This is a genomic window from uncultured Ruegeria sp., from assembly GCF_947500045.1.
Classification (GTDB): Bacteria; Pseudomonadota; Alphaproteobacteria; order Rhodobacterales; family Rhodobacteraceae; genus Ruegeria.
Genome location: NZ_CANMQQ010000003.1, coordinates 281,003 through 393,689, shown reverse-complemented (window position 1 = coordinate 393,689; position 112,687 = coordinate 281,003). Strand labels below are relative to the sequence as shown.

Annotated in this window: 117 protein-coding genes and 1 tRNA gene (2 of these 118 cut by a window edge); 59 read left to right on the top strand and 59 right to left on the bottom strand. The window is 58.0% G+C overall.

The annotated features are described in order from the left end of the window. Positions 1-51, bottom strand: the 5' portion of a protein-coding gene (gene xth, locus Q1B46_RS07850) for an exodeoxyribonuclease III (protein WP_299946586.1). Its footprint begins 729 nt before the window's first position; 51 of the gene's 780 nt are visible here — the first part of the coding sequence; its start codon is at positions 49-51; the stop codon falls past the left edge of the window. Positions 52-331: 280 nt separating this feature from the next. After that, a complete protein-coding gene (locus tag Q1B46_RS07845; protein ID WP_299661017.1) occupies positions 332-655 on the bottom strand; it encodes an iron-sulfur cluster assembly accessory protein in 324 nt (107 codons plus the stop codon). A 76-nt stretch (positions 656-731) separates the two neighbouring features. Between Q1B46_RS07845 and Q1B46_RS07840 the strand changes: the two genes are divergently transcribed. Then, entirely contained in the window at positions 732-1,889 is a 1,158-nt protein-coding gene (locus Q1B46_RS07840; protein WP_299946584.1) for a deoxyguanosinetriphosphate triphosphohydrolase, read from the top strand. Here the strand turns inward: Q1B46_RS07840 and Q1B46_RS07835 are convergent. Then, positions 1,871-2,119, bottom strand: coding sequence for a hypothetical protein (locus tag Q1B46_RS07835; protein ID WP_299946582.1), 249 nt, complete (start codon positions 2,117-2,119; stop codon positions 1,871-1,873). The two genes, Q1B46_RS07840 and Q1B46_RS07835, sit on opposite strands and share 19 nt — an antisense overlap. Before the next feature lie 4 nt (positions 2,120-2,123). Beyond that, a complete protein-coding gene (locus Q1B46_RS07830) occupies positions 2,124-2,504 on the bottom strand; it encodes a hypothetical protein (protein WP_299946579.1) in 381 nt (126 codons plus the stop codon). Positions 2,505-2,557: 53 nt separating this feature from the next. Between Q1B46_RS07830 and argS the strand changes: the two genes are divergently transcribed. From argS to Q1B46_RS07800, 6 genes are all read left to right on the top strand, one after another. Next, positions 2,558-4,303, top strand: coding sequence for an arginine--tRNA ligase (gene argS, locus Q1B46_RS07825; RefSeq protein WP_299946577.1), 1,746 nt, complete (start codon positions 2,558-2,560; stop codon positions 4,301-4,303). Positions 4,304-4,392: 89 nt separating this feature from the next. Continuing rightward, positions 4,393-5,436, top strand: coding sequence for an SPOR domain-containing protein (locus Q1B46_RS07820; protein WP_299946575.1), 1,044 nt, complete (start codon positions 4,393-4,395; stop codon positions 5,434-5,436). After that, on the top strand, positions 5,433-6,440 hold the full coding sequence (gene nagZ, locus Q1B46_RS07815; protein ID WP_299946573.1) for a beta-N-acetylhexosaminidase: 1,008 nt from the start codon (positions 5,433-5,435) through the stop codon (positions 6,438-6,440). The genes Q1B46_RS07820 and nagZ overlap by 4 nt, the downstream gene beginning before the upstream one ends. Further along, positions 6,430-7,224 (top strand): ScpA family protein, encoded by a 795-nt coding sequence (locus Q1B46_RS07810; RefSeq protein ID WP_299946570.1) that lies wholly within the window; start codon positions 6,430-6,432, stop codon positions 7,222-7,224. The genes nagZ and Q1B46_RS07810 overlap by 11 nt, the downstream gene beginning before the upstream one ends. Continuing rightward, on the top strand, positions 7,217-7,864 hold the full coding sequence (gene scpB / locus Q1B46_RS07805) for an SMC-Scp complex subunit ScpB (protein WP_299660999.1): 648 nt from the start codon (positions 7,217-7,219) through the stop codon (positions 7,862-7,864). Before Q1B46_RS07810 ends, scpB begins: the two co-directional genes overlap by 8 nt. Positions 7,865-7,929: 65 nt before the next feature. Then, a complete protein-coding gene (locus Q1B46_RS07800; protein ID WP_299946567.1) occupies positions 7,930-8,169 on the top strand; it encodes a hypothetical protein in 240 nt (79 codons plus the stop codon). A 3-nt stretch (positions 8,170-8,172) separates the two neighbouring features. On the opposite strand, the gene Q1B46_RS07795 is transcribed toward Q1B46_RS07800, so the two are convergent. From Q1B46_RS07795 to Q1B46_RS07760, 8 genes are all read right to left on the bottom strand, one after another. Then, positions 8,173-9,252: a 2'-deoxycytidine 5'-triphosphate deaminase gene (locus tag Q1B46_RS07795; protein ID WP_299946565.1), complete on the bottom strand. Its 1,080-nt coding sequence runs from the start codon at positions 9,250-9,252 to the stop codon at positions 8,173-8,175. Between the two features lie 61 nt (positions 9,253-9,313). Beyond that, positions 9,314-9,390: transfer RNA gene (locus tag Q1B46_RS07790), tRNA-Pro, on the bottom strand. Between the two features lie 61 nt (positions 9,391-9,451). Next, positions 9,452-10,042, bottom strand: a complete 591-nt coding sequence (locus Q1B46_RS07785; protein WP_299946563.1) for a MerR family transcriptional regulator — start codon at positions 10,040-10,042, stop codon at positions 9,452-9,454. Between the two features lie 18 nt (positions 10,043-10,060). Beyond that, positions 10,061-10,363, bottom strand: a complete 303-nt coding sequence (gene ihfA / locus Q1B46_RS07780; protein WP_299660988.1) for an integration host factor subunit alpha — start codon at positions 10,361-10,363, stop codon at positions 10,061-10,063. A 96-nt stretch (positions 10,364-10,459) separates the two neighbouring features. After that, positions 10,460-11,431 (bottom strand): beta-ketoacyl-ACP synthase III, encoded by a 972-nt coding sequence (locus Q1B46_RS07775; protein ID WP_299660985.1) that lies wholly within the window; start codon positions 11,429-11,431, stop codon positions 10,460-10,462. Positions 11,432-11,455: 24 nt separating this feature from the next. Beyond that, positions 11,456-12,541 carry a phosphate acyltransferase PlsX gene (gene plsX / locus Q1B46_RS07770; protein WP_299946560.1) on the bottom strand — a complete coding sequence of 362 codons (1,086 nt, stop codon included), beginning with the start codon at positions 12,539-12,541 and terminating at the stop codon, positions 11,456-11,458. Between the two features lie 24 nt (positions 12,542-12,565). After that, a complete protein-coding gene (gene rpmF, locus Q1B46_RS07765; RefSeq protein ID WP_008756996.1) occupies positions 12,566-12,772 on the bottom strand; it encodes a 50S ribosomal protein L32 in 207 nt (68 codons plus the stop codon). Between the two features lie 205 nt (positions 12,773-12,977). After that, complete coding sequence (locus Q1B46_RS07760; protein WP_299946557.1) at positions 12,978-13,514, bottom strand: DUF177 domain-containing protein; 537 nt, start codon at positions 13,512-13,514, stop codon at positions 12,978-12,980. Positions 13,515-13,598: 84 nt separating this feature from the next. Here Q1B46_RS07760 and Q1B46_RS07755 point away from each other — a divergent pair, with 84 nt between their 5' ends. From Q1B46_RS07755 to Q1B46_RS07745, 3 genes are all read left to right on the top strand, one after another. After that, a complete protein-coding gene (locus Q1B46_RS07755) occupies positions 13,599-14,075 on the top strand; it encodes an outer membrane protein assembly factor BamE (protein WP_299946555.1) in 477 nt (158 codons plus the stop codon). A 98-nt stretch (positions 14,076-14,173) separates the two neighbouring features. Continuing rightward, positions 14,174-14,908: a GNAT family N-acyltransferase gene (locus Q1B46_RS07750; protein WP_299946552.1), complete on the top strand. Its 735-nt coding sequence runs from the start codon at positions 14,174-14,176 to the stop codon at positions 14,906-14,908. A gap of 70 nt (positions 14,909-14,978) precedes the next feature. Beyond that, complete coding sequence (locus Q1B46_RS07745) at positions 14,979-16,787, top strand: ATP-binding cassette domain-containing protein (protein WP_299946549.1); 1,809 nt, start codon at positions 14,979-14,981, stop codon at positions 16,785-16,787. Between the two features lie 83 nt (positions 16,788-16,870). Here the strand turns inward: Q1B46_RS07745 and Q1B46_RS07740 are convergent, their stop codons facing one another. Further along, complete coding sequence (locus Q1B46_RS07740) at positions 16,871-17,413, bottom strand: sugar O-acetyltransferase (protein ID WP_299946546.1); 543 nt, start codon at positions 17,411-17,413, stop codon at positions 16,871-16,873. Positions 17,414-17,423: 10 nt separating this feature from the next. Next, a complete protein-coding gene (locus Q1B46_RS07735) occupies positions 17,424-18,179 on the bottom strand; it encodes a 3-hydroxyacyl-CoA dehydrogenase (protein WP_299946544.1) in 756 nt (251 codons plus the stop codon). A gap of 223 nt (positions 18,180-18,402) precedes the next feature. Between Q1B46_RS07735 and Q1B46_RS07730 the strand changes: the two genes are divergently transcribed. Further along, the gene (locus Q1B46_RS07730; RefSeq protein ID WP_299946541.1) at positions 18,403-19,176 is read left to right on the top strand and encodes a hypothetical protein; all 774 of its coding nucleotides are present in this window, start codon (positions 18,403-18,405) and stop codon (positions 19,174-19,176) included. 91 nt (positions 19,177-19,267) lie between these two features. Here Q1B46_RS07730 and tyrS read toward each other — a convergent pair whose 3' ends face one another. Then, on the bottom strand, positions 19,268-20,518 hold the full coding sequence (gene tyrS, locus Q1B46_RS07725; RefSeq protein WP_299946538.1) for a tyrosine--tRNA ligase: 1,251 nt from the start codon (positions 20,516-20,518) through the stop codon (positions 19,268-19,270). Between the two features lie 183 nt (positions 20,519-20,701). Between tyrS and Q1B46_RS07720 the strand changes: the two genes are divergently transcribed. After that, a complete protein-coding gene (locus Q1B46_RS07720; protein WP_299946712.1) occupies positions 20,702-21,829 on the top strand; it encodes an anhydro-N-acetylmuramic acid kinase in 1,128 nt (375 codons plus the stop codon). A gap of 104 nt (positions 21,830-21,933) precedes the next feature. Here the strand turns inward: Q1B46_RS07720 and Q1B46_RS07715 are convergent, their stop codons facing one another. Continuing rightward, a complete protein-coding gene (locus Q1B46_RS07715; protein WP_299946535.1) occupies positions 21,934-22,353 on the bottom strand; it encodes a cupin domain-containing protein in 420 nt (139 codons plus the stop codon). Positions 22,354-22,440: 87 nt separating this feature from the next. On the opposite strand from Q1B46_RS07715, the gene Q1B46_RS07710 reads away from it, so the two are divergent. Then, on the top strand, positions 22,441-23,859 hold the full coding sequence (locus tag Q1B46_RS07710) for a protein adenylyltransferase SelO (RefSeq protein WP_299946532.1): 1,419 nt from the start codon (positions 22,441-22,443) through the stop codon (positions 23,857-23,859). Here Q1B46_RS07710 and Q1B46_RS07705 read toward each other — a convergent pair. Next, positions 23,835-24,746 (bottom strand): adenylate/guanylate cyclase domain-containing protein, encoded by a 912-nt coding sequence (locus Q1B46_RS07705; protein WP_299946529.1) that lies wholly within the window; start codon positions 24,744-24,746, stop codon positions 23,835-23,837. The genes Q1B46_RS07710 and Q1B46_RS07705 overlap by 25 nt on opposite strands. 182 nt (positions 24,747-24,928) lie before the next feature. On the opposite strand from Q1B46_RS07705, the gene Q1B46_RS07700 reads away from it, so the two are divergent. From Q1B46_RS07700 to Q1B46_RS07675, 6 genes are all read left to right on the top strand, one after another. Next, positions 24,929-25,633, top strand: a complete 705-nt coding sequence (locus Q1B46_RS07700) for an endonuclease/exonuclease/phosphatase family protein (RefSeq protein ID WP_299946527.1) — start codon at positions 24,929-24,931, stop codon at positions 25,631-25,633. A 72-nt stretch (positions 25,634-25,705) separates the two neighbouring features. Next, a complete protein-coding gene (locus Q1B46_RS07695) occupies positions 25,706-26,119 on the top strand; it encodes a Fur family transcriptional regulator (RefSeq protein ID WP_299946526.1) in 414 nt (137 codons plus the stop codon). Between the two features lie 132 nt (positions 26,120-26,251). Then, positions 26,252-27,130 (top strand): DMT family transporter, encoded by an 879-nt coding sequence (locus Q1B46_RS07690; protein ID WP_299946524.1) that lies wholly within the window; start codon positions 26,252-26,254, stop codon positions 27,128-27,130. 137 nt (positions 27,131-27,267) lie between these two features. Beyond that, entirely contained in the window at positions 27,268-28,545 is a 1,278-nt protein-coding gene (gene eno / locus Q1B46_RS07685; RefSeq protein ID WP_299946521.1) for a phosphopyruvate hydratase, read from the top strand. 135 nt (positions 28,546-28,680) lie between these two features. Further along, a complete protein-coding gene (locus Q1B46_RS07680; RefSeq protein ID WP_299946519.1) occupies positions 28,681-28,998 on the top strand; it encodes a hypothetical protein in 318 nt (105 codons plus the stop codon). A 102-nt stretch (positions 28,999-29,100) separates the two neighbouring features. Then, complete coding sequence (locus tag Q1B46_RS07675; RefSeq protein ID WP_299660934.1) at positions 29,101-29,268, top strand: hypothetical protein; 168 nt, start codon at positions 29,101-29,103, stop codon at positions 29,266-29,268. On the opposite strand, the gene Q1B46_RS07670 is transcribed toward Q1B46_RS07675, so the two are convergent. The 3 genes from Q1B46_RS07670 to mazG are packed head-to-tail and all read right to left on the bottom strand — an operon-like array spanning position 29,265 to position 31,571. Beyond that, on the bottom strand, positions 29,265-29,714 hold the full coding sequence (locus Q1B46_RS07670; RefSeq protein ID WP_299660932.1) for a GNAT family N-acetyltransferase: 450 nt from the start codon (positions 29,712-29,714) through the stop codon (positions 29,265-29,267). The two genes, Q1B46_RS07675 and Q1B46_RS07670, sit on opposite strands and share 4 nt — an antisense overlap. Then, complete coding sequence (locus tag Q1B46_RS07665) at positions 29,711-30,649, bottom strand: nucleoside hydrolase (protein WP_299946516.1); 939 nt, start codon at positions 30,647-30,649, stop codon at positions 29,711-29,713. Before Q1B46_RS07665 ends, Q1B46_RS07670 begins: the two co-directional genes overlap by 4 nt. A 55-nt stretch (positions 30,650-30,704) precedes the next feature. Further along, the gene (gene mazG / locus Q1B46_RS07660) at positions 30,705-31,571 is read right to left on the bottom strand and encodes a nucleoside triphosphate pyrophosphohydrolase (RefSeq protein ID WP_299946710.1); all 867 of its coding nucleotides are present in this window, start codon (positions 31,569-31,571) and stop codon (positions 30,705-30,707) included. Positions 31,572-31,637: 66 nt separating this feature from the next. Here mazG and Q1B46_RS07655 point away from each other — a divergent pair, with 66 nt between their 5' ends. Genes Q1B46_RS07655 through Q1B46_RS07640 form a run of 4 tightly spaced genes read left to right on the top strand, consistent with a single transcriptional unit; the run spans position 31,638 to position 35,247 of the window. Next, on the top strand, positions 31,638-32,801 hold the full coding sequence (locus Q1B46_RS07655; protein WP_299946513.1) for a M20 aminoacylase family protein: 1,164 nt from the start codon (positions 31,638-31,640) through the stop codon (positions 32,799-32,801). Positions 32,802-32,812: 11 nt separating this feature from the next. Then, on the top strand, positions 32,813-33,781 hold the full coding sequence (speB, locus tag Q1B46_RS07650) for an agmatinase (protein WP_299660923.1): 969 nt from the start codon (positions 32,813-32,815) through the stop codon (positions 33,779-33,781). A gap of 59 nt (positions 33,782-33,840) precedes the next feature. Further along, positions 33,841-34,788 (top strand): agmatinase, encoded by a 948-nt coding sequence (gene speB, locus Q1B46_RS07645; protein ID WP_299946510.1) that lies wholly within the window; start codon positions 33,841-33,843, stop codon positions 34,786-34,788. A gap of 57 nt (positions 34,789-34,845) precedes the next feature. Beyond that, positions 34,846-35,247, top strand: a complete 402-nt coding sequence (locus tag Q1B46_RS07640) for a DUF1499 domain-containing protein (protein WP_299946507.1) — start codon at positions 34,846-34,848, stop codon at positions 35,245-35,247. Here Q1B46_RS07640 and Q1B46_RS07635 read toward each other — a convergent pair. Then, the gene (locus Q1B46_RS07635) at positions 35,173-35,475 is read right to left on the bottom strand and encodes a hypothetical protein (protein WP_299946504.1); all 303 of its coding nucleotides are present in this window, start codon (positions 35,473-35,475) and stop codon (positions 35,173-35,175) included. The two genes, Q1B46_RS07640 and Q1B46_RS07635, sit on opposite strands and share 75 nt — an antisense overlap. 62 nt (positions 35,476-35,537) lie before the next feature. On the opposite strand from Q1B46_RS07635, the gene prfA reads away from it, so the two are divergent. The 3 genes from prfA (at position 35,538) to Q1B46_RS07620 (ending at position 38,261) form a co-directional block, all read left to right on the top strand. Next, the gene (gene prfA / locus Q1B46_RS07630) at positions 35,538-36,593 is read left to right on the top strand and encodes a peptide chain release factor 1 (RefSeq protein ID WP_299946708.1); all 1,056 of its coding nucleotides are present in this window, start codon (positions 35,538-35,540) and stop codon (positions 36,591-36,593) included. Beyond that, positions 36,590-37,435 (top strand): peptide chain release factor N(5)-glutamine methyltransferase, encoded by an 846-nt coding sequence (gene prmC / locus Q1B46_RS07625; protein ID WP_299946502.1) that lies wholly within the window; start codon positions 36,590-36,592, stop codon positions 37,433-37,435. Before prfA ends, prmC begins: the two co-directional genes overlap by 4 nt. 241 nt (positions 37,436-37,676) lie before the next feature. Beyond that, positions 37,677-38,261 carry a DUF4167 domain-containing protein gene (locus Q1B46_RS07620; RefSeq protein WP_299660909.1) on the top strand — a complete coding sequence of 195 codons (585 nt, stop codon included), beginning with the start codon at positions 37,677-37,679 and terminating at the stop codon, positions 38,259-38,261. A 58-nt stretch (positions 38,262-38,319) separates the two neighbouring features. On the opposite strand, the gene rsmA is transcribed toward Q1B46_RS07620, so the two are convergent. From rsmA to lptG, 5 genes are all read right to left on the bottom strand, one after another. Next, positions 38,320-39,162: a 16S rRNA (adenine(1518)-N(6)/adenine(1519)-N(6))-dimethyltransferase RsmA gene (gene rsmA / locus Q1B46_RS07615; protein WP_299946498.1), complete on the bottom strand. Its 843-nt coding sequence runs from the start codon at positions 39,160-39,162 to the stop codon at positions 38,320-38,322. Positions 39,163-39,242: 80 nt separating this feature from the next. Next, complete coding sequence (gene pdxA / locus Q1B46_RS07610; protein ID WP_299946494.1) at positions 39,243-40,208, bottom strand: 4-hydroxythreonine-4-phosphate dehydrogenase PdxA; 966 nt, start codon at positions 40,206-40,208, stop codon at positions 39,243-39,245. After that, on the bottom strand, positions 40,205-41,458 hold the full coding sequence (locus Q1B46_RS07605) for a peptidylprolyl isomerase (protein ID WP_299946493.1): 1,254 nt from the start codon (positions 41,456-41,458) through the stop codon (positions 40,205-40,207). Before Q1B46_RS07605 ends, pdxA begins: the two co-directional genes overlap by 4 nt. Continuing rightward, entirely contained in the window at positions 41,449-43,614 is a 2,166-nt protein-coding gene (gene lptD / locus Q1B46_RS07600) for an LPS assembly protein LptD (RefSeq protein ID WP_299946491.1), read from the bottom strand. The genes Q1B46_RS07605 and lptD overlap by 10 nt, the downstream gene beginning before the upstream one ends. Further along, the gene (lptG, locus tag Q1B46_RS07595; RefSeq protein ID WP_299946706.1) at positions 43,614-44,714 is read right to left on the bottom strand and encodes an LPS export ABC transporter permease LptG; all 1,101 of its coding nucleotides are present in this window, start codon (positions 44,712-44,714) and stop codon (positions 43,614-43,616) included. Before lptG ends, lptD begins: the two co-directional genes overlap by 1 nt. A gap of 219 nt (positions 44,715-44,933) precedes the next feature. Here lptG and Q1B46_RS07590 point away from each other — a divergent pair, with 219 nt between their 5' ends. Genes Q1B46_RS07590 through Q1B46_RS07580 form a run of 3 tightly spaced genes read left to right on the top strand, consistent with a single transcriptional unit; the run spans position 44,934 to position 47,953 of the window. Next, a complete protein-coding gene (locus Q1B46_RS07590) occupies positions 44,934-46,412 on the top strand; it encodes a leucyl aminopeptidase (RefSeq protein ID WP_299946489.1) in 1,479 nt (492 codons plus the stop codon). Between the two features lie 4 nt (positions 46,413-46,416). Beyond that, positions 46,417-46,875, top strand: a complete 459-nt coding sequence (locus Q1B46_RS07585) for a DNA polymerase III subunit chi (protein ID WP_299946487.1) — start codon at positions 46,417-46,419, stop codon at positions 46,873-46,875. A gap of 31 nt (positions 46,876-46,906) precedes the next feature. Next, the gene (locus Q1B46_RS07580) at positions 46,907-47,953 is read left to right on the top strand and encodes an aldo/keto reductase (protein ID WP_299946485.1); all 1,047 of its coding nucleotides are present in this window, start codon (positions 46,907-46,909) and stop codon (positions 47,951-47,953) included. Positions 47,954-48,028: 75 nt separating this feature from the next. On the opposite strand, the gene Q1B46_RS07575 is transcribed toward Q1B46_RS07580, so the two are convergent. Continuing rightward, on the bottom strand, positions 48,029-49,015 hold the full coding sequence (locus Q1B46_RS07575) for a GlxA family transcriptional regulator (RefSeq protein WP_299946483.1): 987 nt from the start codon (positions 49,013-49,015) through the stop codon (positions 48,029-48,031). Between the two features lie 132 nt (positions 49,016-49,147). Here Q1B46_RS07575 and Q1B46_RS07570 point away from each other — a divergent pair, with 132 nt between their 5' ends. The 3 genes from Q1B46_RS07570 to Q1B46_RS07560 are packed head-to-tail and all read left to right on the top strand — an operon-like array spanning position 49,148 to position 52,324. Then, entirely contained in the window at positions 49,148-50,071 is a 924-nt protein-coding gene (locus Q1B46_RS07570; RefSeq protein ID WP_299946481.1) for a 3-keto-5-aminohexanoate cleavage protein, read from the top strand. A 28-nt stretch (positions 50,072-50,099) separates the two neighbouring features. Next, positions 50,100-51,566: a carnitine 3-dehydrogenase gene (locus Q1B46_RS07565; protein ID WP_299660880.1), complete on the top strand. Its 1,467-nt coding sequence runs from the start codon at positions 50,100-50,102 to the stop codon at positions 51,564-51,566. After that, positions 51,563-52,324 (top strand): SDR family oxidoreductase, encoded by a 762-nt coding sequence (locus tag Q1B46_RS07560; protein ID WP_299946479.1) that lies wholly within the window; start codon positions 51,563-51,565, stop codon positions 52,322-52,324. Before Q1B46_RS07565 ends, Q1B46_RS07560 begins: the two co-directional genes overlap by 4 nt. Position 52,325: 1 nt before the next feature. Here the strand turns inward: Q1B46_RS07560 and Q1B46_RS07555 are convergent, their stop codons facing one another. Next, positions 52,326-52,508 carry a hypothetical protein gene (locus Q1B46_RS07555; protein ID WP_299660873.1) on the bottom strand — a complete coding sequence of 61 codons (183 nt, stop codon included), beginning with the start codon at positions 52,506-52,508 and terminating at the stop codon, positions 52,326-52,328. A gap of 359 nt (positions 52,509-52,867) precedes the next feature. On the opposite strand from Q1B46_RS07555, the gene Q1B46_RS07550 reads away from it, so the two are divergent. Then, a complete protein-coding gene (locus tag Q1B46_RS07550) occupies positions 52,868-53,770 on the top strand; it encodes a DMT family transporter (protein ID WP_299946477.1) in 903 nt (300 codons plus the stop codon). Here Q1B46_RS07550 and Q1B46_RS07545 read toward each other — a convergent pair. The 3 genes from Q1B46_RS07545 to Q1B46_RS07535 form a co-directional block, all read right to left on the bottom strand. Further along, entirely contained in the window at positions 53,767-55,119 is a 1,353-nt protein-coding gene (locus Q1B46_RS07545) for a DEAD/DEAH box helicase (protein ID WP_299946475.1), read from the bottom strand. The genes Q1B46_RS07550 and Q1B46_RS07545 overlap by 4 nt on opposite strands. A 183-nt stretch (positions 55,120-55,302) precedes the next feature. Then, positions 55,303-56,244 (bottom strand): glycosyltransferase family 2 protein, encoded by a 942-nt coding sequence (locus Q1B46_RS07540; RefSeq protein ID WP_299946473.1) that lies wholly within the window; start codon positions 56,242-56,244, stop codon positions 55,303-55,305. Between the two features lie 23 nt (positions 56,245-56,267). Next, entirely contained in the window at positions 56,268-57,872 is a 1,605-nt protein-coding gene (locus Q1B46_RS07535) for a peptide chain release factor 3 (protein ID WP_299946471.1), read from the bottom strand. 109 nt (positions 57,873-57,981) lie between these two features. Between Q1B46_RS07535 and Q1B46_RS07530 the strand changes: the two genes are divergently transcribed. The 8 genes from Q1B46_RS07530 (at position 57,982) to Q1B46_RS07495 (ending at position 65,389) form a co-directional block, all read left to right on the top strand. Then, the gene (locus Q1B46_RS07530) at positions 57,982-58,344 is read left to right on the top strand and encodes a SnoaL-like domain-containing protein (protein WP_299660860.1); all 363 of its coding nucleotides are present in this window, start codon (positions 57,982-57,984) and stop codon (positions 58,342-58,344) included. A 71-nt stretch (positions 58,345-58,415) separates the two neighbouring features. Then, complete coding sequence (locus Q1B46_RS07525; protein WP_299946468.1) at positions 58,416-59,195, top strand: SDR family oxidoreductase; 780 nt, start codon at positions 58,416-58,418, stop codon at positions 59,193-59,195. A gap of 2 nt (positions 59,196-59,197) precedes the next feature. Further along, positions 59,198-60,310 (top strand): hypothetical protein, encoded by a 1,113-nt coding sequence (locus Q1B46_RS07520; RefSeq protein WP_299946465.1) that lies wholly within the window; start codon positions 59,198-59,200, stop codon positions 60,308-60,310. Between the two features lie 97 nt (positions 60,311-60,407). After that, a complete protein-coding gene (locus Q1B46_RS07515; protein ID WP_299946462.1) occupies positions 60,408-61,454 on the top strand; it encodes a methyltransferase domain-containing protein in 1,047 nt (348 codons plus the stop codon). Between the two features lie 80 nt (positions 61,455-61,534). After that, positions 61,535-62,620, top strand: coding sequence for an ABC transporter ATP-binding protein (locus Q1B46_RS07510; RefSeq protein WP_299946459.1), 1,086 nt, complete (start codon positions 61,535-61,537; stop codon positions 62,618-62,620). A gap of 117 nt (positions 62,621-62,737) precedes the next feature. Then, positions 62,738-63,520, top strand: coding sequence for a 5'/3'-nucleotidase SurE (gene surE, locus Q1B46_RS07505; RefSeq protein ID WP_299946456.1), 783 nt, complete (start codon positions 62,738-62,740; stop codon positions 63,518-63,520). After that, entirely contained in the window at positions 63,517-64,167 is a 651-nt protein-coding gene (locus tag Q1B46_RS07500; protein ID WP_299660844.1) for a protein-L-isoaspartate(D-aspartate) O-methyltransferase, read from the top strand. The genes surE and Q1B46_RS07500 overlap by 4 nt, the downstream gene beginning before the upstream one ends. Positions 64,168-64,225: 58 nt before the next feature. Continuing rightward, the gene (locus tag Q1B46_RS07495) at positions 64,226-65,389 is read left to right on the top strand and encodes a peptidoglycan DD-metalloendopeptidase family protein (protein WP_299946453.1); all 1,164 of its coding nucleotides are present in this window, start codon (positions 64,226-64,228) and stop codon (positions 65,387-65,389) included. Positions 65,390-65,452: 63 nt separating this feature from the next. On the opposite strand, the gene Q1B46_RS07490 is transcribed toward Q1B46_RS07495, so the two are convergent. Together Q1B46_RS07490 and Q1B46_RS07485 are read right to left on the bottom strand one after the other, a co-directional pair. Next, the gene (locus tag Q1B46_RS07490) at positions 65,453-66,124 is read right to left on the bottom strand and encodes a YafY family protein (protein WP_299946450.1); all 672 of its coding nucleotides are present in this window, start codon (positions 66,122-66,124) and stop codon (positions 65,453-65,455) included. A 21-nt stretch (positions 66,125-66,145) separates the two neighbouring features. Continuing rightward, the gene (locus tag Q1B46_RS07485) at positions 66,146-66,451 is read right to left on the bottom strand and encodes a hypothetical protein (RefSeq protein ID WP_299946447.1); all 306 of its coding nucleotides are present in this window, start codon (positions 66,449-66,451) and stop codon (positions 66,146-66,148) included. Between the two features lie 218 nt (positions 66,452-66,669). Between Q1B46_RS07485 and Q1B46_RS07480 the strand changes: the two genes are divergently transcribed. From Q1B46_RS07480 to Q1B46_RS07465, 4 genes are all read left to right on the top strand, one after another. Next, positions 66,670-66,885, top strand: coding sequence for a twin-arginine translocase TatA/TatE family subunit (locus Q1B46_RS07480; protein WP_299660833.1), 216 nt, complete (start codon positions 66,670-66,672; stop codon positions 66,883-66,885). Positions 66,886-66,891: 6 nt separating this feature from the next. Next, positions 66,892-67,350: a Sec-independent protein translocase protein TatB gene (gene tatB, locus Q1B46_RS07475; protein ID WP_299946442.1), complete on the top strand. Its 459-nt coding sequence runs from the start codon at positions 66,892-66,894 to the stop codon at positions 67,348-67,350. After that, the gene (locus tag Q1B46_RS07470) at positions 67,347-68,270 is read left to right on the top strand and encodes a twin-arginine translocase subunit TatC (protein ID WP_299660827.1); all 924 of its coding nucleotides are present in this window, start codon (positions 67,347-67,349) and stop codon (positions 68,268-68,270) included. The genes tatB and Q1B46_RS07470 overlap by 4 nt, the downstream gene beginning before the upstream one ends. Positions 68,271-68,385: 115 nt before the next feature. Next, positions 68,386-69,228 carry an ATP-binding protein gene (locus tag Q1B46_RS07465; RefSeq protein ID WP_299946439.1) on the top strand — a complete coding sequence of 281 codons (843 nt, stop codon included), beginning with the start codon at positions 68,386-68,388 and terminating at the stop codon, positions 69,226-69,228. A 62-nt stretch (positions 69,229-69,290) separates the two neighbouring features. On the opposite strand, the gene Q1B46_RS07460 is transcribed toward Q1B46_RS07465, so the two are convergent. The 17 genes from Q1B46_RS07460 to Q1B46_RS07380 all read right to left on the bottom strand — a co-directional run bounded on the left by Q1B46_RS07460 (position 69,291) and on the right by Q1B46_RS07380 (position 85,178). Continuing rightward, positions 69,291-69,935: an SDR family NAD(P)-dependent oxidoreductase gene (locus tag Q1B46_RS07460; RefSeq protein WP_299946436.1), complete on the bottom strand. Its 645-nt coding sequence runs from the start codon at positions 69,933-69,935 to the stop codon at positions 69,291-69,293. A gap of 42 nt (positions 69,936-69,977) precedes the next feature. Continuing rightward, complete coding sequence (locus tag Q1B46_RS07455) at positions 69,978-70,226, bottom strand: pilus assembly protein PilP (RefSeq protein WP_299660818.1); 249 nt, start codon at positions 70,224-70,226, stop codon at positions 69,978-69,980. Between the two features lie 238 nt (positions 70,227-70,464). Continuing rightward, positions 70,465-71,985, bottom strand: coding sequence for an amidophosphoribosyltransferase (gene purF, locus Q1B46_RS07450; protein WP_299946432.1), 1,521 nt, complete (start codon positions 71,983-71,985; stop codon positions 70,465-70,467). 16 nt (positions 71,986-72,001) lie between these two features. Beyond that, a complete protein-coding gene (locus Q1B46_RS07445) occupies positions 72,002-72,157 on the bottom strand; it encodes a hypothetical protein (protein WP_299946430.1) in 156 nt (51 codons plus the stop codon). 470 nt (positions 72,158-72,627) lie between these two features. Continuing rightward, positions 72,628-73,200 (bottom strand): CvpA family protein, encoded by a 573-nt coding sequence (locus tag Q1B46_RS07440; protein WP_299660811.1) that lies wholly within the window; start codon positions 73,198-73,200, stop codon positions 72,628-72,630. Between the two features lie 41 nt (positions 73,201-73,241). Then, positions 73,242-74,606 carry a DNA repair protein RadA gene (gene radA / locus Q1B46_RS07435; RefSeq protein ID WP_299946427.1) on the bottom strand — a complete coding sequence of 455 codons (1,365 nt, stop codon included), beginning with the start codon at positions 74,604-74,606 and terminating at the stop codon, positions 73,242-73,244. A 122-nt stretch (positions 74,607-74,728) separates the two neighbouring features. Continuing rightward, positions 74,729-75,505 (bottom strand): DNA repair protein, encoded by a 777-nt coding sequence (locus tag Q1B46_RS07430; protein WP_299946425.1) that lies wholly within the window; start codon positions 75,503-75,505, stop codon positions 74,729-74,731. Between the two features lie 147 nt (positions 75,506-75,652). Next, positions 75,653-76,102 (bottom strand): paraquat-inducible protein A, encoded by a 450-nt coding sequence (locus Q1B46_RS07425; protein WP_299946702.1) that lies wholly within the window; start codon positions 76,100-76,102, stop codon positions 75,653-75,655. A 534-nt stretch (positions 76,103-76,636) separates the two neighbouring features. Then, the gene (locus tag Q1B46_RS07420; RefSeq protein WP_299946422.1) at positions 76,637-77,383 is read right to left on the bottom strand and encodes an ATP-binding cassette domain-containing protein; all 747 of its coding nucleotides are present in this window, start codon (positions 77,381-77,383) and stop codon (positions 76,637-76,639) included. Further along, positions 77,380-78,162, bottom strand: coding sequence for an ABC transporter permease (locus Q1B46_RS07415; RefSeq protein ID WP_299946420.1), 783 nt, complete (start codon positions 78,160-78,162; stop codon positions 77,380-77,382). The genes Q1B46_RS07420 and Q1B46_RS07415 overlap by 4 nt, the downstream gene beginning before the upstream one ends. After that, complete coding sequence (alr, locus tag Q1B46_RS07410) at positions 78,159-79,193, bottom strand: alanine racemase (RefSeq protein WP_299946418.1); 1,035 nt, start codon at positions 79,191-79,193, stop codon at positions 78,159-78,161. Before alr ends, Q1B46_RS07415 begins: the two co-directional genes overlap by 4 nt. 49 nt (positions 79,194-79,242) lie before the next feature. Continuing rightward, the gene (locus Q1B46_RS07405; RefSeq protein ID WP_299946415.1) at positions 79,243-80,181 is read right to left on the bottom strand and encodes a 2OG-Fe(II) oxygenase family protein; all 939 of its coding nucleotides are present in this window, start codon (positions 80,179-80,181) and stop codon (positions 79,243-79,245) included. 166 nt (positions 80,182-80,347) lie between these two features. Further along, positions 80,348-81,838: a replicative DNA helicase gene (locus Q1B46_RS07400; RefSeq protein ID WP_299946412.1), complete on the bottom strand. Its 1,491-nt coding sequence runs from the start codon at positions 81,836-81,838 to the stop codon at positions 80,348-80,350. A gap of 225 nt (positions 81,839-82,063) precedes the next feature. Further along, entirely contained in the window at positions 82,064-82,744 is a 681-nt protein-coding gene (locus tag Q1B46_RS07395; RefSeq protein WP_299946410.1) for an orotate phosphoribosyltransferase, read from the bottom strand. A 330-nt stretch (positions 82,745-83,074) separates the two neighbouring features. Beyond that, on the bottom strand, positions 83,075-83,557 hold the full coding sequence (locus Q1B46_RS07390; protein WP_299946408.1) for a CinA family protein: 483 nt from the start codon (positions 83,555-83,557) through the stop codon (positions 83,075-83,077). Beyond that, complete coding sequence (locus Q1B46_RS07385) at positions 83,554-84,051, bottom strand: phosphatidylglycerophosphatase A (protein ID WP_299946406.1); 498 nt, start codon at positions 84,049-84,051, stop codon at positions 83,554-83,556. Before Q1B46_RS07385 ends, Q1B46_RS07390 begins: the two co-directional genes overlap by 4 nt. Then, positions 84,048-85,178, bottom strand: coding sequence for a bifunctional 2-C-methyl-D-erythritol 4-phosphate cytidylyltransferase/2-C-methyl-D-erythritol 2,4-cyclodiphosphate synthase (locus Q1B46_RS07380; protein ID WP_299946404.1), 1,131 nt, complete (start codon positions 85,176-85,178; stop codon positions 84,048-84,050). The genes Q1B46_RS07385 and Q1B46_RS07380 overlap by 4 nt, the downstream gene beginning before the upstream one ends. Positions 85,179-85,358: 180 nt before the next feature. Between Q1B46_RS07380 and dusB the strand changes: the two genes are divergently transcribed. From dusB to Q1B46_RS07345, 7 genes are all read left to right on the top strand, one after another. Further along, positions 85,359-86,342 carry a tRNA dihydrouridine synthase DusB gene (dusB, locus tag Q1B46_RS07375; RefSeq protein ID WP_299946402.1) on the top strand — a complete coding sequence of 328 codons (984 nt, stop codon included), beginning with the start codon at positions 85,359-85,361 and terminating at the stop codon, positions 86,340-86,342. Continuing rightward, entirely contained in the window at positions 86,339-87,418 is a 1,080-nt protein-coding gene (locus tag Q1B46_RS07370) for an ATP-binding protein (protein ID WP_299946400.1), read from the top strand. Before dusB ends, Q1B46_RS07370 begins: the two co-directional genes overlap by 4 nt. Beyond that, complete coding sequence (locus tag Q1B46_RS07365) at positions 87,418-88,785, top strand: response regulator (protein WP_299946398.1); 1,368 nt, start codon at positions 87,418-87,420, stop codon at positions 88,783-88,785. The genes Q1B46_RS07370 and Q1B46_RS07365 overlap by 1 nt, the downstream gene beginning before the upstream one ends. Before the next feature lie 162 nt (positions 88,786-88,947). After that, entirely contained in the window at positions 88,948-91,173 is a 2,226-nt protein-coding gene (locus tag Q1B46_RS07360) for a PAS domain-containing sensor histidine kinase (RefSeq protein ID WP_299946396.1), read from the top strand. Beyond that, positions 91,170-92,579 (top strand): sigma-54 dependent transcriptional regulator, encoded by a 1,410-nt coding sequence (locus Q1B46_RS07355; protein WP_299946394.1) that lies wholly within the window; start codon positions 91,170-91,172, stop codon positions 92,577-92,579. The genes Q1B46_RS07360 and Q1B46_RS07355 overlap by 4 nt, the downstream gene beginning before the upstream one ends. Further along, a complete protein-coding gene (locus Q1B46_RS07350) occupies positions 92,557-93,201 on the top strand; it encodes a helix-turn-helix transcriptional regulator (protein WP_299946392.1) in 645 nt (214 codons plus the stop codon). The genes Q1B46_RS07355 and Q1B46_RS07350 overlap by 23 nt, the downstream gene beginning before the upstream one ends. Positions 93,202-93,244: 43 nt before the next feature. Beyond that, positions 93,245-94,438, top strand: a complete 1,194-nt coding sequence (locus tag Q1B46_RS07345) for an MFS transporter (RefSeq protein ID WP_299946390.1) — start codon at positions 93,245-93,247, stop codon at positions 94,436-94,438. Here Q1B46_RS07345 and Q1B46_RS07340 read toward each other — a convergent pair. Beyond that, entirely contained in the window at positions 94,403-94,882 is a 480-nt protein-coding gene (locus Q1B46_RS07340) for a hypothetical protein (protein ID WP_299946388.1), read from the bottom strand. The two genes, Q1B46_RS07345 and Q1B46_RS07340, sit on opposite strands and share 36 nt — an antisense overlap. Before the next feature lie 96 nt (positions 94,883-94,978). Here Q1B46_RS07340 and trkA point away from each other — a divergent pair, with 96 nt between their 5' ends. From trkA to Q1B46_RS07315, 5 genes are all read left to right on the top strand, one after another. Next, on the top strand, positions 94,979-96,355 hold the full coding sequence (gene trkA / locus Q1B46_RS07335; RefSeq protein ID WP_299660751.1) for a Trk system potassium transporter TrkA: 1,377 nt from the start codon (positions 94,979-94,981) through the stop codon (positions 96,353-96,355). Beyond that, the gene (locus Q1B46_RS07330) at positions 96,355-97,896 is read left to right on the top strand and encodes a potassium transporter TrkG (protein ID WP_299946385.1); all 1,542 of its coding nucleotides are present in this window, start codon (positions 96,355-96,357) and stop codon (positions 97,894-97,896) included. The genes trkA and Q1B46_RS07330 overlap by 1 nt, the downstream gene beginning before the upstream one ends. 132 nt (positions 97,897-98,028) lie before the next feature. Next, positions 98,029-98,268, top strand: a complete 240-nt coding sequence (gene hfq / locus Q1B46_RS07325) for an RNA chaperone Hfq (RefSeq protein WP_005982826.1) — start codon at positions 98,029-98,031, stop codon at positions 98,266-98,268. Next, positions 98,268-99,539: a GTPase HflX gene (gene hflX / locus Q1B46_RS07320; protein ID WP_299946382.1), complete on the top strand. Its 1,272-nt coding sequence runs from the start codon at positions 98,268-98,270 to the stop codon at positions 99,537-99,539. Before hfq ends, hflX begins: the two co-directional genes overlap by 1 nt. Before the next feature lie 32 nt (positions 99,540-99,571). After that, positions 99,572-99,862 (top strand): putative quinol monooxygenase, encoded by a 291-nt coding sequence (locus Q1B46_RS07315; protein ID WP_299946380.1) that lies wholly within the window; start codon positions 99,572-99,574, stop codon positions 99,860-99,862. 14 nt (positions 99,863-99,876) lie between these two features. Here the strand turns inward: Q1B46_RS07315 and Q1B46_RS07310 are convergent, their stop codons facing one another. From Q1B46_RS07310 to hemB, 4 genes are all read right to left on the bottom strand, one after another. After that, positions 99,877-100,272, bottom strand: coding sequence for a nuclear transport factor 2 family protein (locus tag Q1B46_RS07310; RefSeq protein ID WP_299660742.1), 396 nt, complete (start codon positions 100,270-100,272; stop codon positions 99,877-99,879). 103 nt (positions 100,273-100,375) lie between these two features. After that, entirely contained in the window at positions 100,376-102,838 is a 2,463-nt protein-coding gene (locus tag Q1B46_RS07305; protein WP_299946378.1) for a penicillin acylase family protein, read from the bottom strand. 163 nt (positions 102,839-103,001) lie between these two features. Further along, positions 103,002-103,574: a YSC84-related protein gene (locus Q1B46_RS07300; protein WP_299946376.1), complete on the bottom strand. Its 573-nt coding sequence runs from the start codon at positions 103,572-103,574 to the stop codon at positions 103,002-103,004. A gap of 143 nt (positions 103,575-103,717) precedes the next feature. Next, positions 103,718-104,716 (bottom strand): porphobilinogen synthase, encoded by a 999-nt coding sequence (gene hemB / locus Q1B46_RS07295; protein ID WP_299946374.1) that lies wholly within the window; start codon positions 104,714-104,716, stop codon positions 103,718-103,720. A 120-nt stretch (positions 104,717-104,836) separates the two neighbouring features. Between hemB and Q1B46_RS07290 the strand changes: the two genes are divergently transcribed. Continuing rightward, positions 104,837-105,364, top strand: a complete 528-nt coding sequence (locus tag Q1B46_RS07290) for a component of SufBCD complex (RefSeq protein WP_299946372.1) — start codon at positions 104,837-104,839, stop codon at positions 105,362-105,364. Between the two features lie 18 nt (positions 105,365-105,382). After that, on the top strand, positions 105,383-108,838 hold the full coding sequence (gene mfd / locus Q1B46_RS07285) for a transcription-repair coupling factor (protein ID WP_299946370.1): 3,456 nt from the start codon (positions 105,383-105,385) through the stop codon (positions 108,836-108,838). On the opposite strand, the gene Q1B46_RS07280 is transcribed toward mfd, so the two are convergent. The 4 genes from Q1B46_RS07280 to Q1B46_RS07265 form a co-directional block, all read right to left on the bottom strand. Beyond that, positions 108,835-109,512 (bottom strand): SH3 domain-containing protein, encoded by a 678-nt coding sequence (locus Q1B46_RS07280; RefSeq protein ID WP_299946368.1) that lies wholly within the window; start codon positions 109,510-109,512, stop codon positions 108,835-108,837. The two genes, mfd and Q1B46_RS07280, sit on opposite strands and share 4 nt — an antisense overlap. Then, entirely contained in the window at positions 109,509-111,173 is a 1,665-nt protein-coding gene (locus Q1B46_RS07275) for a tetratricopeptide repeat protein (protein WP_299946366.1), read from the bottom strand. The genes Q1B46_RS07280 and Q1B46_RS07275 overlap by 4 nt, the downstream gene beginning before the upstream one ends. Positions 111,174-111,230: 57 nt before the next feature. Further along, positions 111,231-112,439, bottom strand: coding sequence for an MFS transporter (locus Q1B46_RS07270; protein WP_299946364.1), 1,209 nt, complete (start codon positions 112,437-112,439; stop codon positions 111,231-111,233). 73 nt (positions 112,440-112,512) lie between these two features. Next, positions 112,513-112,687, bottom strand: partial view of a DsbA family oxidoreductase gene (locus Q1B46_RS07265; protein WP_299946363.1) — the end only. 485 nt of this gene lie beyond the right edge of the window; the window shows 175 of its 660 coding nt (coding positions 486-660); its start codon lies off the right edge, out of view — the gene reads right to left on this strand; its stop codon occupies positions 112,513-112,515.

Here is a 112,687-nt window from a genome sequence, read left to right as displayed (position 1 = left end):
AGCTTCAGCCCGCGCTTTGATGCCATTGATGTTGAATGTGGCGATTTTCATGCGCGTTCCTCCGGTGCCATTGGCAACCTATCGCGCAGAATGCACCCGACGGCAAGGATCGGAGCGGGTTAGCGAGGCTCTGCCTCGCGCTCCGAGGTATTTTTAGCCAGATGAAGAAACGAATTTTTAACCAAACTTGTAGAAAATGACGATGCGGTACAGGCGGAGGCGCCGATGACCGCGCCAGGTGAAGCTCTCTGACTTCGATGGTCAGAGAGCGGATCCCTCTTCATCTGGCTAAAAATACCTTGGGGGTGTGGGGGCAAAGCCCCCACCGGTGCTACATCGAAAATGACGTACCGCATCCGCAAGAGGATGTAGCGTTGGGGTTCTCGATCACGAACCGCGCACCGATCAGTTCCTGTGTGAAATCAATCACCGCGTTTTCCAGAAACGGCAGAGAAATCGAGTCAACGATTACCTTTTGCCCTTTGCCTTCCAGCACCAAATCGTCTTCTTTCGGCTGATCCAGCGCGATTTCGTATTGAAACCCAGAACATCCACCGCCTTCCACTGCAACACGCAGGGCCTGACCCTGATCTGCGGCTCCAATCTCGGCCAGGCGGTCGAATGCGCGATCTGTGACTGTGGGGGGCAGATTCATGCCGGTCTCCAAAGGTTTATTTCCTTAGCACCGTACCATATATGAAACCTGAAGACAGGCGACAAGGACAAGACCTTTGGACAGAGCGGATTTTGCCTCGGATCCAGGCCGCGCTAGGGGGCGGTTTGTACCGGAGGAAGAGAGCAGTTTTCGGTCGTGCTTTCAGCGCGACCGCGACAGGATCATTCATGCCAGCGCCTTTCGGCGCTTGAAACACAAGACGCAGGTCTTTGTGGAGCATGAAGGCGACAGCTATCGTACGCGTTTGACCCACTCGATCGAAGTGGCGCAGGTGGCGCGGACTATTGCTGGCGCGTTGGGATTGAATCCGGAACTGACTGAGGCCGTGGCGCTGGCGCATGATCTGGGTCACACTCCGTTCGGGCATACGGGCGAAGATGCGCTGCACGCTTTGATGAAGCCTTATGGTGGTTTCGACCACAACGCGCAGGCCATTCGGATCGTGACCAAGCTTGAGCGTCACTATGCCGAGTTCGATGGGTGCAACCTGACCTGGGAATGCCTGGAGGGCATCGCCAAGCACAATGGTCCTGTGGTTGGTGAATTGCCTTGGGCCTTGGCTGAGTTCAATCAGGACTTTGATCTGGAATTGCATACGCATGCGAGTGCTGAGGCGCAGGTGGCCGCGCTTTCGGATGACATAGCGTATAACAACCACGATCTGTTTGATGGGTTGCGGGCCGGGTTGTTCAGCGACGAGGATATTCAACAGCTTCCCATTATTGATGCCTGTTTTGCTGAAGTGGACGCCAAATATCCGGGTCTCGACCCGTATCGCCGTCGGCACGAGGCCTTACGGCGGGTCTTTGGTGTGATGGTGTCGGACGTGATTGACACGTCGGGTGGGTTGATCTCGACTTCAGGGGCGCAATCGGTCGAGGATATCCGACATCTGGGGTATCCGGTCATTCAATTCTCGGATGCGGTTTGGGCAGATCTCAAGCAGATCCGGACGTTCCTCTTTTCTCGTATGTATCGTGCCCCCAGCGTAATGCGGGTACGTACCGAGGTTAGTCGAGTGGTCGAGGAACTATTCCCGATTTACCTGAGCGACCCGAAACAGATGCCCGGACATTGGCACAATGATATTGAGGCAGCAGCCGATGAAACGGCGCTCGCGCGGATCGTCTCGGATTATATTGCCGGTATGACTGACAGGTTTGCGCTGCAGGATCACGCCAGGCTGACGGGTGATCACTCGATCGCGATATAGGCGATGGCCCAGACCTGTTGGCTGGCCTGCGTCTGGGCCAGCTCGGCATCATCCGAGGGTGGGAAGACAATCATCGTGGGGCCATAGCCACCGATACCCATCGGTGCGCCGTCCGCATGGGTGGCCACGATGGGCTGGTGGGTCTCAATGCTTTGCCATGGTATTTCCGCCTGATAGCCGTCCATTGCCATGGGCAGGGCGGATTTCCCCTCGGCCCCGGCCATCGTCATGACGTCAGAAAGCAAAGGGCCAGAGAAGGTATAGGTGCGCTGTTTTTTCCGAGGGACCGTAGGGGATGGTGATCTCGACTTGCGCGAGCCCGTCCAGCATGGCTTGGTCAAAACCTGCCGCACCCATATGCGTGACTTCCAGATAGCCCAGCAGACCGCCATCATCCTCAGCGCGCGCAGGCAGATTTGTTTCTCCGACAGCACCACCCAGCGTCAGGATGACATGACCTTTTGGCGTCGGCAGCTCAGCTAAGGCGGGCAGGGCTGTCGATAGCAGCAAGGCAAGGGGCAGGGCGCGGCGCATGGGCAGCTCTCCGGTTGGTGGGGTCGGGGCCGAGATTACCCAGCCTAGGCGCCAATCCAAGCCTAAACTTTGGGCGTCCATTGACCTTGGCGCTTTGCGTGGTAAACCGCCGGGCAAGCAAAAGGACATTCGAAATGAACCTGTTTTCCGAGATCCGCAGCCTGGTACTGGACGCGCTGGCGCAGATGCAGTCCGAGGGCGCTCTGCCTGCGGGGCTGAGCTTTGACAACGTAGCGGTCGAACCTCCGCGCGATGCGGCGCATGGCGACATGGCGACCAACGCCGCGATGGTGCTGGCAAAACCGGCTAAGATGAAGCCGCGCGACATTGCGGATGTGCTGGCGGGGAAACTGGCGGCGGATGATCGGATCATCAGCGCCGAAGTTGCAGGGCCGGGCTTTTTGAACTTGCGGTTGGCGCCGTCGGTTTGGCAGGGCGTGCTTGCAGCGGTGTTGGAAAAGGGTACGGATTACGGTCGCTCGACCATGGGGCATGACCAGAAGGTCAATGTGGAATATGTCTCGGCCAATCCGACCGGTCCGCTGCATGTCGGCCACACGCGGGGCGCTGTTTTTGGTGATGCTCTGGCGAGTTTGCTTGCGTATTCCGGCCACGACGTGACCCGCGAATACTATATCAACGATGGCGGCGCGCAGGTGGATGTGCTGGCACGGTCCGCGTATGAACGGTATCGCGAGGCCAACGGGCTAAGCCCCGAGATTGCCGAGGGTCTTTATCCCGGCGATTATCTGATCCCGATCGGTGAAGCGCTGAAAGAAAAGTATGGCGATAGCCTGATTGATAAGCCGGAAAGCGAATGGCTGGAAGAGCTGCGCGCGTTTTCGACCGAAGCGATGATGGATTTGATCCGCGCCGACCTGAAGGCGCTGGGTGTCGAGATGGACGTGTTCTTCTCAGAAAAATCGCTTTATGGCACGGGCCGTATCGAGGCCGCGTTGAAGTCGCTGACCGACAAAGGCCTGATCTACGAAGGCGTGCTGGAGCCGCCCAAGGGCAAAAAGCCCGAGGATTGGGAACCGCGTGAGCAAACGCTGTTCAAATCGACTGAGCATGGCGATGACGTTGACCGCCCGGTTAAGAAATCGGACGGCAGCTGGACCTATTTCGCCCCGGATATCGCCTATCACTATGACAAGGTGACCCGGGGCTATGACGCGCTGATCGACGTTTTTGGTGCCGACCACGGCGGCTATGTCAAACGGATGAAGGCCGCCGTTTCGGCGCTGTCCGATGGCAAGGTGCCGCTGGATATCAAGCTGACGCAACTGGTGAAGCTTTGGAAAAATGGCGAGCCGTTCAAGATGTCCAAGCGGGCAGGGAACTTTGTCACCCTGCGCGATGTGGTCGATCAGGTCGGGCCGGATGTGACCCGGTTTGTGATGCTGACCCGCAAGAACGACGCGCCCTTGGATTTCGATTTCGACAAGGTGCTGGAACAAAGCCGCGAAAACCCCGTGTTTTACGTGCAATACGCCCACGCCCGCGTCATGAGCGTGCTGCGACGTGCGGCTGAGGCCGGGATTGCCGCGGATGACGCGACCCTTACCGGGGCCGATCTGGGCAAGATCGATCACACCTCCGAGCTGACGGTTGCCAAGAAACTGGCAGAATGGCCACGTCTGGTTGAAATCGCGGCGCGCACGAATGAACCGCACCGGGTTGCCTTCTATCTCTATGAATTGGCAGGGGATTTCCACGCACTGTGGAACAAGGGCAATGAGGAAACGCAGTTGCGCTTTATCCAGGATGGCGATGTTGCCACAAGCCAGTCGAAAATCGCATTGGCCCGCGCTGTTTCTGTTGTGATTTCAGCGGGCTTGGGTATTCTTGGCGTTACCCCGGCGCAGGAGATGCGGTAAACAATATCGCCCGAACCGCCGGTACGAGGTAGGCAAGAAATGACCCGCGTGCCATCTTTTTAAGGCGCGAAACGGGCGGTGAGGCGGATATGGCACGTTACGATTACTCAGGGCAGCAAAGCCCTGAGCAGATGCATTACTCGAATCAAGCGCACGCGCAGGATGCGTATGATTATCCTGATGAAAGCTATGGCCATGATGAGGCCCCGCGCGCAGGTGCTGGGCTGGGCCGCTTGGTCAATGTGCTGGGGGCGGTTGCGTCGCTGGCGCTGGTCGCAGGCGTCGGTGTCTGGGGTTATCAACTGATCATCCGCGACGTCAGCGGAGTACCGGTAGTGCGCGCTGCCGAAGGACCCATGCGAATTCAGCCGGAGAATCCGGGCGGAACGCCTGCGGATCATCAGGGTCTGGCCGTGAATGCCGTCGCCGCCGTTGGCACCGCTGCACCGCCGGCGGATCGCCTGATTCTTGCGCCGCGTCCTGTTTCATTGACTGATGAAGACACGCCTATGGCCGCGTTAGAGGCCACGAATGCGGTGCAAGTGATCGAAGCGCCTGTCACGGATCAGGCCGTTATCAACGCTCTGGCCGAGGGGCTTTCTACCGAAACGAGGCCTGAGCAGGGGCAAGGGCAGGGTGTCCAGCTGGCGTCGTTGGTCACGCCTGAGGAAGAGCCTGCGATTGATCCGGCAGACCTTGCCTCCCAACTGCCCGACCCGAAGATCGCAGCATTGCCGGGTGTGCGCCGGTCGCTGCGCCCTCAGGTGCGTCCGGCGCGTGCAACTCCCAGCTCGATTTCGTCAAACAGCGCCACTGAGGCGGCGATCAATGCCGCCGTAAAGGCCGCTGTTGGTCTGGATGTCGACCCGGATGCACTGCCAAAGGGCACACGGCTGGCTCAACTTGGGGCTTATGAAAGCGCCGATGTGGCGCAGGCCGAATGGGCGCGCCTGAATGGTCGGTTTGCCGAATACATGGATGGAAAACAACGCGTTATCCAGAAAACATCAAGTGGTGGCCGCACTTTCTACCGCCTGCGTGTCTCGGGATTTGATGATCTGAGCGAATCGCGTCAATTTTGCGCTGCTTTGGTCGCGCAAGGCGCTGATTGTATCCCGGTCGCCGTCAGGTGAGCTTTGGTGCAGTTATCACCGATGCCGAAGGACTGCGCCTGACGTCGGATGAGAAAGACCTGTTCAAAGAGATGAACCCGTTCGGGTTCATTTTGTTTGCCCGCAACATCGAAACCGCCGATCAAACCCGCGCTTTGTGTGCGGACTTTCGCGAGGCTGTTGGCCGGAACTGTCCGGTCACCATTGATCAGGAAGGTGGTCGCGTACAGCGCCTGCGCGCCCCGATAGCCCGCGAGTGGATGCCCCCTATGGATCATGTCGCACGCGCCGGAGAACAGGCTGAGCGCGCAATGTATTTGCGCTATCGTCTGATCGCGCAGGAGCTGTTGGATCTGGGCATCGACAGTAACTGCGCGCCGATGGTTGATCTGGCCCGCGACGACACACATGCGTTTTTGAAGAACCGTTGCTATGGCTCTGATCCGGAACAGGTCTCTGCGATTGGTCGGGCCGTCGCCAACGGTCATCTGGATGGCGGTGTGCTGCCGGTGGTGAAACATATGCCAGGCCACGGTCTGTCTACGCTCGACAGCCATCACGACTTACCGCACGTAGATCTGCCGCTGGAAACGCTTGAAGAAATCGATTTTGTCCCGTTCCGCGCGCTCAATGATCTGCCGATGGGGATGACGGCGCATCTGGTTTACGATCAGATCGATCCTCGACCTGCGACGATATCTGCTGGGATGATTGCACTGATCCGTGAACGTATTGGATTTGATGGCTTGATCATGACCGACGATATCACGATGAAGGCGCTCAACGGTACACCTGCTGATCTGACCCGTCAGGCGCTGGCCGCCGGTTGCGATGTGGTTCTGCATTGCAATGGCACGTTCGATGCGCGCGCGCAGGTGCTGCAGGCCGCTGGCGAAATGTCCAACATGGCACAAGCCCGCGCAGATCGGGCGCTGGCGCAGCGACTACCGCCACAGGAACTTGACATCCAGGCCGCCGAGGCTGAACTATCTGCCCTAATGGGCGGGCAGGTGTATGCAGGATAACCTTTTCAGCGAAGACCCGGTCTCGGTCGCGGATCGGCTTGCAGCCGAGGCATTGATTGTTGACGTCGACGGGTTTGAAGGCCCGCTTGACGTGTTGCTAACCCTGTCACGTACGCAAAAGGTGGATCTGCGCAAAATCTCGGTTCTTGCGCTGGCACAGCAATATCTGACCTTTGTTGAAAAGGCGCGTCAGCTGCGGATTGAGCTGGCGGCGGACTACCTGGTGATGGCGGCGTGGTTGGCATTCCTCAAATCCCGCTTGCTGCTGCCCCCTGACCCGGATGACGAAGGCCCCTCGGGTGAGGAACTGGCCGCGCATCTTGCATTCCAACTGGAACGCTTGCAGGCCATGCGCGACGCCGCTGCACGTCTGATGGCGCGCGATCAGCTTGGGCGCGATTTTTTCAAACGCGGGCAAGGCGAAGATGTCACCCGTCTCCGCACTGTAACCTATTCCGCCACGCTGCTGGACCTGATGCAGGGTTATGCGCGTATCCGCACCCGCGATGAATTCCGGCCCTTTGTCATGGACCGTGACGCCGTCTTTACGATGGAGCAGGCGTTGGAACGGATGCGCCCGCTGATCGGTTTTGCGGGGGCGTGGACGGATATGGAAACCTATCTGCCCGAAGGCTGGGACGCCGACCCGGTGCGCCGTCGCTCGGCCACGGCTGCGACATTTGCGGCCTCGCTGGAGTTGGTGAAGGAAGGACATATGGAGATGAAGCAAAGCGAGAGTTTTGCCCCGATCCATCTGCGTAAAAGGACCGAAACACGTGAGTGACGCCCCAGAAGAGACCGGCACCTTATTCGAAGCGCCGCCCTTGGCCGAGCAGGAACGAATGGTTGAGGCCGTGCTGTTCGCCAGCGCTGAGCCAGTTACGATTGCCGATCTCGAAGCACGGATGCCCCATGGCAGCAACGCCGCACAAGCTGTTGAATTGCTGCAGAAACGGTATGAAGGGCGCGGCGTACGTGTGGTACCTGTGGGTGAGGCCTGGGCGATCCGCACTGCCCCTGATCTGGGCTTTCTGATGCAGAAAGAAACGGTCGAGACTCGCAAGCTGAGTCGCGCCGCAGTTGAGACGCTGGCGATTGTTGCCTATCACCAGCCTTGCACACGTGCCGAGATCGAGGAAATTCGTGGGGTCTCCGTCTCGCGCGGGACTATCGATCAATTGCTCGAAATGGAGTGGATCCGCCTTGGCCGCCGCCGTATGACGCCGGGCCGCCCGGTGACATTCGTTGTCACGCCCGAATTTCTGGACCATTTCGGTCTGGAAAATGCCCGCGACCTGCCGGGCCTCAAGGAATTGCGCGCCGCTGGATTGCTGGAGAACCGGCCGCCTCCGGGTACTGTTCCGTTGGTCGAGGGGCAGGAAGACGAAGATGAAGATCAGACAGAGCTGTTCGAGGAAGAGTGATCGAACAGCCCTTTTAATGCCGCAGAACGCGCCTATCGTAGCGCGCAGGAATCGGAGTTGAGCAAATGAACGCCAATCGGATCATCGATATGATCGTACGACAGGTGACACGTCGACTTGTAAGCCGTGGGGTCGACAAAGGGTTCGATATGGCAAGCCGTGCGGGTCGCAAGCCAGGTCGGGAAGAGACCCAAATCAGCCCCGAAGGGGACCGTCAGATGCGCGATACCGCCGCACGTCAGAAGCAGAGCGCCAAGCAAATGAAGCAGGTAACGCGCCAGTTGCGCCGCTTCATGAAGTTCTGAAAACTAACTTACGGGTCTGAAATGCTTAGATAGTTTCAAACCTTGCCCCTGATAGTTCGAGGCAATGCCCGCGCCGTATAGCTGTGTTGGCATCTCGGCCATCTTCTCATAAACCAATCGCCCGACGACCTGCCCGTGTTCCAGCACAAAGGGTGCCTCGTGGCAGCGCACTTCGAGCACGCCACGCGATCCGGCACCACCGGCTTCGGCATGACCGAATCCGGGGTCAAAGAACCCTGCGTAATGCACCCGGAACTCGCCTACCATGGCCAGATAGGGGGCCATTTCGGCGGCATACATGGGTGGGATATGCACTGCCTCTCGGCTGACAAGGATGTAGAATGCGCCGGGGTCGAGGATGATGCGACCATCTTTGGTGTGCACCTCTTCCCAGTATTCCTGCGGGTCGTATTCCCCGATCCGGTCCAGATCGATCACGCCAGTGTGGGGTTTGGCACGATACCCAACCAGATCGGTATCGGGCAGTTGCAGATCGACCGAAAAGCCCAAACCGTCCTGAATGACCGCTGGCCCGTCGACCAGGGGAGTCTGGCCATGCAGCGCGGTTAGCTCTGCATCGCTAAGCACGGCTTGACCCTTACGAAAGCGGATCTGGTTCAGCCGCATGCCGGGACGCACGAGGACCGAGAAGGACCGGGGGCAAATTTCGGCATAAAGCGGGCCGTTGTAGCCTGCAGGAACGCGATCAAACTCGGCACCACCATCGGTGATTGTGCGCGTGAGCAGGTCAAGCCGCCCGGTCGAGCTTTTGGCGTTGGCCACTGCGCTGACATCGCCGGGCAGGGCGAGCGATTCCATCAGCGGCACCAGATAGACGCAGCCTTTTTCCAGAACGGCCCCGTCAGTGATGTCGATGCGATGCATCTCGAATTCAGCCAGACGATCCGCGACGGTGCGTCCTTCACCGGCCAGAAAAGATGCGCGCACACGGTAAGCCACTGTTCCTAAACGAAGATCAAGGCTGGCGGGCTGCACTTGTTCCGGGATAACGTCCGGGATCGCTGCGATCTCACCACGCGCGATCATCGCCTCAAGCTGCTGGTTCGGGCAAACACCTGTCATCTCGATCCCCTCTGATGCCAGAGCGGGATCTGGCCTATGTGCCATAAACGTCGGTGTGATTTGGTCGGGCTAGCAGGACTCGAACCTGCGACCTTCCGTCCCCCAGACGGACGCGCTACCAGGCTGCGCCATAGCCCGACGTTGGAGTGTTCATAAAGACTTTCCCGGCAGGGGCAAGAGGAAATCATCGCCTTTTTTGCTATCCCGCCGCGTGGTTTTCAACACGATCCAGCCACTTGCGCAGGTCTTTCGCAAGTGGCGCAATCTGATGCAGAAGTTCTTCATCATACTCTGAACGATTCCACGCCAAAGAGGCTATTCCACCTATAAGAGGGGCTGCGTCCACCTCATCCGGTTGTGGTCTGGATTGCTCGTCAATGGCGGGTTTTGCGACCAAGGGAGTCTGGGTGTCCTCAGGATCACCTAGATCCAGGTCGATCTGATTTGCCGGCTGCTTCGATTCTGCTGTGAACGGAACGACGGTGTCGTCGTCCAGTGGGGCAGGCGTGTTTTCATCCAGATTGGGCGAAAGCGATGCGACATGCGCGACACCTTGTTCGCGCAATATCCTCTGAACGCCTTTGATTGTGGTTCCGTCTTCGTGCAGCAGCTTCTTGATGCCACCCAACAGCCGCATGTCATTCGGGCGGTAGTACCGCCGACCACCGGCGCGCTTGACCGGCTTCACATGCGTAAACTTACTTTCCCAAAAGCGCAGAACATGAGCCTGAACTCCGAGCCAGTCCGCAACTTCACTTATGGTGCGAAAGGCATCGGGGGACTTACTCATAACCAAAATGTCCTGAACTTACTTACGGTTCCCTGCAGCGACGCGATCCTTCATCAGGTGCGACGGGCGGAAGGTCAGCACGCGGCGCGGCTGAATCGGAACCTCTTCACCGGTTTTGGGGTTGCGGCCGATGCGGGCGGTTTTGTCCCGAATGCTGAATGTGCCAAAAGACGAAATCTTAACCTGTTCGCCACGCACCAACGCGTCAGACATGTGGTCCAATACGCTTTCTACCAGCTGCGCACTTTCATTGCGTGACAGGCCAACCTCGCGGAAGACAGCCTCGCTCAGATCCATTCGGGTCAGTGTTTTATCGCCCATACCTATTCCCCTGTTGATGGTAGAACATACGGCGATGGGAAATTCGCTGTCAATATCAATGAATTGCAAGCGGCTATGTAAGCCGGATTGCGCCGGTCACCAGCGCAGAGCAACTGCACCCCATGCCAAACCGCCGCCAATGGCCTCGGTTACGATCAGATCACCGCGTTTAATCTGGCCACGTTGCTTGCCGACTGACAGGGCCAGAGGAATCGAAGCGGCAGACGTATTGCCGTGATCCTGAACAGTGACGACGACGTTTTCCATAGGCAGGCCCATTTTCTTGGCGGTGCCCTGTATAATACGAATATTGGCCTGATGCGGTACGATCCAGTCCACGTCGTCGCCGGTCAGACCCGCACGTTCCAGCGCGACTTCGGCTGTTCGGGCCAGTTTTTCGACCGCATGCCGGAAGACCTGATTGCCTTGCATCCGCAGATGGCCGGTGGACTGGGTTGAAACCCCACCGTCAACATATAGCAGGTCTTTATACCGCCCGTCCGAGTTCAGATCAGTGGCGAGTATTCCACGATCATCTGCGGTGCCTTGCCCTTCTTGCTCTTCCAAAACCAACGCGCCTGCACCGTCACCAAACAGCACGCAGGTTGATCTGTCGGTCCAGTCCATGATTCGCGAAAAGGTCTCGGCCCCGATCACCAGAACGCGCTTCGCCTGGCCGGACAGGATCAGAGCGTTGGCATTGCTGAGCGCAAAGACAAACCCGGCACAGACGGCTTGCACGTCGAAGGCGAAGCCCTTGGTCATGCCAAGTTGGGCCTGCACCATCGTGGCGGCCGACGGAAAGGTTAGATCAGCGGTCGAAGTAGCCAGGACAATCGCATCGATATCGTCTGCCGTCAGACCGGCATCGGCCAAGGCAGCTTTGGCCGCTTTGGTGGCCAGATCCGAGGTGGTCTCGTCCTCAGCTGCGAAATGCCGCCGCTCGATACCGGATCGGGTGCGAATCCATTCGTCCGTTGTTTCTAGCGTTTTCTCGAACTCGGAGTTTGGTACGACGCGTTCCGGTAAATAATGCCCGACACCTACAACAACTGAGCGGCCTGCCATGCTGGGGTACTGCCTTTTTTGTTATTATTCCGATTGAGACACGGAATGGGCCGCATCTTGTGCAAGTGCGGCTGTTGATGCAACCCGTGCCGCCAATTTTTCAGCAAAGCCGGATTCGGCCAGAGTGAAGGCCAGTTTGACGGCTGCCGAAACGCCGGTTGCGTCCGCTCCGCCATGGGATTTGACCACGGTTCCGTTGAGGCCAAGGAACACGCCACCATTGACGCGACGTGGGTCGATCCGCTTTTTCAGACGGTTCAACGAAGTGATCGCAAGGATCGAAGCCAGACGGGACAGGGGGGAGTATTTGAACGCCTGCCGCAGAAGGTCGCCGATCAGGTTCGCCGTGCCTTCGCCCGTTTTGATCGCAACATTGCCTGTGAACCCGTCGGTCACGATAACATCGGCCTTATCACCGGGAATATCGCTGCCTTCGACAAAGCCCACGAATTCAAAATTCGCCTGATCGGCAAATTCTGAAATCATGGCATGCGCTTCTTTCAGCTCGGCCCGTCCTTTGTGCTCTTCTGTGCCGACATTCAGCAATCCGATGCGCGGGCGGCTCAACGCCATGCCGTTGCGCGCATAAGATGCACCCATCAGCGCGTATTGCAGCAGATCTTTGGCGTCTGCGCGCACATCCGCGCCCACGTCCAGCATCACGTTGAATCCATGCGGATTACGTGAGGGCCAGAGAATTGCAATAGCAGGGCGGTTCACGCCGGGCAGCTTGCGCAGCCGCAACATCGACATGGCCATCAACGCGCCGGTATTGCCGCAGGACACCGCGCCATGCGCTTCGCCCGCACGAACCGCTTCAAGCGCGGACCACATCGAGGTGTTCTTGCCGCTACGGACCACCTGACTGGGCTTGTCTTCCATCGTGACCACATCGGCGCAATCACGAAAAACGACGCGTCCATCAAGGACACGCCGTTTAGCTACAAGCTTTCGTAACACCTGTTCAGGCCCGTGCAGAATAAATCCAAGCTTCGGGTTCTTGTCCGCAGATTTGGCAATGCCCGCCACAACGACGGCAGGCCCCGAATCTCCGCCCATAGCGTCAACCGAGATGGTGATCCGTTCGGTTTGCGTGGGCTGGTCCGTCATGCCTTGGCCTGCGTCCAATCAGGCTTAGGCCGCGTCTTCGTCCAGGTCGATTTCGTCGGCCTGAGCGACGACTTCACGGTCATCATAGTGGCCGCAAGATGCACAAACGTGGTGCGGGCGCTTCAGTTCGCCACAGTTCGGGCATTCGTTCGGGTTTGCAGCAACCAGAGCGTCGTGTGCGCGGCGGTTGTTGCGACGCGACTTGGAAACTTTGTTCTGTTGGACGGCCATGGTCTCAACCTTTGTCTGATAAGGGCTGACAGATTCGCCGCCAGCCGGGTTACGTACTTTGTTTTCTCGTGGTTTGACGCGCGTTTAAGGGGCTTGCCCCGCAATGTCCAACCCAAAATCCAATGAGCGCGCGAAAATACTGCGATTCTCGTCATGTTCAAGCAATTTTTCTGGAGGCCTCCTATGACAGGAAATCCCCTGCCTGTCACTCGCCTTTTTTCAATGCATCCCGCAGTCCGGCCAGCCCGGCAAAGGGTTTGACGTCCTCGTCGGTCATGGCCTGTTTTCCCGCTTCGGTAAAGCCAGCCTGTTCCAGTTCGGCCCCATCCTTGCGGGGATATTGCGGCAGGGCCAGCGACACCGCCTCGATCATGATCAGCGCAGGATCAATGTCTGTACCCAGCGGTTCGGTCTCATCATCTTCGGGGATTTCAAATTCAGGTTCATCCGGGTCGTTCCAATCGGCCAGAAATACGCGGGTTACGGGTGTGTCGATGCGTGTCGTCACCGGCTCCAAGGTGACAACGCAGGGCTGGATCACCGTTGCCCCCAGTTTACCCGTCAGCGTCCAGTCACGCTTGCCTTTGGCGCGCAGTTCACCGACAAAGCTGAGCTTGCGTAGTCCCAGCAGGCCAAGCTCGTGTTTGATCGCCTCCAGCGCCTCGCCGGTCGGACGCAGCTCAAACGGGGTGGGAGCGTTCTGGGGCAGGTCGGCCACGTGCAATGATGTCTGGTTGCTCATAGTTGAGTCTTTCCTGTGTTGAACCGGAGCGCTGGTTTCTGTAATCGGATAGGGTCCGCAACGGGCCAAGGCAAGAGGGTGTGAATGTTGAAGGGTGTGAACAGGCTGAAACCGGCATCGAAAACACTTGTCTTTGCTGCTTGTTTGGCAGTCGCTGGTGCGTGCTCGCCGATCTTCAAGAATCATGGCTATGTGCCTCCGCCAGAGGATCTGGCCAAGATCAAGGTCGGCGTTGATACCCGCGACAGTGTGGAAGAAGCCATTGGCGCGCCCAGTTCGTCCGGTGTTGTTCGGGATTCTGGTTACTACTACGTCGCGTCGCGAATTCGGCATTCCGGCGCCAAACGACCCAAGGTCGTTTCGCGCCAGTTGGTCGCGATCAGCTTTGATCAACGCGGTGTTGTCCGCAATATCGAACGGTTCGGGCTGGAGGATGGCTATGTCATCGTGCTCGACCGGCGTGTGACGGATTCCAGCGTGGAAAACAAAGGCTTCCTGCGTCAGCTTCTGGGCAATATCGGCAACTTTAACCCGGCGAACATTCCGGGTGTAGACAACTAAACTGTCTTATCCACTTGCACGGGTCACAGGACAGTCACACTTGTTATGGTAAGGACCAGACGAATGTGACCGGTCAGCAACCGCAGGAGGATGCGACCATGACTGTTTTGTTGGACAAGGGACGCTATCGCGCCCGCCTTGCGCAATGCGAGCGTGACGTCGCAGCGGCGCAGACGCTGCGGACACATGCGTTTGAGACAGATCAGCTGGATTGCGATCCTTTTGATGATCGCTGCAGCCATGTTCTGGTCGAGGACCTGAAAGCCGGCGGAAAGTTGGTTTGCTGTTTTCGTATGCTGACAATGCAGGACGGTTCTGAGATCGGGCGCAGTTATTCGGCACAGTTCTATGATCTGTCTGCGTTGCACGATTTTGCGGGGCCGATGGTTGAAATGGGTCGGTTCTGTATTCACCCCGAATGGCACGATCCTGATATCCTGCGCGTCGCTTGGGGTGCGATGACGGCTTATGTCGATCAAAATGGGGTTGAGATGCTGTTTGGTTGCTCGTCTTTCGCGGGGACCGAAACAGCCGAGTATCTGGATGCATTTGCTATGCTTAGGCAACGGCACCTGGCCCCAAAACGATGGTTGCCACGGGTCAAGGCGCCGGATGTCTTTCGCTTTGCCTCGCGTCTGCGCCGGCGCCCGAATGTGAAACAAGCGATGCAGCGGATGCCGCCATTGTTGCGCACCTATCTGATGATGGGGGGCTGGGTCAGTGATCACGCGGTGGTCGATCGACACATGAATACCTTGCATGTGTTCACGGGACTTGAAATCGGGGCGATACCCGCAGAGCGCAAGCGTCTGCTGCGCGCGGTTGCCGGGTAGAATCCCGTATTTTTGACGAGAAGAAGGTACGGACGTTGACGCGCCAGCCTCACCGGTTTAGCTGGCGGGCATGGCGAGAATTCCTTTATTGCAGATGTCCGGCATTTCCCTGACCTTTGGGGGTGATCCAGTGTTTTCCGGTTTGGACCTTGTGGTGCAACCCGGTGATCGCGTTGCACTTGTCGGGCGAAACGGATCTGGCAAATCCACGCTGATGAAAGTGATGGCCGGGCTGGTCGAAGCAGATCAGGGCGACATCATCATCCCCCCAGGTAAATCCGTGGGTTACATGGAACAAGACCCCGGTATGCAGGGATACGCCACGCTTGGGGATTATGCCTCCAGCGGGCTGGAGCCAGGAGAGCTTTATAAGGTCGAACGTGCCGGTGAGGGGCTGAAATTCGATCCCGACCGCGCGGTTGAAACCGCATCTGGTGGCGAAAGGCGGCGCGCTGCTTTGGCCAAGTTGATGGCGGAAGCTCCGGATCTCATGTTGCTGGACGAGCCCACGAACCATCTGGATATCGAAGCGATTGCCTGGCTTGAGCGTGAGCTGGGATCGACCCGCGCGGCTTTTGTATTGATCTCGCATGACCGGGCGTTTCTGCGCGCGTTGACACGCGCCACATTATGGATTGATCGCGGCGTTGTACGACGACACGAGCAGGGGTTCGAAGCCTTTGAGACTTGGCGGGACAAGGTCTGGGAAGAGGAAGATCAACAGCGCCACAAGCTGAACCGCCTGATCAAGTCCGAGGCGCGATGGGCCGTTGAGGGCATCAGCGCGCGGCGTAAGCGCAACCAGGGCCGAGTGCGTGCGTTGCAGGCGCTTAGGGCCGAAAAAACAGCGCAGATCAAACGTCAGGGTTCTGCCGCTATGGCATTGGAATCCGGTCCGAAATCGGGCCGTAAAGTCATCGAAGCCAAGGGGGTTTGCAAGACGTTTGGATCTCAGCAAATCGTGCGCACCTTTGACCTTTTGGTGCAGCGCGGTGATCGCGTAGCGTTTGTCGGGCCAAATGGTGTGGGCAAGACGACGCTGCTGAAAATGTTGCTGGGTCAGGTCGACCCGGATGAAGGTTCGGTGATGCTGGGTACCAACCTTGAGGTCGCCGTGTTCGATCAGGCCCGCGCGCAGCTGGACCCCGAAATGAGCCTTTGGGACAGCCTGACAGGTGATCCCGAGATGCGGGTTTCGGGAAAGGCCGATCAGGTGATGGTCGGCGGGCAGCCCAAGCATGTGGTGGGCTATCTCAAAGAGTTTCTGTTCGATGATGCGCAGGCAAGAGCGGCTGTTAAGTCTTTGTCAGGTGGGGAAAAAGCGCGATTGCTGTTGGCCAAGCTTATGGCCAAATCGTCGAACCTTCTGGTGTTGGACGAACCGACGAACGATCTGGATATCGAGACCCTGGATCTGTTGCAGGAATTGCTGGACGATTATGATGGGACAGTTCTGCTGGTCAGCCACGACCGGGATTTCCTGGATCGGGTTGCCACCACTACGATCGCCATGGAGGGCAACGGACGCGCAACCGTATACGCCGGAGGGTGGTCCGATTACATCTCACAGCGCGGCGATGTTGCGCAGAAAAATGAAGAGAAAACAAAATCATCCAGGCCAAAGATAAAGCATGAGGCGAAACAAAAGGCTGGCCTCTCGTTCTCTGAAAAACACCGGCTTGAGAAGCTACCTGCCGAGATTGCGCGGCTTGAGGCTGAGATTGCCAAGTTGGAAGCGTTGATGTCGGACCCAGAGCTATTCAGCCGTGAACCGGTCAAGTTTCAGAAAGCGACTGAGGCACTGGTCGAACGGCAGGAAAAGCTGTCATCGGCTGAAGAAGAGTGGCTGATGCTTGAAGAGAAAGCCGAAGCCGGTTGAGTCCGAGTTGTACACCCGCAATCGACTGAATTGTCCGAGTTGTACAAAACCGCGACAGCGTTCTTACCTCGGATAATTCTCCGTCAAATCGGGCGGGCCGGGTTCCCGACAACAGTCGCACCGGCTGGAACATCCTTGGTGACGATGCTGCCGGCGCCGATGATGGCACGGTCTTCGATTGTGACGCCGGGCATGATTATCGCGCCACCACCGATCCAGACATTATCGCCAATTGTAACCGGGCGGGCGATTTCCAGACCTTGCACACGTAGGGCAGGATCTTTTGCGTGCTCGGCACAGTAAATCTGCACCGTGGGTCCAAGCATCGTGTCACTGCCGATGCGAACCAGAGCGGTGTCGAGCACAACACAGCCTGCATTCAGATACACCCGGTCACCCAGAGACAGGTTTATTCCGTAGGCGCAATGGAACGGTGCCTCGACAAGGCAATCCTGACCGATTTGGGCGAACAGTGCGGCGAGTTCCGGTGCCATCGGGCCTCTGTCATCTGGCGGGCAGATGTTATGGGCATGGACAGCGCGACGCGCCTCGGCGCGCAGCGCATCGAGTTCGGGATCAAGGCAGCGATACCATTCACCTGCCTCCATTTTTTGCCGCTCGGTCATGGGCGTTGGTTTAGCGCATCCGCAGGGCACCGTCGATGCGGATGACCTCTCCGTTCAGGTAGCCCATTTCAACGATGAACCCGGCCAGTCGACCGTATTCGCGCGGATCGCCAAAGCGGGCGGGGTTGGGAACGTCGGCGGCAAGTTGCTGTTGTACCTCTTCGGGCAGACCCGCCAGCATCGGGGTCATGAAGATGCCCGGCGCGATGGCCATCACACGGATACCGGTCGAGGCCAGATCGCGCGCCATGGGCAGCGTCATACCTACCACGCCGCCTTTTGAGGCCGCATAAGCCGCCTGGCCCTTTTGTCCGTCAAAGGCAGCGATGGAGGCGGTGTTGATGATCACGCCACGCGCACCGTCCGGTTCGGGGTCATTCTTCGCCATCTCGGCAGCAGCAAGGCGGGAGACGTTGAAAGTGCCAACGAGATTGATGTCGATGGTGCGCTGGAACGCATCCAGAGGGTGGGGGCCATCTTTGCCAACTGTTTTGGCGCCGATTGCGATGCCAGCGCAGTTCACGGCTGCGGTTATGCGACCCATTTTGTCCATCGCCTGCGCGACGGCGGCAGCCACTGAGGTTTCGTCTGTCACATCGGTTTGCGCGAAATACCCGCCGATTTCCGCTGCAACCTGCGGGCCACGTTCGGCGTCGCGGTCAAGAATGGTGACCTGCGCGCCATTTTCGGCAAAGTGACGGGCCGTAGCCTCACCCAAACCGGATGCGCCGCCGGTGATGACGGCAGCTGTGGTTGAGAGGTGCATGGCAGGCTCCTTCTTGATTTGAACACTTGTTCAGATAATCGCAACAATGGGCCTCTGTCCAGTAGGGGCTTTGAGCAGATCGGAAATGCTCGATTCAGGCGAGACACGCTGACCGGTGGTGGCGTAGCAAATGGTTGCTCACGACTGGGTCTCTGTTTCGTGATTGAACAACCTGACTGATCACCGCGTTTTACAGTCAGGAGGTACCGATATGGTGATGTTAATGAATGCGAAGCGTGCACTGGGCGCGATTGTTGCGGCTCCTGTCCTTGGGGTGATGATAACTGGCAGCGTGGCTGCTGCACCTGAGGTTTGCGACGGACGCACCGCGCGGGCTTTGGCCAACGCTGGGGATTATGCGGGCCTTTGCGAATGTGCGCAGGTGACGCCCAGCTTTTTGCAACGGCTTCAGCGGCGGTCGGATTTCGGAACCGTTCTGAGTGTAGCTGGTGCGCAATGTCCGGGTTTGGCAGCGCTTTTGTCCGATTTACCGACTGCGAGCATCGCGGCTGCAACGCGGGGCGAGGATCGCAACTCGGACCCAAATGATCCCGGCGGGCCGGGGGGTGGTGATCCGGATGGCCCGGACGGCGGTGACCCCGGTGGACCGGACGGTGGAGACCCTGGTGGGCCTGATGGTGGTGATCCGGGTGGGCCAGATGGTGGAGACCCCGGTGGGCCAGATGGTGGAGACCCCGGTGGGCCTGATGGCGGTGACCCCAGTGGCCCGGATGGCGGTGACCCCGATGGGCCTGACGATGGCAAGCCAGGCGATAAGCCTGACAAGCCGGATGGAAAACCGGACAAGCCTGATGGCAAGAAGGGTGGCAAACCAGACGGCAAGAAGGGCGGAAAATCTGGCGGCAAGAAGGGTGCAAAATCAGACAGTAAAAAGGGCGCCACGTCAAAAGGGCAAGCCAAAGCGAATGCGAAGTCCAAGTCGGGTGGCAAGGGCAAAGGCAAAGGCAAAGGCTCGCGCAAAGGCAAAGGCACATAGGCCGACCGTTCTGGCCGCGTGATCAGTCAGATAAAAAAGGAACGGCCACCCAAACAGGTGGCCGTTACTCGTTTCACTAAACGGGTGTGTTTTAGCCCAGTTGCACCAGCGCGTGGCGTTTTTTGCCTGCGCTGAGCTTGATTGGCGAAGATAGCGCGCCTGCGTCGATCATCAGACCAGCATCCGTCAGCGGCGCATCGTCCAGCTTTGCCCCGTTTTCCGCGATCAGGCGCTTGGCTTCCTTGCCGGATTTGGCGAGGCCGGATTTGACGATCAGCTGTACAATCGATATGCCGTCGCCCAAATCATCAGCGCTGAGCGTGAGGGTTGGAAGATCACCACCCACGCCGCCTTTTTCAAAGACTTCACGGGCCGTGGCCTCGGCCGTTGCAGCGGCTTCACCGCCGTGCAGTAGAGTGGTGACTTCATTGGCGAGGCGTATTTTGGCCTCATTGATCTCAGACCCTTCCAAAGCGCCCATGCGGTCGCATTCGTCGACCGGAAGCTCGGTGAAGATTTTCAGGAACCGGCCCACATCCGCGTCGGTGGTGTTGCGCCAGAACTGCCAGAACTCATAAGCGCTCAGCATATCTCCGTTCAGCCAGACCGCGCCGCCTTGCGACTTGCCCATCTTGCGGCCGTCGCTGGTGGTCAGCAGGGGGGTGGTCAGGCCATAGATTTCCTGATCCAGCACGCGACGGGTCAGGTCGATACCGTTGACGATATTGCCCCACTGGTCCGAACCGCCCATCTGCAGAACGCAGCCATAACGGCGGTTCAACTCGAGGAAGTCGTAGGCCTGCAGGATCATGTAGTTGAATTCGAGGAAGCTCAGCGATTGTTCGCGATCCAGCCGCGATTTCACCGATTCAAAGCTCAGCATCCGGTTCACCGAGAAATGCCGCCCGATATCACGCAGGAAATCGAGGTAGTTCAGGCTGTCCAGCCACTCGGCATTGTTGAGCATCAGCGCGCCGGTATCGCTGTCATCGTAAGACAGGTATTTCGCGAACACCTGCTTCATACCCGCGATATTGGCATCGATCTGTTCGGGACCAAGTAGGGGGCGTTCATCCGAACGGAACGAGGGGTCACCCACCTTGGTGGTGCCTCCGCCCATCAGGGTAATCGGTTTGTGGCCGGTCTTTTGCAGCCAACGCAACACCATGATGTTCATCAGGTGACCCACGTGCAGCGACTGCGCGGTGGCGTCATACCCGATATAAGCCGTCTGCACCCCGCTGATCAGCGCCTCATCAAGGCCCTGATAATCGGTGCAGTCGGCGAGAAAGCCGCGCTCGATCATCGTGGCGATGAAATCCGATTTGGGGTGGTAGGTCATATCGTGCCCTCGGGGTTACTATTGCGGAGCACTGTATAGGCGGCGTCAGGGGCAAGGAAAAGGCACCATGTCCAAGAAAAATTTCGCTCGCGCAGGATGTGCCTTGCCATGGCTTTGCGTTACCGTGCAGGTTGTGCTCAGCACCCTGTTCACCGGGTGTATGATGCAAGAAACGAGGTCGGCGTGGGCAGGGTCATCAGCAAATCGGGTGCGATCAGGGCATTGGGAGCCATGTCGGGCACATCTCTGGACGGTGTGGATGCCGCCGTGGTCGAAACCGACGGGCATGAGATTTTTGGCTTTGGTCCCAGCGCGTACCGTGCGTATTCAGAAGAGGAACGTGCCACATTGCGCGCGGCCCTTGGGCATTGGCATGGCCCAGAGGTTGATACCTCGGCTGAGCTTGTGACCCGCGCGCATGCCGAGGTTCTTTCAGAATTCGAAGAGGTGGACCTGATTGGCTTCCATGGTCAGACGTTGGCGCATGAACCACGCGGGCGCGGGACGTTGCAGGTGGGCGACGGTCTTGGCCTGTCTCAAGCGCTGGGGCTGCCGGTGGTTTGGGACTTCCGCAGTGATGACGTGGCACTGGGTGGTGAGGGCGCACCTCTGGCTCCGTTCTTTCATTTTGCTTGCGCCAAATGGATCGGGGCGCAAGAGCCAATGTGTTTCCTTAACCTCGGTGGTGTGGGGAACCTGACCTATGTGGATCCATCCTTTGATGGTCCCGAGGCGCCGGGGGCATTGGTGGCTTTCGATACCGGACCCGCCAATGCTCCGGTAGATGACCTGATGCAAGCGCGGCTGGGGCTGCCGATGGATCAGGATGGCGTGTTGGCGCGCGATGGAACGGTTGAAACCGGTGCGCTTGAGCTGTTTCTGTCGGAACCTTTCTTCAATCGGATGCCACCCAAGTCGCTGGACCGGAATGATTTCTCGGAAATGATCGGGTTGGTAAAGGAGCTGAGTGATGCCGATGCGGTCGCCACGCTGACTGGAATGAGTGCGGCAGGCGTGGTGCAGGGGATGGAGCATTGTCCCAAACCACCTTCGCGCATTCTGGTGACTGGAGGTGGTCGAAATAACCCCGTGCTGATGGAGATGCTGCGCGTGTCTCTGGATTGTCCGGTAGGGCCCGTCGAGGCGGTTGGATTGGACGGCGATATGCTTGAGGCGCAGGCCTTTGCATATCTCGCTGTTCGGGTGGCACGAGGTTTGCCGACGTCATGCCCGGGTACGACCGGTGTCAGCGCGTGCGTTGGGGGCGGTATCGTGTCGGCCCCGGCACGAGGCGCTATGGTTGGCGTGTAGGGGGCGCTGCCCCCGTCGCTGCGCGACTCCCCCGAGGTATTTTTGGCCAGATGAAGATGCGGACGCCCTGAGGGCTGAGCCTGGGTCTGATGGACGGGCCGTTGTTATTTTGTCGGGATGTCAAAGCCGGGTTTCGCGAGTTCAAATCCCTCGAACTCAAACCCTGGTGAAACCGTGCAACTGACCAACGTATAAGCGCCGGTGCTGCGCGCGGCTTGCCAATGATCCTTTGGCACGATGATCTGAGGTGCACCTTTAGCGAGCTCTGCCGTCAATATGAGATCGGTGGCCGGGCCTTTGTCATTTGAGCTGAGCGACAGGATCAAAGGCGCGCCCGAATGATAGAGCCAGATTTCAGTGGCGTCGACTTTGTGCCAGTGGCTGCTTTCACCCTCTGCCAGCAGAAAATAGATGCAGGTGCCGGTGGCGCGACCCGGATTGTCGGCGCGCCAGGTTTCTTTGTACCAGCCGCCTTCGGGGTGCTGCTGCAGGTTCAGACGATTGATGATGTCTTGTGCGGTCATGGCGGTCCCAGGTTTGATTGCGCTGATTATGCACGGCGTCGCATGATCTGCTATGGCAATTGTGTGACCAGTGCATATGTTTGCCGCATGACCATGATGATCCCTTTTGACAACAGCTACGCCCGCCTGCCGGAGGGGTTCTTTGCAAGGCAAGCGCCTGTGTCTGTCCGTGCGCCGCGTCTGATCGCGCTCAACGCCGATTTGGCCCAAGTATTGCGGATTACGCCCGGTGAGGCCGAAGAGATGGCGCAAGTTTTTGCGGGCAACTCTGTGCCAGAAGGTGCTGAGCCCCTGGCGCAGCTTTATTCTGGGCATCAGTTTGGAACCTATAACCCCCAGCTTGGTGATGGGCGGGCGGTTTTATTGGGCGAGGTTGTCGGCACGGATGGGATCAGGCGGGATATTCAGCTGAAAGGGTCGGGCCAGACACCGTTTTCCCGTCGGGGCGATGGGCGGGCCTGGCTGGGACCGGTGCTGCGCGAATATGTTGTATCCGAGGCGATGCATGCGCTGGGTATACCCACAACACGGGCTTTGGCAGCGGTCGAGACCGGTGAAATCGTATTGCGCGAGGGCCCGATGCCCGGCGCAGTTTTAACCCGTGTAGCGCAAAGCCACCTGCGCGTGGGTACCTTTCAGGTATTTGCCGCCCGGGGACAGTTGGATAACCTGCGGCGGCTGACTGAATATGCCATTCAGCGCCACTATCCTCAGGCAGAGGGTCCTATGGGGCTGCTGCGCGCGGTGCGGGACGCACAGGCGCGGCTAATCGCGCAGTGGATGGGCGTCGGGTTCATTCACGGGGTGATGAATACGGATAACAGTTCGATCGCGGGTGAGACTATCGACTATGGGCCTTGCGCCTTTATGGATAGCTATCATCCGAACACGGTTTTCAGTTCGATTGACCAGATGGGGCGATATGCCTATTCGAACCAGCCCGAAATTGCGGTTTGGAATCTTGCGCAGTTGGCGACGGCTTTGATCCAGCAGTTCGAAGACAAAGACGCTGCTGTGGAGGAGGCGACAGAGATCGTGCATGCCATGCCTGACCTGTTGCAAGAGCAATGGCTAGAGCGGTTCAGGGCCAAGATTGGGCTGACCCGGGCTGAGGAGGGGGATCTTGAGATGATCTCGGATCTGTTAATCCGGATGGCGCAGAACAGGGCTGATTTCACCAATACGTTCAGAGCGCTGGGCAGTCAGAACGCGCGGGACCAATTTACCGATCCTGCGACCTACGACCAATGGGCCGAAGGGTGGCAGGCGCGGGTGCAGCGCGAAGCGGTGCCAGCAGAGGTGATGGCGGCGGCAAACCCGGCGTTTATTCCGCGCAATCATCGGGTTGAGCAAATGATTCAGGCGGCGGTGCAGGGGGATTACGCACCATTCCAGCGCCTGAACGATGTTTTAAGACGGCCCTATGAGGATCAACCGGACGCCGCTGATCTAAAGCGACCTCCGGCAGAAAATGAAGTGGTTCAGGCGACGTTTTGTGGCACCTGAGGGCGGCCTAAAAGTTCAAACTGCAGACAGATATCAGACTCAGCGATGGGCAAGGCCGGAGAGATCAACCCGCTATCTGCCAGCATGACGGATTCACGCTTTAACTGGATTTCGCGACCGGCCTCGGATTTCAGGTAGGTGCCCGATGTGCTGCGGTCTGTAAGAATTAACTTGCCGTCCTTGATGCCAAGAACCGCGTGCACGCGCGAGACCCAGGGCTGCGACAAGACAACGTCGCAATCCGATGACCGGCCGATTGCCAATTCGTCATTCTCATGGCAACGCCATGAGCGATCCCCGTGGCTGAGCAAGAGCGTCAGGCGTTCGCGGGGCTTCCAGTGATCCTTGGTCCGACCATAGGATAGGGGTAATCTGGTATGCGTGTTGGGGGCCATGGCCGGTTTCTGCAGGGAGTGGACCATGAACTGTTCGGTCAAACCCTTGAGGTTAAGGCGTCCAATCGGCTTGAGCGCCTGCCGCAAGTTGCCCTGCAGCATATCGACTACGCCATCGCTGAGACAGGCCTCTCCGGGGTTGGCGGCAGTGGCAAGTCGTGCAGTGATATTCACCGCCTCGCCATAAACCCCTTTTTCCGTGAGGACGATTGGCCCACAATGCACACCAACATGAACCGATAGAGGGGTTTCCGAAGATCCCTTGATCAGGTCCATCGCCGCTTTCAACGCCGAATTTGCGTCGAGGAAGTAACTGAGGACATCATCCCCTTTCTGTCCAACCTGAACACCGCCATGGGCCGCAAGTACGCGCCGGAGCCGGTCAAGTTCCAGTTGGAGAAGGCGCTGCGCCTCGGCTTCACCCACCGCTTTGTACAGCGGCGTGCTCCCTGAAATGTCGACAAGTACCAGGGTTGCGAACGTTGTATCCACGTTTGATCCTTAGCTCGGCTATTCGAATACTTTAGCGAAACAGATAAGTGTGTATACAGAATTTGCGTTTAGAGGGGGCTTTGGGATTAATTCATCTTCAGGTTCTGTGTCTGAGGGTTGATTCATGTTGCGCTGGGCGCTGGGCGTGGCACTCTTGGTGTTTGAACAGCCAACGGAAACCCATGACCCGCCTGTCGACCCTGCGTCTTGCCAGTTACAACATTCAGAAATGCGTTGGCCTCGATTTTCGGCGGCAACCGCAGCGGATCATGCAGGTCATCGACAGCATGAAGGCTGATATCGTTGTTCTGCAGGAGGCGGATAAGCGTCTACCCCCTCGGCCTGCCGCGTTGCCCCATTTCATGCTGAATGAGGCTGGATGGCAGATTGTTGATCTGGGTGGTGCGGGCAGTCTGGGCTGGCATGGCAACGCCGTCATCTGGCGTGGGGATGCGATTGAAGTACGTCAGACCGGGCATCACGATTTGCCGGGGTTGGAGCCCAGAGGTGCCGTGCGGGTGGAGTTTGAGACGCAGATTGGCCCGCTGCGTGTGATGGGGATGCATCTGGGGCTGCTGCCCGCGTCGCGACGCCATCAGATAAATCACATCAGACGCTTCGATTCCGAGCTTGAGGATATGCCCACCGTCTGGGCCGGGGATTTCAACGAATGGTCGCGCCAACCGGTTCTGGATCACCTGGCGCCTGACATGCGTTTTTTGCCACCCGTGCCCAGCTTTCCGGCGGCGCAGCCATTGGGGGCACTGGACAGAATCGCGCTGGGGCAGGGGCTTGAGGCCGCTTTGCATGGGGTTCATGATACGCGGCCAGCGCACATTGCTTCTGACCATCTGCCGGTTTGGGCTGATCTGCGACGCGTTGCCTGACGGCGAAATCGGCTGTAGCGCAAGGCAAACAGACATATTAAGTATGTGGTTCGAACTGTTCCGAGAGTAACCATGTCCGATACGATAATTTCCCGTTGCGAAGCTAAAGGCCTGCGCATGACTGGCCAGCGCCGAACAATCGCTCAGGTGTTGCAGCAAAGCGCTGACCACCCGGATGTGGAAGAACTTTATTCCCGGGCCTCAGCCGAAGATTCCGGCATTTCGATCGCCACGGTGTATCGAACCGTCAAACTGTTTGAAGAGGCCGGAATTCTTGAACGGTTGGAGTTCGGCGATGGCCGTGCGCGTTACGAAGATGCCGAACGTGATCATCATGACCACCTGATCGACGTGCAATCGGGCGAGGTGATTGAGTTTGTGGATCCTGAAATCGAAGCGCTGCAGGAAAAGATTGCTGCCAAACTTGGTTACAAACTGAAAGGGCACCGGCTGGAACTTTATGGCGTGCCGCTGACCAAAGACTGATCCATCACAAATCGCGATAGAACGGTTCACGGCAAATCATCGGTTGTGCCGAGTTTTGTCTTGCCACAGGCCACTGCGTACGGTTCTTGTGCGGTTATTGGGTTTATTTCCCCCACTCCAATGGAAACGCGCATGAACAATGTAAACGGCATCCTGCTGCTTGTCGGGTCGATGGCAGCCTTTGCGATTGAGGATATGTTTATCAAACAACTGTCGGTCTCGGTTCCGACAGGGCAGATTCTCGTTCTTTTGGGTTTGGTTTGCGGCGCGGTCTTCGTGGTGATGTCAGTCGCGACGCGCAGGCGCATCTTTGATCCGGTTGCCTGGTCACCGTTGCCGGTGGCCCGTGCGGCGGCCGAAGGGATTGGCGCGATTTGCTTTATAACCGCATTGTCGCTTATCGACCTGTCCACGGTTGCGGCGGTATTTCAGGTTATGCCCCTTGCGGTGACGATGGGGGCGGCGCTGTTTCTGGGCGAACAAGTCGGTTGGCGACGGTGGAGCGCGATCGGGGTTGGGTTTGTCGGTGTATTGATGATTATTCGCCCGGGCCTCGATGGCTTTCAGCCGGAAACCCTGCTGGTGGTCGCATCGGTATTTGCGATTGCCGCGCGGGATCTGATGACACGCAAGCTGGACGTGCGGGTGGCCTCGACCGTGGTTGCAATGCAGGCCTATGTGGCGGTGATGATCGTCGGGCTGGTCCTGATGGCCGTGTCTTCCCAAACCTATGTTCCGATGCAGGCGGTCCCGATCTGGCCTTGCCTGGGTGCCATCGGATTCGGTGTTTTGGGGTATTATGGCATCGTCTCGGCGATGCGGGTGGGTGAGGCTTCGGCCATGATGCCTTTCCGCTATACGCGCCTTGTGTTCTCGATGATTGCGGGTGTGCTGGTGTTTAACGAGCGGCCGGATGCGATGACCCTTGCCGGGGCCACGCTGATCATCGGGTCGGGTCTGTACACCTTTGTCCGCGAACGCCGCCTTGCGCGTGAGATGATCCCGGCCTGATCGGTGTTGGCGCAAACATCAACCTGTTAGCCCTAAACGCCAGAAAATATACGTGTTAGCGGTAACGAAGCCGGTTTACATTTGCCTCGTTGCTGCTATGACGCGTGCATCGGACCGCAGCCATAGGGACAGGCCTCATGAGCACCATCATCGACATCCATGCACGTGAAATTCTGGACAGCCGGGGCAATCCGACGGTCGAAGTTGACGTCATTCTGGAAGACGGCACCATGGGCCGTGCAGCCGTGCCTTCGGGCGCATCGACAGGGGCCTATGAGGCGGTCGAGAAACGAGATGGTGACAAATCGCGCTACATGGGCAAGGGCGTGCTGGAGGCGGTCGCTGCCGTAAACGGTGAGATTGCCGAAGAGCTGGTGGGTTTTGACGCGACCGAGCAGGTGGCCATCGACCAGACCATGATCGAACTGGACGGGACCGAGAACAAGGGCCGTTTGGGTGCAAACGCCATTCTGGGGGTTTCGCTGGCGACAGCCAAAGCGGCGGCGGATTTTACCACGCAGCCTCTGTATCGTTACGTTGGTGGCACCTCGGCCCGGGTTCTGCCGGTACCGATGATGAACATCATCAACGGGGGTGAGCACGCGGACAACCCGATCGACATTCAGGAATTCATGATCATGCCGACCTCGGCTGCGAACATCCGCGAGGCGGTGCGCATGGGATCCGAGGTGTTTCACACGCTGAAAAAAGAACTGTCCGCTGCCGATCTGGCCACTGGTGTGGGTGACGAGGGTGGTTTTGCCCCAAACATCGCCAGCACACGCGAAGCGTTGGATTTCATCCTGAAATCTATCGAAAAAGCAGGCTACAAACCGGGTGAGGAAATCCACCTGGCGCTGGATTGCGCTGCAACTGAATACTTCAAGGACGGAAAGTACGTCCTGGCGGGTGAGGGCATCTCACTGTCGTCCGAGGAAAACGCAGCCTATCTGGCAGCGCTGGTCAACGACTACCCGATCATCTCGATCGAGGACGGCATGTCTGAGGATGACTGGGACGGCTGGAAAGCCCTGACTGACGCCATCGGCGACAAGGTGCAATTGGTGGGTGACGACCTGTTCGTGACCAATCCGGCACGCCTGGCCGAGGGGATCGAGCGCGGTTGCGCCAACTCGATGCTGGTCAAGGTGAACCAGATCGGATCGCTGACCGAAACCCTGCGCGCCGTCGATATGGCCCACCGTGCGCGGTACACCAACGTGATGTCGCACCGTTCGGGTGAAACCGAGGATGCCACCATTGCCGATCTGGCAGTAGCGACCAATTGCGGTCAGATCAAAACCGGGTCGCTGGCGCGGTCGGATCGGTTGGCGAAGTATAACCAGTTGATCCGCATTGAAGAAACTCTGGGTGAAGTTGCGGAATATGCGGGCGAGTCGATCCTGAAACGTTGATCTGACCCTCTGACCAGATATCCGATATGGCCCCGGCTGCAACGCCGGGGCTATTTTTTTCTTTGCGTCATCCCTGATCCGTCTAAGCTGGACATCGTAGTCCACGGTGCAGTGGCTGATGGGAGGGGACGTCTTATGACCACAATCAAAAATATCGCTGGCGCGGGGGCGCTGTTGATCTTGCCTCAACTTGCATTGGCCGACCGCCCACCTCAGGCGGTGTGCCAGAAGATGGTAGAAGGTGACCCCAGCGGGCAGATCACGATGGAGGAATGCCTGTGCACCTATAACGTCGCCGACACAGTTCTGGACGATGATATCAAGGCGCTGTTGTTTCAATCCTGGTATACGGGTGAGAACGTAACCGAGCAGTTAGAGGCACTGCCCGAACCCAAGCGCGTACAAAAACAGTTCAAGACCATGGAGCGGACGTTCAATAAGAACTGCCTGTGACCGGCGCTTAAGGCCGACATAAATATCAATATGTGTGAACTTGTTCCTTTTGTCGCGTCATGACCTCCGATAGTCTGCCAGCATTGCAGAAAGGGGGACAAGATGTCTGCTTCAAAGGTCTTTCTCGTAATTTCAATGCTTTCGGCGGGGTTGCTGGCTGCTTGCACAGAGCCGGGGACCTATCCGATTACGGGAACGGCGGTCTCGCAGGATGATCCAGTGCAGGACATGGTCAATCCAGCGGTGATCTTCAGGGGGGAATCGCGTTAGAGCGATTTGCTCATCAGCATATAGCGATCGCGCGGTTTGAAACCTGAACGCAGATAAAGCTTCTGCGCGGTTTCGTTGGTGCGGTCGACTTCAAGATGCAGGGCCGTCAGCCCGGCTTCGGCAAGGGCCTTGGGCAGGTCGTGCAGCACCTCCGTGGCGATACCACGTCCGCGGACCGCGGGGCGGATATAGATTTCATCCACGAATGCATCCATACCGCCAAATTCAACAGACCAGCCGAAGGTGAGGATGACGTAGCCCAGCGGCGCGCGGCCCGGTCCGATCAGATAGATGCACCCGTGCGGTATGCCCTCCAGCAGTGGGGCCAGCGCATTGCGGCGTTTCTCGTCATCCTGATCAATGCCGGATTCCGAATGAAACGCTGCAACCAGCGCCATCAGTCGGTTCAGATCATCGGGACGGGCAAGGCGGAGAGCGGCGGTCATAGGCGGGCCAGCCTTTCTGTAAGCAGGTCGAAAAAGCCTTGAGCGTCAACATCGCTTATGAACATGGCATTTGGCGAGCGGTCCGTGACCCCCCACCAGTCTGCCACTGTCATGCCCAACGTCAATTCGGATTGGGTTTCGATTTCAACATTAATGTGGCGACCCGAGAACAGGTCCGGTTTGATCAGATAAGCCGTCACGCAGGGGTCGTGAAGCGGTGCGCCCTCGGACCCGTATTTTTCTATATCGAAGCGTTCGAAGAAGTCGGTCATTTCTGCCACCGCATGACCAACTTTGCTGTCCAACGCTCGGAACGCATCGTTGCGATGTGGCGTGACCAACGCGTCATGGGTGACATCCAACGGCATCACGACGATACGGATTCCAGATTTAAACACGATATCAGCAGCTTCTGGGTCGACATAGATGTTAAATTCTGCAGTCGGAGTGATGTTGCCAACCTCGAAATAGGCCCCGCCCATCAGAACGATTTCCTGCACGCGATCGATGATATCGGGCGCCTTGCGGAAGGCAGTGGCGATATTGGTCAACGGTCCCAGCGGGCAGAGCGTCACCGTGCCCGGCTCATGCGCGCGCAGAGTGTCGATGATGAAATCGACCGCGTGACCTTCGGCCAGAGGCATTTCAGGATCGGGCAGCACAGGGCCGTCGAGCCCGGTTTTACCGTGCACATGTTCAGCAGTCACCAGAGGGCGATTCAAGGGGCGATCACACCCGGCATAGACGGGCACATCAGTGTGCCCTGCCAATTCGCAGACGATACGGGCGTTCTTGGCGGTCAGTTCCAGCGGCACGTTTCCGGCAACGGCGGTGATGCCCAAAACCTCGATCTCTTCGGGGCTGGCCAGCGCCAACAGAATGGCGACGGCGTCGTCCTGACCGGGGTCGGTGTCGATGATGATCTTGCGGGGCATGGTCGTCTCCGGGGCGGCGTGAAGGTCGGACACTCGCAAGTGTCGCAGTGCTTGTCTAGCCGATTTCCGCGTCTGCCGGGGCGTTCACCGGCGGGAGTTTGCCGTTGGCGCGGTGTTCCTCGATCTTCACCTCATCCCACAGCGCATCCATCTCGGCCAGATCGCTTTGTGACGGGGTTTTACCACGCGCGGCGAGGCGTGTCTCGACCTGCTCAAAGCGGCGGGTGAACTTGGCGTTGGTACGGCGCAGGGCAGCCTCGGGTTCGATGCCCAGATGGCGGCCGAGATTGACCATGACGAACAGCAGATCGCCGAATTCATCCTCAAGCGCGTCGGCATCCATGCTGTCGCGCGCCTCTTCCAGTTCGGCGGCTTCTTCAGTGATCTTGGCGAGGACATGGCCGGCGTCGGGCCAGTCAAAGCCGACGCGGGCTGCACGTTTCTGCAGCTTGAGGGCGCGTAGCAGGGCGGGCAGGTTGGCGGCAACACCATCGAGCGTACCTTGTTGTTCCTTGCCCGCACGCTCGGCTGCTTTGATCGTCTCCCAGTCCAGCGTTTGTTGTTCTGCTGACTTATCGCGGGATTCGTCGCCAAAGACATGCGGATGGCGGGCAACCATCTTGTCAGACATGGTGCGCACCACGTCCTGAAAGGTGAAATGTCCTGCCTCTTCAGCCATTTGCGCGTGGAAGACGGATTGGAACAGCAAATCCCCCAGCTCTCCCTTCAGTTCATCATAGGCCTCGCGTTCGATGGCATCGGCGACCTCATAGGCCTCTTCGATGGTATAAGGCGCAATCGTCGAAAAATCCTGTTCGATGTCCCACGGGCAGCCGGATTGCGGGTCGCGCAGGCGGCGCATGATTTCCAGCAAACGCTCGATACCTGCGTCCGTATCGTGGATCAGAGGATTTTCGGCCATTGCGAACCCTTTCGTTCCGGTGTCAGATGCATCCATCCCGTAGTCAGGATCAGGAGTCCACCCCAGATGCCCGTCGTCAACCGAATTGCCGATTACGCCGCCGATATGGCCCAGTGGCGCCAACACCTGCACACCATCCCCGAGTTGGAGTTCGAATGCTACGAAACCGCCGCATTTGTGGCCGAGCGTCTGCGCGAGTTCGAGGTGGATGAGCTGCATGAGGGGATCGCAAAGACCGGTATGGTCGCGATCATCAACGGGCAGGGCGAGGGGCCGACCATTGGTCTGCGTGCGGACATGGATGCGTTGCCGATTACCGAAGAGACGGGGTTGGACTACGCATCGAAAAACCCCGGTAAAATGCATGCCTGCGGGCATGATGGGCACACCACGATGCTGTTGGGCGCTGCGCGCTATCTGGCTGAGACGCGGAATTTTGCGGGCCGTGTGGCGCTGATCTTTCAACCTGCCGAGGAAGAGGGCGGTGGCGCGGATGTGATGGTGAAAGAAGGTATCATGGAGCAGTTCGAAATTTCTCAGGTCTATGGCATTCACAATGATCCGGGAAACCCAGAAGGCGCGTTTTACACTACGCCGGGGCCGATTATGGCGGCGGTGGATACGTTTGAGATCCACATTCAGGGCGTAGGCGGGCATGGGGCCATGCCGCATCAGACCAAAGACCCGGTGATGGCGGCCTGCGGGATTGCTCAGGCGATTCAGACCATTGTCAGTCGCAACCACTATGCGGTTGAGGATCTGGTGGTCTCGGTCACTCAAATCCACGCGGGAACGGTAAATAATGTGATTCCGGATACGGCCTATCTGAACGGCACTGTCCGCACCTTTGATCCTTCGGTGCAGAAAATGGTGATGGAGCGGCTTGAGCAGATTGTGGTGGGGCAGGCGGCCTCTTACGGGGTTGAAGCGACATTGGACTATCAAGTGGGTTATCCGGCCACGATCAACGATGCTGAAAAAGCGGCCTTCGCTGCCGATATCGCGCGCGAAGTGTCCGGATCTGACCGAGTTGTCGATTCTATGGGTCGCGATATGGGGGCCGAGGACTTTTCCTACATGCTGCAGGCCCGTCCGGGGGCCTACCTGTTTATGGGGCAAGGGGAAGGCGCCGGGCTGCACCATCCGAAATACAACTTCAACGACGATGTTGCACCGGTCGGGGCGTCTTTCTTCGCTCGGATCGTGGAAAGGGCGCAGCCCTTGGGCTGATAGGAAAAAACATGGCACTGGAAGATGCAAAAAACCAGGTGGACGAGGCGTTCACCAACCCAGATCTCAAGGGGTTGTCGTATGAGAACACCTTTGGCGGCGCGACATCATTCCTGCGGCGGCTTTATACAAAAGACCTGACCGGGGTCGATATCGCTGTGACGGGCGTGCCCTTCGATCAGGCAGTAACCAACCGCCCCGGAACGCGGCTTGGCCCTCGCGCGATCCGCGAGGCCAGTTCTTTGCAATCACCCGATGCGCCCTATGGCTGGCCCTTCGACGCGCTGAGCGAGTTGGCGATCGTGGATTATGGTGACATGGCCTATGACTATGCCAATATCCCCGCCTTTCCCGATACTTTGACCGATCACATTCGTACCATTCTGAAAGCCAATGTTGCCTCGGTTACGTTGGGTGGGGATCACTATATCAGCTTCCCGATCCTGAAAGCTTATGCCGAGAAATACGGGCCGATCTCTTTGTTGCAATTTGATGCGCATACGGACACCTGGGCCGACGATGATATGTCCCGCGTGGATCATGGGACGATGTTCTACAAGGCGGTGAAATCGGGGATCGTGGATCCGAAGCGCTCGGTTCAGGTGGGCATTCGCACCACCAATGAGGACACACTGGGCGTCAACATCATCGATGCGCGTGAGGTTTATGAATCTGGCCCTGCAGCGGTGGCGCAGAAGATCAAAGGTATCCTGGGCGACAGCCCTGTCTATCTTAGCTTCGACATTGATGGTCTGGACCCGGCCTTCGCCCCAGGAACCGGGACGCCGGTTTGGGGAGGGCTGAGTTCGATTCAAGCGCAGATCATCCTGCGCGACATTGCCGGGATCAACATCAAAGGTGGCGACGTGGTAGAGGTTTCACCTCCTTTTGACACCTCCGGCGCGACGGCGATTGCGGGCGCCCATGTGGCCACGCAGATCATTTGCCTGTTGGGGTGGAACAAGCTGGTGAAGCCTTAACCTTTGGTTAGGCATAATCCCGGTATCTGCTTGGTCAGGGACCAGATCGGAGACATCACATGACCCAATACAACCAACCGATTGGCGGTAATGATCTGGCGCGGTTTTCGGGGCCGAATACGTTCATGCGCCTGCCTCAGGCGTCCTCGCTGGATGGGCTGGATGTGGCGGTGCTGGGTATTCCGATGGATATCGGCACCTCATGGCGATCAGGCACACGGTTTGGGCCCAAGCAGATACGCAGCGAAAGCGCTATGATCCGGCCTTATAACATGGCCAATGCTGCGGCTCCGTTTGATAATCTGCAGATCGCCGATATCGGGGATCTGGCGATCAACACATTCTCGCTGGCGGAAAGTCTGAAGATCATCAAGGAAAGCTATGACGGCATTCTGGCGCAAGGTGTGATCCCGGTTGCGATGGGTGGTGATCACTCGATTACACTGCCGATCCTGCGGGCGATTGCGGCTAAACACGGGCCGGTGGCTCTGGTCCATGTGGATGCCCATGCGGACGTGAATGATGAGATGTTCGGCGAGAAGGAAACCCACGGCACCGTCTTCCGCCGCGCCTATGAGGAGGGGCTGATCGTCCCAGACAAGACCTTCCAGATTGGCATTCGCGGCTCGGGCTATGCCGCCAGCGACTTTACTGAGGCGCAGGGCTGGGGTTTTCGCCAGTATCCCGCCTGGGAGCTGTGGCAGCAAAACCTGACCGAGATCGGATCACTGATCAGAAAGTCGGTCGAAGATCATCCTGTTTACATTACCTATGACATCGACAGTCTGGACCCGGCCTATGCGCCCGGCACCGGTACGCCCGAGATTGCGGGCCTGACCACCCCACAGGCGTTGCAGCTGATCCATGCGCTGGCAGGCATGAACGTGGTGGGCTGCGATCTGGTCGAGGTCTCTCCGCCTTATGACCCTTCGGGCAATACGGCGCTGACGGCTGCGAATCTTCTGTTCGAGATGCTATGCATCCTGCCCGGCGTGACGTCACGATAAGGGTGCAGAGCTACGACTCAACCGGATAGGGTCAGGGCAACTGAATGGGATGGGTTGATGAAGATGGCGCTGTGGGTATTGATTGCGGCGATGGTTTTGTTGGGTGGATATATTCGTCTTTCGCCGTCCGATACAGCCCGCTGGCACGTAGCGCCGCAGGGTGCAGATAAAGATATGAGAAACGGTGTTGTCCGGGTGGTGAACACTGGCCCGGATGGTTTGGCAAAACTGGACGCGATTGCAACCGATGCACCAAGGACCAGAGTTCTAGAGGGTTCAGTGCCAGAAGGGATGGTCACCTATATCACGCGCTCCAACGTGTTTGGTTTCCCCGATTACACCACGGTTCAGCAAGATGGCGATGAATTGCACGTCTACGCCCGATCACGATTTGGCCGGAAGGATTTCGGCGTCAATCGAGACCGGGTCTCCGGTTGGCTTGCTTTGCTGCAGCCCTGACGACAAACAACCCTCTTGCACCTCGCGCCACATGGGCACGTTCAGCGACATCTGGCATTGGGCCATAAACATGCGACCGTCGACTTGCAGGCAGATCATCTCTCCCAGCTCGATACGGCTGCCGGATTTGTCGGTGCAATAGCAATCGCGGACCTTGCCATCCGGGCCGACGTAGTCTGCCATTGCTGGTGTCGTACAGAGGGTTAGGGCTAGGATCAGTCGATTCATACGTCAAACCTAGCACAAGGCAGGGCCTTGACCAAAGCCCCCGGATGATAGACACCGCGCGGATGATCCCCGAAGAACGCCTAGAACAGATCACCCAACGATTCCAATACCTCGAAGCGGCCATGGCTGATGGCGCCTCGGGTGGAGATATCGCGGCTTTGGCCAAGGAATATTCCGACCTCAAGCCAGTGGTTGATCAGATCATGGCATGGCGTCAGTTGGTGGGTGACATGGCCGAGGCCGAGGCGATGCTGGCCGATCCGGACATGAAAGAGTTGGCCGAAGAAGAAATTCCGCAGTTGCAGGCCCGTATTCCCGAGGCCGAACATGCGCTGCAACTGGTGCTGTTACCCAAGGATGCGGCGGATGCGCGCCCGGCGATGTTGGAAATACGCCCGGGTACAGGAGGGGACGAAGCTGCCTTGTTCGCCGGTGACCTGCTGCGGATGTATCAGCGTTACGCCGAGGCGCGGGGCTGGCGGTTCGAGATTATCGAAGAACAGGCCTCGGATCTGGGCGGGATCAAAGAAGTGGTGGCCCATATCAAGGGTGACAATGTCTTTGCCCGGATGAAATACGAATCCGGGGTGCACCGGGTTCAACGGGTGCCGGAAACCGAAAGCGGCGGTCGGATCCATACCTCTGCGGCGACCGTTGCGGTACTGCCCGAGGCCGAAGATGTGGATATCCAGATCGATGCCAATGACATCCGCATTGATACGATGCGCAGTTCGGGTGCTGGCGGTCAGCACGTAAATACCACCGATTCGGCGGTGCGGATTACGCACCTGCCCAGTGGTCTCGTTGTGACCAGTTCCGAGAAATCCCAACACCGCAACCGTGAGATTGCGATGCAGGTGTTGAAGACACGTCTTTACGATCTGGAACGCCAGCGGATCGATAGTGAGCGATCAGCGGATCGCGCCAGTCAGGTGGGTTCGGGTGATCGGTCGGAACGGATCAGGACCTACAATTACCCGCAAGGCCGTATGACGGATCATCGCATCAACCTGACGCTATATAAGCTGGATCAGGTGATGCAGGGTGATCTGGATGAGGTGATCGACGCGCTGACCGCAGATGATCAGGCGCGGCTGCTGGCTGAGATGGCGCTATGATTGCGGCGCTCACAGCAGCTCAGGCGATGGTTGCAGCAACGGCGCGTCTGCGAGCAGCGGGCGTGCCCGATCCAGCGCGGGATGCGCGGGTGTTGCTGGCGCATGCAGCGCGGATCGAGGCCAGCCGGGTCACGCTGATTGCGCCCGAGGAACTGCCTGTCGATATTGCAGAGCGGTATGACCAACTGATTTCTTTGCGGGCCATTCGGGTTCCTGTTTCGCACCTGTTGGGTGAACGCGAATTCTATGGGCGCCGGTACCGTGTCAGCCGCGATGTTCTGGACCCGCGCCCCGAGACCGAGGCGCTGATCGAGGCGGCGCTGAGCGAACCGTTCGACCATGTATTGGATCTTGGTGTTGGTTCGGGCTGTATCCTGATCACCTTGCTGGCTGAGCGGGCGAGCGCTTCGGGCGTTGGTGTGGACCTGAGCGAATCTGCCTGCCTGCAAGCCAGTGCCAATGCGGTACAGCATCAGGTTCAGACGCGCGCAGAGATTCGGCAATCCAACTGGTTTGAGAACATTGAGGGTAAATTTGACCTGATTGTTTCGAATCCCCCCTATATTTCGATTGCAGAGATGGATGATCTGTCACCTGAGGTACGCGAGCATGAGCCGCGTTTGGCGCTGACCGATGAGGGGGATGGGTTGGGCGCCTATCGCCAGATCGCCGCGTCGGTACCGGATTTTCTGATGCCCGGCGGACGGTTATTGGTCGAAATTGGACCAACGCAGGGCGAATATGTCTCGGCCTTGTTCGATGCGACGGGGCTCGCAGATATTCGCGTGATCCCCGATCTGGATGGACGGGACCGTGTAGTGGGGGCCAGAATGCCGCAGTAATCGGCGTTGCTGAGGCTGAAAAGTGCCGATTGATGTAAAAAAGCTGCGACATTTGAGAGAATCCTCTTGTCTGAGCGCGCAGGACATGTTTACTCAGGATTAGTCGGCGAGGTTGACGCTGTTTCAGCGCACCCCTGACGCCAAGCCCAAAAAAGTCGATGACGCGTAAAGGCACAAGCCACTGAGCAGCGTTAGATACGGGTTGATCGACAGTGAATTGATAAGGCTGACGTAAAGTAAGATGAGATCTTCCAAATCCCGCTCGCGGGCCAAGAACAACCGCAATCGTCCCTCTGGTGGCAACGTCGTAAACCGAGTTTTTGATAGCTCGGGACCTGAGGGTAAGGTGCGTGGTACGCCACAGCAGATCATTGATAAATACAACCAGCTGGCGCGCGATGCCCAGCTTGGCAATGACCGCGTGGCAACCGAGAATTTCCAGCAGCATGCCGAGCACTATTTGCGGATGCTGAGCGAGGCACAGCGCGAAGTTGAAGCGCGTCGCGAAGAGCAGGAGCGCCAGAACCGTGAGCGCCAGGCTGAACGTGACCGTGAGCGAGCCGAACGTCAGGAACGTGAAGCTGCCCGTCAGGCGGACCCGGCTGAGGCACCGCAACCCGATGTGGTGGATTTCAGTGCTGAGGCCGCTGCGCCCGAGTCTGGGTTGGTTGAGACGCCGGAAAGCAAGGACGCCGAGCAACCCGAGGCAACCGAACGTAAGGAAAAGCCGCGCCGCCCTCGCGCGCGCAAGCCAAAGGCAGCCCCTGCGGGCGAAGATGCACCTGCTGCTGCTGGCAAAGGTGACGCACCCGAGGCAGCTGAATAAACGCTTTTCTATCGTGAAATGATTGGAAACCCCGAGTGTTTGCTCGGGGTTTTGTCGTTTAGGGTTTGTGAACTTCTCGGGCCAGCGCGCAGAAGGATTCGAGCGATATCTGCTCGGCCCGGTCAGTAGGCTTGATACCAGCCGCAATCAGCCGGTCTTCGATATCCGGAGCGGTGCCTTTGAGTGAGGCACGCAGCATTTTTCGGCGTTGGTTGAATGCGGCGGCAACGACACGCGATAAGGTCGCGGCGTCTGCGGGATATCGCGGTTCGGGCAGGGCGGTCAGATGGACCACCGCGCTGGAGACTTTGGGCGGCGGGGTGAAGGCGCCGGGTGGAAGCGACATCGCGATGCGTGCGTCTGCCCGCCATTGGGCAAGGATGGCAAGGCGGCCGTAGGCTTTGTTGCCGGGCTGGGCCACGATGCGCTCGGCCACTTCGCGCTGGAACATCAAAGTGAGGCTTTGCCAGAAGGGTGGCCATTGGGGTGGTGTCAACCATCTGACCAAAAGCTCGGTGCCGACATTGTAGGGCAGATTGGCGGCCACCCGGATTGGCGGCGTAAGATGGGCAAGCGGGTCGATTTCCAGTGCGTCGCCGTTGATGACCTCTAGCCTGCCGGGATAGGCGGTGGCGATATCGTTCAGGGCAGCGATGCAGCGGGTGTCTTTTTCGACGGCCACCACCTTACGGGCCCCCTCGGACAGCAACCCGCGGGTCAGGCCGCCTGGGCCGGGGCCGATTTCGAGAACATCACATTGACTCAGGTCCCCGGCTTGGCGTGCAATTTTGGCGGTCAGGTTGAGGTCGAGCAAAAAGTTCTGGCCCAGCGACTTGCGAGCCGAGAGCTGGTGAGATGCGATGACTTCACGCAAAGGGGGAAGGGAGTCGATGGCGCTCATGCTTTATCGTGTTTCGGATTGGGGAGTGAGCGCCAGAGATTTTTTGCCTCCGGCGGAGGTATTTTTGGCCAGATGAAGCATTAGCGGGTTCCTGCCATCCGCTGGGCGAGTTTGAGGGCCTCGATCAGGCTGGTCGGGTTTGCAACGCCTTGGCCCGCGATATCTAATGCCGTGCCATGATCCGGAGAAGTTCGAATGAAGGGAAGGCCAAGGGTCACGTTCACGCCACGGTCGAAATCCAGCGTTTTGATCGGGATCAGGGCCTGGTCGTGATACATCGCAATCGCGGCATCATAGCGCGCGCGTGCGGCGGCGTGGAACAGGGTGTCGGCAGGGTGAGGGCCTGACACCGTGTAGCCATCGGGTTTGAGCCTCGTGATTAGCGGAGCGATCCAGTCAAGCTCTTCCGTGCCCATCTTACCTTCTTCGCCCGCATGGGGGTTCAGGCCCGCCACGACGATTCTGGGCGTGGAGATACCAAACTGTTTGCGCAGGCCATGGGCCGTGATCTCGATGGTTTCAAGCAGGACTTCGGGGGTGAGCGCGGTGGGAACTTGTGACAGTGGGATATGGATGGTGGCAGGAACCACACGCAGCTGATCGCTGGCTAGCATCATCACAACCCGGGACCTGCCGGCCAATGCAGCAAGAAACTCGGTATGTCCGGGAAAGGCAAAACCGGCACCGTCGATCAGTGCTTTTTTGTGGATCGGTGCTGTACACAGCGCCGAAGCGGCTCCGGATCTGACTAGCTCAACGCCAAGTTCGATTGCATCTACAACTGCAGTTGCATTTTCCGCAGCGGGACGGCCGGGCGTATTGGGCACCGGAAACCGGGTATTCAGAACGGGCAGGGCCGCAGCGCTTGCCGCCCGGGCCTCGGCCGGTTTGTCGATCCGGGCGATTGGTGTACCTGCCGGAAGATGTGAGGCATCGCCTATGTAGAAGAATGGACAAGTGTCGCGTAGGGCCTGCCAGGCTTTGGCCGCGATCTCGGGGCCTATGCCAGCAGGTTCGCCGCAGCTGAGGGCGATCGGTGGCGTCATTGCTGGACGATGACGGCTTCGGCTCTGAGTTGCTCCAGCAGGCTGTCAGCAAGCGCTTGCAGGCGTTGCTGCGTCAACGCGTTTGCAACGTCGACACGGGACGTGTCTTCGCCCAGATCGCGGGTGCGATTGCACAGCATCAGGAACATTAGGGTCTGGCCGTTGTTGCGTGTGAGCGTGGTGGAGGCCTCATTCGGATCAAGCTTGGCCAGTTCTAGCGCCACATCCCGTGGAATCTCGGACGGGCTTGCAGTGATGCGGTCAAGCACTTCGGGCGATTTGCCCTTGGCCAATCCGTAGAGGTCATCACAGGTGTCGATCTCTTCCTTGAGCTTGGCAGCTTTGGCAAGCGTATCCGCACTTCGTCCACCCGGCAGGTAATAGATGGCATAGTCGATTTCGGAATAACTGGGCGTATTGGCCGAAGTTTCACGGATACCGCGCATCTGGAACAGGGCCACGGCGTTTGGCAGCGAAAGCGGGTCGGTGATCTCGCCGTTTTTGAGGCCAAGAATGACGGGCTGAAGGGCTGGCGGCAGATTGGTAATGGACAGCCACTCCAACCGACCGCCGTTATCACGTGTTGCGGCTGCAGAGTATTGTGCGGCGGCGGCAGAAAAGCTTTCCTGATCAGGAAGTAGCGCGATCTCATCTGCCAGAGCTTCGGCCTGCGCCAGCGTCTGCGGCGTCACAGGAATAATGATTTCGGACAACAAAACCTGAAGGCCACCGCCGCCGCCCTGGCCCAGGGCACGGTTGATTTCATCATCAGTCGGTCGGGCCTGTGATAGAAAGCGGATGGCGACGTAGTCACGCCAAGATAGCTGATCGGCGACGAAATCCCGCACCGTTTCTCGGGAAACACCGGCTTCGTTCAATAGCCTCAGAAACTCATCCGTGCTCAGGTTTCCACGCGACGCGAATTCGTCGATACCAGATTGCACGTCCTCAGGTGTGGCCTGAATCCCGGCATCTCGCATGGCTTGCTTGCGCAGGCGGTCTTCGATCAGCGCATCGCGGACTTCCGTCTCAGAGCTGCCGGGGATGCCTAGCAAATCCATAAACTGCTGGCGCTGTTGCAGCTCATACCAGGTTACTATGTCTTGATTGACCCGGATCGCAGGCGAAAACAGGCTTTGTCCCTGGGCTTGCGGTGCGGCCAATGCAACAAGCGTAGCGACCAGTGCCGGCAGGACCGATCCACGGCAGCCAGAGCGGAGAGATTTTGTGAAACCTGAGATCAACTGCATCTTCTCTTAAACTTCTGTCCATTGCCTTCGACGGAGTACCCTGTCAGGGCTACGGTAAAGCCGAATTCTGTCGAAGGCTCAATACTTGATGTGGAGGTAAAGCGCCGACTAACGTTCACATTCACCTGCACACACTCATTTTCGTAGGTTAGACCAAACCCAAGGCGGAGTGGTTCGGATTCGCTAAAATCATAACGTGCATTCGCGCGGGTCAACCAATTCTGGTCAATGCGATAGCGACCAGAGACACGCAATTCCGAGATTTCGTCGTTGTTTTGCTCTGCCGGATCTGGTTCGAGCCAAATATAGCCACCGGAAAGAACGGTATCTCCTTTTACCCAGGCGGCACGGAGTTCGGCTTTGGTAAAGCTGAAATCGCTGTTTAATAGTCCACGGGCGGCCAGCGTTAGGCCTTTGCCATTGTTCAATTGCCCGGCAAGCAGAAGGTCGGATTTCGTTCCCTGCAGCCCCGAAGTCAGAGTGAAATCCGGATCAGCGTCGGATCGAAACACTTGTCCAATCGTTGCGAGCGCCCTCCAGCCGTCCGCGTTGTAGCGGGACCAGTTCAAGCCCACCACAGCCGTTGTGCCATCTTCACGGCGATCTGGTGCCGGGAAACGGGACAGCGCCAGAAGATTGCCCTGATCAAATTCCTGAAATGTGCTTTCATCATTGGGCACATCGTTGTCGGATACATGTGTCCAACCAATTTGCGCGATCGGTTCCAGAATCTGCGTTGCGCCGCTTTGTTCGCGGCGTAACATCGGATAGCGCAGGGTAAAGGCCGCACGCGGGGTCGAGCGGGTTACGTTGTTCGGATAATTGCTGTCATCACGAATGTTGAACGTATCGATTGCTGCACCCAGCTGAGCCTCGGCACGAAGCCCGGTTGCAAATGTCCAGCTGCGTAGCCACTCCGCGTCAAAGGTCGCGCGCGCAACATCTCGGCCTACAATATTTTCATCGCTGGTGCGCGTGTGAGTATGACCTATGAAGGCGAGTTGAACTTCACCCCCCAAAGCTTTGGGAAATATGCGTTTGCGATAGTTGATATCGAAGACACGCGACGGGATTTCATCCTGGTTTTCGCTGTCGCGCAGAGTTTTGTAGTGGATGAAACTGGTCTTGAAGGCCGTGTCGCGCTTGATCCGTTCAAGGGCGATTTCACTGCGCAGGCGGTCATAGTCGGGCAGGCCATAATCAGCCAGGTACGAGTCGTCCGAGGTTGTCCGGATATCGAATGTCAGGCGGTAGCTGTTCCCCAGATTGAAGCGACCATCTGCAAAAAAGTATCCGCGATCCTGATCGGGCTGAACATCGTCGCGGGTATAGGCGCCCCGCAGTCGGATACGCCCCGCTTTGAAGGCTTGTCTGTATCGGAACCCAAGGGTGCGTGTCTTTGACGACAAATAGGGTGTCAGCGTCAGGTCTTTGTGGTCCCCAATCTTGAAGAAATATGGCACCTGAACGCCAGTGCCCAATTGCGAGGTGGTGCGGATAGATGGCACGAGGAAGCCGGTCGCCCGCTCCAGCGTCGGGTCAGGCAGGCGCAGCGTCGGAAAATAGAAAACCGGGACATCCATAACAAGGAACTGTGCACCCTCGAAATACAGCTGTCTTTCCAATTGGTCATGGGTCACTTTGCGGGCGCGTATCTGCCAGATCGGTGGTTTTCCGTTGGCACAGACATGGCAGGAGGTTGCCGCAACCTTACTGAACTGAGTGTAACGCCCTGCAGCCCGCGTGGCCTGAACCGATGCGATCTGCACCTGCTGGTCGAATACCATGCGCGCGCCCATCAAAAGGCCATTTTGTATGCCGCTGTCCAGCTGCGCGGAATCGGCCAGCAACGTGCTGTCTCCGCCCTGATCGATTCGGATCGGGCCTGTCAGAGTAAGCTCGCCGGTTTCGCGATCGTAGGTAATGCTTTGGGCCGTCAGTTTCACATCGCCTTGGAATGCCTCGACATTCCCTTCGGCAACAAGCTTTCGGTCAGGTGTGATGAAAATCTCATCGGCGACCAGCAACGCGGGCTGCGTCTGCTCGGCCGCGCTGGCTTCGCTTGTCGTCTCACCAGCCTGAGATTGTGCAGCAACTGCAGTCGGCAGCGAAAGAACCAATGCGCTGGACAGCAGCAGAGAAAGGAGGGTGCGCATTAGCCGTCCTCCGCATGCAGCAACAAGCCCAATGACAGAAGTATCCCTGCAAACGGCGGAGCCCACGCTGCAACCAGGATCGGCAGCTGACCGTTTTCACCAAGAATCTGTGCAAAGTTCCGAATGAAATAAATGCCGAATCCTAAAAGAACGGAGGTCAGCACCGCAACACCCGTGCCTCCAAACCGGACATGGCGCATGGTAAAGGCTGCGCCGATCAGGACCATCGAGACCAGAAACAGGGGCCGCGCAAGCTGTACCTGCAGCCAGACTTCATATTGTTTTGTGGAAAACCCGGCCTCGCGGAGGTCTCGGATCAACTGAGGCAGATCATAGACTGATACCGAATCCTGTTGCCCCAGCGTGTCGAGAATTCGATCTCGGGTCAGCGTTGTTGGCAGGTTCAATATCTCATGGGTGGTCGCGTTTGCCTCGGGGTTAAGATCATCTCGAATCGGCCAGACCTTGGCGTTATGCAAGGTCCAGAACCCATCCTCCAGATCTGCTTGTTGGGCTACGATCTGTTGGTTTGGCTTACCGTCGGATGAGAATGTGGTGATGGTCACGTCTTGCAGCGCGAACTGCTCACCATTGACGGTGCCGGTCGCGTGGATCACCGATTGGCCCTCGGCTGAACCCTGACGCAGCCACAGCCCTTCGCGGCTGATTGACAGGGCCGAGCTGCCTTGATTGCGATAATCACCGGACAGGCGCTGGAACTCTTCAGAGGTGGCGGCGGCGATGGGATTTAACAAAGCGACAGCAAGCGTGCCGATAGTCAGCGCCAGAAGAACAGGGGCCAGCAAGGCACGGATGCCAGAGCGCCCGGTGGCGCGGGTCACCACCAGTTCGGAACTGCGGGCTAGACCCACGAACAGCGCTATCGTGGCGAGGATCATCAGCAGGGGCAGCATCTCACTGATCGCAGCGGGCGTGTTCAGCAACGTCAATTGCAATAGCTGACCAAAGGACAGGCCGACACCGTCAAAGCGGCGCACCTGTTCGATCAGGTCGATCAGGATCATCAAAGTCAGAAATATTCCGCCTATAACAAGGAAACTTTGGATAAAGCGGCGGGCAAAGTAACGGTCGAGGATCACGCAGGCATCCTCATCAGGTCCCGGAAATCGAGAATCACGGCGGGGCATGGACTTATGCGCGACGGCCTGTAGCTGCCGATTGGTGTCACGTTCTTTCCCCCGAGCCTGCCGTTATTTTCGCGCGACCATAATGCAATTGCCCGGCGGGGAAAACTGCTATCTGGTCAAGTGCGGGTTCGCGGGCTAGGTCTTGGGCAACGCATTTTTCAGGAGAATGATATGAGCAGTCTGGCGCCCGTCCGTTTCACCCCCTTTGATCTTGATGCAATGGCGCAAGCCGAGGGGCGCGTAACCATTATCATTCCCGCCGATGGCAAGATGAGCCCCGCTGCGCGCCGGGCCAATCGTCTGACCAAAGGTGCCGTTGCGCGATTGGTTGAAAGCGAGCGTTTCAGCAAGGTGAAATCAGGAGATGTGATTTCACTGGCCTGGCCTGCCGGAATGGCCGCCGAGGCATTGGATGTACTGGTGCTGCCGCGCCGTCCCGATTTTGACGAGGCGCGAAAGGCTGGTGCCAACTTGGCGAAGCAGGCAGCAGGCAAACCCGTTCTGGTCATGGCCTCTAACCAAGTGCGCGTAGAAGAGCTGGCAATGGGCATGGTGTTGCGGGCATACGATTTCGATGTCCACAAGACCAAGGAATCCGATCCAGCAGGCGAGATCGTCATCAACCACTCGAAGGCAGATGAGGCCGAGGCCGCTTTTGCACCGCTTTATGCGGTGGCCGATGGCGTTCGAATGACCCGTGATTTGACCAATGAACCGGCAAATGTGCTGACCACGACCGAGTTCGCGGACCGATTGGTCGAGATGGAATCGCTGGGCCTGAAGGTCGAAGTTCTGGAAGAGGACAAGCTGGCCGAATTGGGCATGCGCACATTGCTGAGCGTTGGGCAGGGGTCCGTAAGCCCGTCAAAAGTTGTGGTGATGCAATGGGATGGTGGTGACAAGGATGATGCTCCGCTGGCTCTGGTTGGCAAGGGTGTCGTGTTTGATACAGGTGGAATTTCGTTGAAGCCTGCGGGTGGCATGGAAGACATGACCATGGATATGGGCGGTGCTGGTGTCGTTGCGGGGACCATGCGGGCGCTGGCCAAGCGCAAGGCCAAGGCAAATGTTGTGGGTCTTGTCGGGTTGGTTGAGAATATGCCCTCGGGCAATGCCACGCGCCCCGGCGATGTTGTCACATCGATGAAGGGTGACACGGTCGAGATCATCAACACCGACGCCGAGGGGCGTTTGGTTTTGTGCGATGTCATGTGGTACGCGCAGGATCGGTTCCAGCCGGTTGGCATGATCGATCTGGCCACTCTGACGGGTGCAGTGATCATTGGCCTAGGGCACGAGAATGCCGGTGTATTTTCAAACAATGACACGTTCTGCACTGCGTTTCTGAAATCAGCCAAGGCCGAGGATGAGGGCGCATGGCGGCTGCCATTGGGCGAGGGCTATGACAAGCAGCTCAAATCCCGGATCGCTGATATGAAGAATGTTGGCGGTCGGCCTGCGGGTTCGATCACCGCCGCGCAGTTCCTGCAGCGCTTCGTCAAGGACGAGACACCGTGGATTCACCTCGATATTGCGGGCGTGGCATCGGTGTCGTCCGAGACATCATATGCGCCCAAAGGTGCAACCGGCTGGGGTGTCCGCGCGCTAAGCCGGTTCGTGCAGGACAATTTTGAGACCACGGGCGAATAGACCCGTGGGCGCCGTCTATTTCTACCACCTGACCCGCCAGCCATTGGAGCATACTCTGCCCGTGTTGCTGGGCAAGGCACAGCAGGCCGGGTGGCGGATTGCTGTGCGCGGCAGCGATCCCGCGCGGATGGACTGGCTGGATGAGAAGTTGTGGTTGGGCCCTGAAGATGGGTTCCTGCCACATGGTCGTGAAGGTGGTTCCCATGATAAGGCGCAGCCAATTCTGCTGACGACAGGGCCAGAAGCTGCCAATGGGGCGACCTGCGTGATGGCCGTTGACGGTGCACCGGTTGAAGCGGACGAGGTATCGGCCCTGGAGCGTGTTTGCATTCTGTTCGATGGCAATGACCCAGAAGCAGTTCAACACGCGCGCGGGCAATGGAAGGCACTAACGAGCGCCGGGTGTTCGGCGCAGTATTGGTCGGAAGAATCCGGACGATGGGAGAAGAAAGCCGAGGCTTGATCGGTAGCACTATTATTTTAGGAGATTTTAGATGGAAATGAAGCCTTTGGGCCGCACCAAGATCATGGTGTCGGATTTATGTTTGGGCACGATGACATTTGGCACTCAGACATCGGAGTCTGATGCACATCGCCAAATGGACATGGCACTTGCCGGTGGGATCAACTTTGTCGATGCGGCAGAGATGTATCCGGTGAACCCGATCTCTGCAGAAACGGTGGGGCGGACCGAGGAAATACTAGGCGACTGGAATGCCGCCAACCGGTCGCGACGCGGAGATTATGTGCTGGCAACCAAACACTCCGGTGAGGGGTTCGTGCACGCACGAAACGGCGCTCCGATCTCGAAAGAGACCATTCCCGAGGCGATTGAAGGATCACTGCGCCGTCTGCAGACGGATTGCATCGACTTGTACCAATTCCATTGGCCAAATCGCGGCAGCTACATGTTCCGGCAGAACTGGGACTTTGCCCCCTTTGGTCACAACCGGGATGAGATCGTGGATGAGATGCGCGAAAGCCTGATCGCGCTGCAGGCACAGGTGGACAAAGGCAATATCCGCGCCTTTGGTCTGTCGAACGAGAGCGCATGGGGCACCGCACAATGGTTGCGGGCGTCGGACGAGGTTGGTGGCCCTCGGGTTGCGTCAATTCAGAACGAGTATTCGCTGCTCTGCCGATTGTTCGATACGGATCTGGCGGAGCTGTGTCTGTTGGAAGATGTCGGGTTGCTCTCATTTTCGCCTTTGGCTGCGGGTTTCCTGACCGGCAAGTATCAGGGTGGGGCAGTACCCGAAGGATCGCGCATGGCGTTGGTTCCTGAGATGGGAGGGCGCAAAACGGATCGCGTATTTGATGCGGTGTCCGCTTATCTGGAAATCGCACATCGGCACGGGCTGGACCCGATCCATATGTCATTGGCGTGGTGCAGGAGCCGGCCGTTCATGGCGTCGACCATATTCGGCGCAACCACTGTGGCACAGCTGAACCATGTGCTGGCGGGCAAGGATCTGGTGCTGTCACCAGAGGTCATGGCAGAGATCAGCGCGGCGCATCGGGCGTTCCCGATGCCGTACTGAAGGGATGGGGGCGCTGCCCCCGTCGCTTTTGGCGACTCCCCCGAGGTATTTTGAGCCAGATGAAGAGGGATCCCGTCAGTGATGGGTCGGTTGTGTGCGGTCCTGCCGGAGGTCGCGGGCCGAGAGGCCATGAGCGGTGCGGAAAGCACGGGCAAAGCTGGATTGTGAGCCAAACCCTGTGGCAAGTGCCACGTCCATCAGGGGCATGTCGGTATCGGTAACCAGACGGCGGGCCTCGGCCAATCTAAGCTGCAGGTAGTGATCCTGTGGGGTCGTGTTGAGCCGTAAGCGAAACTGTTGCTGCAATGAACGGGTGCTGGTGCCGAGTGTGTCGGCGATATCGGCCAGAGGCAGCGGTTCGTCCAGCGACGCCTCCATGAGGGAGTTGGCTTTGGCTGTGAGAGCCGTATGGCGATGTGGGGCTCCGGTACGGCTTTGGGGTTTTGATGGCTCGGATGTGCCTTCGTAAAGGAACAATCCAGACACGCGGGCGGCAAAGCCTGCACCGTGCCGTGCGGCGATGATGTGCAGCATCAAGTCGATCGCCGGGACGGCTCCGCCCGAAGTCAGGCGGTTTTTAGACACAGTGAAACGGTCAGGTCGCACGTCCACATGTGGGAAACGAGCAGCGAAGTTTTGCAAATCCTCCCAATGGGTGGTGGCCGCGTGACCGTCGAGCAAGCCCGCCTCGGCCAGCAACCAAGGTCCACCGTCGATCCCAGCCATGGTGGCGCCAGTGGCGGCGATCCGGCGGAGCCCTGCCAGCAGGCTGGGCGTCGCATGGCGCGCGAGTTGGAACCCCGCGACTACGATCATCAGGTCGCAGCCTTGGAGCCGAGCCAACGGAATGCCCTGCACATTCAGGGCGCTGGTCAACATGGCGGGTTCGGCCGTTGCTGTGACGTAGTCCCAGTCAAAAGCGGGCCGGTCTGCCAGTCGATTGGCAGCGCGCATCGGGTCGACAGCGGCGGCAAAGCTGAGCGTGTTGCATTCGTCCAGCACCAGCACAGCCGTTTTCAGCGCGCGATGTTCGGGTTGGAGTATGTTTTTTGCGGATTTCATCAAGTCTGATTCGCATTCTGCCAAGTGGTTTCCCCAAGGCTGCGTCAGAGTTGGCGTTGACGCAAATCGGAATCCGGGGAGAAGCCTGGGGAAAACCCACGGTAGAACCGGGTATAAGCTGGGGATAACGCCATGCCTTTGGAAATGAACCGCGAAGTCTTTATCACCTGTGCCGTCACCGGCTCGGGTGGGACGCAGGATCGCAGCCCTCATGTGCCACGCTCACCCAAGCAAATTGCCGACAGTGCGATTGCTGCGGCCAAGGCCGGAGCGGCGGTGGTGCATTGCCATGTTCGCGACCCTGAGACGGGTGCGCCATCACGTGATCTGGCGCTGTATCGTGAGGTGACGGACCGCATTCGGGATGCCGAAGTCGACGCCGTGCTGAACCTGACGGCTGGTATGGGCGGAGACATGGTGTTCGGGGGTATTGAGAATCCGCTGCCCTTAGCAGAGGCCGGAACCGATCTGGTGGGTGCGACGGAACGCGTGGCGCATGTGGCCGAGTGCCTGCCGGAAATCTGTACATTGGACTGCGGCACAATGAACTTTGCCGAGGCTGATTATGTGATGACCAACACGCCCGGTGCATTACGGGCGATGGGGCAGATGATGACCGATCTGGGGGTGAAGCCTGAGGTCGAGGCTTTTGATACCGGGCATCTGTGGTTCGCCAAACAGTTGGTGAAAGAAGGTGTGCTGGAGCCGAATGCGTTGGTGCAACTGTGCATGGGCGTGCCTTGGGGGGCTCCGGATGATCTGAACACCTTCATGGCGATGGTGAATAATGTGCCAGATGATTGGACGTTCAGTGCGTTTTCGCTGGGGCGCAATGAGATGGCTTATGTGGCGGCCTCGGTTCTCGCCGGTGGTAACGTGCGCGTCGGGCTGGAGGATAACCTGTGGCTGGAGAAGGGTGTTCTGGCCGAGAACTGGCAGTTGGTCGAGCGTGCGGGCAGCATCATCGAGAATATGGGCGCGCGCGTGATCGGGCCGCAGGAAGTGCGTGAAAAGCTGGGCCTGGTAAAGCGGGCACCTGCAGGGGTGGCGGGCTGAAGCCCGCCCTATGATCGGATCAAGCGATATGAATAAGATTGCAGCAATCATTGGTGGCGGCGTCATCGGCGGTGGGTGGGCCGCCCGGTTTCTGCTGAACGGTTGGGACGTTCGGGTGTTTGATCCCGATCCCGAGGCTGAACGGAAGATCGGGGAGGTGTTGGATAACGCCCGCCGGTCTCTGCCGGGGCTAAGCGATGTGCCTTTGCCACTGGAAGGGGCGTTGAGTTTTCATGAAGAGATTGGCGACGCCGTAGACGGCGCCATCTGGATTCAGGAAAGCGTGCCGGAAAGGCTCGACCTGAAGCTGAAGGTTTATCAAAGCTTGCAGGAGGCATGTGATCCGGGCGCAATCATCGGGTCTTCGACAAGCGGGTTCAAGCCATCGGAACTGCAGGACGGAGCGCTGCGGCCTGAGCAGATCGTGGTCACGCATCCGTTCAATCCGGTTTACCTGTTGCCGTTGATCGAACTTGTGCCGACCGACAAGAATGCGCCTGAGTTGATTGAACGGGCCAAAGAGCTGTTGACTTCGGTCGGGTTCTTTCCGCTGCACGTCAAGAAAGAGATTGATGCGCATATCGCTGACCGGTTCCTTGAAGCTGTCTGGCGCGAGGCGCTTTGGCTGGTCAAGGACGGTGTCGCAACGACTGAGGAAATTGACGAAGCCATCCGCATGGGCTTTGGCATCCGTTGGGCGCAGATGGGTCTGTTCGAGACCTACCGCGTAGCAGGGGGCGAAGCCGGGATGCGGCATTTCATGGCGCAGTTTGGTCCCGCGCTGAAATGGCCCTGGACCAAGCTGATGGATGTGCCCGAGTTTACCGATGAACTGGTTGATATGATCGCCGATCAGTCGGATGCACAATCGGGCATGCACTCGATCCGCGAGTTGGAGCGTATCCGCGACAACAACCTCGTGGGAATGATGCGGGCGCTCAAGGCACAAAACTATGGGGCCGGGGCGGTGCTGAACCAGCATGATGCGGCTTTGAAACCCGGGGCGTTGCCAACTTTGGATCAGGCGGATTTGAGCCAACCGATCCTGACATTGTCCCGTGCTGTGCCGCTGGACTGGACCGATTACAATGGCCACATGAACGAGGCGAAATACCTCGAAGCCTTTGCGGCAGCCACCGATCGGTTCATGGAGATCATTGGCTGCGACCTGGAGTACATTGCCACGGGCGGCAGCTATTTCACCGCCGAGAACCACATCCGATATATGCAAGAGACCCATGCGGGTTCACGGATTGAATGTCGTACGCAGATGCTGTTGGGACAGGGCAAGAAGCTACATGTCTTCCACAGCATGTACGAGGGTGAGACGTTGTTGGCCACTGGCGAAAGCTTTTTGCTGCATGTCAGCCTTAATTCCCGGCGGCCTAGCCCGCCATCGCCCGAGATCGAGGCCGCGATGGCACGGGTTGCAGAGGCGCAGGCTGGGTTGCCTTATCCTGAAGGCGCAGGTGCTGCGATCCGCAAGCCCACATGAGTGGTCGAATTCTGATCACTGCTGGCGCCTCGGGCGTGGGCAGGGCGATGGCTGAGGCGTTTGATGCCGCTGGCGCTCAGATCTGGGTGGCGGACATCGATGCAAAGGCGCTTGCTGACTGCCCGTCGCATTGGAAGCAAAGCCAGTTGGACGTCTCTGATGAGACCTCTGTTGCAGCTACATTCATTGACATTGAGACCGAGTGGGGCGGGATAGATGCGTTATGCGCAAATGCGGGGATCGCCGGGCCAACTGCGGCTGTTGAGGATGTCGCTCTAACGGATTGGCGCGCTTGTCTTTCTGTTAATCTTGAAGGGGCATTTTTATGCTCCAAATACGCAGCACCCATTATGAAGCGGCAGCGGAGTGGCGCGATCCTGATCACATCATCGACTGCGGGCCAATACGGTTATCCCAATCGCGCGCCATATGCGGCGGCAAAGTGGGGCATGGTGGGTTTAGGTAAAACACTGGCTATGGAACTTGGCCCGCATGGCATCCGTTGCAACGTGATCTGCCCAGGTTCGGTTGAAGGGCCTCGTATGGAGGGCGTGCTGCAGCGCGAGGCCATTGCCAAGGGAATGACCCGGGATCAGGTTTACAGCGGCTATGCCTCGGGCACGTCCATGGGCCGCTTTGTCCAGGCACAGGACATCGCGAATATGGCAGTATTTTTGGCGTCAGATGCGGCGCGGCTGGTCTCGGGTCAGGTGATCGCCGTGGATGGACATACGGTAAATCCCGACCCGAAGCTGTGAATCAGCTCTGATTGGGGCCGCGAATCTGGCGGATCGCGCCGCGAACAGCCTGCCAGTCTTGCGCCTCTTGCTGGTTTCCGGCGGCTTTGCATTCGCGCATCTTTTGCGCAGCTTCTGCCTCGGCCCGGTCACCATGGGCTGTGTAGAGGGCTCTTGCGTATTGAGCGGTTTTGAGTGGGTCCATTCCCGTCATCCTCCGTATCTGGTCGGAATGTCAGTGGAGTCGCGCGACGTGATTATACTACACGATAGCGCTCAGGTCATGGCCGGGTGATGCGGGGCTCGGAATTGTCGCACGTCACCCGGTTCACCGCGCGGTCAATTCCAACGCGTTTTCGGGATGCCGATTACCCACCAGGCCCGGATGTGCGCCAGGCGTTGCCTCTGGATTTGCGGTTCGCCACAATCGGTTTCGGATTCCGTATCAGGCGGGGCATGGCTATACAAATCCGGACCCCAACGATGATCTTGAAAGCAACTATCTCAACCAGAGTATATGGCCAGCTCTGGCCAAAACATTGATTTAGCGACAAAAGGGATGCCATGAGTTTATGGATTCCCGTCACCATCGCCGCTGCCTCGTTCCAGACGGTGCGGTTCATGTTGCAAAAATCTTTGAGCAGCACGAAGCTTTCAGCTGCCGGGGCTACATTTGCGCGATTTGCGTATTCTATGCCCTTGGCCTTGCTGGGGCTTTTCATTGCGGTTTGGGCCACGGGTTACGACGTACCTGCGCTGACGGCGAAGTTCTGGACCTTTGCAGTCATCGGTGGAACGTCGCAGATATTGGCAACGATTTGCGTGGTGGCGCTGTTCAAGCAGCGCAATTTTGCGGTTGGTATCACGTTCAAGAAAACAGAGGTAATTCAAACCGCTATCGTGGGGTTCTTCATCCTTGGTGATCGGGTTTCTATCGGGGCGCTAGGGGCAATTCTGATCGGGCTGCTCGCCGTTGTGCTGTTGTCGAAAACGCCCGGTGGCAGCGGTGCGTGGTGGCAGCATCTGACAAACAAAGCCTCACGGCTTGGACTTGGGTCCGGAGTGTTGTTTGCATTCTCCTCGGTCAGCTATCGCGGCGCCTCATTGCAATTGGGGGATGTCGACGCGTGGTTCCGTGCGCTGGTGACACTGGCGGCGGTGGTGACATTCCAGTTCCTCAGCATGTGGTTGTGGCTGCTGTGGCGGGATCGGGCAGAGCTGCGCGCGGTGTGGGAGACGCGTCAGACCGGCGTCTTTGTCGGATTGACCAGCCTTTGCGGATCGTTTTGCTGGTTCTTTGCCTTCACTTTGCAGAACGCAGCATACGTCAAGGCACTGGGGCAGGTCGAACTGATCCTCAGCTTGTTCGCATCATTGATGGTTTTCCGCGAAACCATCACCCGGCGCGAGGTCGCCGGGATGACATTGCTGGGCTTGTCGATACTGGCGCTTGTGCTGGCGATTTAGCCGGCGCGACGTTCGTCAAAGCTGAGAGCGATAAAGCTGGGCAAATGATCGCCCATGCCTACAACGGATCGACCACTATCATCCCGTCGGCCACGACCGCGCGCTTTGGGTTCACGTTCTTTGCGGCTTTCGCTCTTTTTGCTTTCGACGGGTCTGACTTTTTTCTCGGGCTTTGGCGCTTCAGGTTTCGGCTCATCAACCTTGACCGGGTTGTCCAAGCGCGGAATTTCTTTCTGGATCAGACTTTCGATCGCAGCCAGCGCCTTTTCATCGCGGCCCGAACAGATCGTGATCGCTTTGCCTTCGCGCCCGGCGCGACCTGTACGACCGATCCGGTGCACATAATCTTCGGGGTGGCCGGGGACGTCGAAATTGATCACATGGCTGACCGAGGGCACATCCAACCCGCGCGCGGCAACATCAGATGCGACAAGCAGGCGGAGTGTTCCGTCACGGAAACCGTCCAGTGTTTTCGTCCGCTGTGACTGATCGAGGTCGCCATGGATGGCGGCCGCGTCATAGCCGTATTTCTTCAGCGATTTGGCGCAGATATCTACATCCGTCTTGCGATTGCAGAAGATGATGGCGTTGGTGCACTTGTCGCCTTCGGCATCGATCAACGCGCGCAATGTCTTGCGTTTCTGGCTGGCTTCGCGGTCACGGCGACCACCTTTGAACATCACCACGCCCTGTTCGATGGTTTCCGAGGCTGTGGCCTGTCGCGCGACCTCGACCCGCGTTGGGGCAGATAAGAAGGTGTCGGTGATACGCTCAATCTCGGGTGCCATGGTGGCCGAGAAGAACAGGGTCTGTCGTGTGAAAGGTGTCAGCGAGAAGATGCGTTCAATATCCGGGATAAAACCCATATCGAGCATCCGGTCGGCTTCATCCACCACCATGATCTGCACGCCGGTCAGCAGCAGTTTGCCACGTTCGAAATGATCGAGCAGGCGTCCCGGTGTGGCGATCAGAACGTCAACGCCCCGGTCGATCAGCGCATCCTGTTCCTTGAACGAAACTCCACCGATTAGCAGTGCCTTGGTGAGTTTGAGGTGTTTGGCGTAGGTATCGAAATTCTCGGCGACCTGAGCTGCGAGTTCCCGTGTTGGGCACAATACCAGAGAGCGCGGCATACGTGCGCGGGCGCGCCCACGGGCCAACAATGTAATCATCGGCAGGGTAAAGCTTGCCGTCTTGCCGGTGCCGGTCTGGGCGATTCCCAGAACGTCTCGCCCTTCAAGGGCGGCTGGTATGGCACCTTCCTGGATCGGGGTCGGAGTTTCGTATCCGGCTTCCTCAATCGCTTTGAGGACCTTCGGGTTCAGGTTTAGTTCGTTAAACTTTGTCATATATGTCCGGTTCATGCGGACACTAGACCTGGCCCGCGCGTCTGAAAGTGCCGGGCCCGGAAGGCCATGCGCCCCATGCGCGTTTCGGCTGTGGCGCGGGCATAACAAAAACGTGGGGCAGGGTCAAATGAAGACGGTTTAACCTGCGCCCAATCTGGCAGAAACAGGGATTTCTGCAACAATTCAGATGGTTCCGGGAAAGTGTTTCGCGACTTTCCGGTCCAGACCAAGCGGACGGTGCCGGATCATGTCGTTATCTTCAAGCCTTTTCAGCACCTCAGGGTCGGCGGCGCTGATTTCGTCATAGAATTCCTTCAGGCCATCTTGGCCGTACTCAGCTTCGAGGAGGCTGAGCAATTCAAACTTATTCAACCCACCGAGTTTTCGTGGCCGGTTCGGAGTGGGGCTTGCCTGATACGAGCCTCGTTCGAGGCGAAACCGGTAATGCGCCAGCCAGTGCTCCCAATCCGGGGCGTGACGATGGCATAGATCGATCTGGGGAAGCTCGGTCCTGACAGGTAGAAATTCACCGTGCTGAAAGAGGTTGTGGATTCGGTCGCTCAGTTTCTTCAGGCCGCGGCGCACGAACAGCTTGCCTTGAATATGGCTCATGAACCCGGCCAACACATAAGCACCGAACTTGGGGTAAAGCGACTCGACCAGCGTCTGCCGCTGCTCGCCCTCGGGAATGAACGCTTTGTAAAGATCGTCGTCCCCTACCAGCGCCTCGATCGGACGGATGCGGACGGCGGGGATGTCCTCTGGGATATCGTGCAACAGGTCGGGGATCGGGGACATCGGCCAAAGAAATTCGTCGACATCGATATGGGTGACCCAGTCCAGATCGGTTCGTTTGTAGATCAGGTTGGCATTCGAGGATTGCCGGACCTGATGCTTGTCCGGCCGTTCGCGCCCGCGACGTTTCCAAAATGCCGCGTCGCAAGTGCGTACCCTGATTTTGGGATGCTCGCGCAATGCGGTCATGTCTTCTTGGACCGGTTCGTCCAGAAAAATATGGATCCGGTCCGCCCCAATATCGAGATGGTGGGCGGCAAAGCGCAGAATGTCCTCACGCGGGGCGCGGATCGTGGATACAATGCCCCAAGTCGTCTTGGTCGGCGTCATATCTGGTTTGTCCGCAGTCTCCGTCAGATCATCATTTCCTTTGTCGCGGTCAGGTTCAGTGCAGGATAATCGCGCACCACCCGATCAATATCCCATTGCAGGCGCGTCAGATAGACGATGTCACCGTCATGGTCATGCGCGATGTGCTGCTTGTTGGCGTTGACGAATTTCTCGACCTCAACCTTTTCACCATTGACCCAGCGGGCCGAAGTGAACTGGGATGCCTCAAACCGTACTGGCAGGCCGTATTCCAATTCGATCCGGCTGGCGAGGACTTCGAATTGCAGCGCGCCTACGACACCCACGATAAAGCCTGACCCGATTGAAGGTTTGAACACTTTGGCCGCGCCTTCTTCGGCAAATTGCATCAGGGCTTTTTCCAGATGCTTTGCCTTCATCGGATCGCCCGGGCGCACAGTTTGCAGCAGCTCGGGTGCGAAAGAGGGGATGCCGGTCACGCGGATCGCCTCACCCTCGGTCAGTGTGTCACCGATGCGCAGCTGGCCGTGGTTGGGAATACCGATGATATCACCGGCCCAAGCCTCTTCGGCCAGTTCCCTGTCAGAGGCGAGGAACAACACGGGGTTCGAGATCGCCATGGGCTTTTTAGACCGCACATGGGTCAGCTTCATGCCACGTTTGAAGTGACCGCTTGCCATGCGGACAAAGGCCACCCGGTCGCGATGCTTGGGGTCCATATTGGCCTGCACCTTGAAGACAAACCCAGAGACCTTCTTTTCATCCGGCGCAATTTGGCGTGGTTCGGCAGATTGAACCTGAGGCTGCGGACCATAGGCACCGATGCCTTCCATCAGTTCCTTGACACCAAACGAGTTGATGGCCGAGCCGAACCAGATCGGGGTCATGTGCCCCTCAAGAACCGACTGAGGGTCAAGCTTGGGCAGCAATTCGCGCGCCATCTCGACCTCTTCCAGCAGCTTGTCCAGCAGGTGCTCGGGCACGTGTTCGGCCAGCTTGGGGTCGTCCAACCCGTTGATCTGAATGCTCTCGGCCACCTTGTTGCGGTCGGCGCGGTCCATCAGCTCTAACCGGTCGCGCAGCATGTCGTAACAGCCGATGAAATCGCGACCCACGCCGATAGGCCACGCGGCGGGAGTGACATCGATGGCCAGCATTTCCTGAATTTCGTCGATGATCTCGAACGTATCGCGGCTTTCGCGGTCCATCTTGTTACAGAAGGTCAGGATTGGCAGATCACGTAGGCGGCAAACCTCGAACAGTTTCTGAGTCTGGCTTTCCACACCTTTCGCACCGTCAATCACCATCACGGCGGCATCCACGGCGGTCAGTGTACGATAGGTATCTTCCGAAAAATCGCTGTGGCCGGGTGTGTCCACAAGATTGAACCGGAAGTTCCCATAGTCAAACGACATCGCCGAGGCGGAGACCGATATGCCGCGATCCTTCTCCATCTGCATAAAGTCAGAACGGGTCCGCCGTGCCTCACCCTTGGCGCGCACCTGACCGGCCATCTGAATGGCACCGCCATAAAGCAGGAACTTTTCAGTCAGCGTCGTCTTGCCCGCATCCGGGTGCGAGATGATGGCGAATGTTCTGCGCCGGGCGATCTCGGGCGGCAAAACGGGTTGGTTCGAGGTATCAAGCATGCACGCGCGTATAGGCGGGGAATCCTGCCGAAGCAAGACAAAGGGACTGGTTCGAATCATGTCTCTGTGGCAATAAGAACATATAGTGAACAAATTGTGGAGTGGACCGATGAATTTGAAAGAGATTGCTGACGAACTGGTTGCCGGATGCCGTGAGAACCGAGCCAAGGAAAATCTGGATAAGCTCTATGCAGCGGATGCGGTTTCAGTTGAGGCCGCGGACGCGATGGGTATGGGGCGAGAAACACATGGCCGGGACGCGATCCGAGGCAAACACGAATGGTGGGAAGGCGCGCATGAGGTCTCGGGTGCATCGGTCAGTGATCCGTTCCCGCATGGTGACGACCGGTTTGCCGTGATTTTTGAAGTTCAGGGCAAGGTGAAGGAATCCGGCGAAAGCTTTGATATGCGCGAGGTCGGTGTCTATCACGTTGCCGACGGCAAGATCGTGCGGGAAGAGTTCTTCTACTGATCCAACAATCCCATTCTGGCCTTCCTTGCCGGGCCGGTGCTAGATGTGTGGCAAGGTAAGGGAGGGTCAGAATGGATCTGGGAATTCGTGGAAAACGTGCGTTGGTTTGCGCCAGCAGCAAAGGGCTGGGTTTGGGCTGTGCCGAGGCACTGGCCGAGGCCGGTGTCGACCTGGTAATGAATGCGCGGGGTGCCGAAGTGCTTGAGGCCGAGGCCACACGCCTGCGGTCGACCTATGGTGTCGCAGTGCAGGCTGTCGCGTGCGATGTCACCACGCCCGAAGGTCAGGCTGAGGTGATCAATGCCGCGCAGAGTGTTGATATCCTTGTTACAAATGCTGGCGGGCCGCCACCCGGTATGTGGTCGGATTGGGAACGGGACGATTTCATCAAAGCGCTGGACGCCAACATGCTGACGCCGATTGCCTTCATGAAGGCGCTGCTGCCGGGGATGATGGATAAAGGCTGGGGCCGGGTGGTGAATATCACCTCGCAATCCGTGCGTGCGCCGATTGCGGTGCTGGGCCTGTCAAATGCGGCGCGAACGGGATTGACCGGATATGTGGCCGGCACATCGCGGCAAGTGGCCGCGAATGGGGTTGCGATCAACAATCTGTTGCCCGGAATTCATGCAACTGACCGGGCGGATGCTCTGGATGGCGGGGTGTCCGCGCAAAAGGGTATCTCGATTGATGAGGCGCGGGCAGAACGTGCCGCGACCATCCCCGCGCGCCGTTATGGAACTCGGGCGGAGTTCGGGGCGGCTTGCGCGTTTCTATGTTCGCAACATGCCGGATTTATCGTTGGGCAGAACATTCTGCTGGACGGCGGTGGTACCAATCTGACGATGTAAGAATGACGCAAAATTTTTCCCTGAAGGATCAGTTTTTCAATGCGGAAAAGACGCGCTATCTAGCGGGTTTATTCGCTGATGCTGAACCAAGTTTCAAAGCGGAAGCGTTCGAAGCAAAGGTGATGGCACGCCTGCCTGAACTTGAGCTGAAAGAACGTATGGCGTGGATCGCGGCGTGTTTACAAGACGCCGTTCCCGGTGATTTGCCTACGGTTGCTCCGATCATTCTGCGGGCGTTGCCGCCTCCGTTGGACCCCGGCAAAAGCGATGATGATTTCGGTGATTTCATCTTTGCACCCTTAGGCGATTGGGTCTGCGCGATCGGCCTTGATCACCCTGAATTGTCGCTGTCGGTTTTGGAAGAGATAACTCAGAGATTTTCAATGGAATGGGCGATCCGCCCCTTCCTCAACCACCATCCCGAACTGGTGATGGAACGGATGCAGGACTGGTGCGCGCATCCCAGCTATCATGTGCGTCGTCTGGTCAGCGAAGGAACGCGGCCACGTTTGCCGTGGGGGCAGGCCGTTGGTTTGGCCCTGTCAGACCCGTTGCCGTTGCTTGACCGGCTACATGGGGACCAAACGCGTTATGTGACGCGTTCGATTGCAAACCACTTGAATGACATCACCAAAAAAGACCCGGATATTGTGCTGGAGCGCCTGCGTTTGTGGGGCGAGTCAAATCAACAGGACAGGGAAGAGTTGCACTGGATGACCTCACACGCCTTGAGAGGTCTTGTAAAATCAGGGCATTCGGGGGCGATGAGGGCCTTGGGATATGATCCGGATGCCGATATTACGGTTGAGCTCCAGGTAAACGGCCCGGCTCGGATTGGTGAGGTTCTGGAATTCGAAACCCGTTTGAATGGCGCGAACAGCCAACCCGTACTGATCGATTATATTGTTCATTTCCAACGTCCTGGTGGGAAAGTTTCACCCAAGGTTCACAAGCTGAAACAGGCAGAACTGAAAGATGGGCAACTGACGCTCAGCAAACGTCATAAGCTCAAAGGTAATGCGACCACGTTTAAACTGGTGCCCGGACCGCATCGGTTGGAGATTCAGGTGAACGGGCGGGTGCGCACGGGCATTGATTTCGAACTGCTGGCCTGAACGCTGTCACTGTTTCGTCAGAATGGGCTCTGGTAGATTGCGCGGCGCGGTATGCTGCACTAGCTGCAATTCAACCAGTGACAAAAGGAATGCCCGGATGAATCATGAGGCTGTGCAGAACTACTATGGTGAAGTATTGCAAGGCAGCGCGGATTTGCAGACAAACGCGTGCTGTACACCGGATGATATGCCGGATCACGTTAAGAAAATTCTGTCACAAATTCATGATGATGTGCTGACACGTTACTATGGCTGCGGGTTGATCGCGCCGCTGGATCTGGAGGGGATGCATATCCTTGATCTTGGCTGTGGCGCGGGCCGAGACGTGTACGCTCTGTCTGCCATGGTGGGCGAAAAGGGTCGTGTGGTGGGCGTGGACATGACGCCCGAGCAGTTGGACGTTGCCCGCGCGCATCAGGATTACCACGCACAGACCTTTGGACATTCTTCCAGCAACGTGGAGTTTCATCACGGCTATATCGAAAAGCTTGATGAACTGGACCTCGAGCCGGGTTCGTTCGACATCATCGTCTCGAACTGCGTGATCAATCTGGCGACCGACAAGGCGGCTGTGCTGCGCGGGGCGCATCGGTTACTGAAAGAGGGCGGTGAGATGTATTTCTCGGACGTCTATGCCGACCGCCGGGTGCCCAAGGCAATGGCCGAGGATGAGGTTCTGTATGGCGAATGCCTGTCAGGCGCGCTCTATTGGAATGATTTCCTATCGATGTCGCGGGAGGTCGGGTTTGGTGATCCGCGCAGGGTCACGCATCGGCCTTTGACCATCGAGAACCCAATTCTGGAAGAACGGGTCGCACCATTAAGCTTTATCTCGGCCACTTATCGCCTGTTCAAACTTCCAGAACTGGAGCCCGCCTGTGAAGACTATGGTCAGGCCGTGATCTACAACGGAACCGTGCCACATGCGTCGCACGGGTTTGTGCTGGATGATCACCACGCCATCGAGACCGGCAAGGTGTTTCCGGTCTGTGGAAATACCTGGATGATGCTGCAAGACACCCGGTTTGCGCGTCATTTTGAATTCATCGGTGACTTCACGACCCATTACGGGATTTTTGAAGGCTGCGGCGGGGATAGCCCCTTTGTCGTTCAAGGAGAGGCCGCCTCGACCGGGTGTTGCTGATCCCTTGCGCCTGATGGGCGGGGTTGTTATCCCCGCCTAAGCCCGATGGATTTGATCGGGAAAGGCAACGGGGTCCATTGGTGACAGTGAATACAACTCCTCCTCGATTGGAAATTCGCAATCTCGTGGCACGCTTCGGTGGGCGGACGGTTGTGGATGACGTGTCGCTGACCGTGCAGGCCGGGCAGGTGACCTGTTTGCTGGGGCCGTCGGGTTGTGGCAAGTCGACCACTTTGCGCATGATCGCGGGCGTCGAAATGCAGACCTCGGGCGAGATTTATGTCGATGGTAAGCTGATCTGCGACACGGTATTCCGAGTACCGCCTGAACGGCGTGAGATCGGATTGATGTTTCAGGATTTTGCACTGTTTCCACATCTGAGTGTGGCGGATAACGTCGCCTTTGGGCTGAAAGGCAACAAAGAGCAGAAACGCGCTCGGGTCGAAGAGCTGCTGACCAAGGTCGATCTGATGCGGTTTATCGACGGGTATCCGCATCAGCTGTCGGGAGGTGAACAGCAGAGGGTGGCCTTGGCACGCGCGCTGGCGCCACGTCCACGGATCATGCTTATGGATGAGCCGTTTTCAGGTCTGGATAACCGTCTGCGCGACGGTATTCGGGATGAGACGCTTGCAGTCCTCAAAGAAGAAGACGCAGCCGTTCTGCTGGTCACGCATGAGCCGGACGAGGCGATGCGGATGGCCGACGAAATCGCACTGATGCGGCGCGGAAAAATCGTGCAGCAGGGTGCGCCGTATAATGTCTACACCCGTCCGGCTGACAAAGCGGCGGTGGCATTTTTCAGTGATGTCAACGTCTTGAAGTCGCAAGTTAACGGCGCTTTGGCGCACACACCCTTTGGTCGCTTTCTGGCGCCAGGAGTGCCGGATGGGACCGATGTCGAGATCGTATTTCGACCACAGCACGTTAAGCTGGATTTCGACCGCAATGGCAAAGGTCCGGTGCCCACACCTACGGATGGCGTTGCGGCGCGGGGCGTGGTTGAACGGGCGCGTTTTCTTGGCAACGAAAGCCTGGTCGAGTTCCGGATGGACTATGATGGTTCGGTTCTGAAGGCGACGGTGCCGAATGTTTTTGTTCCCAAAGCGGGCCGGGTCATGTGGCTGACCATCCGCCGTGACCGGTGTTTTGTGTTCCCGGCCTGACGCTCTGACCCTGCATTTTCACCCAAGTGGTGCGTGAAAGCCGCAGATTGCGTAGGTGCATTGCTTGTCGCAGCGCAGAGGCGCGTCTATCAAGGGCAAAACAAGGGTGGATCGGGCATGCGAATTCTTCTGACCAATGATGATGGCATCAACGCGCCGGGACTGATTGTTCTCGAAGCGATTGCGGCCGAGTTGGCGGGACCAAATGGCGAGGTTTGGGTTGTCGCGCCTGCATTTGAACAATCGGGCGTCGGCCACTGCATCAGCTATACCCACCCGATGATGGTCGCCAAGCTGGGGGAGCGTCGCTATGCCGCCGAAGGATCGCCTGCGGATTGCGTATTGGCCGGGTTGCATGATGTGATGAAAGATGCCCCACCGGATCTGGTCTTGTCGGGGGTGAACCGGGGCAATAACTCGGCTGAGAATACCCTTTATTCAGGCACGATCGGCGGCGCGATGGAGGCCGCGTTGCAGGGCATTCCCGCGATCGCCCTGTCGCAATATTTTGGGCCTCGCAATCTGGGGCTGGATGACCCGTTCGAGGCTGCGGCCAAATATGGGGCCGATCTGGTGCGCCGCATACTGGATGCGACGCCGAAAGAGCAGGGGGATTACCGCTTGTTCTATAACGTGAATTTCCCACCCGTTCCCGCAGAAGAAGTGCTGGGCGCGCGCGTCGCACCACAGGGTTTCCGGCGCGATACCCATTTCGGGGTCGAGCCGCACAGTTCGCCCTCGGGGCGCCGGTTTCTGTGGATCAAGGGCGGCTACCAGCACAACCCGACCGCGCCGGGAACGGATGCAGCGGTGAATCTGGAAGGGTACATTTCGGTCACTCCGATGCGGGCTGACCTGACGGCGTATGACGCGCTAGATGCCCTGAAGGCGATCGAATGACCGGACCTAATGCCGAAACCACCATGCAGTTTCTCTTTGCCCTGCGTTCGCGAGGGGTGACGGATGCCCGTGTTCTGGCGGCAATGGAACAGATCGACAGGGGGCGGTTCGTCAAAGGCCTGTTTGCCGAACGTGCCTATGAAGATACGCCGCTGCCGATCGCCTGCGGCCAGACGATCAGTCAGCCTTCTGTCGTGGGGCTTATGACGCAGGCGTTGCAAGTCCGCGCAAGGGATACGGTTTTGGAGATCGGCACCGGCTCGGGCTATCAGGCGGCGATCCTGTCCAAGCTGGCGCGCCGTGTCTATACAGTCGAGCGGCACAAGCGACTGGTGCGCGAAACCGGGCAGTTGTTCCGTGAGATGGGACTGACAAATGTAACGGCGATGTTGACGGACGGATCGTTTGGTCTGCCGGAGCAGGCCCCGTTTGACCGTATCATTGTGACCGCTGCTGCCGAAGATCCTCCGGGGCCGCTCTTGGCGCAGTTGAAAATCGGCGGTATCATGGTCTTGCCCGTGGGCCAGTCGGATGCGGTGCAGACCCTGATCCGGGTCACACGCACTGAAACCGGGCTGGACTACGACGAATTGTTGCCGGTTCGTTTTGTACCCTTGCTAGAAGGGCTGGGAAAAGACGGAGCGTAAAGGTATATTAAAGACGCCGGAATCCCGGAGAACAGGGGCAGGTGTTGAGGACAATAAAATGAGAGCAGTTTCCAAATCAGCAATGCGCCGCTGTGCGAGTGGTGTTGCAGCACTGGCAATTCTGGCCGGGTGCGAAGGGCCGTTTGACTATGATCTGCGCGGCAATGTCGGCGGGTTTTCCACCACGGATGCCGCACTGGCAGCTACCGCCAGCCGTCCGACGCCTGATGCACGAGGCGTAATCACTTATCCGAACTACCAAGTTGCGGTCGCCCGTCAGGGGGATACCGTTGGTGACCTGGCCGCCCGCATCGGCATGCCCGTAGGTGAACTGGCCCGGTTCAACGGGCTGCAACCCAATGACTCGTTGCGCGATGGTGAAGTGTTGGCCCTGCCGCGTTCGGTTGGGGCACCGAGCGGTGTTGATATCGCGTCCATCGCCGGAACCGCGATTGATGAGGCACCCAACACAGGTTCAGTTCAGACATCCACCTTGCAGCCGGCGCAACCTGCCGCAGCCCCGGCCCCGGTCGCAACCGGGCCCGAGCCTATCCGGCATAAAGTAAAGCGGGGCGAGACAGCCTATACGATCTCGCGCCTCTATCAGGTGTCCGTGGAATCGCTGGCCGAATGGAACGGGCTGGGGTCAGACTTTACAGTGCGCGAAGACCAATATTTGCTGATCCCGGTCAAGGATCAGGCCGCGCCTCGTGCTGCTGCACCTGCGGCAACGGCAACTGCTGTGACCCAACCGGGCGAGGGTTCCCCTACGCCAACACCGCCGAGCGCAACGCAGCCGTTGCCGGATGAGAAGGTCACCGCCGCCGCACCTGCGCCCGATGTCACTGCCGAAGCGCCGACCAATTCAGGCAGTTCGGCCCTTGGGATTCCTGTGAACGGAACGATCATACGCACTTATGACAAGGGCAAGAATGAGGGCATAGACATTGCGGCCGCACCGGGCGCGTCCGTCACCGCAGCCGAGGCAGGGACCGTGGCCGCGATCACGGAAGATGCGGATCAAATTCCGATCATTGTGGTCAAGCACAACAACGATTTGCTGACGGTCTATGCCAATGTCGAAAAGATCACCGTCAAGAAGGGTGATCGGGTTCGTCGGGGACAAAAGATTGCCTCTTTGCGCGGTGGCGACAATGCCTACGTGCATTTTGAGGTCCGCAAAGGGTTCGAGTCGGTTGATCCTGAACCCTATCTGAAGTGACTGGAATGGCCCGTTCCGGGCCATGCCTCCAGCGGAGGTAGTTAGGGCCAGATGAAGAGCGGATCACCCGTAGGGGTCGTAGTCGCTAAGCCGTTTGCCGGGTTCGTCCGAGAAGATCTCGGGCAGGGGCGTGACAGTTTCAATCAGGTCAATGCGGAAGATGCGGAACCCATCTCGTAGCTCGCACCATGAGGTCAGTGTCCAGACCCGGCCCCAATATTCCATGTGAAGCGGGCGTATGGTGCGTTCGGTCAGGGTGCCGTCGATGCGGCGATAACTGAGCTGTAGTTTTTGACGTGATTTGATCGCGGCCCGGATTGGCGCCATATGGGCCAGACCGCGTGCTGCATCGGCGAAGGGGTAGACGGCGAACTTCCAGCTGTCGGCCTCGGCCACGACTTGAGTGGGCAGGACAGCGTCGATCTTTTCGGCCAGCGTCTCGGCTGCAGACTTGAGATCGGGGTCTGCGGCCTCTGCCACGATCGCCATGCCAAGGTTCAGGGCCTCAAGTTCGGCGGGTGTCAGGTTCAGCGGGGGCAGCGTGATTTGTTCGCGCACCATATAGCCCACGCCGCGTTCCCCTTCGACGGGGACGCCCGAGGCCACCAGCGTATCCATGTCGCGGTAGATTGTGCGAACCGACACCTCGAGCCGGTCCGCGATGTCCTGCGCGCGGTGCAGTTTGCCGTTGCGCAGGATCTGGATGATGTCGAACAGACGGTCAGTGCGGCGCATTCTGCGCTGCCCTGACCACGTCTAGGCGGTCATTTTCCATAGTACATACTCGTGGCGTATCTCAACGCTTTCGGGATTGATTGCCGCCATCAGGGCGGGTGCGAAATCTTGCTTTGGAAACTGCGCTGCGACGTCTTTTGCGGCCTCCATATCGTTCCAGATCACATAATCCGTCCAACGCCCATCTTCGCCCTGGCTAAGCTGTCGGTGGGTAAAGCCGGGGGCGGCGCGCACGAAGGCCTCGGTCGTCTCGCTGAGTTTCACAAACTCCTCCGGCGATGTGCCGTCAGTGAGTTTGAAAGTGACGATTTCTGCAACATGGGTCATTTGAATCTCCGTTGACCAGGTTTGATATCGTCTTTTTAATTCCATCCAACTGACATAAACCTGTCAGTTGGAAAATGCCAGACCGCAAAAAATACGTGATCCGTTCAAATTCGCGCACAGAATTGACCTGTCGCACTTTTGTTGACGCATGTCCGGGCGTAGACACATGGCCAGTTCATATTCCCGGCGCGCTGCGCTGACTTAGAAGGAGACAAGACATGCTCAACAATATTGGACTTCCCGGCATCCTGCTGATTGCAGTTGTGGTTCTGGTGCTGTTTGGCCGCGGCAAGATCAGTTCGCTGATGGGCGAAGTGGGCAAAGGCATCACCTCGTTCAAGAAGGGCATCAAGGAAGGTTCTGAAGAGATCGATCAGGACGCGTCCGAAATGGCCAAGGACGTCACACCCGAGACCGATAAAGACAAGGTCTGAGCCTAGATGTTTGATCTGGGCCTGACCGAGCTTCTGGTCATTGGCGTCGTTGCGCTGATTGTGGTGGGGCCAAAGGACCTACCTGTGCTGTTTCGCAATGTCGGGCGGTTTGTCGGCAAGGCGCGCGGCATGGCCCGCGAATTCAGCAGCGCAATGAACGAGGCGGCGGACGAGGCTGGGGTTAATGAGATCAAGAAGGGGCTGAACGCGGCGACCAATCCGGTCAGCACCGCAATGGACGGCATCAACGAAGCAGCGCGCGACGTTGCCAATTCAATTGATCCAACCAAGCTCGACCCCGACAGCGAGACTGGCAAGCTGGCGTCAGAACGCGCCGAGCAAGCCAAGAAAATTCAGGCCACAACAGCCCGTGCTGCTGCAGAACGTAAAGCCAAGGAAGCAGCGGACGCGCTCGCCAAGGCGGAAGAAGCTGAAGCTGCGCTGAAAACCGAAAGCAACTCATGACCAAGACTGACGAGATCGAAGACAGCTCGGCCCCACTGATCGAGCATCTGGCCGAGCTGCGCACACGGCTGATCCGTTCGGTGATCGCTTTTGTCATAGGAATAGTTCTGGCTTTCATTGTAGCCGAACCAATCCTGCAGTTTCTGGTGCGACCGATTGAGGCGACTCTGCGTGAACTCGGTGATCCTTCTCCGACGTTGCAATATACCTCTCCGCAGGAATATCTGTTCACCTTGTTTCGGATTTCGATGGTATTCGGGTTTGCGCTGGCATTCCCCGTAATCTCGTATCAACTGTGGCGGTTTGTGGCGCCGGGGCTTTACAAGTCCGAGAAGGGGGCTTTTCTGCCGTTTCTTGTCGCTTCGCCGTTTATGTTCTTACTCGGGGCTTCTTTTGCGCAGTTCGTGGTGACACCGTTGGCGATGCAGTTCTTCTTGGGGTTCGCTGATGTCAGTTCGATCTTCGCAAACTTGTTGGCCCCGGCAGCCGATGATGTCCCGGAAGAGATCCTTGTTGTTCCAGAAACAACGGAAGGCGTCAAAATTACCTTCTTTGGGAAGGTCAACGAATCCCTGGATATCACGCTCAAGTTCATCCTGGCCTTTGGTCTGTGCTTCCAATTGCCGGTTCTTCTAACGCTGATGGGCAAAGCAGGACTGGTTTCGGCCGAGGGGCTGGGAGCCGTTCGTAAATACGCGATGGTCGGTATTCTGGTGCTTGCTGCTTTGGTGACACCGCCGGATGTCATCACTCAGCTGATACTGTTTACCGTGGTTTATGGCCTTTACGAAGTGTCTATCTTTCTAGTCGCCCGTGTCGAGAAAAAGCGCGAAGAGCAGCTGCGCGCCGATGGCTACTATGACGATGAAGAGGCCGAGGCTGATGCGGACATGATGCAGGATTACGACGAGACCAAGTAACCCGCAACCGAATAGCCAAAGGCGCGCCCTGTTTCGGCGCGCCTTTTTCATGCGCGGCCCTTGTTGTGCGGGGCGGAACATGGTTGAAATCCGCCGGAACACCCGGGAGGAGCCGATGGACGATCAAGCCCTGAACCGTATCGCCGACGCGTTGGAGCGTATCGCGCCTGCGCCGCTGGCCACACCCGACTTCAAGGCAGCCCCGGCTTTCGTCTGGCATGTGGAGCCTGATCGGCTGGAACCCGTCACCCAAGTTAACCGGGTTGATCTGGATTTGCTGGTGGGGATCAACCGATCACGCGATACGCTGCTGGACAATACGCGCCGCTTTGCTGCCGGGTATAAGGCCAATAACGCGCTGCTGTGGGGCGCACGTGGTATGGGGAAATCCAGCCTCGTCAAGGCAGTGCACGGGACTTTGCAGGGTGAACATCCCGAACTAAAACTGGTCGAACTGCAGCGCGAGGATATGGGGTCCGTCGCGCGCCTGCTGAACCACCTGAGGTCAGCACCGTATAGGTTCATCCTGTTTTGTGATGACCTTTCGTTCAGCCACGATGACCAGCACTATAAATCGCTAAAGGCGGTACTGGATGGCGGTATCGAAGGCCGCCCCGAGAATGTCGTGTTTTACGCCACCTCGAACCGCCGCCACCTGATGCCGCGCGACATGATCGAAAACGAACGGTCCAGCGCCATCAACCCGTCAGAAGCGGTAGAGGAAAAGGTCTCACTGTCCGACCGGTTTGGCCTTTGGTTGGGCTTCCACCCCTGTGATCAAGACGAATACCTTGCCATGATCGACCGATACTGCACTGCCCACGGTGTTCAGTTCGACCCAGACATCCTGCGGGCCGAGGCGATCGAATGGCAGGCCACACGCGGCGCACGTTCAGGCCGCGTGGCGTGGCAATTCTTCGTCGATCTGGCCGGACGTAACGGCGTGCATATCGCATAATCCGCTCGCTTCATCTGGCCAAAAATACCTCCGCCGGAGGCATGGCCCGCAAGGGCCATCCCTCAAAGCTGCGCCAGTATCCGCGCCGCCTCATCCGCAGTGCTGTTCAGTGTCTCCCGATCCTCACCGGGATGGAACCGCGCGCGTACGGCTGTGGGCATCGGCGCAGGCTCAACAATTGAGACACGCGGACCTGTCCGTGCAGTCTCGGCTTCCCAACTGCGCGCGAGTGCCATCTGCGCGGCTTTGGTGGCACCATAGATGCCATAATACTTCTCGCCAGCTTTGGGGTCTTCAAAGAACACCGCATGACCCGCTTCCCCCAACAAAGGAGCGACGTATGGAATCAGAACCGACGTGGCCGTCGCGTTTGTGCTGAAGGCCTTTGCCCATTCTTTTGGGTCTACGAAATGCGTGGGCGTCAGGGCCGAGGTGTGGACTGCCGTATGAAGCCACAGATCGACCTTGCCCCAGCGATCATGGATGCCCCTGCACAAGGTGGCCATAGCGTTCGGATCGCAAATATCCATTGGCGCCAGCGTGGCCGATCCGCCTTTCGCCTGAATACGATCGTCCAGCTCTTCCAGCCCGCCCTGCGTGCGGGCGACGGCAACGATGTGATAGTCAGGGGCCAGCGCCTCGGCCAGTGCCGCGCCCAGCCCGCGTGAGGCCCCGGTGATGAGGGCAATTTTGGTCTGATCGGTCATGAGGGGGGTTTGAACCGGTGGGCGAAGGGCGTCAAGTCAGGATCAACTGCCGGGAATGTCGATCCGGCGGTTCTGGCCGCTTTGTCGCAGCACAACGCCTTCTTCATCAATTGCAACCACTTTGCCCGAACCCACCCGGTTGCCGGGCTTCACCTTCTTTACCCGTCCCGAGGACAGGCGAACCAACGCCTGGAGCTCGGCCTTGGGGCCAAAAACGCCTAGTACCGTGACCGAATTCTTCTTCAACGCACCCGCCTGCGTGGCTGCGCTTTTGACTGTTGTATTTGCCATGATCTGCAGCCGGGCTGAACCCCCGAACCTCGTTTTCTGAGTGGTTTTCAACGCCCGGCTAGCACGGGTCCAACCGAACCAAAAGGGCCACCGCACCCATTTCTGGAAGGCTTAAAAGCCGCGCGTCGAACCCTTTGCAAACGCGGCTTGTTCAACACAAGGTTGTCGGCGGATTCTGACCTATGATTGCCAGGGCCTGTCACTGGGCCTTTGCTGCAAGGAAGGCCGAATCGCAGGATCAGCCCGAGGCCAGCTTGGCCGCGTTCCACGAGCTGCCCACGACCTGCATATCTTCGCGTTTTTTGCTGACACGGCTGCTGTTTTCGAGACTGCTCAGATAATCCTCGTCCACGCCGGTGATATAGTTGCCATCAAAGCACGAGCATTCAAAGGCCTCGATCTCGGGATTACCTTCCTTGGCCGCCCAGATCAGATCATCGAGGTCCTGATAAAACAGGGCGTCTGCGCCCAGTTCCTGACGGATACCTTCGATGTCTTTGCCCGATGCTATCAGTTCGTGGCGCGTGGGCATGTCGATGCCATAGACATTGGGGAATTTCACCGGTGGCGATGCGCTGGCGACATAGACCTTTTTCGCACCGGCCTCGCGACACATCTGAACGATCTTCTTGATCGTATTGCCACGCACGATTGAATCGTCAATCAGCAGCACGTTGTGGCCGTCGAATTCCAGAGGAACCGCGTTCAGTTTGCGGCGCACAGATTTCTGCCGTTCTGCCTGGCCGGGCATGATGAATGTACGACCAACATATCGGTTCTTCACCAAACCTTCGCGGTAGGGGATGCCGGTGATTTTGGCGGCTTCCAGCGCGACAGGGCGGGCGCTGTCTGGAACGGGGATGATCCGGTCGATCTCAAGCCCCGAATCTTTGATCTGTTTTGCCAGCGTCTGACCCATACGCATCTGCGTTTTGTAAACAGACACGCCATCCAGAAGCGAGTCAGGGCGCGCCAGATAGACATACTCGAAAATGCAGGGTGTCAACTTGCCATCAACGGCCTGAAATTCGTGCATATTACCGTCGAGATCGATCAGGATCGCTTCGCCCGGGTTCAGGTCGCGCAGCTTGTCGAAACCATTGATGCCAAAGGCCACGTCTTCTGACGCAAAGGCAAAATCGTCCCCGTCACCCGCTGCTTCACGCTTGGCCACGGAAAGGGGGCGGATGCCATAAGGGTCGCGGAACGCCAGCATGCCGACACCGGCCACCAGACAGATCGCGGAATAAGCGCCCTGAACCCGCTCCATCGTCATTTTGACACCAGCAAACAGGTTGCGGACCGGATCGGCATTGCCGTTCACCTTGATGGCATCTGCCACCTTGTCGGCCAGCACGTTCAACAGAACTTCGGAATCCGATGTGGTGCGCAGGTGACGGCTGTATTTTGCTGTGACCTTTTCGCGCTGTTCTTCGGTGTTGGTGATGTTGCCGTTATGGACCAGATAGATGCCATAGGGGGCATTCACGAAAAAAGGCTGCGCCTCGGCTGCGCTGAGCGAACCTGCGGTGGGATAGCGGACATGACCCATGCCCACCTTGCCCAGCAGGGTTTCAGCATCGCTGGCGTTGAACACGTCCTTGACGAGACCATTGGCCTTTTTCTCGCGGAAGAATTCACCATTAAAGGTGACGATCCCCGACGCATCCTGACCCCGGTGCTGCAGCATCAGCAGCCCGTCATAGATTTCCGCAAAGACATCATGTGTCCGATTTGCGATCCCCAAAATCCCACACATACACGGGCTCCAATTTCTATGACTTTATTTGGCTGGCGTTCAGGTTGGAATGGCTGCTGACTGGTGTCTGAATGGTCTGTTGCTGGGCGCCAAGACGGCGCGCAAGCACAAGCGCAATGGCGGCCAGTGCGAAATAAAACAGATACAGCAAGGTCAGCAGCTCCGATTCCATGTCGGTATGGCCTCCACATAAAGCCAATTGCCGCGCGTGTCACCAAAGGATCACATTCGCGATTTGCCGCAGGTTGGATTCGCGCGCAACAGGGGTAATTGATGACAAAATGACGAAACCGTGATGTCATTCAGCCCAGGTGTCGGAAACCGGTACCCAAGATGGTTGGGGTGAATCAAAGCCATGTGGCAGCACAAGCAAAACGATCCCAAGGAAAAGCCCGTCAAGCGACGGTGCCATAGGTGTCGCGGGGGTGGTCGCGCACCCTGCGAGATCTGCAAAGGCGCAGGGATGGTCGTCAAGAGTCGTGACCAATATGGCAAGCCGATCTCAAGCCGCTGCGACGGATGCTTTGGATTGAAATCGATCCGCTGCAATATCTGCGGCGGCGAAGGGTTCGTCTGACCTCATCTCGCCGAATAAAAAAGCCCGGTCTAGACCGGGCTTTTGAGCAATCAGATTTGTGCGGATCAACCTTCAGAGGCGTTGTCTGCAGTGCAGCTTGCCACCAGTTCCTCATACTGAGAGGTTACCCAACCCAGCGCAGCCTCGGGGTTTTGTTCTTCGATCTGGCCGCTGAACTGTTCGAATACCTTGGCCGAGCGACTTTCGTCGACCATCGTATAAGACTGCCCCGTCATCACTGTATCGTAGACGAAGAAGGCGATGGCGACCAACAGGATGCCGCGGGCAACGCCGAAGAAAAACCCAAGCGCCTGATCAAGCCCGCCAAGAGCCGAACGCTGCACCAGTGAAGAAAACAGCGGTGTGAAAATGCTGACCACGATCAGTGCGACCGCGAAGACAGCGGCAAAACCGGTAATGACCGAAAGCTCACAGCTGTCGCGCAGGAACTCTCCGACGACAGGAACTTCTTTGACCAATGGCACTGCTTGTGGCGCAAAGATAAAGGCCAGCACAGCAGCGGCGACCCAGCCCGCGATGGCCAGAACCTCGCGCATGAAACCGCGCGAATAGGCCAGCAAGCCCGACAGCACGATGATCAGGGCCACAACCCCGTCAATTATTGTAAAACCTTCCATGGCCCTCGCCTGTTCGTTTTTCTGCCCACTCGGGCGCGACCTTAACCTGCTCCGAAGGTTTCGCCAACAAACCCCACTAAATCAGAGGGTCGGGTGAGTGTCAGACCTGCCACAGTGCCAGTTTTGCCACCCGCCGGAGCAATTGCCGCCGTGAAACCAAGTTTTTGCGCTTCTTTCAACCTGTTTTCGGTCTGCGGGGCCGGTCTAAGTGCCCCAGATAGCGAGATTTCTCCGAAAACAACGGTATCTGCGGGCAATGCCGTGTCTTCACGCGCGCTAAGGAGGGCGGCGGCGACGGCGAGGTCAGCTGCGGGCTCGCTGATTTTCAGTCCACCGGCCACGTTTAGGTAGACATCGAGCCCGGCAAAAGGGATGCCACAGCGCGCTTCGAGCACCGCGAGGATCATGGCGAGCCGACCGCTGTCCCAGCCCACGACCGTGCGGCGGGGCTGGGAATGGGGCGAGGGTGCGACGAGCGCCTGCAATTCGACCAACACCGGGCGGGTGCCTTCGATGCCTGCGAACACCGCTGATCCGGGGCTGGGCGTGCCGCGTTCTGACAGGAATAGGGCTGACGGGTTGGTGACTTGCGCCAGACCCTTGCCGGTCATCTCGAAGACGCCGATTTCGTCCGCGGGGCCAAAGCGGTTCTTGACTGCGCGCAGGATGCGGAACTGGTGACCGCGCTCGCCTTCGAAATACAGCACTGTGTCGACCATATGTTCGACCACGCGGGGGCCCGCGATCTGACCATCCTTGGTGACGTGGCCGACCATGATGATCGACACGCCGTGTCGTTTCGCAAATGTTGTCAATTCATGGGCTGCAGCGCGGACTTGAGACACCGAACCCGGTGTGCTGTCCACGTTATCGGCCCACATGGTTTGGATCGAATCGATGATGGCGAGGCCCGGTTTCTCGGCCTCAAGCGTGGTGAGAATGTCGCGCAGGTTGGTTTCGGCAGCAAGTTGCACCGGAGACTCCTCCAGGCCCAACCGACGGGCGCGCATCCGGACCTGCGCGCTGGCTTCCTCACCCGAGACGTAGATGGTTTTGACACCCTTGCGGGCAAACCGCGCGGCGGCCTGCAGTAAAAGGGTGGACTTTCCGATGCCGGGGTCACCGCCAACCAGCAGGGCCGAAGCGGGGACGAGGCCACCGCCGAGAACGCGGTCGAGTTCTTCAACCCCGCACAGGGTGCGGGGTGGGGGTGATTCTTCAGTTGAAAGTTCGGTGAGGACAATGGACTGGCCGCGCTTGCCACCAAGGGATTTCTTGGCTGGCCCGGCGGAAAGGGGGCGCTCCTGAATGATGGTGTTCCATTCGCCGCAGCCATCGCAGCGACCGGACCACCGTGTATGCGAGGCACCGCAGGCGGAGCAGGTGAAGGTTTGTGTCTTTGCCATGTCGCCCTTCGTGCCCGAGGCGGGGCGGTTCTTCAAGCCCTTGCGGGCTTTCCTCACCGCCGGGCGCGCGCCGCGTCCTCAGGCCCTGCGGGCCATCGTCGGCGGCGGGCGCTGGTCGCGCCTTATTCTGCTGCCCGAGGTGGTGTCATGGCGACCACGCTGGCGGGTGTTTTGTCATCTGAGGAAGATTGTAGCTGCGCCGACAGTTCGGGGAGCAGATCGAACAACTCATCCCTAAGGCGGGCAAGTTGCGATTTGGCGATGGATTCCTCGATCTCGATGTCGCGGGTCCACTGGCGTAACTCGTGCTGAATGGTTTGCGCATCTTCGATACGCTGCTGGAATTGCTCCAATTCTTCATGCCGTTGCCTGAGGAAGGTGCGGGCGCGTTCCACCTTTGCATCGCCATATGTATCAGCCAGCTCCTGACTGATCTGGCTCATCTGGGCGGCGAGCTCCAGCACCTGCGGCTCTAGCCCTTGCAGATCGGGGTGATCGCGCAGAAAGGCCATTCGCTCTTTCACCGCGTCGAATTCTGAGGCCAGCGCAAAGGTGCCGCTGCGGTCGGCGGCGTGGGCAATCTGATAGGCGCCGGCCACATCCTGCATATTCAACGCGAACTTACGGTGGGTGTTTTCCAGCGCCATCATCCGGGCGTTTGAGGGAAGGTAGAAGGCCAGCATCAGGATCAGGGCGGTCAGTCCGATCTGGATGTAGATACCTGCGTCGACGACGGTTCCGCCAGTCAGACCCGCCTGCATCGAAAGCCAGGGTAGGATACCGAATGCGGACAAAACGGTGGCACCGACCGCGAAGAGTGCGGCGGCGCAGATCAGGAAAAAAGTCAGTTTTAAAAAGGCATTCTGAAATTGTAATGTTGCTGCGTGGAGGGCGGCCATGATGTCGATCTCCTTCTTTAACCGATACAAAACCGGGCCAAAGCGGACGACAATCAATCACGATATGATCCGCTGAGGACCCGTGAACTACAAACTTGTTGCTGCTCGAAATATCATAAAGATACTCAGAAAGACGTTTTCAATCAATTAGGTCTGAGGTTTTCGTGATCCAAATGTCATCTCTGTAATATGACCTAAGGTCAGCGAGGCCAGAATGCAGCCGGTAAACAGGTAGAGGCCCCAGGCCGTTTCGATGGTCGCGTATGAGATGCCTTTGGCCAACGTGATATAGAGCGCGATGAGGAAGATATCGGCCATCGCCAGCTTGCCGAGGATGTTGAGTGCGGGTTGGACGCGCGGGTCCAGAAGGTTCCATTGGATCAGCGCGGTGCCGATGGTTTTGATGTACGGCGCGAAGAGGGCGAAGATGGTGACAATCAGCGCGAGGAAGATGTCGGAGCGCCAGAGGGACTGGAGGCCGGTGATGACGCTGATTTCACTGAGGCCGAAGATCGGGAGGAGCCCTGCGCGCATCAGCGGGGCAAACCACGCGATGGGGTAGAGGATTAGGAGAGACAGGGTGGCGAGGCGGAGCATATGCATACATTGGTCAGAGACAACGAGATTCCAAGCAAAAATTCGATCTGGTTGCTCGCATGATGCAAATTAGAAAGGTCAGGTGTTGATCAACCAAAGAACTCTGATGACCATGTAAAAAACATCCTTATTGCTGGAATACACAACACGATGGTCGCAAAAGCATGAAAAGTGTTGAGTCGATTGGCGATCGCAAATGTAGCGGCACCAATCGTCGCGACAGCGCTAAAGAAGACCGGTGCGACAACTACCGATTCCAGCCAATCTCCGGTTAACATCGCATCCTGAGTGCTTTCAGGAAAGCTGGATAAGTTAAATAGCACGACTATTGAAAGCAATATCCATGCGCAGCAAAGAATTGGTGCCCAGATCAGTATTCGGCCAATTTTCCGGTGCGCAGAGTTATTTTTAATTTTTTGCCCGAGCGTAACCGTTACACAAGCGGCCGTAATCGGGGGGAACAGGAGTAACGCGAATAAGATAATTACTGCCTCAATTCAGCTCGACTTACCAAAACCATTTCTAATGGGGCGTTCACCGCACTGCCTCAATCGGCCCCTCTGCGCTCCCGCTGATGAACTGCTCAACATAAGGATCACCCGAGGCATCCATCTGGCCGACCGGGCCGGTCCACTGGATCACGCCTCCGTGCAGCATAGCCACGTTGTCGGCAATCGCGCGGACCGAGCTCATGTCGTGAGTGATGGTCATCGCGGTGGCGCCCATCTCGGTCACGATCTCGCGGATCAGGTCGTTGATGACGCCGGACATGATCGGGTCGAGGCCGGTGGTGGGCTCATCAAAAAAGATGATCTCGGGCTCGGCGGCGATCGCGCGGGCGAGGCCGACGCGTTTTTGCATGCCACCGGACAGTTCCGCAGGCAACCGGTCGGCGACATTGGATTTCAGGCCAACGCGGCGCAATTTCTCGATGGCGATCTCACGCGCTTCTTCGACCGGGCGTTTCAGCGAACCGCGCAGCAGGCGGAATGCGACGTTTTGCCAGACGGGCAGGGAGTCAAACAGCGCCGCGCCCTGAAACAGCATCCCGAAGCGGGCCAGAAACGCATCCCGGTCGCCTTTCTGGGCGTCCTTGCCGTCGACATAGATCATGCCGCTGTCGGGCTTGATCAGGCCAAGAATGCATTTCAGCGCCACCGATTTTCCGGTGCCCGAGCCGCCGATGATGACCATCGAGGTGCCCTTGGGAATCTCAAGGTTCATGCCTTGCAGGACGTGGTTGTCGTCAAAGGCTTTATGTACGTTCTCCATCCGGATCATAGCGAGAAGAACACCCCTGTGAGTACGAAATTGGCTGCGAGGATCAGGACGGCGGCAGCCTCGACCGAGCCTTTGGTGGCGCGGCCCACGCCCTGCGCACCGCGGCCCGAGGACATGCCATAATAGCAGCCCATGATGGCGGCGATCACGCCGAATGCGGCCCCTTTGACAAGGGACGAGACGATGTCGCGCACCTCAAGGAAATCGACTGTGTTTTTAAGATAGGCCGCCGGGTTGAAACCCAGATTTTGCGTCGCGACTGTGTAACCACCTGCAATGCCGATGATATCTCCGATCGCAACCAGGACGGGCACAGTGAGCAGCGCCGCCAGCACACGCGGGGCGGTGAGGTATTTCATCGGATGGGTCGACAGCGTGACCAGCGCGTCAATCTGCTCGGTCACTTTCATAGTTGCGATCTCGGCGGCGATGGATGAGGTCACGCGGGCTGCGATCATCAGGCCGACCAGTACCGGGCCAAGCTCTCGCACCATGCCGATGGCGACGATCTGGGGCACTACGGCCTCGGCATTGAAACGCGCGCCGCCTGCATAGATCTGCAGCGCTAATGCGCCGCCAGTGAAGATGGCGGTCAGGCCAACGACGGGCAAGGACAACCAGCCGATATTCAGCAGTGCAATGCCAAATTCGCGGGGATAAAACGGAGGCCGGAAAATATGCGAAACCGCGTCGAGCGCAAACAGCGCGACGCGGCCAAACGCGGCCAGCATGCTCAGGATGGCACGCCCCAGCTCACCCAGCAATGAGATGGGGTTCATTCCACGTAGCCCCGGGAAAAGCGGCTGCCAAGAGAAGTCAGAATTTCATAGCCAATGGTTCCGGCAGCTTCGGCCAGGTCATCAACGGTTTGGTGCCCGTTCAGGATTCGCAGGCGGTCAGGTTCGTAGGGCAAATCAGTTACATCCACGGTGATCAAGTCCATCGAGATACGTCCTACCACCGGGCAGGGCTGATCACCAGCGAATGCGTCAATACCGCCGCCAATGGCACGATGTAGCCCATCAGCATAGCCCGCCGCGACTGTTGCGATCTTCGATGGCCGGCGTGCGGTCCAGCTGTTGCCATAGCCCACAGTTTCGCCCACTGCGACGTCGCGCACCTGAACCACAGGCAAATCGACGGTGACAACCGGTTTCGCCCCGGCAAAGGGCATTCCGCCATAAAGACCGATCCCCGGACGGCAGAAATCAAAATGAAATTCCGACCCCATGAGGGTGCCACCCGTCGCCGCAAGCGAACGTGGGGCCTCAACTCCGTCGGTCATCTGCTTGAAGGTGTTCAGTTGCTGCCGATTCATGGGATGTTCGGGCTCATCTCCGCACGCAAGATGAGACATCACCACCAGCGGATCCAGCGCAAGGGCCTCGTGCCGCAGCTCGGCCCAGTCGGCAGGCTCAAGACCCAGACGGTTCATACCGCTATCAAGCTGAATACCAAAGCGGTGGTCGGGCAGGGCCTCGCGGTGGCGTTTGAACTGTTGCGGAGAGTTGATCAGAGGCGTCAGGTTGTGTTGGCGCAGCAGATCGGCATCGCCCTCCATATGGCCAGAAAAGACAGCGACCAACGGCCCGGGACCCACCGCCTCGCGCACAGTTGCACCTTCTTCTGCGACGGCGACAAAGAATTTCCGCACACCTTCTTCGGCCAATGCCCAGGCTACGGGTTCTGCACCCAGACCGTAGGCATCAGCTTTAACAACTGCTCCGGTTTCGACATCGGTCTTAGCGTCCAGCGAACGCCAGTTGTGTGTCAGTGCATGTAGGTTAATGGTAAGATGTGCGGTACTCATACTAGCTGTTCATGCCAATGGCGTGGTCGACGTCAAGGGGGGGATTGATCTAATTTTTGTTCGGTTTGTGCGCCTCGTACGCTGCTTCCAGCTCAGAACGTAGGAAATCACTGAAAATCAGTGGATTGAAGTTGGGTGTGCCAGTGCCCGGCAAGGGTTGGATGATTGTATTCACATGCGGGTCAAAGAAGAAAGGAACGCTGTATCGTTCACGCCCCGAGCGATTGATCACGCGGTGGGGTGTCGACAACAGCTGGCCATTGCTCATTCGGTTCAGCATGTCGCCCACGTTTACGACAAACGCATCCGGGTTTGATGGGACGTCAACCCAAGCTCCCGCAGGTGTCTGAACCTGTAATCCGCCCACCTGATCCTGTGCCAGCAACGTCAGGCATCCAAAGTCCGTATGAGGTGCAGAACCGAACAGATCGTCCGGGCTGGTCTTGGGTTGTGGCGGGTAGTGCAACAGACGTAACCAAATGGTGGGGTCGTCAAAGGCTGACAAGACCGAGAAATCAGTGGCGCCGCTGGCCAAAAGCGCAATCCGCATCAGCCTGCGGCCCAATTCTGACATGACCTCAACATAGGCCTCAAGCGTTTCGCGGAAACCGGGCAGATCGGGCCACCGATTGGGGCCGGAAAGATAGATATCTGGGTCAACACGCGCGTCTTCGCGCATCATCATGAAACTGGCGGATTGATTGGGCTTTGTGACATCAGCCAGTGATGAGTTCACATCCGTCGACGTATTGATCGCAATGTAGCCGCGATGGCTCCGATCTACTGCGATTGCCTGCTTTTTGGCCAAGGCCAACGCGTGGAAGTGTTTTGAGGCATCAAACACATTTCGGATCAGGGCGGGGTCGACGCCGTGATCTACGATATATCCAAAGCCGGTTGTTCCGTAAGCGGCGCGAAAATCTCTGGCGATTTCCTCATCAGGGCGCGCACCCAGCCTAACGACCGGGATTTCAGTGAATTCTGTCATTTCTCTCTCGCTTTGCTGGGATGGTTTCAGGGGCGAAGGGTGCCCCCGATCTATCCGTCAAAACGCTTGCGGCGATGCCCGAAGTGGCGCGCAAGTATGACACGACGTGGCAAGTGTTTGAGAGAATATTGCATAGCCGAATTAGTGCATGGTGATTTCGTTAGGGTCAATACTCTTCGATCTGCCCGCCTTGCTGCCACGGTTTGACGAGATTGCCAAAGCGGGTGAACTGCGCCTCGAAGGACAGCTCGACCGTGCCGATGGGGCCGTGTCGTTGCTTGCCGACGATGATTTCGGCCTTGCCGTGCAGGCTCTCCATGGCCTGTTTCCACTCTTCCATCTTATCCAGCTCGTGATCGCCGGGCTTTTCGCGTTCCTTGTAGTACTCTTCGCGGAACACAAACATCACCACGTCGGCGTCTTGCTCGATCGAGCCCGATTCCCGCAGGTCGGACAATTGCGGGCGCTTGTCATCACGGTTTTCAACCTGACGAGACAGCTGTGACAGGGCGATGACCGGGATATTCAGTTCCTTGGCGATGGCCTTCATGCCCATTGAAATCTCGGCAATCTCGTTGACGCGATTTTCGGCCATACCGCGGCAAAGCTGCAGATAGTCGATCACCAGCAGGTCCAGCCCGTGTGTCCGTTTCAACCGGCGTGCCCGCGCCGCAAGTTGTGAGATCGGGAGGGCGGGGGTGTCATCGATGAAAAGAGGGCAGGCTTCCAATTCCTTGGCGGCGTCGACGAAGCGTCGGAACTCGGCCTCGGTCATATCACCTTGGCGGATCTTGTGGCTGGAAATCTCGGAAGCTTCGGCCAGAACCCGGCCCGCCAGCTGTTCCGCGCTCATTTCCAATGAGAAGAATCCAACCACACCGCCGTCAATCGCACCTTCGCTTCCGTCAGGCTTGGTGCCGCGTTTGTAAGCCTTGGCCACGTTGAACGCGACGTTGGTTGCAAGCGAGGTTTTACCCATCGATGGACGCCCGGCCAGAATGATCAGGTCAGAAGGGTGCAAACCACCCAGTTGTTTGTCCAGATCGGCCAGACCGGTGGAAATCCCCGCCATGCCGCCACCGCGCTGGTACGCCTCATTGGTGACGTTGACGGCTTCTGTGACCGCCTTGAGGAAGGATTGGAATCCCTGTTCGGTCTGGCCCTGCTCGGAAAGCTGATAGAGCTGTTGCTCGGCCTCGACGATTTGTTCTTTGGGCTCGCTGCTGACATCGACCCGTGCAGCTTTGTCCGAGATATCCCGGCCCAACCGGATAAGTTCCCGACGGATGGCGAGGTCATAGATCATTTGGGCATAGTCATGCACGGCAAACGCACTAATCGACGCCCCGGCCAGTTTAACCAGATAAGCGGGGCCGCCCAACTCCTTCAGGCCTTCATCTTCGGCCATGAAGGATTTCAACGTCACGGGTGAGGCCAGCGCATTCTTGGCGATACGGGCCGATGCGACCTCGTAGATGCGGGCGTGAACTGGGTCAAAAAAATGTTCGGCCCCGATGATCGACGCAACTCGGTCATACAGATCATTATTGGTTAGAATCGCACCCAGAAGCTGCTGCTCGGCCTCGATGGAGTGCGGCATGGTTTCTGGGCTCTGAATCTGTGCCGCTGCCTGCTCGATACTGCTAATCTCGTTCATCTCGTCCCCGCTGCCCGTCCCGAGGTTCTATACGCGAAATGCGTTTGCAAGCTATCTGGAAATCCTTGTGGCTAAGTTGGGGTAAAGCCTTGGGATAACTTTCCTGACAGTTCCGATACCTGCGTGTGCGTAGCTTATTATGTAGAAATCGACGGAAAAGTCACTAGATATCGTGGCGCGCGCGCCGATTCTTCTGTGCTTATCCCCAATCTATCCACATGAGTTTTACGTGGTTTTATTGGCGTCCTGCCAGCCGCGCGGGTCATTCAAAAAGGCCTCGACATCACTAAGGGTTTCTTCATCAAAGGCCTTTTGTGCCTTGGCCTCGGCCAGCACATCCCACCAGGTGCACAGGTGATGCAGTTGTATGCCATGATCACCCAGCGTTTTTTCCGTTTCGGGGAAGATGCCGTAATAGAAGATCACGGCCGTATGCCCACATGTCGCGCCGGTGTCGCGGATCGCATCCACGAAAGACAGTTTTGATCCGCCATCAGTCGTCAGATCCTCGACCAACAGGACCCGTTCGCCTTCGCCCATCGCGCCTTCGATGCGGGCGTTGCGGCCATAGCCTTTGGGCTTCTTGCGCACGTATGTCATCGGCAGGGCCATGCGTTCAGCCACCATTGCGGCAAAGGGTATGCCTGCAGTCTCACCACCGGCAATGTTGTCGAAGGCTTCAAAGCCCGCGTCGCGCATCACGGTGACGGTCAGGAAATCCATAAGGGTCGAGCGGATGCGCGGGTACGAGATCAGCTTGCGGCAGTCGATATAGGTCGGGCTGGGCAGGCCAGAGGACAGGGTGAACGGCTCACGCGAATTGAAGTGGACGGCTTTGATCTCCAGCAACATCCGCGCAGTCAGGCGGGCGATTTCAGTGCTATCGGGAAAGGAACTGGGGATCATGTCGGGACCTCGGTGCTGAAATGACGTTGCGGGCTGATAGCCCGTCCACAAGGTCAGAGTCGAGAGGCGTGCAAAAGAAAAGCGGACCCCAAAGAGGTCCGCTTTGTGCCCTTGCGGGCAAAGCAGTTTGAGGTGGGCTCAACTGCTCCTGTAAAAGGCCCGATCTTTCATTGCAGAAAAGATAGTAAGGCCGTTGTCTTGTTGTCGGCGTTTACGCGAGGCGGGGTATGAGGTGCAACCATCTTTGCCCTCACAATCGTGATAGCTGCCGCAAAGACAGGCCGCATGGCAACCTTGTTCATTGGGAAATCCCACGCCATGCAGGTTTTTCTAATCCTGCGGCGGGGTGCAAAGCGCGTTGTTCAGAAGGACCAGTGCATGATCACGGGCAGCGCGGCGCACATTGTTACGCCCCAATGCGCCGAATTCGATTGTTTCGGTACGTGTGGCCTGATCATTGGCAGCCAGACCAAAACAAACTCGGCCTTCGGGTTTATACTCTGACCCGCCGGGGCCAGCGATGCCGGTGATCGAGACCGCCAGCTGCGCCTGTGAATTGCGCAGCGCACCTTCGGCCATTTCGCGCGCCACTTCCTCTGAGACGGCACCATGTGCCTCAAGTGTATCGGCACGCACGCCCAGCATCTCTTGCTTGGCGGTGTTGGTGTAGGTGACGAAACCGCGCTCGACCACGGCAGAGCTGCCGGGGATGTCGGTCAGCGCAACAGCGACCATGCCGCCCGTGCAGCTTTCGGCGGTGGTGATCATCACGCCCTGCGCTTTGGCGCGGTCCAGTAGGTCGGTCACTGTCACAGGCCCATCACTCCATGTGCGATACCGGCAAGGATGACCACGCCGGTGGCGGCAAAGACGCCTGCGATCACATCGTCCAACATCACGCCCATCGGGTCACCGCGCCGGTCAGCCCAGCCGATGGGGCCGGGCTTGGTGATGTCAAACAGGCGAAACAGTACGAAGCCCGCCACCCAACCGGGCCAGAGCGCTGAGATATCTATCCCGTGCGCCCATGACGGGTAGGAAATCGCCCAGATGGCGATGAACTGGCCTGCGACCTCATCGATGACAATCTCGGATGGGTCATGGTCTTCCTGTCCAGCGGTCATGACGCGCGTAGCCCAGAGGCCGCCGAAGAAGACCGCGAAGGTCGCGAGGACCAGCAGAGGGAAACCGCCCAGCATATGCAGCACCCAGGCCAGCGGCAGCGCGGCCAGGGAACCCCAGGTGCCGGGGGCAGGGCGCAGATAACCGACGCCACAGACGGTTCCGATCGTCCGTGCGACGGTCATGATTTCACCAGACAGGCTGTAGCGAGCGATGCGATGCCTTCGCCGCGACCGGTAAAGCCCAACCGCTCCGATGTTGTCGCCTTGACCGAGACCTGATCGGCGCGCAGCCCCAGGATCCGCGCCATCTGAGTGCGCATGGCTTCGGCATGCGGGCCGATCTTGGGAAATTCGCAGACCAGCGTGCAATCGACATTCGAGATGGCGTAACCCATCTGCTCGGCCAGATCGACGGCGTGCCGCAGGAAAATCTCGCTCGCCGCGCCTTTCCATTGCGGGTCAGAGGGCGGGAAATGTTGCCCGATATCACCTTGCGCCAGCGCGCCATAGATCGCGTCGGTCACCGCGTGCATTCCGACATCGGCGTCCGAATGACCTTGCAGACCACGATTATGCGGCACCTTTACACCACAGAGGATCACGTGATCTCCGTCCCTAAATCGGTGCACGTCGTATCCGTTGCCCAGCCTTACATCCATATCCTTACCCATTATGCGTTCGGCCCGGTCGAAATCCTCGGGTCTGGTGATTTTCAGGTTATCCGCGTCGCCCGGAATGATCGCAACATCGATCCCGGCTGCACGCGCGACTTCGACGTCATCCGCTGCGCCTCCGGGATGGGCTGCGTGCGCAGCTGTGATCGCGCCATAGTGAAACCCCTGCGGCGTCTGTGCAGCAAAAAGACCGGATCGGTCCTGTGTTCCCGTGACCACCGATCCATCTCCGGTCCAGAGGGCATCTGTGACGGCCAATCCCGGAGCGGCAGCGGGAAGCGTGTCGAGCGCGTCCAGAACGTCTCTGATCACCCGAGCGCTAACGCAAGGGCGGGCAACATCGTGAATCAAAACCTTTTCAACGCCATACGCTTCCAAAGCCTGCAGACCGTTGCGGACCGATCCAGCCCTGTCTGCGCCGCCCGCTGCAAGAATGAGTTTAGTATTGTTGAATTCTTCCCAGACCGCAGTGTCGTCTACCGCAAGAACCAAAACGATATGATCAACCAGCCCCTCGAAGCGATCGATGGTCCAATCTGCCACGCGCCGCCCACCCATGGCACGCCATTGTTTGGGCACTCCGCCTCCGGCGCGCTGGCCCCGACCGGCGGCAACAATGATGGCAGCTGTGGTCATCTTTTTTGTTCTCCTGATTGAGGCATTGTTTAGGGGGCGGTGAATGCAGAGGCAATCACCCACGTCAACATGCCTAAAAAATAGGCATATGATGATTTGACGAGCTTGTGCGCCGCCGTTTTGTTGTTCATATGCTGTGATTTCGATATCAAATGCGCAACTGCTCAAGGATTAGGCACATTGACCCTGCGTCTTGCTGACAAAGATCTGACCCCTCCGGTGTTGCTGGCACCCATGGCCGGAATCACGGATCGACCATTCCGGGATCTCGTGATGCGCTTCGGCGCGGGCATGGTGGTCAGCGAAATGGTTGCCAGTCAAGAGATGGTACAGGCCAAACCGGGCGTCCGCGAACGGGCTGAACTGTCGGCGGATGTAGAAAACACTGCCGTTCAATTGGCCGGGCGCGAGGCGCATTGGATGGCTGAAGCCGCCCGTCAAGTTGTCGACCGGGGTGCGCGGGTGATCGACATCAACATGGGATGCCCAGCCAAAAAGGTGACAAACGGCTATTCCGGATCAGCCTTGCTGAAAACGCCGGATCACGCGCTGACGCTGATCGAAGCTGTCGTTGGTGCTGTGGACGTGCCGGTGACACTAAAGACCCGATTGGGTTGGGACGACAATTTGCTGAACGCGCCGGATGTGGCGCGGCGGGCGCAAGATGCGGGTATCCGGATGGTTACGATCCATGGGCGCACGCGCTGCCAGTTCTACAAGGGGCGCGCTGATTGGCATGCAATCCGTGCGGTGAAAGAGGCGGTCTCGATCCCCGTCATTGCGAACGGAGATATCGTTGACGCGGAGGCTGCAAAAACCGCGCTGGAACAGTCAGGGGCTGACGGACTGATGGTGGGACGGGGCGCTCAGGGCAAGCCGTGGTTGCTGGCGCAGATTTGTCACGATCTTTATGGCGCTGCGGCGCCGACCATACCGACTGGTTCCGATCTGATTGAAATGGTGCGCGGTCACTATCAGGCCATGCTTGGGTTCTACGGCACTGATCTTGGCCTACGCGTCGCACGCAAGCATTTGGGCTGGTACATGGATGGGGCTGGAACGCCCGCCACGTTACGACGCGCGGTCTTGACGTCGCGCGATACGGATGAAGTGCTGCGGATGTTAGGCGATGCCATGAGCAGCCCGGCGGAGGCTGCGGCATGACCTCGGATCAGAGCATCTGGACCTCGCTGCCGGTTCCGGCCTTCGTCATCGACCCCGAGGATCGCATAGCAGACATCAATTCCGCAGGTGAGGGGTTTTTGAACGCCTCCCGCAAAGCGGTGATCGGGCACCCAGTCTGGGATCAGATCGCCGTCGATGCGCCGTTGGAGGAGGCCTTTTTGCGCGCCCGTCAGCAAGGCACTCCTTTGTTTGTGAACGATGTCGATGTCGGCTCGGGCAATCGCGCACCGTTGCAATGTGCGTTGCAGATCGCGCCGTTGGTCGGGCAGCCCGGTTCCATGATCATGATCATCTCGCCACGCGAACTATCCGGGCGGATGACACGCGGCAATACGGTGAAGTCGGCGGCGCAGTCAGCCATCGGCATGGCTGAGATGCTGGCGCATGAGATCAAAAACCCATTGGCAGGTATTACTGGTGCGGCACAATTGCTGAGCATGAATATCTCACAGCAAGATCTTGAATTGACAGACCTTATTGTCGAAGAAAGTCGCCGAATCGTGAAGCTGTTGGAGCAGGTGGAACAGTTCGGTAACCTGTCTCAACCCGATTTCAAACCCGTCAATATTCACGACGTTTTGGATCGCGCGCGCCGATCGGCGCTGCTGGGTTTCGGCGCGCATATGACCATAATCGAGGATTACGATCCCTCGTTACCATTGGCCTACGGAGACCCGGACCAGTTCTTGCAGGTGGTTCTAAATCTGCTCAAGAATGCCTCGGAAGCTGCTGATGGCAATGGCACAATCCGGTTGCGCACCTATTTCGAACATTCGTTCCGACTGCGACGCAGCGATGGTTCCGGCCACTCGCTACCCTTGCAGATCGAGATCATCGACGACGGGCCGGGATTGCCGGAAAAGATTGAAGGAGAAATCTTCGATCCGTTTGTTTCCGGCAAAGAAAACGGCACCGGCCTGGGGCTGGCCTTGGTCAGCAAGATCATATCCGACCACGACGGATGGATATCAGCGGAATCTGTGCCCGGGCGTACTGTATTCCGATTGTCGCTGCGGCGCGCACCGCAAGGCACATATGACAAGGAGAGCAATTGATGGATGGCACAGTTCTGGTCGCCGATGACGACCGCACGATCCGTACGGTTCTGACCCAGGCCCTGACACGGGCGGGATGCAAAGTGCATGCGACATCCTCGCTGACCACGCTGATGCGTTGGGTGGCCGAGGGGAAGGGGGATGTTGTGATCTCGGACGTGGTGATGCCGGACGGAAACGGGCTCGAGATGTTGCCGAAGATCGCACAAGATCGTCCCGGTCTGCCGGTCATCGTGATCTCGGCACAGAACACTATTATGACCGCTATTCAGGCGGCTGAGGCGGATGCATATGACTATCTGCCCAAGCCCTTCGATCTACCTGATCTGATGAAGCGCACTGCGCGTGCACTGGACCAGAAACAGCGCGCGCAGACCGAGTTTTCTGAACCCAGCGCAGAGCGACCGGACGAATTGCCTTTGGTTGGGCGCACCCCCGTAATGCAAGCGCTATATCGTCTGGTCGCGCGGGTGATGAATACGGATCTATCGGTGATGATCTCGGGCGAAAGTGGTACGGGCAAGTCGTTGATTGCGCGCGCCATTCATGATTTTTCAGACCGCCGGACACTGCCTTTTGTCACCGTAACGGCCGCTGATCTCAGCGATCTGGAAGGCCCGGCGCGAGTCATGGCCAGGGTGCGGGGCGGAACACTGCTGATCGACGAAATCACAGATATCGATGATGAGATTCAGGCCCGGATCGTGCGTATGATGGATGCTCCGGGCGATCATGCACCGCGTTTCATGGCCACCAGCCAATCGGATCTGACCAGCGCGATGGAAAGTGGTCGTGTGCGGCAGGATCTTTATTATCGCCTCTGTGGTGCAACGATCCAAGTGCCTGCACTGCGCGAACGCGTTGATGATATCACGCTGCTAACCGATCACTTTCTGGCTCGGGAAGAACGTGAAAGTGGCACACAACGCCGCCTCAGCCCCGAAGCCGTTGAACTGGTGCGCCGGTATTCCTGGCCCGGAAATGTGCGTCAGCTGGAAAATGCAATTCGACGTCTTAGCCTGACCAGCCGTGCCGAGGATATCTCGCGCACCGAAGTTGAGATGGTGCTGGGCAGCCAGCCTGAGGTCGAGCCGGTTCTAGGCGATGGTGAGCGTGAAAAGCTGTCGTCTTCGGTGGGGCGTCACCTGCGGCGTTATTTCGATTTGCATGGGAATATCCTGCCGCCGCCGGGCCTCTATCAACGAATTTTACGCGAGGTCGAGGCGCCTTTGATCGAAATCGCGTTGGATGCGACCGGGGGCAATCAGGCAAAATGTGCTGATCTTCTGGGGATTAACCGGAATACGCTGCGGAAAAAGATCACCGACCTCGATATTCAGGTGACACGTCGACGCAAACTGATGTAATATCGCCACACAAATCGTGGCATTCGGGTTCGCACCCGGGAACGACCACGACATATGGCGGTAAGCCGCGCAAGCGGCACATCAGTAAGAGGGCAGACAGTGGCAACCCGGGCACAGAGTGGGCCGATCCTATCGATCAACCGGTGGCGCAGGTCCCGGAGGATGCGTAATTTCAGTACTTTGGGATTGGTTATCTTAGGGCCGGTTTTGGCGCTTGCGACCTATCTGGTCATTGGTCCTTTTGATCTTGGCGCTGCGGCTCCGACGCTGCGGCTGATCTTGTTGGCTGATCTGGTCTATGTGCTGGTCGTGGCCGCGCTGGTACTGGGGCAACTCTTCAGTCTGATCGCGGCACGCCGTGCCAAATCGGCGGGTTCGCGGCTTCACCTGCGCCTGATCGGCGCGTTTACGCTGTTGGCTTTGGTGCCAACCGTGACTGTGGCAATATTCGCCGGGTTGACTGTGAATATCGGCCTGGAAGGTTGGTTCTCAGACCGGGTGCGTCAGGTTGTGGGATCGTCACTGACCGCTGCCGAGGCTTATGAACTGGAACATCGCGAAGGTCTGACCCAGGACGCGGTTGTTCTGGCTCGGTTTCTCGATAACGCGCGATCGCTTGATTACTATATCTCGGACGCCGAGCTGCGTGAGGTACTGGCGCAGGGCCAGTCTCAGATTCAGCGTGGCCTGCGTGAGGCGTATGTGATCGACGGCAGTGGTGAGATCCGCTCGCGCGGGGATCGGTCTTATCTGTTCGACTATGAGGCCCCCACGCCGGAAGAGATGATCGAGGCGAATGATCAGGGCATGGCGATCATCGCCGATTGGGAAAACAGCGAATTCCGCGCACTGGTGCCTCTGCGCGCTTACCTGGATCGTTATCTTTATGTCAGTCGAGAGGTTGACGGGCAGCTTTTGACATTGCTGGACGAAACCAAGGAAACTGCGCAGTTCTACCGACAGCTTGAAAGTGAACGGGGCAGGGTGCTGTTCGAATTCGGGCTTTTGTACCTGAGCTTCGCGGTGATCTTGATCCTTGCCGCAATGTCACTTGGCATGTGGTTCGCCGAGCGCCTATCGCGCCCTGTCGGGCGACTTACCACCGCCGCGCAACGTGTTGGTGCAGGTGATCTGAGCGTTCAGGTCATCGAAGAGGCCAGCGATGACGAAATCGCGATGCTGGGTCGATACTTCAATCAGATGACCCGTCAGTTGAAGGGGCAGCGCGATACGTTGCTGGAGAACACGCGCCAGATCGAGCGTCGGCGCCGGTTATTCGATTCTGTTCTCAGCTCGGTGACCTCCGGGGTTGTTGGCGTTGATCCGGATGGCTGCGTGACGTTTGTAAACCGGTCTGCCGAGCGATTGCTCGGGTGGTCCGGCGGTGAACACCATTTGGCCATCGGCATCGCGGTGCCGGAATTCCTGCCTTTGTTCGAAAACCTTAAGGATAGCGGGCAAGAGGCGGTACAGGGCGAGGTCAAGGTCACACGCAAGGGTCAGCTTGAGAACTTGTTGGTGCGCATGGCAACCCGACGTGGTGAGGATGGTGGGCTGGAAGGTTACGTGGTGGCCTTTGACGATGTGACCGATCTGGTCAGCGCCCAGCGAATGGCGGCCTGGGGCGACGTGGCCCGCCGCATCGCGCATGAGATCAAGAACCCATTGACCCCCATCCAATTGAGCGCCGAGCGGATCAAGCGCAAGTTCTCGCGCAAATTGGATGAGGAAGATTGCGATAGTCTGGAATCGATGACTGATGTCATTGTGCGGCAGACCAATGATCTGCGGCGGATCGTGGACGAGTTTTCGAAATTCGCGCGGATGCCGGAACCAGAACGACGGGAAGAGAACATCGTCACTCTGGTGCGCGAAGCTGTTCTGCTGCAACAAGCGGGTCAGCCGGACGTTCAGATCGACGCTGATCTGCCCGAACACCCAATTTTGGTGGATGTGGATTCAACCATGCTGAGTCAGGCTTTGACCAACCTGATCAAGAATGCGGGTGAGGCCATTGGAACGCTGAAAGAAAAGGGCGCACCGGACAACTTGCAACCGCAGATCAAGATTGCAGTCTTCGGCGACGATGCCGGAACGCAGATCACGATTGCCGACAACGGTATCGGCCTGCCTGAAGACCGCGCGCGGCTGTTTGAACCTTACGTGACTACCCGAGACGAGGGCACTGGCCTTGGCCTGCCTATCGTCAAAAAGATAATCGAAGAACATGGCGGAGTGCTGACATTGGAAGACGCGCCCACATTCGACGGACAAGACCATTTTGGCGCGATGGCTGTCATTCGTCTCCCTGGGGCCTCAGGTGGCCCGTCAATGGCGCCGGAAAAACAGGCGATTAAAACAAACAAACTGAAAGCAGGCCAAAGATGAGCGACATTCTGATCGTAGATGACGAACGCGATATTCGTGAATTGGTGTCCGACATTCTGGAGGACGAAGGCTATTCCACACGGCTGGCGGCGAACTCGGACGAGTGCATGGCGTCAATCAATGCAGAACCTCCGGGGCTGTTGATCCTGGATATCTGGCTGAAAGACAGCCGTATGGACGGGATTGACATTCTGAAAGCAGTGAAACGGGATAACCCGGACGTGCCGGTGGTAATCATCTCGGGCCATGGCAATATCGAAATTGCGGTGGCCGCGATTAAGCAGGGCGCTTACGACTTTATCGAGAAGCCCTTTAATATTGACCAGTTGATGGTGGTGATCCGCCGCGCGATGGAAACCTCGCGCCTTCGCCGTGAGAACGCTTCGCTGAAGCGGCAAGAGGTTAGCTGTTCAGACATGATCGGTAAGTCGGCCTCGTTCCGGGCGATGCAGGGTCAGTTGGACAAAGTGACCAAATCGAACGGTCGCGTCATGCTGAGCGGACCGGCGGGGTCGGGCAAGGAAATTGCCGCGCGCTATATCCACGCGCATTCGAACCGGGCCAACGCGCCCTTCGTCACAGTCAACTGCGCGGGGATTGAGCCCGAGCGGGTTGAGGAGGTTCTGTTTGGTCGCGAATCCTCGGAACGCGGGGTCGAATCGGGCTTGCTGGAAGAGGCACATGGCGGCGTTGTTTATTTCGACGAAGTCGCGGATATGCCGCTGGGGACGCAGTCTAAGATCCTGCGTGTTTTGGTTGACCAGCAGTTCCAGCGCGTGGGTGGTTCCGACAAGGTGCGGGTCGATCTGCGCGTCATCTCATCGACCAATCGTGATCTGGAAGATGAGATCACGGCAGACCGATTCCGCGAAGAGCTTTATCACCGGCTGAATGTTGTGCCGATCGCGGTGCCTTCGCTGGAAGAACGACGCGAGGATATCCCGGTTCTAGCGCAGCACTTTATCGAAATGTGCAATGAAACTCAGGGTTTGCCGGTGCGTGATCTATCGGATGAGGCCGTCGCGCTTCTTCAAACGATGACATGGCCCGGCAATGTGCGTCAGCTCAAGAACCTGATCGAGCGGGTGCTGATCCTTGGTGACAGTACTGGTCCGATCGAAGCGCGCGAACTTCCCAATGAAGAAGAGAAATCCGACGAAACCGGGCGTGTGGTTCTGTCGGGCGCTTTGGCGACGCTGCCGCTCCGTGAGGCCCGTGAGGCATTTGAGCGCGAGTATCTGCTGACTCAGATCAACCGGTTTGGCGGCAATATCAGCCGCACCGCCAGCTTTGTTGGCATGGAGCGCAGCGCATTGCATCGTAAACTCAAGTCTCTTGGCGTTGTGACCTCGAACAAATCGGGCGCGCGTGTGGCCCAAATAGATGAGCCTGAACCCGCTGAGTGATATCGTCACTCAGGAAAGTATGGGAATTGAGTCAATGAATGCCGAGGGTGCGAAAACTTCCGCCGTTTCAATCGGCTTCCCAGCCTTTGGAAAACGTCTGCGGCGGTTGCGCCGGTCGGTTGGATTGAAGCAATCTGCCCTTGCCGGTTTGCTCGGGGTCGATCAAACCACGGTTTCACGCTGGGAGAATGGGGGGCAGACCCCTTCGGTTCATGTTCAGCAAGAGGTTTTTTCTGCGCTCGGCCCATCCCGGGTTCAGGATTCTGCGCTGAAACGGCTGGTGGTGAATTCGGCCGAGTGCCTTCATCTTGTTGAAGAAGCCAGTCACACCTGCCTTGCTTATTCGGCCAGCAGGGCGCGGGACTGGAAGACCTCTCAGCATGCATTGCTGGGCGTGTCGCTCTGGCAGTTCGCGACGGATGAGATCAGGCAGGCCGAAGCCGAACTACAGAAGGACGGCTGGTGGGAATTGCATTCACCTTCGCCCAAGGCCTTTTTGACGTCAGAGGCCGTACATGACCAGATTAGGATCAGCGCCGGACAAATCGTGTGGGAACGTTTGTATCTGGCCGATGGTACTCCGGTTCGTCTGGTCAGCGGACGGCGCGAAGGCGCCGCATAATTTATGCGTTCCGCCGGTGCGCTCGCCGCGATAGACCAAAGGCATGAACGAGTCCTTCCGCACATTTCTGCACGTCCTGCTGATCTGGTTCGCAGGCCTTGGGGCTGCGACTCAATTTGCCAAGATTGCCGTTCCGTTTGCTGACATTGGACCATTGTATCCAGATCATATCGCAGTGATCGGCTGGCTGCTTTCGATCATCAGTCTGATGGGGGCGGCCTTGGGCGCAATATCCGGGGCAATTACTGCAAGGATCGGACCAAGCCGACTGCTATTGACAGGTCTAGTCCTCGGCGGCGCGTTATCTTTGTTTCAATCGAGCTTGCCGGGGTTCCAACTGATGCTGCTCAGCCGGGTAATCGAGGGGCTTTCCCATCTTGCGATTGTTGTTGCTGCCCCAACGCTGATTGCTCAGATCACAACGGGCCGCGCGCGATATAATGCGATGGTGCTATGGAGCACGTTCTTTGGCGTCGCCTTTGCATTGAATGCCTGGATTGGGCTGCCAATTGTCGATCGGTTCGGGCTGACCAGCTACTTTGCTTTGCACGGGTTCTTGATGCTGTTGATTGCCGGTTTGATCGCGTCCAGCGGTCTGAAATCGCATACAGACCAGTCGATCGGCATGGGGTGGGGTATTTCCGCGTTCCTTAACGTGCATCTCAGAACCTACCGTTCCCCCTTTATTTCAGCGCCTGCGATTGGGTGGTTCTTCTACACACTGACTTTCGTGTCGCTGCTGGCGATTCTGCCGGGTCGGCTGCCTGAGGGGCAGGGCGCATCGATTGCTGCACTGATGCCGTTGGCCGGGATTGTACTGTCGTGGCTGGTGGTGCCATTTCTTCTGACGGTGCTGAGCTGCGTCAGTGTCGTCAATCTGGGGTTCGCATTGGGTATTCTGACAATCCTTGCACTGTTTTTGGGTGCACCTCTGGCCGCCGGATGCATCGCGTTGTTCGCGGTTCTGGGATTGGTGCAAGGTGGCAGTTTCGCGGCGGTGCCCGAATTGAACGACACGCCTGAGGCCCAAGCCCTGAGTTATGGCGCAATGGCACAGATGGGCAATGCTGGGAATCTTCTGGGAACACCCATTTTGCTGGTGATCCTGATGGGCGCAGATGAGGTTGGAATGTTCTTGGCAGTCGCTGCGTTTTACAGCATCGCAATCCTTGTGCATCTGGTGCTTGCGCAGCGCCGCAGGTCAGCCGGATTGACCCGGCGTAATGATCTGGAATGAACCATCGTCGAATTTAACGAAGCAGGACGCGCTGCTGAGTGGCGGGAGCGTCGTGGTGCGTATCGGTGGAACCCGCGATTTGACGCCCTGTTTACATGGCGGAAGGCTGACCGGGCGATAGCCTTTTTGCGCCATGCACTGTGCCTCGACCTTGTTTCGTAGCCCCTGATTTACGTCCACCGTGTACACCCGCCCAGGCTCCCACCAGCCGGGGTTGCGATAGCATCGGCCCCGCCCATCGCAATAGGTGCGCCCGGGCCAATAGACCGGAGGGCTCTGACGGACCTGATTGGCGACGGGGGCGTCCTTGAGGGCCTGCACCTGACAATTCGTTGTCTCGTTTTGCATCCGCGAAACACTCTCACCTTCTCGGTAATACAGCGAAAGTGGGCCGCAGGCCGAGAGTATCAGCAGGCAAATCAGCGTGGGCAGAATTGTTTTCATACACTTACTTTGACGCAGCTTGTGTGCCATGACAATTCAATTGACCGCTTTGGGGGCATCTGTCATTCAAAGATTTCAGGCAGAGGGGCCAGTTATATGAAGGTCATCATATGCGGTGCCGGTCAGGTTGGCTGGCAGATTGCGCGTCACCTTTCGGGCGAGTTGAACGATGTGACGGTGGTCGACAACAACCCCGATCTGGTGCGCCGTGCGACCGAGACGTTGGATGTTCAGGGGATCGCCGGGTTTGCCAGCTATCCAGATGTGCTGGAACGCGCCGGTGCCCGCGACGCAGAAATGATCATCGCCGCAACCCATTCGGATGAGGTGAACATGGTCACCTGCCAGATGGCCCACTCGGTCTTTTCGATCCAGCGCAAGATCGCGCGCCTGCGCTCGAAATCTTATCTTGAGGCGATCCATTCCGATCTTTACCGCAGGGATCATCTGCCCATCGATGTGGTGATCAGCCCTGAACGCGAGGTCGCGGCCGCTGCGATGCGTCGTCTTTCGGCACCTTCGGCGTTCGATACGGAACTGTTTATGGATGGCAAGGCACAGCTATTGGGCATCCGTGTCGAAGAAGATTGCCCTATCGTCAACACTCCGCTGCGCCAGTTGACCGATCTGTTTTCCACGCTCAGCTCGATCGTGGTTGGTGTCCGCCGTGAAGGGACGCTGTTTGCGCCTGAACCCGATGATCAGCTGTTTGTAGGGGACGAATGTTATGTCTTCACCAGCGTCAAGGACGTCGACCGCACAATGGAGGTGTTTGGCAAAGCGCAGCGTCAGCAGGATCGCGTGGTCATCGTTGGCGGCGGCAATGTCGGGCTTGAAGTGGCCCGGACTTTGGAAGAGCGTGAAGGCCGGATCCGCGCCAAGATTATCGAACGAGATCGCAAGTGCGCCGAAATCGCTGCTGAGGCATTGGAGCGGACGATTGTTCTGAATGGCGATGGTCTGGATTCGGCCTTGCTGAGCGAGGCCGGAATTGACAGGGCCGATGCGATGCTGGCGGTCACGGATGATGACCGGACCAATATGCTGGCCGCTGTTCGTGCCAAAGGCGAAGGTTGCGCGCTGGCTATCGCCTTGATCAACGATCCCAGTATGGTCGCACTGATGGGGCCGCTGGGAATCGACGCCTATATCAACCCGCGTGCCACCACCGTCAGCTCGATCCTACGCCACATCCGGCACGGGCGTGTGCGTCAGGTTTATTCCATTGGCGATGCCGAGGCGGAGGTGATCGAAGCCGAAGTCCTGTCAACCTCACCGATGGCGGGACAAAAGCTGCGGGATATCGACTTTCCCGAAGGTGTCCTTGTCGGAGCCGTACGTAAGGGGGACGAGGTTCTGCGCCCGACCGGCAGCCTGCGCATAGACGAAAAAGACGTCGTCGCGATCTTCGCCCTGGCCAAGGATGTGCCCGAGGTGGAACGCCTGATGCAGGTCTCGATCGATTTCTTCTGATGTTGCAGGCGCGCGGACAGCAACGGATCGGAGTAATGCGGCGCCTACCGCTATTGCTGATGATCTGGGGCATAGGCTCATTGGCTATGTGGATACCTGCAGCTTATGCGTTGTTTCTGGATGATCACGACACTTCGCGATCATTCTTTTATTCCGGATTGCTGGGGATTTTTGCCGTTTCGATTATTGCGTTGGCGATGTCGAACCGAAAACCCCGGCGTGGAACACTTGGCCAATTGGCGGTCCTGCTGGCTGCGTTCACCATATTGCCGATATTCCTGGCCATACCGTTTCATGAGGCGTTGGGAACCACCAGTTTTCTGAATGCTTACTTCGATATGGTCAGCGCGCTGACCACGACAGGCGCGGACCTGTTCCCTGATCCTGCACGTCTTTCTGCCCCGTTGCATTTGTGGCGCGCGCTGGTCGGATGGATGGGCGGTTTGCTGATGTGGATTTCGGCTGCTGCGATCCTTGCCCCGTTGTCGCTGGGGGGATTCGAGGTGACGGCCAGAGGGCAACCGGGGCGTCCCGTTTCAGGTGTGGCACAAAGCGAAAAGGCCGATCCACGGGGTCATCTGATCCGCGTTTCTCGCGCATTGACCCCGGTCTATGCTGGCCTGACCGTGGTGATCTGGGTTCTTCTGCTGATCGCAGGTGAGCAGGGGCTCACTGCCGTGTGCCACGCAATGTCGGTGATGGCGACATCCGGTATCTCACCGGTCGGCGGTCTTGAGGGTTCGACCGCTGGCATTACCGGCGAGGCAATCCTGTTCCTGTTTCTTTTCTTCGCCTTGTCGCGGCTGACATTTTCGACCGATACAGCAACCTCGGGCTATTCTCGGTTGGACAAAGACCCCGAGTTTCGGATCGGTCTCTTCATCGTGCTGGTGGTTGCGGCATTGCTGTTTATCCGCGTACTGGTTGGAACGGCAGAGCTCGGCATCCAGATCGAGATTTCACAGGCACTACATGTGGCGTGGGGCATGGTGTTCACGGTGATGTCTTTTCTGACCACCGCAGGATTTGAAAGTGCAAACTGGAACGATGCGCAGCAACTGTCTGGCCTTGGCACACCGGGGTTGATCCTGATGGGGCTCGCGTTGATCGGAGGCGGTGTGGCCACCACCGCCGGAGGAGTCAAACTGCTGCGTGTCTTTGCGCTCTACCTTAACGGCAAGCGCGAGATTGACCGGCTTATCTATCCTTCATCCGTCAGCGGTGAAGGTGGCGGCAATCGTCGCATTCAAAGTGATGGTGCCTTCATCGCCTGGATCTTCCTGATGATGTTTGCTCTGACGCTGGCTCTGTTCGATTTGCTGCTGGCTGTGATGGGTGTCGGATTTGAGCAGGCCATGGTGCTGAGCGTCGCCGCGCTGAGCACCACAGGACCGCTGATTGAGCTGGCAACTGATGTACCTATTCGCCTGATCGACCTGTCCGGCGGCGCCAAACTGACTGTCTGCGCCGCGATGGTCATTGGTCGGTTGGAAACGCTGGCAATCGTGGCGTTGATTACGCCAACGCTGTGGCGAGATTGACCTAACGGCAGGTGTCTGCTGTTACTGCCTGATTTTTCATCTGGAATATCTGCGCGCACCACTCCATACTCTGCCGGAGGGAGCGCGTTGGTCCGCAGCGCGTAGCAAGAACAATGGCGAGATTATTATAATATGGCTTCGGACAGACAAAATCTGCAGGACGCGTTCCTGAACAATGTACGGAAAGCAAAGGTCCCGGTCACGATATTCCTGATCAACGGCGTGAAATTGCAGGGTGTGATCACTTGGTTCGATAATTTTTGCGTGCTGCTGCGCCGCGACGGACAGTCGCAGCTGGTTTATAAACACGCGATATCGACCATCATGCCGTCACAGCCGATCAACCTGTATGAGGGCGAAGACGCCTCTTGATGGAACATGAGAGGGCGCGCACCCGGGCCTGGGTGCTGCATCCCGAAATCAAATCAGATGAACAGCGCCGTGTCCCTGAACCGGCGCTGGCCGAGGCGGTTGCCTTGGCTGCTGCGTTGCCCGACCTGGATGTGGTCGGATCTGAAATCGTTCGTCTTCCACGCGCGCAGGCCGGTTTGTTGTTCGGCAGCGGCAAGATCGACGAGCTGGGCGAGCGCTTTCACGAGAACGAAGTAGAGCTCGTTCTGATCGATGGACCGGTTACGCCTGTTCAGCAGCGTAACCTTGAGAAGGCTTGGAATGTCAAAATCCTCGACCGCACGGGCCTGATCCTGGAGATTTTCAGCGATCGGGCGCGCACACGCGAGGGTGTGCTGCAGGTCGAGATGGCGGCGCTCAGCTATCAGCGAACACGCTTGGTGCGGGCATGGACTCACCTAGAGCGGCAACGGGGTGGTTTGGGATTTGTCGGCGGTCCGGGTGAAACCCAGATCGAGGCTGACCGCCGTGCCATTGATGATCAACTCGTGCGTTTGCGCCGTCAGCTGCAGAAAGTCATCAAGACCCGCACGCTACACCGGGCAGCGCGGGCCAAGGTGCCGTATCCGATTGTTGCGCTGGTCGGTTACACAAACGCAGGGAAATCTACGCTTTTTAACAGTTTGACCGGGGCTGAGGTGATGGCCAAGGACATGCTGTTTGCCACGCTCGACCCGACGATGCGCCGGGTTGAACTGCCGGACGGGCCCGAGGTGATCCTGTCGGATACCGTGGGTTTCATCTCGAACTTGCCAACAGAATTGGTCGCCGCCTTCCGTGCCACATTGGAAGAGGTTTTAGGCGCTGATCTGGTCGTTCATGTCCGCGACATCAGCCATGAAGAGACCGAGGCGCAGGCTCAGGATGTTGAGACGATCCTGACATCTCTGGGCGTGGAGGATGACCGGCCCCGGTTGGAAGTCTGGAACAAGATCGACCTGCTGGACGCGGAAGACCGCGATGCCACGCTGGCGCGGGCCGAGCGGGATCCTGCGATCTTTGCCATATCGGCGGTGACGGGCGAAGGGGTTGAACCATTATTGTCCGAGATTGCTACGATGCTGCAGGGTGCGCGGCATGAGACGACACTGACCTTGGATTTTGCCGAAGGGAACAAGCGCGCCTGGCTGTTCCGCCAGGATGTAGTGCGGTCGGAGAAGCAGACCGATGACGGGTTTGCGATCACGGTGTTTTGGACCGACAAACAAGCGGCCCGTTTTGCAGCGCTTTGACCCCAAGACTGCCGGATCACAAGAGGTTGCCGATGACGAAAAGTGACGGGAAAGTTTATCTTCAAGGCCATATCGCTGTGCCGTTGGATCGACTGGATGAGGTACGACGAGCGCTGCCAACACACATAGCTCTGACGCGGGCGGAAGAGGGCTGTATCGCGTTTGAGGTCAGCGAAGACGATGCCCATCCGGGAAGGTTCAACGTATCCGAGGTGTTTTCAAATCGGGCCGCACTCGATGCCCATCAGAACAGGACGAGAAACTCGGACTGGTTCCGCATCACACAGGGCATTCCGCGTGAATACTCGGTGACCTCAGACTAGAGTGTTTGCCTGTGCTATTTGCCGTCGATTTGACGCTGGAAATCGTCTGCATCGAACCATTCAAGCGAAGATTGAATTTTATTGTCCGGTGTCAGTTCCCATTGTTCCCAGCCTCTGACAACAACACGATTTCCGGTTGCGCTGTGGAGCCCTTCAAGCGTTCTGACAAACAACGCGTGAGGCCCGGCCCACCGCATCATGTCACAACGTACTTCCAGATCGAGGAAATCGGAGTACACCGCACGCGCCATTTCCGCGATTGCTGCGTGACCCTGTAGTGTCTCACCGCGATTGACGCTGATCTGACCTTCGGGTGCAAAGAAACTGGCGACCGCTTCGGGGTCACCTGAACTCCAGGCGATGGCGTAGTCGCGCGCCAGATTGTTCAAAGTATCGCGCAAGCTGCCCATGCATTTCCCCCTTGGTGCGATGCGATGGCTTCGTGATTTTAGGCGAAAACAAACAACCGCGTCCACGCGATACCCGAAAAGGGGCGGGGACTTGCCGATGCGCCTAGCGAGGGTTGAGCAGGGTCACACCAACTGCCGCAGCGCGAGCAAGACCAATATCCAATGACATAGGAATATATTCTCCGCGCCGCCACAACTGGGCCTGATCGTCGTAATAACGCGACAGGAAATGGCCCGACTGACCCGTGGCTGTTATGAATACCGAACTGTCAGGGTCGGCGAAATCATACACACCCCGGTATCCTGCGCCGTGCACGTTCTGGAACGGGTCTGGTCCTTCGCCCGAAGTGCGTCCGCGCAGCAGCGTGTTGTCGCCCCCGCTGGTGGATTGGCGGATGTTGACGAAGAAGCGCAGCACCGGCACTTCACCCAGTACCGGGTGGTCATGGGCGGCCTGATGTGCATCGCCCCAACGCAAGGATTGAAGTGCGGTGCCATAGCGTTCGGAAATCCAGATGATTGCATCATCCAGCGCCAGCCTTGCCATGTCGGTGCAGGTTTCAACCGGTGCGCTTTGGCGCACATCGCACCAGACCGACGCCCCTTCGATGTCACGATAGACACGTTCGATGAACAGCGGCTCGACATGTTTGTATTCTGCTGCCAACGGGCCAAGATCGTCCGAGATCAGGCGGATTTGCAGCGCGCGCAGCCAGGCAGCATAGATCAACGGCTCTGGCAGATGTTCGTTCATCTCACCATTCCAGTTGGCAAGTAGATCAAGCGCGACCTGGCGCTGACGCTCCGAAGTGCCTTCTGGTGCGGATTCCCCGGTGAACCAAAGGTCGGCGCCGATCAATGGTAACAGTGACCGAGCGGTAAAGCTGACCGTATCCAACTGCGCCTCGATAAAGCTGTCGCGCGTGTGCACTTCACGCGATTGCATCAGACGCTCCCAGCGGTGAACCCGCTGCGTATCGCCCCATTCGTATGAAACGTGATCAGGGAAGGGGCGGTCGATGATCTTGTTGTTGGTATTGCCCAAAACGCCGCCCACCGGCGCTACGAACTCCGGGTTATCCGCATAAGGCAATCGACCCTGCCAGCGGTTGCGTTCCAGCCAACCGGGTGTGGGAATGCGGCCTCGGCTTTGGTTGTTCAGGTCGCGTCGGGGCATAGCACCGATCAGTTTCAGGCCGATGGTGTTTTCATCGACCAGCGACAGGTTTTGTGAAGGTGCGATGAAATCTTCGGCCAGATTGATGGCCTGGCGCACCGTATCGGCGCCCATCAGTGCCAAAGATGCGCTCATGGATGTGTCGCGCGGGCTGAGCGCGCTCCACGACAGAGACGCGACATGACCTGGGGGCGTTATCGTTTCCAAATCATAATGCGTGCCCGGTAGAACGGGGCCGTTCTCGGTCCAGCGCAGGGTCAGGGTAATCGGCGCTGCGTCCTTGATTTCGATGATCGAAGGGCGGGTCCGGAAACGTGCATAGCCGTCGGGCGTCAGGTATTCCTCGGGGTTGTCGGGGTTCAGTTGTTCAATGTGAACGTCCTGATCGTCCAGATAGGATGAGGTCAGCCCCCAACCCAAACGCTCGCTCCGACCAGCTGAAACCGCCGGTATTCCAGGTATGGTTGCACCGATCACACCGCCTTTGGCCAGTTCCAATCGTGCCAGATACCAGATACCGGGGGCGGTAAAGCCCAGATGAGGATCGTTGGCTAACAATGTGCCGCCGCTGGCCGAGCGGGACGGTGCGGCTGTCCAGGCATTGGATGCACCTGCCAAACCGCGCCGCGGGAAGGGCGAAAGTGGCGTATCGGGCATCGGGGTGCCATGCGCATAACGCGGCAGGTTCGGAAACAGCACGGCATATTCGGGCAAGGCTGCGATGCCGGGGCCGGGGACATCCGGTAAAATATCGGCCAAACGCGTAGGGTCGTTCAATATCAGAGACGTCCGGGCGCGTAGAACCTCATCCGCAAGATGGCCTGAGAGTTGCAAGCTCATCAACTTCATGATCGCCAGACTGTCTCCGGGTTGCCAGGGCGGAACGGGTGCATTGAACAGGAACATCTCGGGCGCGCCACGACCAAGGGCTTGTTCGTTTATTTCAGCCAGACGCGCGTTGATCCCGGCAGAATAAGCGCGCAGAGCCGCCTTTGTGTAATCGTCCTGCACCGTGACAGAACGATGGGCGAGGCCATAAAGGTCCAGTCGACGCAACAGTTTGTCTATGTGAACTGTGCGTTGGCCGAATACTTCTGACAATCGGCCCTGCACGGTACGGCGTAAAACGGTCATTTGCCAAAGCCGGTCCTGCGCGTGGGCGTATCCAAGGCCGAAGAACACATCCGGATCGGAATTGCCAAGTATGTGCGGCACATTCGCCGTGTCGCGGATGATTTCGACCGGGGCTGTTATCCCTTCGACTTCCAGGGACTGATCGTATTCAGGCAGGGATTGGCTGGCCAGAAAATAGATCAACCCGACCGCCGCAACGGTAAGCAGGATCAGGCCCGTCGTAAGCCGCACCAGCCAGCGAAAAACCAGACCCATCTGTCCCCCAAGAAATCAGTATATTCGTTTGCGCCGAGGTTACTGGAAGCCCTTCCGGACCGAAAGAGGAATGCCTGCTGAAATTGCGTAAATCCACTAAAACCCAGAGCCCCGCCACAAGATGTAGCAGGGCTCGTCCGAGGGGGAGGGGGAATTTATTAAATCAGGGAATGATGCGTGTGTATTTGATGCCTTCGACCGTCGCACCAAACTTCAGACCCGCCTGACCGAAGACGGCAGCCAGCACCGGCTTGCGCAGCTGGGTCGTGTCGGTGGACAGGGATTCGCCGGTCGCATCGACGACGTATCCGATATCAGCCCCAGCGGTCCAACCGCTGGAGCGGCGGAAATCGTTCAGTGCTTCTTCGGTCATGAAGAACAGAACATGCGCGTATTGCTGCGCACCGATCTGCAGGCCTGCACTGCCAGATATGGCGGAATAATAGTCGACTGTTGCACCCTGAATGCGCAATGCGCCCTGACCATAGGCCCCGCCAAAGATAAATCCGGCATCGGTGATCAGCGGCATAACCAACATCCCGTTGGCCTTGTTGGCGATCTCGCGGGTATTGGGGTATTTGCTGTACATTTCGTTCAGCGTCGCGTCGACGCGCGCGTCGAGCGTTGCGGCGTTGGTATTCCCAACGCCGTTGCCGCACGCGGCGGTCAGCGTCAATCCGGCCACGCCAAATGCAAAACCGCGACGGCTGAGTCGGGGGGAGTTTGAACTGCTCATGTTTCTCTGTCTCTGTATATGTGCCTGAATTGTCGGGTATTCCCGATCTTGTCTGCAAGAATACGCCGATTGTGCCTGCCTGTCACGGGAAAGCTGTGCTGCGGACGCAGCAAATCGGCGAAAAATTGCGAAAAACTGTGGTGTTAGCCTTGCAGGATGCGTGCGGCCTCGGGTGCAAAGTAGGTCAGAATGCCGTCGCACCCTGCGCGTTTGAACGCCATCAGGCTTTCCAGCATCACTTTTTCGCCGTCAATCCATCCGTTCTGGGCTGCAGCCCGGATCATCGCGAATTCGCCGGACACCTGATATGCGTAGGTCGGTGCGCCAAAGTTGTCCTTCACGCGCCGACAGATATCCAAATACGGCATCCCGGGCTTGATCATCACCATATCCGCGCCTTCAGTCAGGTCGCGTTCGATCAGACGCAACGCTTCGTTCGAGTTCGCAGGATCCATCTGATAGGTTTTCTTGTCGCCGGTCAGAGCGCCCGAAGCGCCAACGGCATCGCGGAACGGACCATAAAAGGCGCTGGCGTATTTCGCGGCATAGCTGAGGATCATGACATTGTGATGCCCTGCAGCCTCAAGCGCGCTGCGCATCGCGCCGATCCGGCCATCCATCATATCCGAAGGCCCGATGATGTCTGCTCCGGCCTCCGCTTGCGCCAGCGTCATCTTCACCAGTGCTTCGACCGTCTGGTCATTCACGATTTCGCCATCGACCACATAGCCGTCATGGCCGTTGATGTTGTACGGGTCCAACGCGACGTCGGTCATTACCGCAATATCGGGGGCGGAGGCCTTAACTGCACGAATGGCGCGGTTCGATAGGTTGTCGGGGTTCCAGGCCTCGGCGCAGTCTTCAGTTTTCAGGCTTGCGTCGGTGTAGGGGAACAAACATATTGCGGGTATGCCAAGGGCTTGCGCCTCGAGGGCGGCTTTGGCGATCAGATCTACCGAACGACGCATGACACCGGGCATGGATGGCACGGGCTCTTCAATGCCTTCGCCATCTCGCACGAAGACCGGCCAGATAAAGTCGTCGACGGTCAAAGTATTCTCGCGCACCAGCCCCCGGATTGCCTGAGATTGACGGGCCCGACGGAACCTGGTCAGAGGATAGGGGGCGATGGTCGGTTTCATGGCGCACTCTCCTTGAACAATTGCGCATTGGGTGGCATGAATTCCCGGTGGTCTCAAGGGTAACAATGGACGCATCTATGCGATGAGGGTCCCTGCAGACGTATAATAAAGGGCAGTGGCTTGGACATTTACTCTTCGATTTTCGAAATCATCGATATGCGGAGCTTTTCGAATCTGTGGTATTGGATCGGCTTAGCCGTTCTTTGGTCCTCTGCCAGCCACTGGGCAATTGGCGTGCCCCATGATCTGGTAACGCGTGCGCGTCGGGTGGGTGGCCAGTCGGAACAAGACCTGCTGGATATCGCCAGGATCAACACGAACCGGCTGTTATACATCGTTGACACGTCCGGGCTTGCGATTTTTGCGATTTGTAGTTTCGTGCTGACAGGATTGGCCACAATGGGCTTTTTCTACGGGCTGGAGTTCGCGCAAGCAGTGTTCTTGCTGTTGTTTCCGATGTGTTTCGTAACGCTAATAAACATCTCGGCCGCACGACGATTGAGCCAGCAAGAATTGACGTTGGAACTTGTCTCCAAAAAACTGATCCGTTGCCGGGTGTATACGCAGATCATTGGTATGATCTCTATTCTGGTCACTTCGTTTTGGGGCATGTATCAGAACTTCACGGTTGGCGTTCTGAGTTGGTGATATCTGAAAGGCAGCACAATGAAGGCTCCGAACCACGTAACGGTTGGCGGCGCCCCTGAGGGGTTTGATGCGCAGCTTGTGCTGAATGAGATCGCCCGTTCGGGTGGTCCGGTCTGCCATATCGCCCGCGATGACAAGCGGATGGAGGCGATGCGGGCGGCACTGGCGTTCTTTGCGCCGGATATGCCTGTATTTGTATTCCCCGGCTGGGATTGTCTACCCTATGATCGGGTTTCGCCGAATGCAGACATATCTGCTGCGCGTGTGGCGACTCTGGCGGCATTGGTTCATCAGATGCCGCAGCAGTTTGTTCTGCTGACAACTCTGAATGCCGTGACACAGAGAGTTCCCGCCCGCGAGGTTTTACGCGAGGCTGCGTTCACTGCCCGCGTGGATCAGCGCATTGACGAAGCGGCCCTTCGCGCCTTTCTGGTGCGGATGGGTTTCACCCAAAGCCCCACGGTGATGGAGCCGGGTGATTACGCCGTTCGTGGTGGCATTATCGATATTTTCCCCCCGGGGGACAGTGGCCCCGTGCGACTGGATTTTTTCGGAGACGTTCTGGATGGTGCGCGCCGGTTTGATCCTGCGACCCAGCGGACTACAGAAAAGCTCGACCTGGTAGAACTGGCCCCGGTGTCCGAGGTCATTATGGATGACGCGGCAATAACCCGATTCCGCCAGAATTATCGCATCGAATTCGGGGCCGCGGGCACCGATGACCCCTTGTACGAGGCCGTCAGTGCCGGTCGAAAGCATCAGGGGATGGAACATTGGCTGCCGTTTTTCCACGAAAAGCTTGAGACGCTGTTTGACTATCTGCCGGGAGCCACGATTTCGCTGGATGATCAGGTCACACCGGCGCGGTTGGCGCGCTGGGATAGTATTTCGGATCAGTACGAAACGCGGCGACTTGCGTTGGAAAACCGCGCGCGTATGGATACCGTCTATAAACCCACGCCACCCAATCTGCTTTATATGGATGACGCTGCATGGGAAATTGCTGTCGACGAACGGCGGGTGTTGCAGTTCAACCCGTTGCCGCAATCCAGCGGGCCGGGTGTGATCGATGCAGGTGGCCGGATCGGGCGTAATTTTGCGCCAGAGCGTCAACAGGAGAGCATCAGCCTGTTTGGTGCGCTGGCAAGTCACATCCAAAACAAGATGGACAAGGGTCCTGTCCTTATCGCTTCATATTCCGAAGGCGCGCGCGAACGTCTGACCGGGTTGATCGAGGATGAAGGTCTGGCCGAGGCGGTCCCCGTCTCAGATGGTACGCGGATTGGAAAACGTGGCCTGCATCTGGCGGTCTGGGCATTGGAACACGGGTTCGAAACACCCGACATGACAGTGATCGCCGAGCAGGACGTGTTGGGCGACCGCCTGATCCGCCAACCCAAGAAACGGCGCAAGGCCGAGAACTTCCTGACTGAGACGCAATCGCTCAGCCCCGGTGATCTGGTGGTCCACGTCGATCACGGCATCGGGCGCTTTAAAGGGATGGAGGTCGTCACCGCTGCAGGTGCGGCCCACGAATGCCTGCTGTTGGAATATGCTGAACAGTCCAAGCTGTATCTGCCTGTCGAAAACATCGAACTGCTGTCAAAATACGGCCATGACGAGGGGCTGCTTGATCGGTTGGGCGGTGGCGCATGGCAGGCCAAGAAGGCCAAGCTGAAAGAGCGTATCCGCGAAATGGCGGACAAGCTGATCCGCATTGCTGCCGAACGTGCATTGCGCAAAGCACCGATAATGGACCCGCCACCCCACGCGTGGGAAGAGTTCAGCGCGCGTTTCCCCTATCAGGAAACCGACGATCAGCTGCGTGCAATCTCTGAGGTCATGGAAGACATGCACTCCGGCGCTCCGATGGATCGTCTGATCTGTGGTGACGTGGGCTTTGGCAAGACCGAGGTCGCAATGCGCGCGGCCTTCGTTGCCGCCATGTCGGGCGTACAGGTGGCAGTTGTCGCGCCAACCACGCTGCTTGCGCGGCAGCATGCGGCCTCATTCAAGGAACGCTTCCGGGGGTTTCCACTGGAGGTACGGCAACTGTCGCGCTTTGTATCGGCGAAGGATGCGCAACAAACGCGCGACGGGATGGCGCGTGGCACTGTGGATATAGTAATCGGTACCCATGCTCTGCTGGCCAAGGGGATCAGGTTCAACAATCTAGGCCTGCTGATCATCGACGAAGAGCAGCATTTCGGCGTGGCGCATAAAGAACGGTTAAAGCAATTGCGCTCAGACGTGCATGTTCTAACGCTCACTGCCACTCCGATCCCTCGGACGCTGCAGCTGTCACTGACCGGTGTGCGTGATCTGTCGATCATCGGAACCCCGCCCATCGACCGCCTTGCCATCCGTACCTATGTCAGCGAATTCGATGCGGTCACGATCCGTGAGGCGTTGCTGCGCGAACATTATCGCGGTGGGCAAAGCTTTTACGTGGTGCCGCGTATCTCGGACCTGCCGGACATCGAAGAGTTCCTAAAGGAACAACTGCCCGAACTGACCTACATGGTGGCGCATGGGCAAATGGCGGCGGGCGAGCTCGATGATCGGATGAACGCGTTTTATGACGGGAAGTACGACGTGCTGCTGGCTACGACGATCGTGGAAAGCGGACTGGATATTCCGACGGCAAACACCATGGTCGTGCACCGGGCGGATATGTTCGGTTTGGCGCAGCTTTATCAAATTCGCGGCAGGGTCGGGCGCTCGAAAACTCGGGCCTATGCCTATCTGACCACCAAACCGCGCGCGCGTCTGACGGCAACGGCCGAAAAGCGTCTGCGTGTTCTTGGATCATTGGATACATTGGGTGCCGGTTTTACGCTGGCCTCACAGGATCTGGATATTCGCGGCGCTGGCAATCTGCTGGGCGAGGAACAGTCCGGTCAGATGCGCGACGTGGGCTATGAACTCTACCAGTCGATGCTGGAAGAGGCGATTGCCAAGATCAAAGCCGGTGAGATGGAGGGGCTGTCGGATGCCGACGATCAATGGGCCCCGCAGATTAACCTTGGCGTCCCGGTTCTGATCCCCGAGGATTATGTGCCCGATCTGGACGTGCGCCTGGGTCTTTATCGACGCCTCTCATCACTTTCGACCAAGGTAGAGCTTGAAGGTTTTGCCGCTGAACTGATCGACCGCTTTGGCTCTTTGCCGAAAGAGGTCAACACTCTGATGTTGGTCGTGCGTATCAAGGCAATGTGTAAACGGGCAGGCATTGCCAAGCTGGACGGAGGGCCGAAGGGCGCGACGATACAGTTCCACAATGACAAATTCGCCTCGCCTCAGGGACTGGTTGAATTCATCCAGAACCAGCGTGGACTGGCCAAGGTCAAGGACAACAAGATCGTTGTTCGGCGCGACTGGAAAAAGGACAGCGACAAAATCAAAGGCGCCTTTGCCATCGCCCGTGATCTGGCCGAGAAAATCGTGGCCGCGAGGAAAAAAGCAAAGGTTTAGTCACCCGTTACAAAGGTACAAAGCTGCCAGTCGCCGGTGTCGGATTTCACCAGTGCCGCGCGATACCCGACCATGGAAGTCAAAAAGTCGCTGTGCATGTGGCCGGTGGTTCCATCCGTAAGTCTGACTTTTTGATAGGTTTCATCGGGTTGGTAGTCGGGAACGATGACCACCTCATGGCTGATCAATCCGACAATCGCACCGCTGCGCGATGGAGTTTGGCGGAGGGTAACCCGTTCAGCCGCCACAAAATACGCAGTGAACGGATCAAGCGAGGCGGGCAGGGCGATCTGCCAATGGGCGGGCATCCAGAATTCGCCCTGATCGTCGAAATAGCCCGGTTGCGACAATGTGTTCTGCAGATCGGACCAGTAGGCCTCGCGCAGTTCGTCGGCCTCGTCTTTGAATTCCTCGCCCAGTACTTCGGGCGGTACGGTCAGGTTCAAACGGAACTCGTCCGGGCCGCCTTTGCTGTCATGGCTCAGATAAATACCAGGGCAGGCTGCGGCCACCACGGATTCGGTATCTTGTGCCGTGATCTTTGCAAGCAGATCGGCCCGGAAGGCCAGCAAATCAGGGTCACGTTCGGCTTGATCCACAGGGGGAAACGATTGCCGTTGGGCAAGTGCGGGGCCACACAGTAGTAGGGCCAGCGCCAAAGGCAGTGCTTTCATTCTGCGGCTCTCATCGCGGCTTGGGCACAGAAACAGGAGGCGCCAACGGCCCGGTCCGCGCGGGCAAGCGCAAGATCAAGACGCTGCTGGACTTGTTTGATTTCAATGGTTTCTCCACGTTCTTTCAGGCAATCGCGCAAGCCCTTGAGGCTCCAGACATTATCGGGGTGGATTGAGGCACGACTGAGGTTTCCTCCGAGGCCCAGATCCTCTCGATAAACCATCTCGGCCTCGGCCACATGGCCTTGTTCGAATAACAACGCGCCCAGTGCGTGGCGGGTGGGCTGCATCCAGCCCCACGGCTCGTCATAGGGCAGAGTGTCATCCAATTCGACGGACCTGCGCAGATGGGCATAGGCGATTTCGTAGTTGCCCCTGCGATACTCGATCTCTCCTCGCAGCATTTCTGCTGCGATTTCAAGCAGGTCAATGACACGGTTGTTGTGCAATCTTCGTGTCTCGGGCACGCAGGTTTTTGCGGCGAGGAACAGTTGTTCTTCGGATTCCGCCTGCGCAACCTCGCCCGTGGCCGCATGGGCGATGGCGCGCGCATAATGCGTCGTCGCGGTGAGTGTGCGGTACAGGTCCGTGTCGTCAGGAAGGTTCAGCGCCTTGGCTTCTTCCCAGCGCCCAAAGCGGATCAGGATATGCGGACCCATGGACATGTAGCTTTCGAAATAATCCGCCATGGGCGGACTTTCGATGCGCAGCAGCTCTTCGGGTGTGGTGTCCCACAGGCCCTGATTGGCGCGCAGGGCGGGCTCCATCTGTCCCAGAAACAACGCGCCGTAGATAGCAAAGTGATAATTATGCTGGCGATAACCGGTGTAGATGTTGAACGGGCCTTCGCGCTCGTAATATTTCAAGTCCGCAACAGAGGCGGTTTCGTTCCAAAAAGTGACGTTTTGATAGTGACCGCACAGCACGTCAATATGGGTGGGCATATGCACCAGATGCCCCGCGTCCGGCACGAGCGTGCGCAGGATATCCCCAGCTTGCAAAGCTTTTTCGGGGGTCGGCGACATTTCCATCAGATGCACATACAGATGCAGCAGCCCGGGATGTGACATGGCGGCGGAGCCGTTGGCCATCGCGAATTCCAAAGCCTCTTGCGCCTCCAATGTGGCAGCACCTTCGGCAGGTTGACCGGTTTTAAGGTCCCACATCTGCCAGGGCGTGAGATTCATCAATGCCTCAACATAGATCGTGCGTAGATCCAGATCGCCGGGCAGTTCTGCAAATGCCGCACGCATGGCATCGGCAAAATCATGATTCCAGGGATGCATGTCTTCGATCGGATCACGCTGAGGGTAGCGCGCTGGCAGTGCCCGGATCAGGGCCTGCTCAACCGGCGTGCACCTGTCCAGAAGGGACATGGCTTTTTGCGTGGCATCATATGCAATAGCCAACGATTTGATTTGTCCCTGATCATCGCGCAGGTCCCATGGCAGGTTATAGTTCGGCCCTGCCGCATACGCGATGCCCCAATGCGCCATGGAGCAGTCAGGGTCATGCTCGGCGGCTTTCTGGAAGCAGGCGACCGCTTCGTCATGGTTATAGCCATAGGTCCAGACCAGCCCGCGATTGAACCAAAGCTGCGCCTCGGATGATGCAGTGGTGACGACACGAGAATACGTGCCAAGATCATAATAGTCGCTCATGAAACCCCCTCCCAAGAATTGACAGGAGTTTAGCGGGTTTCAGAGGCTCTGCACAGATCAGGCGGGCAGTCTGTTTTCGATCCGGCCCATGTGCAGCATCAGGCCGAAGCCCGTGATGCACATGATCAACACGCCTGTGGTCAAAGGTGTAATCGACCCGTCGAACAACAACCCGATCGGCGCGGCAATCGCTGCGGCCAGTACCGTGGCAATCGAACCGATGACCGAGGCGGCCATGCCTGCGATATGGCCCATCGGCTCCATCGCGATTGCGTTCAGATTGCCCATGGTGACACCCGCCATGAAGAATATCGAGGTCTGCCACGCCACGAACACCGCAAATGAGACATCCGGGGACAAGGGCATCATGTTCAGAACGATGACGCCTCCGGTGATCAGTATTTGCAGGCCTAAGGCCCAGGTCACGATCCGGCGCATGCCGAGACTTACAACCAGCGCGGCGTTCAATAGACTGGCTGAACCAGAGATCAGCGCTACCAAGCCAAACCAGAACGGAAAGCTTTCTGCCCGATCATGTATGACGTCAAATACCGGCTGCACCATTGTCAACATGGTGAACAGCAGCCCCATGCACAGAGCCTGCACAAGGATCGACAGACGTACCGTGGGATGGGAAAGCATCTCTTGGACGGCCGTGATCATCAGTGGCAAACGGAATGGGCGGCGGTTTTCGGGGGCCAGGGATTCGGGCAGGCGCGTCGCCATCCAAATCACGATGACCGATGCAAAGAGAATGAAGGACACAAAGATCCCGCGCCAGCCAACCAAGGCAATAACCCCTGCGCCAAGCAGCGGTGCGATGGCAGGGACCAAGGTGAAAATCATCATCGCGATGGAGATGATGCGCGCCATCTCGCGCCCGGAAAAGAGGTCGCGAATGATCGCCATTGCCACGACGCGAGGACCGGCAACGCCAAGCCCCTGAAGAACGCGCGCGGCAAGCACCAGTTCGAGCGATGAACTGGCCCAAGCTACAGCCGAGGCAAAAATATAGAGAGCGACCCCGCCATAAATGACTGGCTTGCGGCCAAAGGCATCCGAAATCGGGCCTGTGAAGAATGTGCCAATCCCCATGCCCAGAACAAAAGATGTCAGGATCAGCTGTGCTTTGTTCATGTCATTGGGGCTAAGCTCGGCCCCGATCTCGGGCAGGGCGGGCAGCATTGAGTCGATCGAAAATGCGATCGTGGCGAACATCATCGCGACCAGCGCAATGAATTCGCCCCGGGACATGCGATTAGTCATGGGGAACTCCTTCCCAAATGCGCTATCACGGCGCACTTGGTTGGACTAGATCAGAAATGCACAGATATATGTGCTATTCTGCAGGGGAAGCCTCAATCTGAGACATGATCTCGGATATCACTTTCCCCCACAATTCAGGAGGTTGTGCACCGGGTACAGCGTGTTGGTTGGCCACGATATAAGTGGGAACCGAACTCACGCCCATTTCTCGCGAATGGCTGTCGCGGGTGCGGATATCTTCGCGATCG

Bases quoted from the DNA above. Each gene is read 5' to 3' on its own strand.
- Q1B46_RS07845 (WP_299661017.1), bottom strand. From the start codon at position 655: ATGAATCTGCCCCCCACAGTCACAGATCGCGCATTCGACCGCCTGGCC.
- Q1B46_RS07835 (WP_299946582.1), bottom strand. From the start codon at position 2,119: ATGACGATGGCCGGGGCCGAGGGGAAATCCGCCCTGCCCATGGCAATG.
- Q1B46_RS07830 (WP_299946579.1), bottom strand. From the start codon at position 2,504: ATGGACGCCCAAAGTTTAGGCTTGGATTGGCGCCTAGGCTGGGTAATC.
- argS (WP_299946577.1), top strand. From the start codon at position 2,558: ATGAACCTGTTTTCCGAGATCCGCAGCCTGGTACTGGACGCGCTGGCG.
- Q1B46_RS07820 (WP_299946575.1), top strand. From the start codon at position 4,393: ATGGCACGTTACGATTACTCAGGGCAGCAAAGCCCTGAGCAGATGCAT.
- Q1B46_RS07810 (WP_299946570.1), top strand. From the start codon at position 6,430: ATGCAGGATAACCTTTTCAGCGAAGACCCGGTCTCGGTCGCGGATCGG.
- Q1B46_RS07800 (WP_299946567.1), top strand. From the start codon at position 7,930: ATGAACGCCAATCGGATCATCGATATGATCGTACGACAGGTGACACGT.
- Q1B46_RS07795 (WP_299946565.1), bottom strand. From the start codon at position 9,252: ATGACAGGTGTTTGCCCGAACCAGCAGCTTGAGGCGATGATCGCGCGT.
- Q1B46_RS07785 (WP_299946563.1), bottom strand. From the start codon at position 10,042: ATGAGTAAGTCCCCCGATGCCTTTCGCACCATAAGTGAAGTTGCGGAC.
- ihfA (WP_299660988.1), bottom strand. From the start codon at position 10,363: ATGGGCGATAAAACACTGACCCGAATGGATCTGAGCGAGGCTGTCTTC.
- Q1B46_RS07775 (WP_299660985.1), bottom strand. From the start codon at position 11,431: ATGGCAGGCCGCTCAGTTGTTGTAGGTGTCGGGCATTATTTACCGGAA.
- plsX (WP_299946560.1), bottom strand. From the start codon at position 12,541: ATGACGGACCAGCCCACGCAAACCGAACGGATCACCATCTCGGTTGAC.
- rpmF (WP_008756996.1), bottom strand. From the start codon at position 12,772: ATGGCCGTCCAACAGAACAAAGTTTCCAAGTCGCGTCGCAACAACCGC.
- Q1B46_RS07760 (WP_299946557.1), bottom strand. From the start codon at position 13,514: ATGAGCAACCAGACATCATTGCACGTGGCCGACCTGCCCCAGAACGCT.
- Q1B46_RS07755 (WP_299946555.1), top strand. From the start codon at position 13,599: ATGTTGAAGGGTGTGAACAGGCTGAAACCGGCATCGAAAACACTTGTC.
- Q1B46_RS07750 (WP_299946552.1), top strand. From the start codon at position 14,174: ATGACTGTTTTGTTGGACAAGGGACGCTATCGCGCCCGCCTTGCGCAA.
- Q1B46_RS07745 (WP_299946549.1), top strand. From the start codon at position 14,979: ATGGCGAGAATTCCTTTATTGCAGATGTCCGGCATTTCCCTGACCTTT.
- Q1B46_RS07740 (WP_299946546.1), bottom strand. From the start codon at position 17,413: ATGACCGAGCGGCAAAAAATGGAGGCAGGTGAATGGTATCGCTGCCTT.
- Q1B46_RS07735 (WP_299946544.1), bottom strand. From the start codon at position 18,179: ATGCACCTCTCAACCACAGCTGCCGTCATCACCGGCGGCGCATCCGGT.
- Q1B46_RS07730 (WP_299946541.1), top strand. From the start codon at position 18,403: ATGAATGCGAAGCGTGCACTGGGCGCGATTGTTGCGGCTCCTGTCCTT.
- tyrS (WP_299946538.1), bottom strand. From the start codon at position 20,518: ATGACCTACCACCCCAAATCGGATTTCATCGCCACGATGATCGAGCGC.
- Q1B46_RS07715 (WP_299946535.1), bottom strand. From the start codon at position 22,353: ATGACCGCACAAGACATCATCAATCGTCTGAACCTGCAGCAGCACCCC.
- Q1B46_RS07710 (WP_299946532.1), top strand. From the start codon at position 22,441: ATGACCATGATGATCCCTTTTGACAACAGCTACGCCCGCCTGCCGGAG.
- Q1B46_RS07700 (WP_299946527.1), top strand. From the start codon at position 24,929: ATGACCCGCCTGTCGACCCTGCGTCTTGCCAGTTACAACATTCAGAAA.
- Q1B46_RS07695 (WP_299946526.1), top strand. From the start codon at position 25,706: ATGTCCGATACGATAATTTCCCGTTGCGAAGCTAAAGGCCTGCGCATG.
- Q1B46_RS07690 (WP_299946524.1), top strand. From the start codon at position 26,252: ATGAACAATGTAAACGGCATCCTGCTGCTTGTCGGGTCGATGGCAGCC.
- eno (WP_299946521.1), top strand. From the start codon at position 27,268: ATGAGCACCATCATCGACATCCATGCACGTGAAATTCTGGACAGCCGG.
- Q1B46_RS07680 (WP_299946519.1), top strand. From the start codon at position 28,681: ATGACCACAATCAAAAATATCGCTGGCGCGGGGGCGCTGTTGATCTTG.
- Q1B46_RS07675 (WP_299660934.1), top strand. From the start codon at position 29,101: ATGTCTGCTTCAAAGGTCTTTCTCGTAATTTCAATGCTTTCGGCGGGG.
- Q1B46_RS07670 (WP_299660932.1), bottom strand. From the start codon at position 29,714: ATGACCGCCGCTCTCCGCCTTGCCCGTCCCGATGATCTGAACCGACTG.
- Q1B46_RS07665 (WP_299946516.1), bottom strand. From the start codon at position 30,649: ATGCCCCGCAAGATCATCATCGACACCGACCCCGGTCAGGACGACGCC.
- mazG (WP_299946710.1), bottom strand. From the start codon at position 31,571: ATGGCCGAAAATCCTCTGATCCACGATACGGACGCAGGTATCGAGCGT.
- Q1B46_RS07655 (WP_299946513.1), top strand. From the start codon at position 31,638: ATGCCCGTCGTCAACCGAATTGCCGATTACGCCGCCGATATGGCCCAG.
- speB (WP_299660923.1), top strand. From the start codon at position 32,813: ATGGCACTGGAAGATGCAAAAAACCAGGTGGACGAGGCGTTCACCAAC.
- speB (WP_299946510.1), top strand. From the start codon at position 33,841: ATGACCCAATACAACCAACCGATTGGCGGTAATGATCTGGCGCGGTTT.
- Q1B46_RS07640 (WP_299946507.1), top strand. From the start codon at position 34,846: ATGAAGATGGCGCTGTGGGTATTGATTGCGGCGATGGTTTTGTTGGGT.
- Q1B46_RS07635 (WP_299946504.1), bottom strand. From the start codon at position 35,475: ATGAATCGACTGATCCTAGCCCTAACCCTCTGTACGACACCAGCAATG.
- prfA (WP_299946708.1), top strand. From the start codon at position 35,538: ATGATCCCCGAAGAACGCCTAGAACAGATCACCCAACGATTCCAATAC.
- prmC (WP_299946502.1), top strand. From the start codon at position 36,590: ATGATTGCGGCGCTCACAGCAGCTCAGGCGATGGTTGCAGCAACGGCG.
- Q1B46_RS07620 (WP_299660909.1), top strand. From the start codon at position 37,677: ATGAGATCTTCCAAATCCCGCTCGCGGGCCAAGAACAACCGCAATCGT.
- rsmA (WP_299946498.1), bottom strand. From the start codon at position 39,162: ATGAGCGCCATCGACTCCCTTCCCCCTTTGCGTGAAGTCATCGCATCT.
- pdxA (WP_299946494.1), bottom strand. From the start codon at position 40,208: ATGACGCCACCGATCGCCCTCAGCTGCGGCGAACCTGCTGGCATAGGC.
- Q1B46_RS07605 (WP_299946493.1), bottom strand. From the start codon at position 41,458: ATGCAGTTGATCTCAGGTTTCACAAAATCTCTCCGCTCTGGCTGCCGT.
- lptD (WP_299946491.1), bottom strand. From the start codon at position 43,614: ATGCGCACCCTCCTTTCTCTGCTGCTGTCCAGCGCATTGGTTCTTTCG.
- Q1B46_RS07590 (WP_299946489.1), top strand. From the start codon at position 44,934: ATGAGCAGTCTGGCGCCCGTCCGTTTCACCCCCTTTGATCTTGATGCA.
- Q1B46_RS07580 (WP_299946485.1), top strand. From the start codon at position 46,907: ATGGAAATGAAGCCTTTGGGCCGCACCAAGATCATGGTGTCGGATTTA.
- Q1B46_RS07575 (WP_299946483.1), bottom strand. From the start codon at position 49,015: ATGAAATCCGCAAAAAACATACTCCAACCCGAACATCGCGCGCTGAAA.
- Q1B46_RS07570 (WP_299946481.1), top strand. From the start codon at position 49,148: ATGCCTTTGGAAATGAACCGCGAAGTCTTTATCACCTGTGCCGTCACC.
- Q1B46_RS07565 (WP_299660880.1), top strand. From the start codon at position 50,100: ATGAATAAGATTGCAGCAATCATTGGTGGCGGCGTCATCGGCGGTGGG.
- Q1B46_RS07560 (WP_299946479.1), top strand. From the start codon at position 51,563: ATGAGTGGTCGAATTCTGATCACTGCTGGCGCCTCGGGCGTGGGCAGG.
- Q1B46_RS07555 (WP_299660873.1), bottom strand. From the start codon at position 52,508: ATGGACCCACTCAAAACCGCTCAATACGCAAGAGCCCTCTACACAGCC.
- Q1B46_RS07550 (WP_299946477.1), top strand. From the start codon at position 52,868: ATGAGTTTATGGATTCCCGTCACCATCGCCGCTGCCTCGTTCCAGACG.
- Q1B46_RS07545 (WP_299946475.1), bottom strand. From the start codon at position 55,119: ATGACAAAGTTTAACGAACTAAACCTGAACCCGAAGGTCCTCAAAGCG.
- Q1B46_RS07540 (WP_299946473.1), bottom strand. From the start codon at position 56,244: ATGACGCCGACCAAGACGACTTGGGGCATTGTATCCACGATCCGCGCC.
- Q1B46_RS07535 (WP_299946471.1), bottom strand. From the start codon at position 57,872: ATGCTTGATACCTCGAACCAACCCGTTTTGCCGCCCGAGATCGCCCGG.
- Q1B46_RS07530 (WP_299660860.1), top strand. From the start codon at position 57,982: ATGAATTTGAAAGAGATTGCTGACGAACTGGTTGCCGGATGCCGTGAG.
- Q1B46_RS07525 (WP_299946468.1), top strand. From the start codon at position 58,416: ATGGATCTGGGAATTCGTGGAAAACGTGCGTTGGTTTGCGCCAGCAGC.
- Q1B46_RS07520 (WP_299946465.1), top strand. From the start codon at position 59,198: ATGACGCAAAATTTTTCCCTGAAGGATCAGTTTTTCAATGCGGAAAAG.
- Q1B46_RS07515 (WP_299946462.1), top strand. From the start codon at position 60,408: ATGAATCATGAGGCTGTGCAGAACTACTATGGTGAAGTATTGCAAGGC.
- surE (WP_299946456.1), top strand. From the start codon at position 62,738: ATGCGAATTCTTCTGACCAATGATGATGGCATCAACGCGCCGGGACTG.
- Q1B46_RS07500 (WP_299660844.1), top strand. From the start codon at position 63,517: ATGACCGGACCTAATGCCGAAACCACCATGCAGTTTCTCTTTGCCCTG.
- Q1B46_RS07495 (WP_299946453.1), top strand. From the start codon at position 64,226: ATGAGAGCAGTTTCCAAATCAGCAATGCGCCGCTGTGCGAGTGGTGTT.
- Q1B46_RS07490 (WP_299946450.1), bottom strand. From the start codon at position 66,124: ATGCGCCGCACTGACCGTCTGTTCGACATCATCCAGATCCTGCGCAAC.
- Q1B46_RS07485 (WP_299946447.1), bottom strand. From the start codon at position 66,451: ATGACCCATGTTGCAGAAATCGTCACTTTCAAACTCACTGACGGCACA.
- Q1B46_RS07480 (WP_299660833.1), top strand. From the start codon at position 66,670: ATGCTCAACAATATTGGACTTCCCGGCATCCTGCTGATTGCAGTTGTG.
- tatB (WP_299946442.1), top strand. From the start codon at position 66,892: ATGTTTGATCTGGGCCTGACCGAGCTTCTGGTCATTGGCGTCGTTGCG.
- Q1B46_RS07470 (WP_299660827.1), top strand. From the start codon at position 67,347: ATGACCAAGACTGACGAGATCGAAGACAGCTCGGCCCCACTGATCGAG.
- Q1B46_RS07465 (WP_299946439.1), top strand. From the start codon at position 68,386: ATGGACGATCAAGCCCTGAACCGTATCGCCGACGCGTTGGAGCGTATC.
- Q1B46_RS07460 (WP_299946436.1), bottom strand. From the start codon at position 69,935: ATGACCGATCAGACCAAAATTGCCCTCATCACCGGGGCCTCACGCGGG.
- Q1B46_RS07455 (WP_299660818.1), bottom strand. From the start codon at position 70,226: ATGGCAAATACAACAGTCAAAAGCGCAGCCACGCAGGCGGGTGCGTTG.
- purF (WP_299946432.1), bottom strand. From the start codon at position 71,985: ATGTGTGGGATTTTGGGGATCGCAAATCGGACACATGATGTCTTTGCG.
- Q1B46_RS07445 (WP_299946430.1), bottom strand. From the start codon at position 72,157: ATGGAATCGGAGCTGCTGACCTTGCTGTATCTGTTTTATTTCGCACTG.
- Q1B46_RS07440 (WP_299660811.1), bottom strand. From the start codon at position 73,200: ATGGAAGGTTTTACAATAATTGACGGGGTTGTGGCCCTGATCATCGTG.
- radA (WP_299946427.1), bottom strand. From the start codon at position 74,606: ATGGCAAAGACACAAACCTTCACCTGCTCCGCCTGCGGTGCCTCGCAT.
- Q1B46_RS07430 (WP_299946425.1), bottom strand. From the start codon at position 75,505: ATGGCCGCCCTCCACGCAGCAACATTACAATTTCAGAATGCCTTTTTA.
- Q1B46_RS07425 (WP_299946702.1), bottom strand. From the start codon at position 76,102: ATGCTCCGCCTCGCCACCCTGTCTCTCCTAATCCTCTACCCCATCGCG.
- Q1B46_RS07420 (WP_299946422.1), bottom strand. From the start codon at position 77,383: ATGATCCGGATGGAGAACGTACATAAAGCCTTTGACGACAACCACGTC.
- Q1B46_RS07415 (WP_299946420.1), bottom strand. From the start codon at position 78,162: ATGAACCCCATCTCATTGCTGGGTGAGCTGGGGCGTGCCATCCTGAGC.
- alr (WP_299946418.1), bottom strand. From the start codon at position 79,193: ATGAGTACCGCACATCTTACCATTAACCTACATGCACTGACACACAAC.
- Q1B46_RS07405 (WP_299946415.1), bottom strand. From the start codon at position 80,181: ATGACAGAATTCACTGAAATCCCGGTCGTTAGGCTGGGTGCGCGCCCT.
- Q1B46_RS07400 (WP_299946412.1), bottom strand. From the start codon at position 81,838: ATGAACGAGATTAGCAGTATCGAGCAGGCAGCGGCACAGATTCAGAGC.
- Q1B46_RS07395 (WP_299946410.1), bottom strand. From the start codon at position 82,744: ATGATCCCCAGTTCCTTTCCCGATAGCACTGAAATCGCCCGCCTGACT.
- Q1B46_RS07385 (WP_299946406.1), bottom strand. From the start codon at position 84,051: ATGACCGTCGCACGGACGATCGGAACCGTCTGTGGCGTCGGTTATCTG.
- Q1B46_RS07380 (WP_299946404.1), bottom strand. From the start codon at position 85,178: ATGACCACAGCTGCCATCATTGTTGCCGCCGGTCGGGGCCAGCGCGCC.
- Q1B46_RS07370 (WP_299946400.1), top strand. From the start codon at position 86,339: ATGACCTCGGATCAGAGCATCTGGACCTCGCTGCCGGTTCCGGCCTTC.
- Q1B46_RS07365 (WP_299946398.1), top strand. From the start codon at position 87,418: ATGGATGGCACAGTTCTGGTCGCCGATGACGACCGCACGATCCGTACG.
- Q1B46_RS07360 (WP_299946396.1), top strand. From the start codon at position 88,948: ATGCGTAATTTCAGTACTTTGGGATTGGTTATCTTAGGGCCGGTTTTG.
- Q1B46_RS07355 (WP_299946394.1), top strand. From the start codon at position 91,170: ATGAGCGACATTCTGATCGTAGATGACGAACGCGATATTCGTGAATTG.
- Q1B46_RS07350 (WP_299946392.1), top strand. From the start codon at position 92,557: ATGAGCCTGAACCCGCTGAGTGATATCGTCACTCAGGAAAGTATGGGA.
- Q1B46_RS07345 (WP_299946390.1), top strand. From the start codon at position 93,245: ATGAACGAGTCCTTCCGCACATTTCTGCACGTCCTGCTGATCTGGTTC.
- Q1B46_RS07340 (WP_299946388.1), bottom strand. From the start codon at position 94,882: ATGAAAACAATTCTGCCCACGCTGATTTGCCTGCTGATACTCTCGGCC.
- trkA (WP_299660751.1), top strand. From the start codon at position 94,979: ATGAAGGTCATCATATGCGGTGCCGGTCAGGTTGGCTGGCAGATTGCG.
- Q1B46_RS07330 (WP_299946385.1), top strand. From the start codon at position 96,355: ATGTTGCAGGCGCGCGGACAGCAACGGATCGGAGTAATGCGGCGCCTA.
- hfq (WP_005982826.1), top strand. From the start codon at position 98,029: ATGGCTTCGGACAGACAAAATCTGCAGGACGCGTTCCTGAACAATGTA.
- hflX (WP_299946382.1), top strand. From the start codon at position 98,268: ATGGAACATGAGAGGGCGCGCACCCGGGCCTGGGTGCTGCATCCCGAA.
- Q1B46_RS07315 (WP_299946380.1), top strand. From the start codon at position 99,572: ATGACGAAAAGTGACGGGAAAGTTTATCTTCAAGGCCATATCGCTGTG.
- Q1B46_RS07310 (WP_299660742.1), bottom strand. From the start codon at position 100,272: ATGGGCAGCTTGCGCGATACTTTGAACAATCTGGCGCGCGACTACGCC.
- Q1B46_RS07305 (WP_299946378.1), bottom strand. From the start codon at position 102,838: ATGGGTCTGGTTTTTCGCTGGCTGGTGCGGCTTACGACGGGCCTGATC.
- Q1B46_RS07300 (WP_299946376.1), bottom strand. From the start codon at position 103,574: ATGAGCAGTTCAAACTCCCCCCGACTCAGCCGTCGCGGTTTTGCATTT.
- hemB (WP_299946374.1), bottom strand. From the start codon at position 104,716: ATGAAACCGACCATCGCCCCCTATCCTCTGACCAGGTTCCGTCGGGCC.
- mfd (WP_299946370.1), top strand. From the start codon at position 105,383: ATGAAGGCTCCGAACCACGTAACGGTTGGCGGCGCCCCTGAGGGGTTT.
- Q1B46_RS07280 (WP_299946368.1), bottom strand. From the start codon at position 109,512: ATGAAAGCACTGCCTTTGGCGCTGGCCCTACTACTGTGTGGCCCCGCA.
- Q1B46_RS07275 (WP_299946366.1), bottom strand. From the start codon at position 111,173: ATGAGCGACTATTATGATCTTGGCACGTATTCTCGTGTCGTCACCACT.
- Q1B46_RS07270 (WP_299946364.1), bottom strand. From the start codon at position 112,439: ATGACTAATCGCATGTCCCGGGGCGAATTCATTGCGCTGGTCGCGATG.